Origin of the sequence: Flavobacterium plurextorum (genome assembly GCF_024638035.1) — a bacterium.
Classification (GTDB): Bacteria; Bacteroidota; Bacteroidia; order Flavobacteriales; family Flavobacteriaceae; genus Flavobacterium; species Flavobacterium plurextorum.
In genome coordinates, this window is sequence record NZ_CP100442.1 from 2190241 (window position 1) to 2305583 (window position 115343).

At 33.4% G+C, this 115343-nt stretch carries 89 protein-coding genes and 4 tRNA genes (1 of these 93 running past the window's edge); 56 read left to right on the plus strand and 37 right to left on the minus strand.

Annotation, left to right across the window (positions count from 1 at the left end; translation table 11 throughout):
* Positions 1 to 1878, plus strand: the 3' portion of a protein-coding gene (locus tag NLG42_RS09745; RefSeq protein ID WP_257683633.1) for an outer membrane beta-barrel protein. The gene continues 879 nt to the left of window position 1, outside the view; the window shows 1878 of its 2757 coding nt (coding positions 880–2757); its start codon lies off the left edge, out of view; its stop codon occupies positions 1876 to 1878.
* A 121-nt stretch (positions 1879 to 1999) separates the two neighbouring features.
* Here NLG42_RS09745 and NLG42_RS09750 read toward each other — a convergent pair whose 3' ends face one another.
* The 9 genes from NLG42_RS09750 to NLG42_RS09790 form a co-directional block, all read right to left on the minus strand.
* Positions 2000 to 2737 carry a DUF2490 domain-containing protein gene (locus NLG42_RS09750; protein ID WP_257683634.1) on the minus strand — a complete coding sequence of 246 codons (738 nt, stop codon included), beginning with the start codon at positions 2735 to 2737 and terminating at the stop codon, positions 2000 to 2002.
* A gap of 108 nt (positions 2738 to 2845) precedes the next feature.
* Positions 2846 to 3388 (minus strand): hypothetical protein, encoded by a 543-nt coding sequence (locus NLG42_RS09755; RefSeq protein ID WP_099720134.1) that lies wholly within the window; start codon positions 3386 to 3388, stop codon positions 2846 to 2848.
* A gap of 221 nt (positions 3389 to 3609) precedes the next feature.
* Positions 3610 to 6156: a TonB-dependent receptor gene (locus NLG42_RS09760; RefSeq protein ID WP_257683635.1), complete on the minus strand. Its 2547-nt coding sequence runs from the start codon at positions 6154 to 6156 to the stop codon at positions 3610 to 3612.
* Positions 6157 to 6407: 251 nt separating this feature from the next.
* The gene (locus NLG42_RS09765; RefSeq protein ID WP_053470541.1) at positions 6408 to 6821 is read right to left on the minus strand and encodes an RrF2 family transcriptional regulator; all 414 of its coding nucleotides are present in this window, start codon (positions 6819 to 6821) and stop codon (positions 6408 to 6410) included.
* A gap of 110 nt (positions 6822 to 6931) precedes the next feature.
* The gene (locus NLG42_RS09770) at positions 6932 to 7762 is read right to left on the minus strand and encodes a TPM domain-containing protein (RefSeq protein ID WP_099720133.1); all 831 of its coding nucleotides are present in this window, start codon (positions 7760 to 7762) and stop codon (positions 6932 to 6934) included.
* A 3-nt stretch (positions 7763 to 7765) separates the two neighbouring features.
* On the minus strand, positions 7766 to 8203 hold the full coding sequence (locus tag NLG42_RS09775; protein WP_089053896.1) for a TPM domain-containing protein: 438 nt from the start codon (positions 8201 to 8203) through the stop codon (positions 7766 to 7768).
* A 91-nt stretch (positions 8204 to 8294) separates the two neighbouring features.
* Positions 8295 to 8879 carry a LemA family protein gene (locus NLG42_RS09780; RefSeq protein WP_089059230.1) on the minus strand — a complete coding sequence of 195 codons (585 nt, stop codon included), beginning with the start codon at positions 8877 to 8879 and terminating at the stop codon, positions 8295 to 8297.
* A gap of 34 nt (positions 8880 to 8913) precedes the next feature.
* Positions 8914 to 9246: a MerR family transcriptional regulator gene (locus NLG42_RS09785; protein WP_089053894.1), complete on the minus strand. Its 333-nt coding sequence runs from the start codon at positions 9244 to 9246 to the stop codon at positions 8914 to 8916.
* Between the two features lie 203 nt (positions 9247 to 9449).
* The gene (locus tag NLG42_RS09790; RefSeq protein WP_257683636.1) at positions 9450 to 10427 is read right to left on the minus strand and encodes a peptidoglycan DD-metalloendopeptidase family protein; all 978 of its coding nucleotides are present in this window, start codon (positions 10425 to 10427) and stop codon (positions 9450 to 9452) included.
* A 273-nt stretch (positions 10428 to 10700) separates the two neighbouring features.
* Here NLG42_RS09790 and alaS point away from each other — a divergent pair, with 273 nt between their 5' ends.
* Entirely contained in the window at positions 10701 to 13331 is a 2631-nt protein-coding gene (gene alaS / locus NLG42_RS09795) for an alanine--tRNA ligase (protein WP_099720130.1), read from the plus strand.
* A 284-nt stretch (positions 13332 to 13615) separates the two neighbouring features.
* Here alaS and NLG42_RS09800 read toward each other — a convergent pair whose 3' ends face one another.
* On the minus strand, positions 13616 to 15361 hold the full coding sequence (locus tag NLG42_RS09800; protein WP_089059233.1) for an ABC transporter ATP-binding protein: 1746 nt from the start codon (positions 15359 to 15361) through the stop codon (positions 13616 to 13618).
* 350 nt (positions 15362 to 15711) lie between these two features.
* Here NLG42_RS09800 and NLG42_RS09805 point away from each other — a divergent pair, with 350 nt between their 5' ends.
* From NLG42_RS09805 to NLG42_RS09825, 5 genes are all read left to right on the plus strand, one after another.
* Positions 15712 to 16515 (plus strand): hypothetical protein, encoded by an 804-nt coding sequence (locus NLG42_RS09805; protein WP_123922207.1) that lies wholly within the window; start codon positions 15712 to 15714, stop codon positions 16513 to 16515.
* A 95-nt stretch (positions 16516 to 16610) separates the two neighbouring features.
* Positions 16611 to 17567: a GSCFA domain-containing protein gene (locus NLG42_RS09810; RefSeq protein WP_089059299.1), complete on the plus strand. Its 957-nt coding sequence runs from the start codon at positions 16611 to 16613 to the stop codon at positions 17565 to 17567.
* A gap of 248 nt (positions 17568 to 17815) precedes the next feature.
* Complete coding sequence (locus NLG42_RS09815) at positions 17816 to 22906, plus strand: translocation/assembly module TamB domain-containing protein (RefSeq protein ID WP_257683637.1); 5091 nt, start codon at positions 17816 to 17818, stop codon at positions 22904 to 22906.
* Positions 22890 to 25208 carry a translocation and assembly module lipoprotein TamL gene (tamL, locus tag NLG42_RS09820; RefSeq protein WP_257683638.1) on the plus strand — a complete coding sequence of 773 codons (2319 nt, stop codon included), beginning with the start codon at positions 22890 to 22892 and terminating at the stop codon, positions 25206 to 25208. Before NLG42_RS09815 ends, tamL begins: the two co-directional genes overlap by 17 nt.
* A 173-nt stretch (positions 25209 to 25381) precedes the next feature.
* Complete coding sequence (locus NLG42_RS09825) at positions 25382 to 26011, plus strand: DUF4230 domain-containing protein (RefSeq protein ID WP_089053885.1); 630 nt, start codon at positions 25382 to 25384, stop codon at positions 26009 to 26011.
* Between the two features lie 176 nt (positions 26012 to 26187).
* On the opposite strand, the gene NLG42_RS09830 is transcribed toward NLG42_RS09825, so the two are convergent.
* From NLG42_RS09830 to NLG42_RS09855, 6 genes are all read right to left on the minus strand, one after another.
* Entirely contained in the window at positions 26188 to 27945 is a 1758-nt protein-coding gene (locus tag NLG42_RS09830) for an aromatic amino acid hydroxylase (RefSeq protein ID WP_099720125.1), read from the minus strand.
* Positions 27946 to 28159: 214 nt separating this feature from the next.
* Entirely contained in the window at positions 28160 to 28570 is a 411-nt protein-coding gene (locus tag NLG42_RS09835) for a group III truncated hemoglobin (protein ID WP_089059239.1), read from the minus strand.
* Positions 28571 to 28650: 80 nt separating this feature from the next.
* A complete protein-coding gene (gene ilvA, locus NLG42_RS09840; protein WP_257683639.1) occupies positions 28651 to 29895 on the minus strand; it encodes a threonine ammonia-lyase IlvA in 1245 nt (414 codons plus the stop codon).
* A 242-nt stretch (positions 29896 to 30137) separates the two neighbouring features.
* On the minus strand, positions 30138 to 30677 hold the full coding sequence (locus tag NLG42_RS09845; protein ID WP_089059240.1) for a DUF4136 domain-containing protein: 540 nt from the start codon (positions 30675 to 30677) through the stop codon (positions 30138 to 30140).
* 105 nt (positions 30678 to 30782) lie between these two features.
* On the minus strand, positions 30783 to 32759 hold the full coding sequence (locus tag NLG42_RS09850; RefSeq protein ID WP_089059241.1) for a urocanate hydratase: 1977 nt from the start codon (positions 32757 to 32759) through the stop codon (positions 30783 to 30785).
* A 477-nt stretch (positions 32760 to 33236) separates the two neighbouring features.
* On the minus strand, positions 33237 to 33422 hold the full coding sequence (locus tag NLG42_RS09855) for a DUF5522 domain-containing protein (RefSeq protein WP_073418076.1): 186 nt from the start codon (positions 33420 to 33422) through the stop codon (positions 33237 to 33239).
* Positions 33423 to 33538: 116 nt separating this feature from the next.
* Here NLG42_RS09855 and NLG42_RS09860 point away from each other — a divergent pair, with 116 nt between their 5' ends.
* The 6 genes from NLG42_RS09860 (at position 33539) to NLG42_RS09885 (ending at position 39929) form a co-directional block, all read left to right on the plus strand.
* On the plus strand, positions 33539 to 33874 hold the full coding sequence (locus tag NLG42_RS09860) for a hypothetical protein (protein ID WP_089059242.1): 336 nt from the start codon (positions 33539 to 33541) through the stop codon (positions 33872 to 33874).
* Complete coding sequence (locus NLG42_RS09865) at positions 33871 to 34779, plus strand: 1-aminocyclopropane-1-carboxylate deaminase/D-cysteine desulfhydrase (protein WP_257683640.1); 909 nt, start codon at positions 33871 to 33873, stop codon at positions 34777 to 34779. Before NLG42_RS09860 ends, NLG42_RS09865 begins: the two co-directional genes overlap by 4 nt.
* The gene (locus tag NLG42_RS09870) at positions 34772 to 35674 is read left to right on the plus strand and encodes a glucosaminidase domain-containing protein (protein ID WP_099720123.1); all 903 of its coding nucleotides are present in this window, start codon (positions 34772 to 34774) and stop codon (positions 35672 to 35674) included. Before NLG42_RS09865 ends, NLG42_RS09870 begins: the two co-directional genes overlap by 8 nt.
* Before the next feature lie 27 nt (positions 35675 to 35701).
* Positions 35702 to 35953 carry a hypothetical protein gene (locus NLG42_RS09875; RefSeq protein WP_257683641.1) on the plus strand — a complete coding sequence of 84 codons (252 nt, stop codon included), beginning with the start codon at positions 35702 to 35704 and terminating at the stop codon, positions 35951 to 35953.
* Positions 35954 to 35987: 34 nt separating this feature from the next.
* Positions 35988 to 37274: a glutamate-1-semialdehyde 2,1-aminomutase gene (gene hemL, locus NLG42_RS09880; RefSeq protein ID WP_257683642.1), complete on the plus strand. Its 1287-nt coding sequence runs from the start codon at positions 35988 to 35990 to the stop codon at positions 37272 to 37274.
* A gap of 177 nt (positions 37275 to 37451) precedes the next feature.
* The gene (locus NLG42_RS09885) at positions 37452 to 39929 is read left to right on the plus strand and encodes a zinc-dependent metalloprotease (RefSeq protein ID WP_257683643.1); all 2478 of its coding nucleotides are present in this window, start codon (positions 37452 to 37454) and stop codon (positions 39927 to 39929) included.
* A gap of 40 nt (positions 39930 to 39969) precedes the next feature.
* On the opposite strand, the gene NLG42_RS09890 is transcribed toward NLG42_RS09885, so the two are convergent.
* Positions 39970 to 40407: a hypothetical protein gene (locus tag NLG42_RS09890; RefSeq protein WP_089059247.1), complete on the minus strand. Its 438-nt coding sequence runs from the start codon at positions 40405 to 40407 to the stop codon at positions 39970 to 39972.
* Between the two features lie 191 nt (positions 40408 to 40598).
* Between NLG42_RS09890 and NLG42_RS09895 the strand changes: the two genes are divergently transcribed.
* Entirely contained in the window at positions 40599 to 41618 is a 1020-nt protein-coding gene (locus tag NLG42_RS09895) for a 2-hydroxyacid dehydrogenase (protein ID WP_089059248.1), read from the plus strand.
* A gap of 44 nt (positions 41619 to 41662) precedes the next feature.
* Positions 41663 to 42259, plus strand: a complete 597-nt coding sequence (locus tag NLG42_RS09900) for a hypothetical protein (protein WP_089059249.1) — start codon at positions 41663 to 41665, stop codon at positions 42257 to 42259.
* 90 nt (positions 42260 to 42349) lie between these two features.
* On the opposite strand, the gene NLG42_RS09905 is transcribed toward NLG42_RS09900, so the two are convergent.
* Positions 42350 to 42793 carry an STM3941 family protein gene (locus tag NLG42_RS09905; protein ID WP_099720118.1) on the minus strand — a complete coding sequence of 148 codons (444 nt, stop codon included), beginning with the start codon at positions 42791 to 42793 and terminating at the stop codon, positions 42350 to 42352.
* A gap of 118 nt (positions 42794 to 42911) precedes the next feature.
* Positions 42912 to 44612 carry a lysine--tRNA ligase gene (lysS, locus tag NLG42_RS09910; protein WP_089059251.1) on the minus strand — a complete coding sequence of 567 codons (1701 nt, stop codon included), beginning with the start codon at positions 44610 to 44612 and terminating at the stop codon, positions 42912 to 42914.
* Between the two features lie 225 nt (positions 44613 to 44837).
* Here lysS and NLG42_RS09915 point away from each other — a divergent pair, with 225 nt between their 5' ends.
* The 6 genes from NLG42_RS09915 to NLG42_RS09940 all read left to right on the plus strand — a co-directional run bounded on the left by NLG42_RS09915 (position 44838) and on the right by NLG42_RS09940 (position 49404).
* The gene (locus NLG42_RS09915; RefSeq protein WP_257683644.1) at positions 44838 to 45554 is read left to right on the plus strand and encodes a hypothetical protein; all 717 of its coding nucleotides are present in this window, start codon (positions 44838 to 44840) and stop codon (positions 45552 to 45554) included.
* 60 nt (positions 45555 to 45614) lie between these two features.
* Positions 45615 to 46394, plus strand: coding sequence for a hypothetical protein (locus NLG42_RS09920; protein WP_257683645.1), 780 nt, complete (start codon positions 45615 to 45617; stop codon positions 46392 to 46394).
* A gap of 68 nt (positions 46395 to 46462) precedes the next feature.
* Positions 46463 to 47212 (plus strand): hypothetical protein, encoded by a 750-nt coding sequence (locus NLG42_RS09925; protein WP_089059254.1) that lies wholly within the window; start codon positions 46463 to 46465, stop codon positions 47210 to 47212.
* A gap of 5 nt (positions 47213 to 47217) precedes the next feature.
* On the plus strand, positions 47218 to 47931 hold the full coding sequence (lipB, locus tag NLG42_RS09930) for a lipoyl(octanoyl) transferase LipB (protein WP_257683646.1): 714 nt from the start codon (positions 47218 to 47220) through the stop codon (positions 47929 to 47931).
* Between the two features lie 93 nt (positions 47932 to 48024).
* Positions 48025 to 48600 (plus strand): Crp/Fnr family transcriptional regulator, encoded by a 576-nt coding sequence (locus tag NLG42_RS09935; protein WP_089059256.1) that lies wholly within the window; start codon positions 48025 to 48027, stop codon positions 48598 to 48600.
* 63 nt (positions 48601 to 48663) lie between these two features.
* A complete protein-coding gene (locus NLG42_RS09940; RefSeq protein WP_257683647.1) occupies positions 48664 to 49404 on the plus strand; it encodes an SDR family oxidoreductase in 741 nt (246 codons plus the stop codon).
* Positions 49405 to 49415: 11 nt separating this feature from the next.
* Here NLG42_RS09940 and NLG42_RS09945 read toward each other — a convergent pair whose 3' ends face one another.
* Entirely contained in the window at positions 49416 to 50075 is a 660-nt protein-coding gene (locus NLG42_RS09945; protein ID WP_089059258.1) for a ribonuclease HII, read from the minus strand.
* Positions 50076 to 50871: 796 nt separating this feature from the next.
* On the opposite strand from NLG42_RS09945, the gene NLG42_RS09950 reads away from it, so the two are divergent.
* The 7 genes from NLG42_RS09950 to NLG42_RS09980 all read left to right on the plus strand — a co-directional run bounded on the left by NLG42_RS09950 (position 50872) and on the right by NLG42_RS09980 (position 61405).
* On the plus strand, positions 50872 to 54015 hold the full coding sequence (locus tag NLG42_RS09950; protein ID WP_257683648.1) for a SusC/RagA family TonB-linked outer membrane protein: 3144 nt from the start codon (positions 50872 to 50874) through the stop codon (positions 54013 to 54015).
* An 11-nt stretch (positions 54016 to 54026) separates the two neighbouring features.
* Positions 54027 to 55502 carry a RagB/SusD family nutrient uptake outer membrane protein gene (locus NLG42_RS09955; RefSeq protein WP_257683649.1) on the plus strand — a complete coding sequence of 492 codons (1476 nt, stop codon included), beginning with the start codon at positions 54027 to 54029 and terminating at the stop codon, positions 55500 to 55502.
* 283 nt (positions 55503 to 55785) lie between these two features.
* Complete coding sequence (locus NLG42_RS09960) at positions 55786 to 57753, plus strand: putative porin (RefSeq protein WP_257683650.1); 1968 nt, start codon at positions 55786 to 55788, stop codon at positions 57751 to 57753.
* A gap of 49 nt (positions 57754 to 57802) precedes the next feature.
* Positions 57803 to 59164, plus strand: a complete 1362-nt coding sequence (locus tag NLG42_RS09965) for a pyridoxal-phosphate dependent enzyme (protein WP_089059262.1) — start codon at positions 57803 to 57805, stop codon at positions 59162 to 59164.
* 84 nt (positions 59165 to 59248) lie between these two features.
* Positions 59249 to 59731 carry a 3'-5' exonuclease gene (locus NLG42_RS09970; RefSeq protein ID WP_089059263.1) on the plus strand — a complete coding sequence of 161 codons (483 nt, stop codon included), beginning with the start codon at positions 59249 to 59251 and terminating at the stop codon, positions 59729 to 59731.
* Between the two features lie 75 nt (positions 59732 to 59806).
* The gene (locus tag NLG42_RS09975) at positions 59807 to 61075 is read left to right on the plus strand and encodes a DUF2851 family protein (protein WP_257683651.1); all 1269 of its coding nucleotides are present in this window, start codon (positions 59807 to 59809) and stop codon (positions 61073 to 61075) included.
* A gap of 102 nt (positions 61076 to 61177) precedes the next feature.
* The gene (locus tag NLG42_RS09980) at positions 61178 to 61405 is read left to right on the plus strand and encodes a PspC family transcriptional regulator (protein ID WP_007810860.1); all 228 of its coding nucleotides are present in this window, start codon (positions 61178 to 61180) and stop codon (positions 61403 to 61405) included.
* Positions 61406 to 61485: 80 nt separating this feature from the next.
* Here NLG42_RS09980 and NLG42_RS09985 read toward each other — a convergent pair whose 3' ends face one another.
* Positions 61486 to 62937, minus strand: a complete 1452-nt coding sequence (locus tag NLG42_RS09985; protein WP_089059265.1) for an amino acid permease — start codon at positions 62935 to 62937, stop codon at positions 61486 to 61488.
* 274 nt (positions 62938 to 63211) lie between these two features.
* On the opposite strand from NLG42_RS09985, the gene NLG42_RS09990 reads away from it, so the two are divergent.
* The 20 genes from NLG42_RS09990 to NLG42_RS10085 all read left to right on the plus strand — a co-directional run bounded on the left by NLG42_RS09990 (position 63212) and on the right by NLG42_RS10085 (position 81846).
* The gene (locus NLG42_RS09990; RefSeq protein WP_257683652.1) at positions 63212 to 64099 is read left to right on the plus strand and encodes a ComEA family DNA-binding protein; all 888 of its coding nucleotides are present in this window, start codon (positions 63212 to 63214) and stop codon (positions 64097 to 64099) included.
* 14 nt (positions 64100 to 64113) lie between these two features.
* Positions 64114 to 65256, plus strand: a complete 1143-nt coding sequence (locus NLG42_RS09995) for an acyl-CoA dehydrogenase family protein (RefSeq protein WP_257683653.1) — start codon at positions 64114 to 64116, stop codon at positions 65254 to 65256.
* Positions 65257 to 65442: 186 nt separating this feature from the next.
* Entirely contained in the window at positions 65443 to 65637 is a 195-nt protein-coding gene (gene rpsU, locus NLG42_RS10000; protein WP_089053855.1) for a 30S ribosomal protein S21, read from the plus strand.
* 129 nt (positions 65638 to 65766) lie between these two features.
* Entirely contained in the window at positions 65767 to 66660 is an 894-nt protein-coding gene (locus NLG42_RS10005; protein WP_257683654.1) for a tyrosine-type recombinase/integrase, read from the plus strand.
* Between the two features lie 34 nt (positions 66661 to 66694).
* The gene (hpf, locus tag NLG42_RS10010) at positions 66695 to 66997 is read left to right on the plus strand and encodes a ribosome hibernation-promoting factor, HPF/YfiA family (RefSeq protein ID WP_089059301.1); all 303 of its coding nucleotides are present in this window, start codon (positions 66695 to 66697) and stop codon (positions 66995 to 66997) included.
* 90 nt (positions 66998 to 67087) lie between these two features.
* Positions 67088 to 67161, plus strand: a tRNA-Thr gene (locus NLG42_RS10015).
* 63 nt (positions 67162 to 67224) lie between these two features.
* Positions 67225 to 67305 (plus strand) — tRNA-Tyr (locus NLG42_RS10020).
* A 75-nt stretch (positions 67306 to 67380) separates the two neighbouring features.
* A tRNA-Thr gene (locus tag NLG42_RS10025) sits at positions 67381 to 67452 on the plus strand.
* Between the two features lie 55 nt (positions 67453 to 67507).
* Complete coding sequence (gene tuf / locus NLG42_RS10030; protein WP_089059268.1) at positions 67508 to 68695, plus strand: elongation factor Tu; 1188 nt, start codon at positions 67508 to 67510, stop codon at positions 68693 to 68695.
* A gap of 59 nt (positions 68696 to 68754) precedes the next feature.
* A tRNA-Trp gene (locus tag NLG42_RS10035) sits at positions 68755 to 68825 on the plus strand.
* A gap of 18 nt (positions 68826 to 68843) precedes the next feature.
* Positions 68844 to 69041: a preprotein translocase subunit SecE gene (gene secE, locus NLG42_RS10040; RefSeq protein WP_008466927.1), complete on the plus strand. Its 198-nt coding sequence runs from the start codon at positions 68844 to 68846 to the stop codon at positions 69039 to 69041.
* Positions 69042 to 69051: 10 nt separating this feature from the next.
* Entirely contained in the window at positions 69052 to 69603 is a 552-nt protein-coding gene (nusG, locus tag NLG42_RS10045; protein ID WP_257683655.1) for a transcription termination/antitermination protein NusG, read from the plus strand.
* A gap of 67 nt (positions 69604 to 69670) precedes the next feature.
* Positions 69671 to 70108, plus strand: coding sequence for a 50S ribosomal protein L11 (rplK, locus tag NLG42_RS10050; protein WP_007807442.1), 438 nt, complete (start codon positions 69671 to 69673; stop codon positions 70106 to 70108).
* Positions 70109 to 70121: 13 nt separating this feature from the next.
* Positions 70122 to 70811, plus strand: coding sequence for a 50S ribosomal protein L1 (gene rplA, locus NLG42_RS10055; protein WP_055094620.1), 690 nt, complete (start codon positions 70122 to 70124; stop codon positions 70809 to 70811).
* Between the two features lie 22 nt (positions 70812 to 70833).
* A complete protein-coding gene (gene rplJ, locus NLG42_RS10060) occupies positions 70834 to 71337 on the plus strand; it encodes a 50S ribosomal protein L10 (protein WP_089059269.1) in 504 nt (167 codons plus the stop codon).
* Between the two features lie 91 nt (positions 71338 to 71428).
* A complete protein-coding gene (gene rplL / locus NLG42_RS10065) occupies positions 71429 to 71800 on the plus strand; it encodes a 50S ribosomal protein L7/L12 (RefSeq protein ID WP_025572412.1) in 372 nt (123 codons plus the stop codon).
* A 261-nt stretch (positions 71801 to 72061) separates the two neighbouring features.
* Entirely contained in the window at positions 72062 to 75874 is a 3813-nt protein-coding gene (gene rpoB, locus NLG42_RS10070) for a DNA-directed RNA polymerase subunit beta (protein ID WP_089059270.1), read from the plus strand.
* 258 nt (positions 75875 to 76132) lie between these two features.
* Complete coding sequence (rpoC, locus tag NLG42_RS10075) at positions 76133 to 80443, plus strand: DNA-directed RNA polymerase subunit beta' (RefSeq protein ID WP_089059271.1); 4311 nt, start codon at positions 76133 to 76135, stop codon at positions 80441 to 80443.
* Positions 80444 to 80453: 10 nt separating this feature from the next.
* Complete coding sequence (locus NLG42_RS10080) at positions 80454 to 80765, plus strand: DUF3467 domain-containing protein (RefSeq protein WP_012024017.1); 312 nt, start codon at positions 80454 to 80456, stop codon at positions 80763 to 80765.
* 346 nt (positions 80766 to 81111) lie between these two features.
* Positions 81112 to 81846, plus strand: coding sequence for a hypothetical protein (locus NLG42_RS10085; RefSeq protein ID WP_257683656.1), 735 nt, complete (start codon positions 81112 to 81114; stop codon positions 81844 to 81846).
* Between the two features lie 77 nt (positions 81847 to 81923).
* Here the strand turns inward: NLG42_RS10085 and NLG42_RS10090 are convergent, their stop codons facing one another.
* Positions 81924 to 83516: a peptide chain release factor 3 gene (locus NLG42_RS10090; RefSeq protein WP_089059273.1), complete on the minus strand. Its 1593-nt coding sequence runs from the start codon at positions 83514 to 83516 to the stop codon at positions 81924 to 81926.
* Between the two features lie 328 nt (positions 83517 to 83844).
* On the opposite strand from NLG42_RS10090, the gene NLG42_RS10095 reads away from it, so the two are divergent.
* From NLG42_RS10095 to NLG42_RS10110, 4 genes are all read left to right on the plus strand, one after another.
* Positions 83845 to 85275 (plus strand): peptidylprolyl isomerase, encoded by a 1431-nt coding sequence (locus NLG42_RS10095; RefSeq protein WP_257683657.1) that lies wholly within the window; start codon positions 83845 to 83847, stop codon positions 85273 to 85275.
* Positions 85276 to 85353: 78 nt separating this feature from the next.
* Positions 85354 to 86307: an AAA family ATPase gene (locus tag NLG42_RS10100; RefSeq protein WP_089059275.1), complete on the plus strand. Its 954-nt coding sequence runs from the start codon at positions 85354 to 85356 to the stop codon at positions 86305 to 86307.
* A 406-nt stretch (positions 86308 to 86713) separates the two neighbouring features.
* Positions 86714 to 89485: a bifunctional aconitate hydratase 2/2-methylisocitrate dehydratase gene (locus NLG42_RS10105; protein ID WP_089059276.1), complete on the plus strand. Its 2772-nt coding sequence runs from the start codon at positions 86714 to 86716 to the stop codon at positions 89483 to 89485.
* A 118-nt stretch (positions 89486 to 89603) separates the two neighbouring features.
* The gene (locus NLG42_RS10110) at positions 89604 to 91868 is read left to right on the plus strand and encodes an aconitate hydratase (protein WP_099720102.1); all 2265 of its coding nucleotides are present in this window, start codon (positions 89604 to 89606) and stop codon (positions 91866 to 91868) included.
* Positions 91869 to 91948: 80 nt separating this feature from the next.
* Here NLG42_RS10110 and NLG42_RS10115 read toward each other — a convergent pair whose 3' ends face one another.
* Entirely contained in the window at positions 91949 to 92281 is a 333-nt protein-coding gene (locus NLG42_RS10115) for a winged helix-turn-helix transcriptional regulator (protein ID WP_089059278.1), read from the minus strand.
* A 95-nt stretch (positions 92282 to 92376) separates the two neighbouring features.
* Here NLG42_RS10115 and NLG42_RS10120 point away from each other — a divergent pair, with 95 nt between their 5' ends.
* Positions 92377 to 92979, plus strand: coding sequence for an NAD(P)H-dependent oxidoreductase (locus NLG42_RS10120; protein WP_257683658.1), 603 nt, complete (start codon positions 92377 to 92379; stop codon positions 92977 to 92979).
* An 86-nt stretch (positions 92980 to 93065) separates the two neighbouring features.
* Here the strand turns inward: NLG42_RS10120 and NLG42_RS10125 are convergent, their stop codons facing one another.
* Complete coding sequence (locus NLG42_RS10125) at positions 93066 to 94457, minus strand: Kelch repeat-containing protein (protein WP_257683659.1); 1392 nt, start codon at positions 94455 to 94457, stop codon at positions 93066 to 93068.
* 247 nt (positions 94458 to 94704) lie between these two features.
* Between NLG42_RS10125 and NLG42_RS10130 the strand changes: the two genes are divergently transcribed.
* Positions 94705 to 96141, plus strand: a complete 1437-nt coding sequence (locus tag NLG42_RS10130; protein ID WP_257683660.1) for a LysM peptidoglycan-binding domain-containing protein — start codon at positions 94705 to 94707, stop codon at positions 96139 to 96141.
* 33 nt (positions 96142 to 96174) lie between these two features.
* Here the strand turns inward: NLG42_RS10130 and NLG42_RS10135 are convergent, their stop codons facing one another.
* Positions 96175 to 96579 (minus strand): DUF5958 family protein, encoded by a 405-nt coding sequence (locus NLG42_RS10135; RefSeq protein ID WP_257683661.1) that lies wholly within the window; start codon positions 96577 to 96579, stop codon positions 96175 to 96177.
* 153 nt (positions 96580 to 96732) lie between these two features.
* On the opposite strand from NLG42_RS10135, the gene NLG42_RS10140 reads away from it, so the two are divergent.
* The gene (locus NLG42_RS10140) at positions 96733 to 98145 is read left to right on the plus strand and encodes an APC family permease (protein WP_257683662.1); all 1413 of its coding nucleotides are present in this window, start codon (positions 96733 to 96735) and stop codon (positions 98143 to 98145) included.
* A gap of 128 nt (positions 98146 to 98273) precedes the next feature.
* Here the strand turns inward: NLG42_RS10140 and NLG42_RS10145 are convergent, their stop codons facing one another.
* From NLG42_RS10145 to dinB, 6 genes are all read right to left on the minus strand, one after another.
* Positions 98274 to 98675, minus strand: a complete 402-nt coding sequence (locus NLG42_RS10145) for an MFS transporter (RefSeq protein WP_099720097.1) — start codon at positions 98673 to 98675, stop codon at positions 98274 to 98276.
* A gap of 143 nt (positions 98676 to 98818) precedes the next feature.
* Positions 98819 to 99280: a DUF1810 domain-containing protein gene (locus NLG42_RS10150; RefSeq protein ID WP_089059284.1), complete on the minus strand. Its 462-nt coding sequence runs from the start codon at positions 99278 to 99280 to the stop codon at positions 98819 to 98821.
* Positions 99281 to 99428: 148 nt separating this feature from the next.
* Positions 99429 to 100061 carry an alpha-ketoglutarate-dependent dioxygenase AlkB family protein gene (locus NLG42_RS10155; protein ID WP_089059285.1) on the minus strand — a complete coding sequence of 211 codons (633 nt, stop codon included), beginning with the start codon at positions 100059 to 100061 and terminating at the stop codon, positions 99429 to 99431.
* Positions 100062 to 100085: 24 nt separating this feature from the next.
* Positions 100086 to 101465 (minus strand): exonuclease domain-containing protein, encoded by a 1380-nt coding sequence (locus NLG42_RS10160; RefSeq protein ID WP_257683663.1) that lies wholly within the window; start codon positions 101463 to 101465, stop codon positions 100086 to 100088.
* Positions 101466 to 101646: 181 nt separating this feature from the next.
* Positions 101647 to 104700 carry a DNA polymerase III subunit alpha gene (locus NLG42_RS10165; RefSeq protein ID WP_257683664.1) on the minus strand — a complete coding sequence of 1018 codons (3054 nt, stop codon included), beginning with the start codon at positions 104698 to 104700 and terminating at the stop codon, positions 101647 to 101649.
* Positions 104700 to 105881 (minus strand): DNA polymerase IV, encoded by a 1182-nt coding sequence (dinB, locus tag NLG42_RS10170; protein ID WP_257683665.1) that lies wholly within the window; start codon positions 105879 to 105881, stop codon positions 104700 to 104702. The genes NLG42_RS10165 and dinB overlap by 1 nt, the downstream gene beginning before the upstream one ends.
* Before the next feature lie 89 nt (positions 105882 to 105970).
* Here dinB and NLG42_RS10175 point away from each other — a divergent pair, with 89 nt between their 5' ends.
* Positions 105971 to 106744 carry an XRE family transcriptional regulator gene (locus NLG42_RS10175; protein WP_089059304.1) on the plus strand — a complete coding sequence of 258 codons (774 nt, stop codon included), beginning with the start codon at positions 105971 to 105973 and terminating at the stop codon, positions 106742 to 106744.
* A gap of 128 nt (positions 106745 to 106872) precedes the next feature.
* Here NLG42_RS10175 and NLG42_RS10180 read toward each other — a convergent pair whose 3' ends face one another.
* The 6 genes from NLG42_RS10180 to kdpB form a co-directional block, all read right to left on the minus strand.
* The gene (locus tag NLG42_RS10180; RefSeq protein ID WP_089059289.1) at positions 106873 to 107634 is read right to left on the minus strand and encodes a phosphatase PAP2 family protein; all 762 of its coding nucleotides are present in this window, start codon (positions 107632 to 107634) and stop codon (positions 106873 to 106875) included.
* A 391-nt stretch (positions 107635 to 108025) separates the two neighbouring features.
* Positions 108026 to 109744, minus strand: coding sequence for an ATP-binding protein (locus NLG42_RS10185; protein WP_257683666.1), 1719 nt, complete (start codon positions 109742 to 109744; stop codon positions 108026 to 108028).
* Between the two features lie 105 nt (positions 109745 to 109849).
* Entirely contained in the window at positions 109850 to 110977 is a 1128-nt protein-coding gene (locus tag NLG42_RS10190; protein WP_257683667.1) for a sensor protein KdpD, read from the minus strand.
* Positions 110978 to 111183: 206 nt separating this feature from the next.
* The gene (locus tag NLG42_RS10195) at positions 111184 to 112260 is read right to left on the minus strand and encodes a porin (RefSeq protein ID WP_257683668.1); all 1077 of its coding nucleotides are present in this window, start codon (positions 112258 to 112260) and stop codon (positions 111184 to 111186) included.
* 339 nt (positions 112261 to 112599) lie between these two features.
* A complete protein-coding gene (locus NLG42_RS10200) occupies positions 112600 to 113151 on the minus strand; it encodes a K(+)-transporting ATPase subunit C (RefSeq protein WP_257683669.1) in 552 nt (183 codons plus the stop codon).
* 83 nt (positions 113152 to 113234) lie between these two features.
* Entirely contained in the window at positions 113235 to 115268 is a 2034-nt protein-coding gene (kdpB, locus tag NLG42_RS10205) for a potassium-transporting ATPase subunit KdpB (protein WP_089059294.1), read from the minus strand.
* Between the last annotated feature and the right edge of the window lie 75 nt (positions 115269 to 115343).

Sequence of the window (115343 nt, forward strand, 5' to 3'; positions counted from 1 at the left end):
CGAAATAATAGAGGCGGAGGCGGAAGTTCCAACAGTGGTAAAGGAATTACACAGTCTAATTTAGTAGGAGTGAATTATTCTGATGATTGGACAGAAAAATTAGCAGCTATGGGAAGTTACAATTTTTCAAACTCAATTAACAAAAACGACAGTAAAGCAGATCAAGTAAGTTTTTTGCCAACGGGAAATATTCTCACTTCTTCTGATTCAAAAACTAAAAATGAAAATACGGGTAATAGTGCTAATTTTGAATTAGAATACAAAATAAATCCATCGACAAGACTTGTAATTGTACCAAAAGTTAATCAGTCACGTTCTAACGGAAATTCGTCATCTTCGAGTTCTTCTGAAGATGAAAATGGAAATGCATTAAACGAAAGTAAAGCAAATTCTCATTCAGAAAGTACAAACAACAGTTTTGCAAATACGATTAATTTTAATAAAGCATTTGCGAAAAACTGGCGTAATCTAAGTTTTGTTTTTGATAATAACAATACAAGTACCAACTCGGATTCATTTAATGTTTCGCAGACTATTTTTTATCAAGACAGTAAACCTAGCGACGATCGAAACCAGAAAGGACAAAACAGTAATAAAAATGATGCTTATTCATTTGAAATCGAATATACGGAGCCGGTAACAGATTCATTGCGAATTAGATTTGGTACTGATTTCGATTGGAAAAGTGAGATGAAAGATGCGAAAACTTTTGATTTTGATGCAGCAACACAATCTTATTCTGATTTAAATGAATCGTTGACAAATTATACTACTTCGAGACAAAATTCTATCAGTCCAAAAGTTGGAATTACTTGGCAGAAAAATAAATACACTTTAAACGTAAATACGAGAACAGCGATAATTGATTTTGATAATCACTCCCTTTACTTAAATCAAGCAACAGATTTGGATAAAAGATACGCATTGCCTTTTGCCGATGCTCAATTGCGATACAAATTCAGCCGTTCAAAATTTCTTTCATTCAAATATGATTATTCAAATGCATTGCCGTCAGCGGTAGAATTAATGCCGGTAGTAAATTTGAATAATCCATTGAATACCATCGTCGGAAATCCGAATTTAAAGCCAATTGAAAAAAACAGTGCCAATTTTACTTTTAAAAACTATGATTTTAGAACTCGTTCAGGATATAGTTTGTATGTAAAAGGAGATTATTTTAATAATGATGTAGTTTCTACTTCAGTTTATGATGACAGTGGAAAAAGAACAACTACTTACGTAAATATTTCGGGAACTTATACGACTTCTATTGGAGGAAATTGGAATCAATCGATTAAAAGAGATGCTCACATCCTGCGTTATGGATTGGGTTTAAACGGAAGTTACTCTTTTGATAAAGGATTTACGAATGCTGTTTTGTACAATGCAAAATCTACAGCCGTGACTCCAAGATTATATATGACTTATGAATATGGAGAATTGCTTTCTATTTCTCCATCGTATAGTTTATCATACAACGAAACTAAGTATGAAAATATCTTAAGAGATGCAAGTTCAAATGTAGTGCACAGAATTAATTTGCAGACTACAAGTTATTGGCCTGCCAATTTAATTTTTGGAAATGATTTTGGATACACCTATAATTCTAATATCTCAAGTAATTTCAAGAAGGATTTTTACCTCTGGAATACCAGTTTATCTTATGGCTTTTTTGATAAAAAGATCTACGCAAAAGTAAAAGTTTATGATATTTTAAATCAGAATCAAAGTGCAACGAGAACAATTTCGGCAACGTCTATTCGCGATGAAGAAAACACAGTTTTAAAACGTTATGTAATGTTTTCCGTAAGTTATAAAATAGGAAACTTTGCTGGCGCCGAAAAAAAAGGAGGAAAGAAAAGAATGAGAGAGGAATAGTTTTTTAGGTTAATAGATTTTAACGAAGAGGCGCACTGAAGTGCGTCTCTTTTTGTATTTTAAAGACTGATCTGAAATAAAGTAAACAGGAGAGACTTTAATTAAATTTACAACTCACAACTTACAATTTGCGGTCGATTCGGTGATAAAGTGTAAATCGGATAATATCTCGATTATAAAAATCAATTCCGCTGGCACGTCTTTGGAAACTTTTTAAGTAACCTAATTCTAGACCAATGTTTGGATTAATGTGATAGCGAAGCGCCGCATAAAGTCTGTTTTGATCGAATGTATTTCGCTTATTATCTTTTCCAAAATTAAACATGATTTCATCAGAGATTGTGCCTTTTAAACTTCGTTTCTCTTTTTCCCATAATGTAAATGTCGACTGCAGTCTGTAGCGAAATCGATAAGCAAAAGAAAAATTGTCTAGTAATTCTGTTTTACTCGCTTTCTGAAAAAAACGCTCTTCAAGCTGAAAACGATTGTGAACAGTAATTTTGGCAATATCATTTATAAAAGTAATATCCTGCTGAGCTCGATACTCAGGAATTGAAAAATTAGGATCGACATTTGGGTCTTGAGTATTTACATTAAAGTAAGCAAAACCTCCTCCTAAATCTATAGTTTTAGCAGCACGATATCGTCCTTGAACGCGTATTACAAATAAGTTTTGGTGAATAGGATTTAAAAAGCTGCGATTATCAAATTCGGAGTGAAGTGCCCATTTCTCGCTCAAAGGCAAGATATTGTAATATCTAATCCATGCTAATGTCTGCTGATCTGTTTTCTTTTGATTTTGTGCAGATAAAAAGGGACTAATTAAGCCTAGAAAAAAAAATAATTTGAAAAACTTCATTCAATTGATAAATTCAGGCTGCGAATATATACAAATGTGAATAAATGAACTGAAATGAAAGTTATTTTTTATTATGCTTTCTGTTTGATTTTGTGATTGTTTTGCCGATTAAATATTTATTAATTCGGAATCAAAAATGATTAATGCTTCTTTTTTCAAATTTAAAAAGGACTCCAATTGAGGGATTATTTCCATTTCTAAAAAACGAACTTCAGGATTATTTTGATTTTCAATTTTTATATCATCGGTTAAATGAATCTTTTTAATTGAAGTTTTGTTTTTAAGTATCAGAATATAATTAAAATGGAATGATCCTGATTTTGTTGTAATGCCTAAAATACTGTTTAACGCACTAATTTTCTTTTTTGCAAGCGGAGTAATTTTATAAAAAGCATTCTCCGTTTTATCAAAAAGTAATATTGTTTTATTTTGGATTGTCCCTCTATAAATGCTGTTAAGGAATATAGCTGTACTAATTAGAATCGAAAAAATTAAACCTCCTTTTAAGTCGATTAAGTATGTAATCGTAATTCCAATAACTAAAACAATAATTCCCAAAATAAAGTTTAGAAGTAAATAAGATTTATGATGCCAATACGGTTCAAATGAAATCTGGTTTTTTGAAACTTTAAAATTGTAATAGTGCTGCATTTTTATATTTGATTAATTCTCCTTGGATTTTGCTGTTTCCGAGATTAGAAAAAGGTTCGTTTGTGTAAAATCATCAATAAAGATCATTTTAAAAAATGAAACGAAATGCTGCTAAAAGTTTTTAAAATAACAGTTTATGTCTTTTGAATTCTTTTGATAAAAAAAACGAGATACGTGTAAAACGCATCTCGTTAATTTAAGTTTCTAACTTTAATTTAAATCTATAAGTTATATTTCAATGTAATTCCATAAGTTCTTTGATCTCCAAGAACACCTGCATATTGTCCCGCATTTCCTCCTGCAGGTAACAATTGCTCGTAATAATCTTTGTTTAAAAGATTACGTCCCCAAAAGTGAATTGATAATCCTTGTGAAGCACGGAAACCTAAACGAGCATTAAAAATTGCGTAACCTGGCACAACTAAATATTTTGAAGCCGAAGGGCTTGACGAAAATTCAGAACGAGCGTATGAATCAACAGCAACAAAAACTTTTCCAGCGTTTCCAAAGAATCTTGCATTATCAGAAAGTTCACCTCCTAGAGATCCTGCCCATCTTGAAGCACCTGGTAGAGTAGTTCCAGAAACATCTTTAAACGATACTGGAGCTCCAGTTTCTTCTAATGGAAGCGGTGCATTTGTAAATTTAACATACTTTCCATCAGTATAAGTAGCCGCAGCGTTTATTGTTAAGTGCGTGCTTACAACAAAACTAGCATCAAGCTCAGCACCTTTCACACGTACTTTGTCAGCATTAGCAAGATAACCCCTGTTTACACCCAATTCTGCAGCTTGAACGTTAGTTTGAAAATCTTTAATATCAGTATCAAAAAAGGCTAAATTGAAGATCGAATTTCTAAATGGAGAAGTCTTGATTCCAATTTCATAATGATTCACCTTTTCAGGTTTAATAACTGCAAGATCTAACAATGGCTGTCCTTTCGAATCTGTTGGAAGACCTGCAACATTTACACCAACTGGTTTGTAACTTTTAGCATAAGTTCCGTAAGCATTGATTTTATCGCTGAATTTATAAGTAACAGTAATGTTTCCTGAAAAATCAGTGTTGTCGGTACTAGAATCAAAAGCTTGATCCGAGTAAACTTGTTTTTTCAAAGCCAGCAATGCAGGATCAGTTGTTTGTAATCCGCCGTATGTTGTTCTAGCATAATGAGCATCTTTTTTGTCAAAATTATATCTTAAACCAGGTAAAACGTGTAAACGCTCTGTTAATGCCCAGTCCAATTGTCCAAATACTGCAGCACTTGATGCTCTAATACGAGCGTCGGTTTTGATACCATAACCTTCAAAAAGACCAGGAGTTTTCCATAACGGGCTTGTTGAACTTTGAGCAAATCTCCATTGTGCATTTCCAGATTCTTCAGTGCCATTTGTTTGTGATGTTTGGTCAATAAAGAATACTCCGGCAACACCGCTTAATTTTGATGTAAGTTGTCCTGCATAACGTACTTCTTGCGTTAACTGCGTTTGTCTTGTTGGATTTTGTGATTTAGCCAATACTTGTAATCCTGTAAAATCTCTATCGTTTGACGGATCCCAATTCCAAAAACGCCAAGCAGTTGTAGAAGTAAGAGTTCCTCCTCCAATTTTTGTGTCAATATTCAACGAAACACCTCCCATATCTTGTCCAGAACGCCATGGTGTGTCTTGATCAATTTTACGATCAAATGCATTTTGACTTGGAAGCTGATAATTTAAATCTTTGATAATAGCATTAAATTGACGGTAAGCAGCTCTTTGTGTTGGCGCAACACCAGCAATAACCTGAGCATATCCGTCTGGACGCTGTGTTGTAATATCAGCAGCAAGAATAATGTTTGTATTTACAGAAGGAGTAAAAAGTAATTGACCTCTAATTCCTTGATTGTTTAATGTATTTGTAGGTCTTCCAGTCACAATATTATCAACTAGACCATCACGTTGTGTTCCTGAGAAAGATAATCTACCAGCAACCTTTTTTTCTAAAGCGCCAGTCACCGAAGCTTTAGCCTGCAAGAAAGCAAAATTTCCGTAGCTTACTTCAAAATCGGCACCAGTAGTAAAACTTGGTTTACGAGTTGTTATATTAAAGGCTCCCGAAGTCGTGTTTTTTCCAAACAATGATCCTTGCGGTCCGCGTAATACCTCAATTTGTTCTATATCAATAAAATCTAGAGTTGTAGCTGCCGGACGCGCGTAGTAAACGCCGTCAACGTAAAAACCAACACCTGGATCAATACCGTCATTTGTTAATCCGAAAGGAGAACCTAAACTTCTAATGTTGATACCTGTATTTCTTGGATTTGAAGAATAAAGTTGTACTGAAGGAACTAATTCTTTAATTCTATTAACATTAAAAGCTCCAGTTTGCTCTGCTTGTTTTCCTGTAATAACCGAAATAGCAATTGGAACATCTTGAACTTTTTCTATACGACGTCTTGAAGATACTACAACTTCAATAAGTTCATTTTCTTCTTTTAGCAGAACTTGAATTGGGTTTACTGGTATTGCAGTTACTTCGATTTCAGCAGTTGTATATCCAACGTACTGAATTAAAAGTGTCAAAGGTAATCTTCCTTTTGAATCGATTGTAAATTTTCCGCTGTTGTCAGTAACAGCACTGTTCGTAGTTCCTTTAACTACCACGTTAACGGCTTCTAAAGGAGTATTTTCACTTGTTGTAACAACACCTTCAATGTTCTGTGCAAATGAGAAAGAGAAAGTTAAAAAGAATACTATTGTAAAGATATTTTGTGTAAATGTTTTCATTTTTACATTAAGTATATGTGATTAGTAGAGTTTAAAATAAAATTTTTTTAAATCAACACATACACATTATAGAGGAATTGCTTTTCACAACTGCGAAAAGTCTTGTAGAATTGTTTTGCCAAAGTTTTGTTACACCTGATGAACTAAAATGTACTTTCATGAGTTAAAATTTTGTAAATGGTTTGTTAATTATTTTTGGCAAATATATGTAATTAATTCTATGGATTTAATAGGAATTATAAAATATTTTTTTATTTATTTACTAATGAAGCGATTGTGATGCCTTCCATTGCCTTTAAAGTTTTGTCTCTGATAAGCATTAAACCGTGACGCAGACTGCATTCAGACTCGGTTTTACAATCAGAGCAAGGCTCATAAAAATTTAAAGAAGCGCATGGCAAAAGTGCAATTGCACCGTCAAATAATCGGTGAATTTCTGCCAAAGTGATATCATTTTTTGATTTTATCAGATAATATCCACCAAATTTTCCCTGCTTGCTGCTCACAAAACGTCCTCGTTTTAGATCTAATAAAATTTGTTCTAAAAACTTTTTAGGAATGTTAGCGCCATCAGCAATTTCTATTGTTCTAGAAATGTGATTTTCGTCTTGTTCTGCTAAATAAAGTAAGGCCTTAAGGGCGTATTTTGCTTTATGTGATAACATCTATATTGAGTTATAAATTGTGAGTTATGAATTATAAATTTTTAGACTGATCGTTGTTATTGAGTTTAAAACCTGAAACAAGAAAAACCTGAAACCTGAAGCCAAAAAAATTACCAGCCTCCGCTTGAACCACCGCCAGAGAATCCGCCTCCGCCAAATCCACCGCCGAAGCCTCCGCCTCCGCCGAAACCGCCTCCAGATGATCCGCCGCCAAAACCTCCAAATCCACCGCCGCTTCTTCCAAGATTACTTAGAATAATAACATCAAGTAAACTAGGACCGCCGCCGCCATTGTTCCCAGAATTTCCACCGCCGCCTCTTTTATTTCGAGAGAGTAAAATTAAAACAATTACAACAATTATAATAAACGGGAGTATTGGAAAATCTTTTCCTTTAGTCTGCTTGCGTTCACCTTTGTATTTGCCTTTAAAAACATCAAAAAGAGCATCAGCACCTTTATCAAGTCCGCGGTAATAACTTCCTGCTTTAAATTCAGGAATAATAATATTACGAATAATGGTTCCGCCAATACCAGCTGTCAATCTATCTTCTAAGCCATATCCAGGATTTATAGCGATTTTCTTCTCGGCTTTAGCCAGTAAGATAATAACGCCATTGTCTTCTTTTGCTTGACCTAATCCCCAAGTTTGAGCCCATTTTGTAGCTAATTGACTTACGTCTTCGCCTTTTAAACTTTCAATTGTAATGACTACAATTTGTGTTGACGTAGAATCTGAATATCGAATTAGTTTTTCTTCTAACTGCGTTTTTTCAGAAGCACTTAAAACATTAGCATAATCATAAACCGAGGTTTGAAAATCTGGTTTTTTTGGAATTTCAAATTGTGCAAGAATGATATTGCTTGTAAAAAAAGTAATGAACAGAAGGGTAAACTGAAAAATTCTATTGGAATTTGAGATTTTATTTTTGGAATTTTTCATTATTTATCCTTTTGAGATTTCGTTAGATAATTCGTTTGTATCGTCTGCCAATGAAGGAAAATATTTTTTCAATTGCTCGCCTGCATTTAAAATGCCGTCAACAATACCTTGTTTAAAGTTTCCGGATTTAAAATGGTTGGTCATAATGTCTTTGGTACAATGCCAAAAATCGTCTGCAACTAAATCATTAATTCCTTTGTCACCGCAAATGACAAAATTCTTATCATCAACAGCAAAATAAAGCAATACACCATTTTTTAACCTGGTTTCATGCATTTTTAATTCATGAAAAACTTCTAAAGCTCTATCATAATGAGCTTTAGAAGATGTTCTTTCTATATGAACTCTAATTTCGCCAGAAGTGTTTTTTTCGGCCATACGAATAGCTTCAACAATTTCTTGCTCTTCTTCTTTGCTTAAAAAATCTTCTACTTTTGACATTGAAATTATTTTTGAGTGAAGATTAACGATTGCCGATTTCAGAGTAATTCTAAAATCAACAATCGTTAATCAAAAATATTAAATCTAATTCTTAGAATTTTACTTCAACTGGTTTTTCAGCACCGGCAACAGCTTCAAAGTATGGTTTTTCTTTGTATTCGCTCAAGAACCATTTGTTCGGGATAGATAAAACATAACCGTTGTATACTTGTACCGCTTCGTTAAAACGAGTTCTAGCCGTTAAAATTTGGTTTTCAGTACTTGCTAATTCATCTTGTAATTTCAAGAAGTTCTCATTAGCTTTTAAAGTTGGATATTGCTCCACAGAAACTAATAATCTTGATAAAGATGAAGATACACCGCTTTGAGCTTGATTAAATTGTGCTAATTGCTCTGGAGTAACATTACTAGGATCAATTGTTACAGATGTTGCTTTTGCACGAGCTTCGATTACTGCTGTCAAAGTTGATTTTTCAAAATCAGCAGCACCTTTTACCGTGTTTACTAAGTTTCCAATAAGGTCATTTCTTCTTTGGTAAGTAGTACTAACATTTCCCCACTCTTTATTAACCGCTTGGCTGTGTTGTAAAGCAGTATTTTTAATTCCAATTGACCAAAATGCAACTATAGCAATTAGTACAACAATAATTCCTACGGGGATTAACCATTTTTTCATATTAGTTTTGATTTAAGTTTATTTCTATTTTTAATTACAATTCGTTTTTTATTTCGTTTAATTGTGTTTTTATCGTCTCTAATTTACGTATTATTTCGAATTTATCTAATGTTTTCTTTTGGCCCTCTTTTAGGTGTGTTTTTGCACCTTCCAATGTAAAACCTCTTTCTTTAACAAGGTGATAAATCAATTGCAAATTGGTAATATCATCCGGCGTAAACATTCTGTTTCCTTTGGCATTCTTTTTTGGTTTTAAAATATCAAATTCGCTGTCCCAAAACCGAATCAATGATGCATTGACATTAAAAGCTTTGGCAACTTCGCCAATACTGAAATATCTTTTATCTTTTGAAAGCTCGATATGCATGTTTTTTTCTTTCTAATTTATTTCAAAAATAGTACTTTTTAGAGTGGAACCCTAAAGTCGAAAGTCAAAAGTCATAAAGTTTTTAAAGTCCTGCATTTGTTTTTTTATTTTTACCCACTGGGTATGTTTAAAAAAAAAGCACAAAGTCAACATCGGTAACAACTTTATGACTTTACAACTTTACAACTTTTGACTAGCGTATGTTAATCTAATGACTGATTTTCTTGGTTTGCCATTTGCGAAATCGCGACATATTCTACTGCCGAAATGTTTCCGTAATAAAAATTCAGCGGATTTACGACTTTTCCGTCTTTATGAACTTCATAATGACAATGCGGTCCTTCAGATCTTCCTGTGCTTCCTACATAACCAATTATGTCACCTCTTTTTACTTTTTGTCCTGGTCTGCAATTGTATTTGCTTAAATGAGCGTATAAACTTTCGTAACCAAAACCGTGCCTAATTACAACGTGATTTCCAAATCCAGATGCGGCGGCATCAGCTCTTTCTACTACGCCGTCGCCAGTGGCAAAAACGGGTGAGCCCGTGCTGGCAGTAAAATCCATTCCGTTATGCATTTTTCGCACTTTTGTGAAAGGATCGATTCTATATCCAAAACCAGATGCAACCCTTTTTAGATTTTCATTTTGAACTGGCTGAATTGCCGGAATGGCTAATAATAGATTTCCTTTTGTACTTGCCAATTTTAATATTTCATCTAATGATTTAGATTGAATAGCCAATTCTTTAGAAAGTTTATCGATTCGCTTTGTGGTGTTTAGGACCAGTTGCGAATTATTGTATCCTTCTAATATTTTATATCTTTCAGGGTCTCTAAAACCTGCTTTTCGAATGGAATCTGGAATTTCTCCTTTATTAAAATAAACTCTATAAATATTATTATCTCGATCTTCAAGTGCTTCAGCAACAGCATCAATTTCATCCAGTTTTTTATTCAAAATAGAATATTGCAGTTTTAAATTTTCGATTTCACGTGCCTGTAAACGATCTCTTGGAGTTTCAAAATAGGGAGTATTAAGCAGAAGTACAAAAACTAAAAAACCAAATAATGCTGAAGCCAATAAAAACAGCAAGATATAGCCGAATTTAATCCTTTTTCTGGTTTTTATTTTTGTATAAGCCAGATTTTCTGAGTCGTAATAATATTTTACTTTCGCCATATTTTAAAATACGCTATTTTTGCAGCTTGTAAAAGTAGTTAGTCGAACAAAATTACTAAATGTTTCAGTTGTTCGGGGCTTTTTTTCAAGAATTAAAACAATTAGGTAATGTGTCAATTTGAGAATTAGATAATGCTTTAAAAACGAAATTTAGTGTTTTAAATTTTAAGTTTTTAATTGCGTTTTTCTAAGAATCACATTTTCAGATTGATTAAATTATCTCGTTGTCATAAATTATCACATTTTCAAATTGACACATTTTCTAATTTAAATATGAAATCACAAGACGTACGTAAACAATTTTTAGATTTTTTTGAGAGTAAAGGGCATACTATTGTTCCTTCGGCTCCGATTGTACTTAAAGACGACCCAACCTTAATGTTCAATAACTCGGGAATGGCCCAGTTTAAAGAATTTTTCTTAGGAAACGGAACTCCAAAAAGTCCAAGAATAGCCGATACGCAAAAATGTCTTCGTGTTTCAGGAAAACATAACGATCTTGAGGAAGTTGGTATTGATACCTATCACCATACTATGTTTGAGATGTTAGGTAACTGGTCTTTTGGTGATTACTTTAAAAAAGAAGCAATCAATTGGGCTTGGGAATTATTGACGGAAGTGTATAAAATACCAAAAGAAAATCTTTATGTTTCTGTTTTTGAAGGAAGCAAAGAAGATAATGTTCCGTTTGATCAGGAAGCTTGGGATATTTGGAAAACATTAATCGACGAAGACCGAATTATTCTTGGTAACAAAAAGGATAATTTCTGGGAAATGGGAGATCAAGGACCATGTGGACCTTGTTCTGAAATTCACGTTGATTTACGTACTCCAGAAGAAAAGGCAGCAGTTTCAGGAAAAAGTTTGGTAAATAACGATCACCCGCAAGTAGTTGAAATCTGGAATAATGTATTCATGGAATTCAATCGTAAGGCAGATGGTTCTTTAGAAAAACTTCCTGCGCAACACGTTGATACCGGAATGGGATTTGAGCGTTTGTGTATGGCATTGCAAGGAAAAACATCAAACTATGACACTGATGTTTTCATGCCTTTAATTAGGGAAATTGAAACCATTACTGGAGCAAATTATACTGTTAAAGCTTCAAACGAAGCAGAAGATAAAGTAAATATCGCAATTCGTGTTGTGGCAGATCACGTTCGTGCTGTAGCTTTTGCTATTGCCGATGGACAATTGCCATCTAACACTGGAGCTGGATATGTAATTCGTAGAATTTTACGTCGTGCAATTCGTTACGGATTTACTTTCTTAAATACTAAAGAACCGTTTATTTATAAATTGGTGGAGACTTTGAGCGAGCAAATGGGAGATTCTTTCCCAGAAATCAGAACGCAGAAAGCTCTTTGTTCGAATGTAATTCGTGAAGAAGAAAACTCTTTCTTACGTACTTTAGATCAAGGTTTGATTCTTTTAGACGCTGTAATTTTAAATAATCAAGGAGATACAATCGATGGTAAAAAAGCATTCGAATTGTATGATACTTACGGTTTTCCAATCGATTTAACAGCTTTGATTCTTTCTGAAAAAGGATTAAAACTAGATGAAGCTGGATTCCAGGAACAATTGCAATTACAAAAAGAAAGATCTCGTGCTGCATCAAAAGTAACAGCTGGAGATTGGAACGTAATTGTTGAAGATGATATTCAGGAATTTGTTGGATATGACAGATTATCTCAGCAGGTAAAAATCACTAAATACCGTAGAGTTGACAGTGTAAAAGATGGAGAAATCTACCAATTAGTTTTCAATGCAACTCCATTTTACGGAGAAAGCGGAGGACAAACAGGAGATAAAGGATATTTAGAATCTCAAAATGGAGATATTATTTATATCATCGATACTAAAAAAGAGAATAACCAAACGATACATTTAGCAAAATCGCTGCCTGAAAATATTACAGGTACTTTTAATGCTGTTGTTGATTCTTTACAAAGAGCTAAAACTTCATCAAATCACTCGGCTACGCATTTATTGCACCAAGGTTTGAGAAAAATTTTAGGAACTCATATTGAGCAAAAAGGTTCGATGGTTCGTAATTCTTCATTACGTTTTGACTTTTCTCATTTCTCTAAAGTTAGTGATGAGGAATTGGCAGAAGTAGAGAATTTCGTAAATGCAAGGATTCGTGAAAGTTTACCATTAATCGAGAAAAGAGCAATACCAAAAGATCAAGCTCTTGAAGAAGGTGCAATTGCTTTGTTTGGAGAAAAATATGGTGATTTAGTTCGTATGATTAAATTTGGTGATTCAGTTGAATTATGCGGAGGAACACACGTTGCTAATACATCTGATATCTGGCATTTTAAAATTGTTTCTGAAGGTGCTGTTGCATCAGGAATTAGAAGAATTGAAGCAATTACAAGTGAAGCTGCAAAAGAGTATTTTGAGTCTCAAGCTGTTTCATTTAATGAAATTAAAGAAGCACTTAAAAATGCGCAAGATCCTGTAAAAGCAATTCAAGCATTGCAAGATGAAAATGCTCAATTGAAAAAACAATTGGAGGTTTTATTGAAAGATAAAGCTAAAAATATGAAAGCGGATTTGGCGAAGGAATTACAAGAAATCAACGGAGTTCAATTCTTAGCGAAACAAGTAGATTTAAATCCAGAAGGAGCAAAAGATTTAGCTTATGAGTTGGGTAATTCATACAATAATCTTTTTGTGGTTTTTGCTACGGCTCACGAAGGAAAACCAATGCTGACATGTTATATTTCGAAAGAGATTGTTGCTGATAAAAATCTAAACGCAGGACAAGTTGTTCGCGAATTAGGAAAATACATCCAAGGTGGAGGAGGAGGACAACCTTTCTTCGCAACTGCAGGAGGTAAAAATGTTGACGGAATTGCTGAGGCTTTGACTAAAGCGGTTGATTTTGTTAAATAAAGATTCTTAGGTTCTAAGATACTAAGGGACTAAGTTTTTATAATTCACAACAAACCCGACAGGTTTTTAAAACCTGTCGGGTTTTGTATTTATAGCATTTTCTCATTTTATGTCATTTCGACTGAAAGGAGAAATCTGCGTGAGAAGCTCGACAAAGATTGGATTCGCGTTGCGGAGTTACTTGCGGAGATTTCTCCTTCGTCGAAATGACAAATAGTAAGTTTTTCGATTGTTAAAGAAACTTAGAACCTTAGTGCCTCAGAACCTTAGCGCCTAAAAAAAAGCTACTTACGCTCCCCAATCTGCTGGCGCCACATAGCATAATACAATCCTTTTTCAACAATCAAATCATCATGTTTGCCTTGTTCGATGATTTTACCTTGTTCCAAAACGAAAATTCTGTCAGCGTGCATTACGGTTGATAAACGATGCGCAATTAAAACGGTGATTCTATTTTTGTCTGAAATATTTCTGATTGTCGCATTAATTTCTTCTTCTGTAATTGAATCTAAAGCCGAAGTTGCTTCATCAAAAATTAATAAATTTGGGTTTCTAAGAATGGCTCTGGCGATAGATAAACGTTGTTTTTCTCCACCTGAAACTTTGATTCCGCCTTCGCCGATTGTTGTGTTTAAACCATCCTCGGCACGTTTAAGAAGTTTATCGCAGCTTGCACGTTTTAAAGCATCATATAAATCCTCGTCGGTTGCATTTGGTTTTACAAACAATAAATTTTCACGAATAGTTCCTGAGAATAACTGTGCATCTTGAGTTACAAAACCTAATTGTTTTCTTAAATCAAGTAAATCAATTTCGGTTGAATCAATATCATTATAAAGAACTCGACCTTCTGCAGGTGTATACAAACCAACCAATAATTTTACTAAAGTGGTTTTTCCTGAGCCTGACGGACCGACAAAAGCAACAGTCTGTCCTTGTTTTATTTCAAAGTTAATATTCTCAACCGCTTTGAATTTTGCCGTTCTATGTTTGAAACTTACATTCGAAAATAATAAAGATTGAATAGCTCCAACATGTTTTGGGTTTTTCGGGCGGAATTCTTTCGGAGCGCTTAATAATGTTTTGAAATTCTCCATTGAAACTTTCGTTTCATTAACCGCAATAATAAAATTTCCAAGTTCCTGTAATGGACCAAAGATGAAAAAAGTGAAAAATACCATCGTTAGTAAATCACCCACGATAATTTTATTTCCAAATAAGAAATAATACAACGTAAAAACGACGCAAGTTCTCAAAAAGTGAACTGTTGTTCCTTGAATAAAGCTCAAACTTCTGATAAAACGGATTTTTTCTAGTTCTAATTGCAGAATTTTGAATGTATTTAAATTCAAACGTTTTTCTTCCTGATAGGTTAAACCTAAACTTTTTACCAATTCGATATTTCGTAAACTCTCTGTTGTAGAACCAGCCAAAGCATTAGTTTGATTCACGATTTTTCTAGAAACAACTTTAATTTTTTTACCCAGATAAGAACTCACTAAAGCAATAATTGGAGCTGTGATTAAAAAAATGATTGAAATGCGAAAATCGATTCGAGCAACGTAAACAATTACAAATATGAATCCGATGATCGTTTGAAAAATCAATGAAATCGAAAGCGTAATCAGCTTTTCAGAATCAGTTCGAACTTTGGTTAATTTACTTAATGTTTCACCGCTTCGTTGATCCTCAAATTCGGCGTAAGGTAAATCGAGTGATTTTTTAATTCCGTCCGTATACATTTGAGCGCCGGTTCTTTGAATCACGACATTGGTAAAATAATCTTGAAAATTTTTAGTAATTCTGGAAATCATCGCGGCAGCAAGCGAAAGTCCAAGCCAAAAGGACAGCGATTTTATAAACGCCATTTCGTTTCCTTTATATTTTGCCAGTCCAACACCGCAGTCCTGCATTAATTTACCTGTAATAATAGAGTCTGATAAACTGAAACAAATGTTTATAGAAGCCATAATCAAAGCAAAAAATAAGAGCATTTTATGTTTGATTATATAAGAATATAATAATTTCATAGATGATTTTTAGAAAAGTGGAAGATGCAAAAGTAAGGAATTGTTTTAGTTTGTAGAGATGCTTTTTACTATCAAAAATGTAATTTTTTTTCTTGATGAATATTAGTTTTTATTTTTAATTTCTGTAAAACACAATTTTTAACTCTTCTATAAAAAAAGCATACAAGAAAATAGTTTCGTATTTATGAGGTGTTTTACTTTTTATTAAATTTTTACTTTTCTATGTTGTTTATAATTAATGTTTTAAAAGATTTTTTTTAAGTTGGATTTGTATTTTGTAATGTGGAATCCCGTAAGGTTTTGATTTTGTATTACAGTAGATTTGTAATAATAATTTTAACCAAATCGAAATGAAAAAAATTTTATTCTTTTTTGCTGCCTTGTCGACAGTATTAATTTCTTCGTGTTCCAGTGATGATTCATCTTTAACTCCTTCAACCGAAACTCCATCAAACATATCAGAAATTTTGATAAAAAAAATGATTATAACGAATACTACAGAAGGTGTTACTGAAGTTAATTTTACTTATGATGGGAAAAAACTGGTTAAGGAAGTTGCAAGTGGTACGGGGTATTTAAACTATACAAAAAATTACTATTATACAGGAAATTTAATTACGAAATATGAAAAAATCTATGGAAAAGATAATAGTACTGTAACTGATTTGATCTACGAGAATAATAAATTGAAAACGCTATTTGAAAAAAAAATAAATTTAAAAGCGGGTACCTTTTTTTTAACCAAAAAGACTTATATACATAATCTTGATGGAACAGTTTCTTTTGTAATAGCTTCAATCGACAAAGATACTAATGAAGAAACCTCTGTAACAAACGGCAAGTTGATCTATGTTAATGATGCTATTGTAAAAGATGAACGTTTCGATGACCCCACAGGAATTAAATTTACTGCTATTGAGTACGATACTAAAAATAATCCTTTTAAAAATGTTATAGGAGCTAATTTATTATTAGCTTACTCAGATTTTAACTGGTTGCCGCATAACAAAACGAAATCAACAGTAAAATCTATTTATAATTTTAGTTCAAGTTATTCAGCTACATATAATTATGATAAGAATGATTTTCCGGTAGTTGGAATATATGTCGATGAAACTGGAAATGCATACGGAAAAACAGAGTATTTTTATTAATAAATTTTGAACTTAACAAATAATGTAGCCAGTTGTATTTGCAACTGGCTTTTTTTGTTTGTAAAAAATATACGAAATTTACAGAAAACAATCTCATGCAGTTCAGAACCCAAATACCAATTTCAAAAGGTAATAATCCAATCGATTATAATTCGAAAGTACTTTCTGTTGGTTCTTGCTTCGCTGAAAATATGGCAGAGAAATTCGATTATTTTAAATTTCAAAATGAAACAAATCCATTTGGAATTATATTCAATCCAGTTTCAATTGAAAGAATATTTGAAAGAGTTTGCAATGAAGTTTTATTTACTGAGAAAGATGTTTTTTTTCATAATGAACGCTGGCATAGTTTCGATGTCCACTCTGATTTAAGCAATTCAGACAGGCAAGAATTACTTGAAACGCTTAACAAAACTGTTGCCGAAACGCATAAAAAAATTAAAGAAGCTACTCACATTATTATCACTTTTGGAACTTCGTGGATTTATAGAAATATTCAAAGTGATGAAGTCGTTGCTAATTGTCATAAAGTCCCTCAAAAACAATTTTCAAAGCAATTATTATCAGTTGATGTAATTCAGAAAAGTATTCAAAATACGATTAATCTAATTCAAACTTTAAATCCAAATATAAATTTCATTTTTACGATCTCTCCAGTACGCCATATAAAAGATGGTTTTGTAGAAAATCAATTAAGTAAGTCACATTTATTTACGGCCTTGCATCAAGTTTTAAAAACTGAACACTCAAAGCTGAACACTGAATACTTTCCTTCATACGAGATTATGATGGACGAACTTCGTGATTATCGTTTTTATGCGGAAGATATGCTGCATCCTAACCAAATAGCGATCGATTATATTTGGAAACTTTTCAGCGAAAATTGTATTTCGCAAGAAAGCTTTTCAGCAATGCAGGAAGTAGATGAAATTCAAAAAAGTCTACGTCATCGCAGTTTTAATCCTGAGTCAGAGCAGCATCAAAAATTCTTAGCAAAACTCCAACAGAAAATAAATCTTTTAGGAGAAAAATTACCGCATATTAAGTTCTGATTTTAATAACTGTATTGTTGTTTGATTAGTATTAGACAATAGAATTTTGCTAAATGTATTTTAAAAACTTAGCATCTTTCTGTCTTTACGGCTGAACAAAAAAAGTAAGAAAACAATTATTTACCCATAAATTTGGAATAATTGCAGGTAATTGTGTAAATTGTTAAGAATTAAAATTTACAAATTTGTAAACAGAGCAATGCAGTTTTATACTAAATGCAACTATAATCTAATTGTGTTAGCAGCGCATGAATAAGAAAACCATTCATTTTATAAAAAAAACGTTACGTGTACTATTGTGGTGCTTGGTTTCTGTAGTTATACTTTTATTGCTTCTTATAGTGTTAATTCAGGTTCCGTCCGTTCAGAATTATGTAAAAGACAAAGCAGTTACTTATCTTCAAGACAAAATTAAAACCAAAGTTTCCTTAGATCATATCTCTATTAAATTTCCAAAAGACATAGTTCTGGAAGGATTTTATTTTGAAGATCAAAAAAAAGATACACTTCTGGCAGGAAAACGTTTAGAATTGGATGTTGATCTTTTTAAAATTGCCAGCAGTGAACTAGAGATTAACTCTGTTTCATTAGAAAATGTAAAAGCCAATATTTCGCGAAATAAAAATGGTATTTTCAATTTCGATTATATCATCAAAGCTTTTGAATCTAAAGAGCCAAAGGCAGAAGATCCCGATAGTAAACCCTTCAAAATATCAGTTGTAAAAATAAATCTCGATAACGTTAATTTCAATTTTAAAGATGATTATTCGAAGAACGATGTTCGTGTAAAATTGACACATTTTGATACCAAATTCAAAGAATTTGATCTCGATAAAATGAATTTTGATATTCCGAATATTGATCTTGACGGATTAAAATTAGTTTTGAATCAGGATGTTGTAGAAAAAATTGCCGAAGCTTCAGTAAAAACTGCAGATACAATTTCGCAGCGAACGGATTTCAATTTAAAACTAGGTAAAATCAGTTTGTCAAAAATTGATATTGCTTATGATAACAAAGATTCAAAATTAGATTCAGGAATAAAACTCGGCAGTTTAAAATTATCATTCAATGAAATTAATTTAAACAAACAGCTCGTAGATCTAAATGCTTTCGAACTTAAAGATTTAAGCGGAAATCTGAGATTAGGAATAAAAGACAAACAAATTCAAACTCCAAATTTAGATACAACAGCAATCAAGCAAGCTGGCTGGAAAGCGAAGCTAAATAAAATCGACATAGAAAATGTTGCTTTTAAATTTGATGATATGCAGTCAAAACCAACTTCAAAAGGTTTAGATTACAGTCATCTAGATTTAAGTAAAATGAATTTTCAGGCTGAGAAATTGTATTACGCTAATGACACAATTTCGGGAAATATAAAAGTGCTGACTGTAAACGAAAAAAGCGGCTTAAATATTCAGGCTTTAAAAACAGATTTCTTTTACGGACCCAAAAATGCTTTTTTGGATAACTTGTATTTAAAGACGCCTCAAACTCTTGTAAAAGATAAAATAAAGGTAGAATATAAATCGCTTGCGGCCTTGCAAAAAGACATTTCAAATCTTGTGATTGATGCTAGTTTAAAAGAATCGAAAATAGGTTTTAAAGACATTTTATTGTTTGTTCCGGATTTACAAAAAACAAATCCTTTTAAAAGTAATCCAAATGCAGTTTTATATGTAAACAGCCGCGTGAGTGGAAAGGTAAAAGACTTAAGTATTCCGAAATTTGAAATGAGTGGAATTGGAACCACAAAAGTTTCTCTTTCGGGAAAAATTACGGGACTTCCTGACGCGCAAAAAGCGTATTATGATTTAGACATTAAAAAATTGTCGAGCACTTCAAAAGATATTAATTCGTTTGTGCCTGCGGGAACAATTCCAAAAAACATTCAATTGCCGTCTCAGCTTAATCTAAGCGGAAAGTTTAAGGGTTCGGCTCAGAATTTTAAAACCAATCTGACTTTAAACAGCAGTTTTGGAAATGCAAAAGTGGATGCTTTATTTGATCAACGCATTAAAAAAAGAGAGAAATACGATGCGACTGTTTATTTGCTTGATTTTGATTTAGGAAGATTGATCAAAAATGACTCAATCGGAAAAATTACGCTTAAAGCGAAAGTAAAAGGAAACGGCCTAGATCCAAAAACGGCAAATGCAGCAATTGACGGATTGGTAAAGAAAGCGGTTTTTAATCGTTATACTTATAAAGATTTAGCATTAAAAGGAAATATTGCAAATGGCTCTTTTGCCGTAAAATCAGGAATGCAAGATCCTAATTTGAATTTTAATCTAACAGCAAGCGGTGATACGAAAGATAAATATCCAACAGTAAAACTTAAATTAAACCTTGATATTGCCGATTTAGAAAAACTGAATCTGCATGCTGGCCCAATGAAACTGCGCGGAAATGTCGACGCAGATATCGCAAATAGCAATCCAGATTTTTTGAACGGAAAAGTGTTTCTTTCAAATATTCAGATTTTACAGGATACTGAACCAATTGTTTTAGATTCAGTTCGTTTAATTGCTTTTTCAGATAATACTAGAAATAATATTAAAATATCTTCTCAGTTTTTAAAAGCAGAAGTAGATGGGAAATACAAATTGACAACTTTGACAGCAGCCATTAAAAAATCATTGTCAAAATATATCGATTTAAAAAATCCGAAAGTAAACGGAGAATCTGATGAACAAAGATTGGCTTTTACCTTGACCGTAAATAATGATCCAATTTTGTTTAAACTGATTCCAAAACTTACCAGTTTAGAACCCATTAAAATCTTTGGAAAATATAATAACGTAAGCGATTCTTTAGAAGTAAAAGGAACAATTCCAAGAATTGTATATGCTGAAAATACAATTGCTGACGGAAAAATTAATATCGAAGCTAAAGAAACTGCTTTAGAATATTCAGTTTCAATTGCAACAATTGAAAGCGGTTCGCTAAAAATTCCATTCACCAGTTTGTCTGGAAAAGTTGAAAATAATATACTGAATTATGCACTTGAAGTTAAAGATGCAAAAGAGAAACAGCAGTATTTTATTGCAGGAGAATTTAAGGCAGAAGATTCAAAAAACATATTTAAAATAGATGCTGAAAATTTCATTTTAAATTATGACAAATGGAATATTGATTCTGAGAATGCGATTGAATTTGGAGGCAAGCGTTTGTGTGTTAATAGATTCTATTTGGATAATAACGGAAATGAATTAAAAGTTCAATCTCAGGGAATACAAGATAATGCGCCGCTTCAAGTTGATTTTGTGAACTTCAAAATTGAAACCATTATGAATATGGTTAAAAAAGACGAGCTGCTGATGCAAGGTTTGATTAACGGTTCTGCTTTAGTTGAAAATATAATGACGAACCCAATTTTTACTTCAAATTTAAAAATTGATGATTTTACTTTTAAAGGTGAAAAAGTTGGAGATTTAGAAGTAAAAGTAGACAACAAAGCGGCAAATCTTTTGGCAGCAAATGTGACTTTGAGTGATGAAGGGAATGATGTTAATTTGAATGGGACATACACAATTGATGCTGGAAATTTTGATTTTGACGTTGCCATAAATAAACTGAATATTAAAAGTATTCAAGGCTTTAGTATGGGAAACATTACTGAGGGAACAGGATACTTATCGGGTAATTTTAAAATTATAGGAAACACAGCAGCTCCAAAAATAAACGGAGAACTTAATTTTAATGATGCCGGTTTTAGAGTAACGCAGTTAAACTCTTATTTTAAAACAGGGAATGAAACAATTGCTTTTAATAACGAAACCATTTTATTTGATAAATTCTCTCTTTCTGATGAGAATGAAAATGAATTAGAGTTAAATGGAACTATAAAATCGACAGATTTTAGAAATTATAATTTTGATTTAGCGGTTACTGCAGACGATTTTAGAGCAATACATTCTAAGGAAGTTGATAACGATTTATTCTATGGAGATTTATTTTTAGACACCAAACTTACTATCAAAGGAAATCTTGAAAGTCCTGTGGTTGGCGGAACAATCAAAATTAATAAAGAAACTAAGTTTACGGTTGTAATGCCGCAGTCAGATCCTTCGATCGCAGATCGTGAAGGAATAGTTGAGTTTGTTGATGAAGATAATATGTATTTAAAACAAACTGTCGATTTGCAAAATAAACTGGATCAATCGCAAGTAAAAGGGATGGATGTAAATGTTGCGATTTCAATTGATAAAGAAGCAGAACTAACTTTGTTGATTGATAAAGCTAATGGGGATTATTTAAAATTAAAAGGCGAGGCAGAATTAGTTGGTGGAATTGACCAGTCAGGAAAAACAACTTTGACAGGGAAATATGAATTTTCGGATGGTGCTTATGAAATGAATTTTAACGGAATTAAAAGGAAATTCGATATTCAAAAAGGAAGTTACATCACTTGGAATGGTGAGCCTACAATGGCAAATTTAAATATTACAGCAATTTATAAAGTAAATGCTGCACCGATTGATTTGTTAGGAAGTCAGCTGAAAAGTGAGACGCAGGCAATGCAAAATACTTATAAACAAAAACTTCCTTTTCAGACGTTGTTGAAAATGAATGGAGAATTAATGAAACCGGATATTTCTTTTGGAATTAATCTGCCAGACGGTAATTACGATGTTTCTTCTGATGTTGTAACGAAAACAAAAGCAAAACTGAAGCAGTTAGAACAAGATCCTGCGGAATTAAATAAACAGGTTTTTGCACTTTTATTATTGAATCGATTTGTGGGCGAAAATCCGTTTGCAAGCGAGAGCGGAGGCACAAGTGCAGAATCTTTGGCAAGACAAAGTGTGAGTAAAATTCTTTCGCAGCAATTAAATAATCTGGCAGGTGAATTAATTACAGGATTTGAAATTAATTTTGATTTAGAATCATCAGAAGATTACACTTCTGGAACGATGCAAAATCGAACTGACTTGAATGTTGCGGTTTCTAAAAAACTGCTTGATGATCGTTTAAAAGTAACTGTTGGAAGCAGTTTTGGAGTTGAAGGCGCAGAACGTGCCAATGAAGAAAGCACCAATATTGCCGGTGATGTTGCCTTGGATTATCAAATTACAAAAGACGGCCGATATATGGTTCGTGCTTATAGAAAAAATCAATACCAAGTTGCAGTAGAAGGTCAGGTTGTAGAAACAGGAGTTGCTTTTATTATTACGATGAGTTACAATAAGTTTAGAGAACTTTTTCATCGTTCAGAGCAAGAAAAGCAAATGATTAAGGAAGAGAAAATTCGTAAAGAAAAAAGAAAACAGAAAGAGAAAGAAGAGCAAGAGCTAAAAGAAAATCAAATAAAAGGTAATGAGCAAAAAACATAATCATATAGAAAATCGATATGTAAAGTATTTTGTACTGTTTTGCCTTTTTTTTGTTTTAGGCTGCAGTAATACAAAATATCTGCCAGATGGCGATTTACTTTATACAGGAGCATCTGTGACGGTGAAAGATTCGATCATGAAAAAGAAAGATAGAAAAGCACTTGAAACAGAATTAGAAGGTTTATTGCGTCCAAAACCTAACAAACAGATTTTTGGGCTGCGTCCTAAATTATTGATTTATAATCTTGCCGGTGAACCTAAGAAACAAAAAGGAACTAGATATTGGCTGCGAAATAAAGTAGGCGAGGCACCCGTACTTTTTAGCAAAGTCGATTTAGATTACAATGCTGCAGTTTTACGAAATTTTACTGAAAATCGAGGTTATTTTAAAACGCAGGTAAGTGCAGATTCTACCGTTAGAAGTAAACGTGTTACAGCAGAATATACCGTTATACCCAAAAAACAGTATATAATTAAAAGTGTAACTTTTCCTGATGATTCTCTGGCAATGTCCAAAATTATTGGAAGATCAAGCCGAAGAAGTTTGCTGAAAGTAGGAAAGCCATACGATTTAGACGTTATAAAAGCAGAACGTGAACGTATTGATGCCAGACTAAAAGAGAAAGGTTATTTTTATTTTAATCCTGATTATCTTTTAGCTAGAGTTGACAGCAGTAAAGGCGATCACGAGGTAAAAATCAAAATAATAATAAAGCCTGATACGCCGCCTAAAGCATTAACCTCATATAAAATTAATAACATATTTGTTTACCCAAATTATTCTTTGACAAACGACAGCGCAGTTTACAGAAAAAAGAATATCACACAATACAAGGATTTTACAATTATTGACACGACAGAGACTTTTAAACCAAGGGTTTTTGACAGAACAATATATTTTAAAAAAGGAGATTTGTATAATCGGAAAGATCATAATCTTACTTTGAATCGCTTTGTGAATCTGGGAACTTTTAGTTTTGTAAAAAATGAATTCAAACCTTCAGACAGCATAAAAAATGCTTTAGATTCTTATTACTATTTAACGCTTCTGCCTAAAAAGTTTATACGAGTTGAAGTTTTAGGAAAAACAAATTCAGCTAGTTATACGGGAACAGAAATTAACTTGAATTGGAATAACCGAAATTTACTTAAAGGAGCGGAACTGCTGACGGCTTCTATTTTTGGCGGAGCCGATTTTCAGCTTGGCGGCGTAAATAAAGGTAAAAATATTTATAAGCTTGGAGCCGAAACAAGTTTAACTTGGCCAAGATTTGTAACTCCTTTTAATATTGAAGGAAGCAGTGAATTTGTGCCAAGAACGAAAGCTACAGTGCGATATGAATATCAAAAAAGAACGCAGTTATACGCTCTGAATTCTTTTAATACATCATTTGGTTATTTATGGAAAGAAAATATTCGTAAAGAGCATCAATTGAATGTTATAGACATAACTTATGTAAGTCCAAATCATGTTACACCAGAATATTTAGAAGATATTGAAGAAGATGCAGCATTGGGAAAAGTAATTGAGAAGCAGTTAATTTTTGGTCCAACTTACAGTTATACGTATACTAATACGATGCAGAAACGTCGAAAAAATACGATATATTTTAATGGCGAAATAGATTTAGCTGGAAATCTTACAGGTTTAGTTACAGGAGCTAATATCAAGAAAAATGACACAATAAAAATACTCGACGTTCCATTTAGTCAGTATGTAAAAATTAGATCAGATTTTAGACATTATTTAAAACTAGGAAAAGAAAGTGAATTGGCAAGCAGACTTATAGTAGGTGCGGGGTTTGCTTATGGAAATTCGAATACACTTCCTGCTTCAAAGCAATTTGTAGTTGGAGGAACAAATAGTATTCGTGCCTTTAGAGCAAGAACTTTAGGGCCGGGAAGTTATGTGATTCCGCCAACAATAAACGATAATTATACACCAGATCAATCTGCAGATGTAAAGTTGGAATTTAATACAGAATACAGGGCAAAGCTTTTTAGTATTGTGAGAGGCGCTGTGTTTGTTGATGCCGGAAACATCTGGCTTTTAAATGCGGACCCGAATAAACCTGGAGCAGAAATTTCAAAAGATTTTATGAAACAAATTGCAATAGGCGCCGGAGCGGGATTGCGCTTTGATTTATCGTTCCTGATTTTAAGAACAGATTTAGCTTTTCCGCTTCGAAATCCTGCATTGCCAGACGGACAACGCTGGGTTATCGATGATATTAATTTTGGAAGCAGTACATGGCGAAAAGATAATCTGATTTTGAACATCGCTATTGGTTATCCATTTTAAAGGATTTTTGTTTCGCTTTTTTAGCTGTGAATTTCACGAATTTTCGCTAATTCTATACTTTGTATTTATCGCCTAATTTTAAAAAGAGAGCTCCAAAAAAATCCTGTAATTAGTGAGATTCATTGCGAAAAAAACTAAAAAAAGAAGTAAATTCGTCTAAACATTTTATCAGAATGCAAAACTTAGTAAAAAGAATTATTGGCGTTGGGGTTATTATTTTGGTCATCGTTTTGGCCTTTAAATATTGTGAGTTCAAAAAAGATGACGATTCTACAATCGATTATAATACCAATTTAATTCAAGAGAAAATACTTAATGTAGGGAAGTTGGTTGTTACCGAAGGGCATTTCTCTGAAGTAATCACTTATAAAAACCAGCAGAAGTATTTGATGGATATGATTTCATTTGAGAAAAAAGCACTTATTGTGGTAAATGCAAATGTTACTGTTGCTTATGATTTGCATAAAATGAAATACGACATTGACGAAAAAAATAAAACCATTACGATTTTAAATATTCCAAAAGAAGAGATTACTATAAATCCTGATATTCAGTTTTACGATGTTGAACAAAGCAAGCTGAATCCGTTTACGGGTGATGATTATAATAAAATCAATAAATCGGTAAAAGCGAATCTAGCCAAGAAAATCGAAAAATCTTCATTGAAAAGCAATGCACAAAACCGTTTAATAAGCGAGTTGTCTAAAATTTTAATCTTAACCAATTCAATGGGTTGGAAATTGCAATATAATGGCAAAACGATTGAATCTGATGCAGATTTAAGCGAGGATTTGAAATTGTAGTTTTTGAGGTTCAAAGAGGCAAAGAATCAAAGGAACAGAGGTTTTTTGCCTGTCCCGACAGCTATCGGGAAAAAGGATTAAAATGATTTTTTGAATTGCCTCCAGCTTTAGCAGGAGGCAATTCAATATAATTCTATGCTTGCAATTTGATGAAGAAAAACTTTGTGCCTTAAAGCTTAAACAGTTTCTTTATCAAAAATCAAATCCAATCCTCCAGAAATTAAATGTGCAATTTCAGGACGTTTTACTTTCAATTGATCCAAATAAACCAATACTTCTTGCAAAAGCTGTTTTTCGTCAGAATCTTTTAGGAGTTCTGTAATTTCAACAGACAGCAGCCAATCATTTGAATGATTGTTTTTTAGATTTTCAAAAACAGATTTCAGCTCCGTTTTAGAACCCTTATTTTTTCTAATATCTCTTACATTAGCATATAAACCTTCTAAATCATTACGCTCTTCAGAATGTTTTGCTTTAATAGTTTTTGTTGTCGGTACTATATTGATTAAGTCAAAACTATTTACATCGGCTGGACCAGAGAATGCAGAAACGACTTTTTTACCAATTGCCATATCGTAATTTCCCCAATCTGGCTGAAACAAAATAGTTTCACCATGTGTTACCGTACAATTTCTAAAACTGATCAGAATAATTTCTCCGTGTAAGTTTCTTGAACCTGTAATAATTTCACCTTCAACAATAATATTACCTTCAAATTCCAGTTTTACCGTTTCATTTTCAACAATGCTGTACGCCTGTAAATCTTTCGGACTCATATCTTCAATGGCAAGATTAAAGCCTTTTAGCTTTCCAATCGGACTTCCAAAACCGTGTGGATGTGTTAAAGTTCCGTGACCGACTAATTCTTTTTCTCGGTATGCCAAAGCTGTTTTTCCAGTTGTTTGTATGTAAACCGGTTTTCCTTCATCTTCAAGAACATTGGTAAAAACTCCTGAAATTTGTAAACCTGTACTCAATTCAATTGTGCCCAAAGCATTTGATTGAATCAGTTTTTTAATTCCTGAAATCCCTCCAGTGCGCAATGCCATTTTATTAGCAAACTCTTCTAGGATTAAGCTTAAATAGGAAAAAGTAGGTGTTACATAAAGCTGCGGTTGTAACTGCGTAATATCAAAATTTTGATTTGCAGCCGAAATATCATAAGGGATTTTCTTTACATTATCTGTCATGCACCAAGCACTTTCTCCAATTGATGAAAGTAATCCGGCACCGTAAATTTTTGGGTTTTCTACAGTTCCAATCAAACCGTATTCAACCGTCCACCAATGCAGGTTTCGAATTTGTGCCATTTCAGACAATTCGCCCATGTCGTTTTGTAAATCGGCAACAGCTTTTTCAGCCTCGTCAATTTTTTCCTGCGGCGTATCTTCGGCTTCTTTCAAAATAGAAAGTAAACGAATCGCTTCATACATTTGGTAATCCTTATGGGAAGAAATCGCTTTACATCCAATTTCACCAAAACGTCTTAAATATTCTGCATATTCTGGATTCGCAATAATAGGAGCGTGACCTGCACCTTCATGAATAATGTCTGGAGCAGGAGTATATTCAATATGTTCTAGTTGTCGAATATCCGATGCAATAACCAAAACATTATATGCCTGAAATTCCATAAATGCATTTGGCGGAATAAATCCATCAACAGCAACAGCAGCCCAGCCAATTTCAGTAAGAATACGGTTCATGCCATACATACTTGGGATAGAATCTATTTCTATTCCTGTTTTGCGTAAACCTTCTAAATACGAATGATGTGCTACTTTTGAAAGATAATCTACATTTTTGCGCATAACATATCGCCAAACCGCCTGATTAATTGGTGTATAATCACTATAATCTTGAGGTTTAATAAATTGCTTTAAATGTTTTGGCAATCTCTCTAAAAGCGGATTGGTTTCTATAGATGCATTCATTTCGAAAACGTTGTAGATTAGAATGTAAAATTACGAATTTAGGTCGCTAATTTTTGCTATTCATTACAATTTTTTTGTTCGAAATTAAGTTTTATTGCGTTTTTGTAGATTTTAAAGGAAGCAGGCAAATCGAGGATATGTTGTAATTAGGACTTAAAATCAATCGCGTTTAGGCAATAAAATGGTATTTCAACTGAACTAATGGATTGTTTTTTTAAGATTTGTTAAGTGCAGTTTTTAATTCATTTTCAACATTTCTAAAGTGTTCAATTTTATGATTGAACATATAGGCCATGTTCGTTGCACGCATTTTAGCTTCTTCGGTGATTTCTCCAGCAAACTGCGCATCGATTGTAGTATTGAAAATTTGAATCCAGCGATCAAAATGAGTTCTGTCTACAGGTAATTGTTTGTGAGGCGGAAATGGTGTGCCTGAGTAAGCACGGACATCAAATAATATGGTCTGCCAAAAACCGTACATTTTTTGTAAATGCGGTTCCCAGCGATCCTGCAGTTTATCATTGAAAATAGGACCAATAAGATCGTCTTTTCTAACATTATCATAAAAGCTGTTAACCATTTGTTTTATGTCTTCTATGTTTGAAATGTCTTTAAGCGTTTCCATGTTTTTCTAAATAAAATTGATTTGCAAAAATACGTTATAACTTCTTCTTTATTTGATGATATTTATCAGGCAGGAAATAATTACCCAATCAGCTGTGTAAACAAATCCTGATTGTCGTTTAAATATTGAAATTCAAATCCATATTGCGTCATTTTCATTTTAATCGCCATAATATCTTTTTTGTTTTTTAATTCTAAACCAACGACAACAGATCCTACTTCTCGGCTGTTTTTCTTAGCAAATTGAAAATAAGTAATATCATCATCTGGACCTAAAATGTTATTTACAAACTCCTTTAAAGCTCCTGGGCGCTGCGGAAATTGAATCATGAAATAATGCATTAAACCTTCATAAAGCAGCGAACGCTCTTTTATTTCTGCTGTTCTTTCAATGTCATTATTGCTTCCGCTGACAACGCAAACCACGGTTTTTCCTTTTATTTTATCTTTATAAAAATCCAGCGCAGCAATTGTTAATGCACCTGCAGGTTCTACAACCATTGCTTCTTCATTGTACAAACGTAAAATGGTGGTGCATACTTTTCCTTCTGGAACCAGAATAATATCTTCAAGATTATAACGGCAGATTTCAAAAGTTTTATCGCCAACTTGTTTTACAGCGGCACCATCAACAAATTTATCTATTGTTTTTAAGGCCGTATTTTTATTTTCCTCAATAGAAGTTTTCATCGAAGGAGCTCCTTTTGGCTCCACACCAATGATTTTGGTATTTGGACTTAAATGTTTAAAAACTTCAGACAATCCAGAAGCCAGTCCGCCGCCGCCAATTGGTACAAAAACATAATCTATTGGTTCTTTATAGTTTTCGAGAATTTCTAAACCTACAGTTCCCTGCCCGGCAATTACTTTTTCGTCATCAAAAGGATGGATAAATGTTTTGTGATTTTTTATCGCATCTGCTGTTGCCGAAGCATAAGCATCATCAAAAGCATCTCCTGTTAAAACAATTTCTACAAACGATTTTCCGAACAACTGCACTTGTTTTACTTTTTGCTTTGGAGTGGTTTTTGGCATATAAATTTTGCCTTTTATTTGCAGCAGATTACAAGAATAAGCTACACCTTGAGCATGATTTCCCGCACTGGCACAAACAATTCCGTTTACTTTTTCTTTTTCAGTTAATGAAGAAATCTTATTGTAAGCACCTCTAATTTTATAAGAACGTACGATTTGTAAATCTTCTCTTTTTAGTAAAATAGTCGATTTAAATTCGTCTGAAAGATTTAAATTTTGGGTAAGAGGTGTTGCAACAACTACATTTTCAAGCTGCTTTTTTGCATTAAGGATTTCGTTGAATAAGCTCATTATGTTTTGTTTTGCTTTTTTGCCACAGATTAAAATGAATAACATGATTTTTAATCTGTGGCAAATAAATTATTTTCTAAAATAAAAAACCTCCCGATGTGGGAGGTTCTTATAAATTATATTTTACATACTTATATAACACCTCGCCATTATTGCTGAATTGCAATAATGCTGATAATAGCGATAATAATGTTGTTAAAGTTTGTCATTTTTTGTACTAATTGAATAGCAAAAGTAAATAATTATTTTTTTACAGGAGGATATTGAGCTAAAATTTTGCCTACAAATTCTGCAATTCGCTCATCTTTTTTATCGATGTTTCTAGTTAAAACACCAATTCCTTCACCTTGCCAGATCATTTCTTTCTTTTTTGCATCAATTAAGTCGATGTATAAAGTTCCTTCAGTTGAAGTAGAAACGGTAGTTTGGTTTCCGCCGTACATCATATAAGGATTCCATCCCCATCCCCAGCCATAACCCCATCCGGCGCTAAATTGATTTACATCAACCTGCTCTCTAGATTTGGTAAAAATATTTACCAATAAGTCTGGATTATCACTTTTTGTAAATCCTTTTGCTTGCATTTGTTCATCGATTGCGCGAAGAATACGTCTTTTATCCAAATCAGAAATTTCGACTTTATCAATTCCAGGTTTAAAGAAAGCATACGTTTTATAAGGCGCAAAATCGACATTTTTGTCGTAATCAGAATATACAGTAACACTGCTGCATGAACTTAAGATCAATAGCAGAAAAATCGGAACTAATTTGAATGTTTTCATAGTTATAAAAAATTTAATGTTCTCTTTTGAATTTGTCAGGTTGAGCATCCCGAAACTTCGGGACGCTCAGGATGACATTTATTTAGACAATAACTCTCTTTTTAATTAAAGCAGACTTTCGTCAACAATATTAGGTAAAGTTACTTTCAATAATGGTTCGGTTTGCATAGCTCTTTTTATGGCAAAAATTGCTTCATCATTTCGAGCCCAGCTTCGTCTTGAAATTCCGTTATTAACATCCCAAAAAAGCATTGATGCTAAACGTTTTGAAGCCTCTTTAGAACCATCAAGAACCATACCAAAACCGCCGTTTATGACCTCTCCCCAGCCAACTCCGCCGCCATTATGAATAGATACCCAAGTTGCTCCTCTAAAGCTGTCGCCGATCACATTATGAATCGCCATGTCAGCCGTGAAACGTGATCCGTCATAAATATTTGACGTTTCTCTATAAGGAGAATCTGTTCCAGAAACGTCGTGATGATCGCGTCCTAAAACAACAGCACCAATTTCACCTTTTGCAATCGCTTGATTAAAAGCTTCGGCGATTTTAATTCTTCCTTCAGCATCAGCGTAAAGAATTCGAGCCTGAGAGCCTACTACAAGTTTATTTTCCTGTGCGCCTTTTATCCATTTGATGTTATCTTGCATTTGCTGCTGAATTTCACTTGGAGAAGTTTTTGCTAATTCTTCTAAAACCTGACTTGCAATTGCATCTGTTTTTTGTAAATCTTCTGGTTTTCCAGAGGTGCAAACCCATCTAAAAGGACCAAATCCATAATCAAAACACATTGGTCCCATAATATCCTGAACGTAGCTTGGATATTTAAAATCGATATTGTTTTCGGCCATTACATCTGCGCCTGCGCGGGAAGCTTCTAATAAAAAAGCATTTCCATAGTCAAAAAAGTAAGTTCCTTTTGCCGTATGTTTATTAATCGCAGCAGCATGACGGCGTAATGTTTCCTGAACTTTCTCTTTGAATAAATCCGGATTTTCGGCCATCATTTTGTTTGCTTCTTCAAAAGAAATTCCAACTGGATAATAACCTCCAGCCCAAGGATTATGAAGTGAAGTTTGATCTGAACCTAAATCAATTTTGATGTTTTCCTGATCAAAACGTTCCCAAACGTCAACCACATTTCCTAGATAAGCAATCGAAACAGTTTCTTTATTGGCTTTCGCCAAAGCTACTCTCGCAACTAATTCATCTGTAGAAGTTACAACTTCATTAATCCAACCTTGTTCGTGGCGAATTTTAGTAATTTTTGGATTTACTTCGGCACAAACTGTAATACAGCCAGCAATATTTCCTGCTTTTGGCTGTGCACCAGACATTCCGCCAAGACCAGAAGTTACAAATAGATTTCCTTCTGGATTTTGTTTTATTTTTCTAAAACCGTTTAAAACCGTAATCGTAGTCCCATGTACAATTCCCTGCGGTCCAATGTACATATAACTTCCTGCAGTCATTTGTCCGTATTGCGAAACGCCTAAAGCATTCATTTTTTCCCAATCGTCAGGTTTAGAATAATTTGGAATAACCATTCCGTTTGTAACCACAACTCTTGGTGCTTCTTTATGCGAAGGAAATAATCCCATCGGGTGCCCTGAATACATTGTTAAAGTCTGCTCGTCTGTCATTTCAGACAAATATTGCATCGTCAATAAATACTGTGCCCAGTTTTGAAAAACAGCGCCATTTCCTCCATACGTAATTAATTCGTGCGGATGCTGAGCAACGGCATAATCCAAATTGTTCTGAATCATGTGCATAATCGCTTTTGCCTGCAGTGATTTTCCTGGATATTCGTCAATTGGTCTTGCATACATTCTGTACTCAGGACGAAGACGATACATATAAATACGACCATATTTTTCTAATTCTTCTGAAAATTCAGGAATTAGTTCAGCATGATGTTTTGGTTCAAAATAACGTAATGCATTTTTTAAAGCCAGTTTTTTTTCTTCTGCCGAAAGAATTTCTTTTCTCTTTGGAGCGTGATTAATAGCTGGATCATATGTTGCCTTTGGTGGTAATATCGAAGGAATTCCTTGTTGTATTTGTTCTTTGAAAGTCATTTTTTTAAGATTCTAAGGTGCTGAGATTCTAAGCTACTAAGATATTGTGGTTAGATTAACAACAGATTAATTTTTTGTTTTTTAAATTATGCCGCCCCGCTGGGGCTTATATGTGACTGTCGATTTTGTTTCTATAAATATACCGCTCCTCTCGGAGCTTTGTGAAATGAAAAATTTACCAAATCCAAAAGCCTTGGAAAGGCGTAATATTTATAGAAAACAATGCGGTCAGTTGTTAAAAGCTCCATAGGAGCGAAATACCTGTCAATGTAAATTCGATCTGAAATAATTATCTCATTCTCAAATTGACTCATCGGTACATTAACAGATTTTCTAATTAGAAAAACTAGGGATAACGGATATCCGACCTATGATAAGACTTGTGGATTTTAATCCTAAATTTTCGTGATTGGATATCCATTAATAATTTTAGATTTTAGATTGTTGAATTATCTAATTGACATATTTTTTAATTAACTAATTTGCTTTTTTTCTGATTTCTCCAGTTCGTTTATCAAAACCGTACGGACAGTGACGGCAGCCGCTTTTGCAGCAATAACCACGTTTTAAATGATGTTTTTCAGTAAAGCATTTATAACCTTCGGGTGTATAGTAAAAATCTTCACCTTCGATTAATTTATTTTCATTACTTTGCTCTTTCATAAATCTGCTTCGCGTTCAATTTTAATAAACATAAAAATCAAAAATAGGAATATTTGATTATGATTTTAATGAAAATGAACAATTTTATAGCTACAAATTTATAAATTTTATAGCCAATGTTTCTGATTGTTAGCAAATATTTAATTCCAAAAGGATATCGCGGAATGGCTGTATTTCCATTTGTTTTGATGAAATATGATTTTGATAAAGCAAACGGCGTTTTTGTTAATCATGAAAAAATTCATTTAAGACAGCAGTTAGAACTTTTAATAATTCCGTTTTTTATTTGGTATGTTTTCGAATTTCTATTTCGTTTAATTCAGTATAAAAACAAAGATCTGGCGTATCGAAATATTAGTTTTGAAAGAGAAGCTTACAGTAATGAAAAGAACTTAAATTATTTAAAAAACAGATCTTTTTTTCGGTTTTTAAATTATATCAAATTAAAATGAATCCAGTTTTCAATCAACCTATTAATATTAGTTTTCCAGATGATATCTCTTTGACTATAAAGCGAGAAGATTTAATTCATCCCTTTGTTTCAGGAAATAAATTTAGGAAGTTAAAATACAATTTACTTCAGGCGAAAGCCGAGAACCAAAGCGTTTTGTTGACTTTTGGCGGAGCATTTTCTAACCATATTGCTGCGGTGGCATATGCAGGAAAAGAGCAGGGTTTTAAAACTATTGGAATTATTCGAGGCGATGAGCTTGGGGATAAAATCGAAGACAATCCAACCTTGAAATTTGCTCAGGAAAACGGAATGCAGTTTACGTTTGTTTCGCGAGAAGATTATCGACTTAAGAGCGAAAATGCTTTTATTGAGAAGTTAAAAAACAAGTTTGGCAATTTTTATTTAGTCCCTGAAGGCGGTACAAATGAGCTGGCGGTAAAAGGCTGTGAAGAGATTTTAATTGATGAGGATAGGGCTTTTAATTATGTTTGCTGCGCAGTTGGAACTGGCGGAACTATTTCGGGATTAATAAATAGTGCCTTGCCAAATCAGAAAATTTTAGGGTTTCCGGCATTAAAAGGTGACTTTTTAAAAGATGAAATTCGTATTTTTGCCAAACAAGATAACTGGAATTTGATTTCTGACTATCATTTTGGAGGTTATGGCAAGATAAATTTAGAATTAATAGAATTTATTAATGCATTTTTTGAAGAAACAAAAGTGCCATTAGATCCAATTTATACTGGAAAAATGGTTTTTGGCGTTATAGATTTAATAAGCAAAAAATATTTTCCTGCACATTCAAGAATTTTACTTATTCACACAGGTGGATTACAGGGAGTTGATGGAATGAATATGAAGTTGATGCAGAAAAAATTACCAATACTTAAAACGAATGATTAAAAAAATTGTACTGTTATTTACGATATTGGTTTTGGCAAGCTGTTCTTCTAGTAAACCAGTTATTGCCACAACAAAGAAAGCGGCGGCGGTTCAGAAACCGCGAGTAGCGACGACTAAAAAAACTACTCCTGCTAAACCGATAGGTAAAAATTATCCTTCTACAAATAATACAACTGAGGTTATTCATTCTACTTCGAAAACAGTTGTAACCAATGATTTAATTAATAATTATGTTTTGCAGTATAAAGATATTGCAGTTGGAAACATGAAAACATACGGAATTCCGGCTAGTATAATTTTAGCGCAGGGAATTTTAGAATCAGGCGCGGGAAGAGGCGATTTGGCACTGGAAGCCAATAATCATTTCGGAATTAAATGTCATAAAGATTGGCTGGGCGAAAGTGTTCGTCACGACGATGATTCAGCTCAGGAATGTTTTAGAAAATATCCAGAAGCAGCAGAATCTTATAGAGATCATGCTTTGTTTTTGGTTGGAAAAAAGAGATATGAGACGTTATTTACTTATGAAAAAGACGATTATAAATCTTGGGCAAAAGGCTTGAGAGCCGCGGGTTATGCAACAGATCCAAATTATCCAGATAAGCTGATTAGTTATATCGAGCGTTATAATCTGCATCAGTATGATTGTTTGGTTACAGGAAAAAATTATACGCCAATAAACAAAACCGCTCCAACAAGAAGTTCAACTTCTGTGGCAGTTTCAACTGCAAAGACAACTTCGAACTCAAATGATCCAAATTCGTACGAAGTTCAAAAAGGGGATACTTTGTATTCGATTTCAAAAAAATTCAACTTATTGGTTGATGATTTAAAGCAAAAAAATAATTTAACAGATAACGCAATTTCGATAGGACAAAGGTTGAAAGTGAAATAATTATCAATTGATAATTGACAATTAACAATGAAAAGGAAAATTAGTATTGGAATTTTTATTTTCGCCGCTGTTTTGACTATTAGACTTTTTTGCGGAGTTTATGAACATGATGAGTTTGCAGAAACAAATTTCTTTATAAAATATCGACCGACTTGGAAATGGAGGTTTTATTCACCAAGGGGAATGTCAGATTTGAAAATGAAAAATCTTTCGAAAGAAGAACAATTAGAACAAAAATATTTCAATGAGTTTGTATTAGATCAAGGTTTAAGTCGATAAATCTAAAATCTAAACTCTAAAATCAAAAATAAGAATGTTATATAAAAGAAGTAGTCAGCTTTTTGCTGAAGCAGAAAAAGTAATTCCCGGAGGAGTAAATTCGCCAGTAAGAGCGTTTAAAGCAGTTGGAGGAACTCCAATTTTTGTAAAAAGTGCCAAAGGTGCTTATTTGTATGATGAAGACGGAAACAAATTAATAGATTATATTAACTCTTGGGGTCCAATGGTTTTGGGTCACGCTTATCAGCCTGTTGTTGATGCAGTGATCGAAAAGGCAAAATTGGGAACTTCATTTGGAATGCCGACTGAGTTGGAAACAGAAATTGCAGCTTTGGCTGTTTCTATGGTTCCGAATATTGATAAAATTAGATTTGTAAATTCAGGTACAGAAGCTTGTATGAGCGCAATTCGTTTGGCTCGTGGATTTACGAAAAGAGATAAAATCATCAAATTTGCTGGTTGTTATCACGGACACTCTGATTCGTTTTTGATTCAGGCTGGAAGTGGAGCGGTGACTTTTGGTTCGCCAAACAGTCCAGGCGTTACAGAAGGTACTGCAAAAGACACTTTATTGGCAAAATACAATGACTTAGAGAATGTAAAAACTTTAATCGAGGCTAATAAAGGAGAAATTGCGGCAATTATTATTGAAGCAGTTGCAGGAAATATGGGCTGTATTCCGCCTTCAAAAGGTTTCTTGGAAGGTTTAAGAGAATTGTGTACAGCAAACGGAATTTTACTAATTTTTGATGAGGTTATGACGGGTTTCCGTTTGGCTCGCGGCGGTGTTCAGGAATTATACAATATCAATGCTGATATCGTAACTTTCGGAAAAGTAATTGGGGGTGGATTACCAGTTGGTGCTTTTGCTGCACGCGAAGAAATCATGAATTATTTAGCGCCTCTTGGACCAGTTTATCAAGCGGGAACACTATCTGGAAATCCATTAGCAATGGCAGCTGGATATACAATGTTGAAAGCTTTAGATAATGATCGTGAAATTTTTACTCGTTTAGAAGAAAAAACTGCTTATTTAGAAGCTGGAATAGACAGGGTTTTAAAAGCAAATAATGTTGTTTTTACGATCAATAGAGTGGGTTCGATGATTTCGGTTCATTTTGATGCAAATCCTGTTGTAGATTTTCAAACTGCAGCAAAAGGAGATAACGAAACGTTTAAAAAATTCTTTCATGGTTTATTGCAGGAAGGCATTTATATCGCGCCGTCTGCTTATGAAACATGGTTTATAACAGATGCTTTGACGTATGAAGATTTAGATTTTACAATTAATGCGATCGATAAAGTTTCGAAAACATTTTAATTTACAGCATTTATTTAATGAAAAGGTTTGGCTTTTTGAAAAAGTCAAACCTTTTTTTATTGCCTTAAACTTTAATTTATATTTAGTTAATAAAAAGTTAATGAAGGCTAAATTACTTGTATAATTGCAATCAAAAATTATTTTTGTTTAACAAATAACCATTAAAACCTATAATAAATGAAGAAATTTTTCATTTTTACTGCGCTGGCAGTTTTTATGTTATTTCCTGAAAGTCAATTTGCTCAATCGACAAAAAAGAAATCCAAAAAAGAAGAAAGTGCTGGAGCTCCAGCAGAAAAAAAATCTGAATCTTCTATCAAAGAGTACAGTAAAGTAATTACTAAAGATGCTGTTTCTGACGAAGGTCTTTTTACAGTTCATAAAGTAGATAAAAAGTATTACTTCGAAATTCCTAATAAATATCTAAACAAAGATATGCTTCTTGTAAGCAGGTTGTCTAAACTGCCTTCTAACCTTGGAGGAGGATATGTAAATGCAGGTTCTGAAACAAATGAACAATTGGTTGTTTGGCAGCGTTTTCAAGATAAAATTTTAATCAAATCAAAATCATATAATGCTGTTGCAAATGATACTCTGCCAATAAGTATTTCGGTTAAATCGAATAATTATGATCCTACATTATTTGCTTTTGATATTGTTGCTTTTAGTAAAGATTCTGCAAATACAGTGATCGATGTTACTAAATTTTACAGTACAGATGTAAAAGCAATCAGTGGAATTTCTGGTCAAATGAGAGAAACGTATAAAGTAAAAGGACTTGATGATTCAAGAAGTTTTATCAATACGATTAAAAGTTTTCCTATGAATATTGAAGTAATTCAGGATATGACTTATAATGCATCAAAACCTTCAATGCTGGAAGAAACAGAGTCAATTAGTATTCAGATGAATCAATCGATGGTTTTACTTCCAGAAGTGCCAATGAAACCTAGATTAGCAGATCCACGTGTAGGATGGTTTACAATAAGCCAGTACGATTATGGAAGCAATGAATTGAAATCGGATCTTAAAACTTATATCAGACGATGGAGATTAGAGCCAAAAGATGCTGAAGCTTATGCAAGAGGAGAATTGGTTGAGCCAATAAAGCCAATTGTATATTATTTAGATCCGGCTACGCCAGAAAAACTTAGAAAATATATCAAGCAAGGAATTGAAGAATGGCAAAAGCCTTTTGAAACTGCTGGTTTTAAAAATGCTATTATCGCCAAAGATGCGCCGACAAAAGAAGAAGATCCTGATTTTAGTCCAGAGGATGTTCGTTATTCTGTAATACGATATGTTGCCAGTACAACAAGAAATGCTGTTGGACCTAGTGTTTCTGACCCTAGAACGGGAGAAATTATAGAAAGTGATGTTATCTGGTATCACAATCATTTACGTTCATACAGGAACCGTTATTTATTAGAAACTGGAGCTGCAAATCCATCAGCTAGAACATTACAGACTAGTGATGAAGAAATGGGGGAAATGATGCGAATGGTAATTGCTCACGAGGTTGGTCACGCATTAGGTTTTCCTCATAATATGGGAGCAAGCTGTGCTTATGATACAGAAAGTTACAGAAATGGTGATTTTACACAGCAAAACGGAATTGCAGCAAGTATCATGGATTATGCGAGATACAACTATATTGCACAGCCTGGAGATAAAAATGTTCGTTTTATTCGTAAAATGGGTGCTTATGACCATTACGCTTTAAATTGGGGTTACAGAGTAATTCCAAATTCGAAATCTCCTCAAGACGAAACTCCGACTTTAGACAAATGGATTTTGGATAAAGCAGGAAATCCAATTTACAAATATGGTAAACAAAGCAGTACTTTCGATCCTTCTTCACAAACAGAAGATATTGGAAATAACTCTATGAAAGCAAGCACATACGGGCTTAAAAATCTTGAATTTGTTGCTAATCATTTAAATGAATGGACAAGTAATGTTACAAACAATTATGAAGATTTAGATGAATTGTATAAGGAATTATTGGATGTTTGGGGCCGTTATGTAGGTCACGTTGTAACTAATGTTGGCGGAGTATATGAAAACCTAAAAAATCCAAATCAGGCAGGAAATGTATATGAAGTTGTACCGAAAGCAAAGCAAATCGAAGCAATGAATTGGTTACAAGTAAATGCTTTTGCTTCTCCTACTTGGATTGTAAACTTAAATACGTTAAAGAATACTGATTATGCTGGTTATACTGAAAGATTTAGAAATTTACAAGTTAGACATTTAAATAACTTATTAAGTTTAGGACGTATAGGCAGATTAATGGATAATGAAATTTTGGGCGCTGATACTTATAAAGCTTTGGATTTCTTTAAAGATATGAGAAAAGGAATTTGGAAAGAGGCTGGCAGTGCCGCAAATGTTACCATTTACCGTAGAAACCTGCAGCGCGCTTACATTGACAGAATGGGAACTTTGATGACGGAAGAGATGAAACCAGCAGACAGATCGGCTGGATATTACAATGTTTCTCAGTCTGATCTTAGAGCTTTAGTACGCGGAGAATTAAATACATTAAAAAAATCGCTTACGGCTGCAAAAGCATTAGGAACAAATGTAGAAACAAAATATCACTATGAAGATTGTATTAAACGAATTGATTTAATTCTAAACCCTAAGGTGTAGATTTATATAAAATAAAAAAGAGGCTTTCGAGCCTCTTTTTTTATTCTTGATCTTTTCGTTCTTTCATTTTATTTTTCATTTTGTCCTGATTTTCTTTCTGAATGTTTTTCCATTTGCTGTATTGATCAGCGTTCAGAATTGCTTTCATTTTTGCATCATTTGCATCTTTTTCATCCATCATTTGTTTTTTGAAAGCTTCTTTTTCGGCAGCTGTTGGTTTTACATTGCTGTCTTTTTTGTCTTTTCTTGCTTCTTTAAACTTTTCAGCTTTGGCATTGCGATCTGCTAAAAGTTGTTTTACTTGTGTTTGTTGATTTGCATCTAAATTTAACTCAGAAGTTAGTTTTTTTAACTGTTTTTCACTGCGTTGCTCTGGAGTTAGTTTTTCTTTGTGCTCACGCATAGGTTTTTGGTCAGCTTCTTGTGCAAAACTTGCTATTCCAACAAATAGCAAAGCAGCGATAAATAATTTTTTCATGATGTAAGTTTTTTAATTGTTTATATCGGTTAGACAATGTTAAAATCAATAGGTTTAATTGGGTAATTAGAATTGTGCTTTATTTAACAGATTGAAACGTAAAATATTAAAGCTTTATTTTAAAATAGGCATCTAGAATTATTTTTGTATTTTTAAGGTATAAACAAATTAAAATCCAAGAACAATTCATTATGAGTTTAGTTACTACAATCAGCGGAAATAAAATCGCCTTTTTTTCAACACAGCCTTACGATAAAGCTTTTTTTAATCAGTATAATGATGGTTTTGAATTGGATTTTTTCGAAACTCAGCTTAATTCTCAGACTGTTATTTTAATTGAAAATACCGCTGTTGTTTGTGTTTTTGTAAACGACATAGTAAACGAAGCAGTAATTAAGCAATTGGCAGAAAAAGGAGTAAAGATCATTGCATTACGATGTGCAGGTTTTAATAATGTTGATTTAGAAGCTGCAAAGCAATATAACTTAAAAGTTTGCCGTGTTCCTGCATATTCTCCACAAGCAGTTGCTGAACATGCAATGGCTATGATTTTGACATTAAACAGAAAAACTCATAAAGCTTATAATCGTGTTCGCGAACAAAATTTCTCTCTAAACGGATTATTAGGTTTTGACTTGTTCGGAAAAACGGTTGGGATTATTGGAACTGGAAATATAGGGAAAGCTTTCGCTAAAATTGCTTTAGGTTTTGGCTGTAAAGTTCTGGCGTATGATATTGTTACGAATGACGAAATGATAAAGGACGGAGTAGAATTTGTGTCTTTGGAAACGATTTTTAAATCAAGTAATATTATCTCACTCCATTGTCCGTTAAATGCTCAAACAAAGCACGTTGTTAATAAAGATTCAATTGCTTCTATGAAAGACAATGTGATGATTATTAATACAAGCCGAGGCGGATTGATCGAAACAGCTTCGGTTATTGAAGGCTTGAAGGAAGGTAAAATAGGTTATTTAGGAATTGATGTTTATGAACAGGAAGAAAAATTGTTTTTCAGAGATCTATCTGCAGATATTATTCAAGATGACGCAATTCAGCGTTTAATGAGCTTTCCGAATGTTTTGGTTACGGCACATCAGGCATTTTTTACAAATGAAGCTTTAACGCAGATTGCATTGGTTACTTTTAATAATATTAAGTCATTATTGACGGAGAATGATATTGAAAATAAAGCTGCTTTGCTTGTTTAGAATTGATTATAAAGATAAAAGTGTGAAATTAAAAATAACAAACTATGAAAAGTAAAATCGTAATTGCAATTGCAATTTTGGCATTGTATTCATGTCAAAATAAAACAGAATCAAAAAATATAGTAAAAACTATTGTGCAGGATACTTTGTCTAAAACATTGGGAGGAACAGCAAATCTTAATGAAGCGCCTCCAAGAGATGATAAAGCGGTCGAACTGATTAGGAAGCAATTAAGTGTTTTGTTGAAGAAAGATATTCCGGCTATGACAAAAGACGATCGTTATTTTTACTATCAAGAATTTGATTTGAATAATGATAAGAAAAACGAATATTTTGTAGGTTTCTCAAACTCTTATTTCTGCGGAAGCGGAGGTTGCTCTGGATATATCTTAAATAATGATGGAAGCGTAATCAATCGTTTTTCGGTAACCGATTATCCAATTTATGTTACGACTTCATCAACCGAAAAATTTTATGATTTAATATTTGAAAGCGGAGGGAAATTTCATCTTCTAAAAATGAAAGGCGGCAAATATCCTTCGAATCCATCTGTTCAGGAAGTTATAAAAGGCGATGTTCCTAAAGAAAGTACAAAGGTTTTGGATGTTAATTCAAAAAAAATAGAGAAGTATTCTTTTTAAAAATAAAAAACCCGACAGATTATAAAAATTTGTCGGGTTTGAATATTTGTATATTTTAGAATTTTTAAAATATGACTGTAAGTTTCTTATTTATTGGTTTTTAACGTGTTGTTTGGTGCTTGAAATATTTTTGATTAATCTATATATTGCCATTAGCAAACCGCCTCCGAAAAATAATATTCCAGTATAACCAATAATCATTTTGATTACCAGATTTCCTCTTTTAAATTCTTCAGGATATAAAATCAGAAATAAACAATTTAAAACAAAGATTAAGCAACCAAAAAACATTGTAATATTGGTTTTAAAGCTGTCTTTACTTTTGTCAATTTTCTTTTCTGTTATAAGATAATAGATGCAGCCTAAACCTCCGAAGAAAAGTATGCCGCTAAGATATTTAAGTCTCGTTTTGAATAGAACTACTTCTGAAAATTGTAATTCTGGATTTGTAAATGAATCAATCAATTCATAAACAGAAAGAACTGTGAATAAAATAAATATTGTATAAAGGAAGTACTTTTTAATTTTTGGCATAAATATTTGTAAGTCAGTAAATTTAAATAAAAAACCCGACAGATAATCTGTCGGGTTTGTATTTTATAAAAATCATTTTTTGGAATTTGGAATTTCCAAAAAATGAGATTTTAATAATTTATCCCACCAATTCCACGAATTTAAATTCACCTTCAACGGCAACTTTAGTCAAACCATGTTTTGATAGGTTTTTCATAGCTGCATCCCATTTTTTACCGCTTAAATTAGCTGTAACTTTTAGTTGTGCAAGATCCATTTTGTTTTCGTTCTCTTTAAGGAAGTGAATAATTGCTTTCTCTTCATCAGATAATTCAATTAATTGTTTTTTCTCCGGACGCATTTGCGGGAACAATAAAACTTCTTGAATAGAAGCATTGTTTGTTAAATACATAATCAAACGATCCATTCCAATTCCCATTCCAGAAGTTGGAGGCATTCCGTATTCAAGTGCTCTTAGGAAATCTTCGTCGATAATTCCGTTTGCTTCATCATCACCTTTTGCAGCCAAACGCATTTGATCTTCAAAACGCTCTCTTTGATCAATTGGATCATTCAATTCAGAATATGCATTTGCAATTTCTTTACCGCAAACCATTAATTCAAAACGCTCTGTCAAATCTGGATTATCGCGGTGCTCTTTACAAAGCGGAGACATTTCTTTAGGATAATCAGTAATGAAAGTTGGCTGAATATAGTTTCCTTCGCATTTAGCTCCAAAAATTTCATCAATCAATTTTCCTTTACCCATTGTTTTATCCACTTCAATTCCCATTCCTCTTGCCGCTTCAAACAACTCTTCTTCAGTTTTTCCAGAAATGTCAAAACCAGTAAAATGTTTGATAGAATCCGTCATTGTCACACGTGCATAAGGCGCTTTAAAATTAATTTGGTGTTCGCCAAAAGTAACTTCACTTGTACCATTTACAGCAATTGCACAATGCTCAAGCAAGCCTTCTGCAAATTCCATCATCCAGTTGTAGTCTTTGTAAGCTACATATATTTCCATTGCCGTAAACTCAGGATTATGCGTTCTGTCCATTCCTTCGTTACGGAAGTTTCTAGAAAACTCATAAACACCTTCAAATCCACCAACAATTAATCTTTTTAAATACAATTCGTTTGCAATACGCATATAAAGCGGAATGTCAAGCGAATTATGATGCGTGATAAATGGTCTCGCCGAAGCACCACCAGGAATTGACTGCAAAACCGGAGTGTCAACTTCAAGATATCCAGCGTCATTAAAATAACCACGCATTGCAGTAAATAACTTTGTACGTTTAATAAAAGTTTCTTTTACTTGTGGATTTACAGTTAAATCTACATAACGCATTCTGTAACGCAACTCAGCATCGTTAAATGCATCATGCACATTTCCTTCTTCATCAACTTTTGGCAACGGAAGCGGACGAAGCGTTTTACTCAAGAAAGTAAAGCCGCTCACACGAATACATTTTGCGCCAACTTGTGTAGTAAATAATTCACCTTCAATACCAATAAAGTCACCTAAATCGGTTAATTTTTTGAATACTTGGTTGTATAAAGTTTTATCATCGCCTTCACATAAAACATCACGATTCACATACAATTGAATACGTCCTTCGCTGTCTTGTAATTCAGCAAAACAAGCTTTACCTTGATCACGAACACTCATCAAACGTCCCGCAACGATAACCTTCTTACCTTCTTCAAACGACTCCTTAATTTGCTTAGAAGTATGATTTACAGGAAAAAGATTAGCTGGATAAGGATTGATTCCTAAGCTGCGTAAGTTTTGAAGTTTTTCTCTTCTGATGATTTCTTGTTCTGATAATGCCATTTTTGTGCTTTTTTTAAGAGTGCAAAGATAAAGAAAAGAATGTAGATTTTTGAATGCGTATTTTAGATTTTTTGCAGCAGCAATTTATTGTGTTTCAATCATCTTTTGCCCCGTATAGATAGGTGTTGGGACTATATGTTGTCTAAAAATAAAGTTTTTCTGTAAGAAATTAAATCAGAATCTCGTTATCTTAGCGCTTCATAAAACTCAGAATCTACTAGAAAAATGAAATTTATATCAGCCTTTTTATTATTAATTCTGCTCACAAGCTGCACTATAACCGAAACGATAATAATAAACCCAGACGGAACTGGAAATATTGAAGTTTACAGTCTCCGGGATGAAAATAGTGTTATGCAGTTAGGGAGAAATAGTTCTGATTCAGAGAAATTTATAGATACCATATTTGTTTTTAAAGATTATATTACTAAGTATCAAGAAACTTTTGTGAGATTTAGTAAATCAGATCAGGCATTATTTCAAGAACATTCTAATGTGAAAATGCATGTGAAAATGGATCCAATTCAGATGGAGAATTTTAATATTGTTTCGTGTGATTTTAAAAAGATAGAAGAAGTTCCTAATGTTTATAAAAGCCTTAGTTTAGCTAGTTGTTTAAAAGAAAATTATACGGTAGTTCAGCCGTTTTATAAAATAAAATACAGTTTTGACGGTGTCACATTTAGAAGAAATTTGATAATTACTGATCAAGAAAAATTTGATGAGAAAATGAAAGAAGCGGAGGATAGAAAAAAAATAATTTCTAATTATAAATTGAAACAATCTTATGTTTTGAATTACTATTTTCCAAGGGAAATAAAATCGGTTTCAAACGAAAAAGCGGTTATAAGTGCCGATAATAAATCGTTAAGTTTAGAATTTCAGCTTTCTGACTGCCTGCAAAATCCTGAATTGACAAACTTGGAAGTGATTTTAGAATAAAACTTAAATTATTATCAAAAGAAGGTATCTTCGCGGCTTACTAACCAAAAATTTAAAGTCATGAAAAAAGGACTGTTTTATATCCTTGCAGTATTATGTATGTCAAGTTGTACTATTAAAGAAAAAGTGGTCATAAATGAAGATGGCTCAGGATCTTTTTCATATGGATTTGACATGGCGGGAATGTATAAAATGGGAATGAAAAGTTCGGATTCTTTAAAGGATAAAAAGGTTATTGATACTACGTTTAATTTTAAAGAATTATTTGATAAAGCAAAAGATAGTATAGCAAAACTGCCGGCAGCAGAGAAAGAAATGCTTAAGGTGCTTGAGAATTTTAAAATTAGTTTAAAGGTTAACGAAGAGCTAAAGCAAATGGAGTATAATATGATATTTGATTTTCCTAATTTAAACAGTATTCAAAAAATGGCATCTCCAACTCAGGCGATGGAAAAATTAGCACTTTCTGATAAAAAGCGACTTGGAGCTTTAAGCGCAGCACCAAAATCTGAGGATAATAACTCTACTTCATTTCTTTATGATGGAAAGAGTTTTACTAAATTGATTTCGAGTACTGAGGATAATAAAAAAGCAGTTTCAAAACCTAAAAAGAAAAAGGGAAAAGAGGAAGATGATCCTTTTTCTAAGAAAATGGATGATATGATGAAGGAATGTAAGTATTCTATGGAATACCATTTTCCTAAAAAGATAAAAACGGTTTCTTTAAAAAATGCTGTAATTGCTGCTGATAGAAAGAGTTTTATTTATGATGTTCCTTTAGAGAATATGCAGGATAACAGCAATATGAATATTGGGTTTAAGGTAATATTCGAAGATTAGAAAGCAGGGTTGCAAAGTAATAATCTTTTGAATAGAGTTCGTATATTTGATAAAAAAATTACACAACGATGAAATTATTAAAATTATTAAGTTTTTCTTTTTTATTAGCCTTTTTAACAAGTTGTACTTTTACTGAAAGTATTTACATCAATGATAACGGAACTGGGAAATTTTCTGTAGATATGGATGGTTCTGCTTTGATGGAAATGGCAGGCGATCAAATTGGAAATCAAATGGGAGCTGATGCCAAAAAAGATATTGATTCTAGTTTTACTTTCAAGCAATTGTTTGAAGAGAAAAAAGATAGTATTGCAAAGTTGTCTCCAGAGGTTCAAAAAGAACTGAAGAAACTTGAAAGTTTTGCTGTTCATACTAAAATGAGTAGTGAGAAAAAGCAGTTTTTAATGACTTTATCGACTGATTTTAAAAATGTAAATGAATTGCAGGATATTTTACAAACTGCCAATGTGCTTCAAAAACTTGAAGGAGGAGCAGGAGCAAGTCCGTTAGGTAATGGTATTGGGAACAATAATAGCGTATTGACTTACACATATGATGCTAAAAAGTTTACTAGAAAGGCAATAATTGATCCTAAAAAAGTTGCCGAAGTAGTCAAAGATTCTACAGGAATGTCAAAAATGATGTTTGCTTCTTCAACTTATGTTGTGAAATATCACTTCCCGAAAAAAATCAAAAAAGTATCGAATCCGAATGCATTGTTCAGTGAGGATCGAAAAACAATTACAATTCAATACCCTTTTACGGATTATATGGAGAATCCTGACAAACTCAACTTTGAAGTAGAGTTTGAAAAATAATTAAAATGAATAAAAAAATTCAACTTCAAGATCTAGGTAATAGAGATTATAAATCGACTTGGGAATATCAAGAAGAGCTTTTTACAGCTATAGTTGATTTAAAAATCAAAAATAGAAGAGAAGAGCTTGATTTACCAACTCCCAATTATTTATTGTTTGTCGAGCATCCGCACGTTTATACTTTAGGTAAAAGTGGTGATTTAGAGAATTTGTTGTTAAATGAAAAACAGCTTGAAGCCAAAGGAGCAACTTTTTACAAAATTAACCGCGGAGGCGATATTACCTATCACGGACCTGGACAAGTTGTAGGTTATCCAATTTTGGATTTAGAAAACTTCTTTACAGATATTCATAAATATTTACGATTCCTAGAAGAATCAATTATTCTTACTTTGGCAGAATATGGTTTGGAGTCGGGTAGAAGCGAAGGTGAAACAGGAGTCTGGCTTGGTGTTGGAACACCATTTGCACGTAAAATATGTGCAATGGGCGTTCGTGCTTCGCGTTGGGTTACCATGCACGGATTTGCATTGAATGTAAATGTGGATTTAGGATATTTTGATAATATAATTCCATGTGGTATTCGTGGCAAAGGCGTAACATCTTTAAATGTTGAACTTGGTGTTGAACGAGTTGATGAGGAAGAAGTGAAGTCTAAAATTATTAAACATTTAGCTCATTTATTTGAGGCTGAATTTATTGCAGAAATATCAAGATAAAACTAGTTTTAGTTTTTGAATATTTAGTTTATACCTATTGAATATAATTGCTTTTATGCGAATTATATTCAACGGGTTTTTCTGTTTTTAGTTATGAGTATTATCGATAAAAAAGCAATTCTAAACAATTTGGGACTTCCCGAGAAAGAGCTGGAGGAACTATCAAATGTCTGCGAACATAAAATAATCAACAAAGGAGATTGTTTTATTTCTGCAGGTCAAATTCCGCGTAAGATGGCTTTTGTTATTAAAGGATTGTTTCGATACGTTTATAGTAATGAAAATGGTAACGAGTTTACAAAAAGCATCATTACCGAGAATAATTTTATAAGTTCCTATTCAGCAATGATTCATAATAGCGCATCTTATTTTTCTATTGAAGCTTTGGAAGAAACAGAAATTTTAGAAATTGATTATTTGAGATGGCTGGAAATGAAGGCGAAAAACTCTTTTTGGAATATCTTTTTACTTCAAATATTAGAAAAAGCATTTTGTGTTAAAGAAAAACGAGAAAGGGAATTATTGCTTTTGGATGCAGAAAAACGATACGAAATTTTTATTGCTGAGTTTCCAAATTTAGAAAATAGAGTTTCACAACAAATTATAGCTTCATATTTGGGTATTCAACCTGAATCTCTCAGCAGAATTAGAAGAAAATTTAAGACTTAACATAGATCAATGCATAGTTTTGCGACGATGGGTATTTTTGATGCTTAATTTAAAAATTAAGTTATGAAAATCACGAATAGTACTATCGTTATTACTGGAGGAAGTTCCGGTTTAGGATTAGAAATGTGCAGGCAGTTTATAAAACAAGGCAACACAGTAATTGCTTGCTCGCGTTCTATCGAAAAACTAGAAGAAGCACAGAAAATACTGCCGGATTTAATTGTTTATCCTTGTAATATTGCAAATGAGCAAGAATGTGAAGCATTTGTAAAATGGATTGAAACATTTTTTTCTCAGGTGAATATATTGATTAATAATGCCGCTATTATCAATAGAACTTCTTTTATTGAGGATGATTTAATTTTACAAAAAATGAACGATGAAATGTTAACTAATTTTGCAGCTCCAGTTCGTTTGATAAAATTATTATATCCTATTTTAATCAAAAATAATAATTCTAAAGTTATAAATATTACAACTGGTTTGGTGTATGTGCCAAGAGGTATTTATACTTTTTATAATGCAGCAAAATCAGCTTTGCACTCCTTTACCCAGGTCTTGAGGTATCAGCTTAAAAATGAACCTATACAGGTTGTCGAAGTCTTGTTTCCAGTTGTAGATACGCCTTGGCATAATGGTAAACCTCCTAAAATTGCTATTTCTCCAGAAAAAGCTGTTTCAGAAATGTTTAAAGAGATTGCTCTGAATAGAACAGAAATTAGAATTGGAAAAGTTAAAATTCTGTATTTGCTTTCTAGAATAGCTCCTCAATTTGCATTTAAGAAAATAAACAGTCTAAGTTGATTTTTTAGAGTTTAAAATTCTAATGTTAATTGATCTGGTAAAAGTCTGAAACTCATTCGGTGATATTTTGTTGTTCCGTATTCTTTAATTGCCTCTCGATGCTCTTTAGTTGGATATCCTTTATTTTTTTTCCAGTTGTACATTGGAAATTCTTCGTGAATTTTATCCATGTATTCATCTCGATAAGTTTTTGCTAATACTGATGCAGCGGCAATGCTCAGGAATTTTGCATCTCCTTTTACAATGCTTTTGTTTGGAATAGACTTTAATAATTCTATTTCAGCAGAAGAGAACTGTTTTCCAACTGTGTTTTTTAATCCTAATTTAGCATTCAAAGCACGGTTTCCATCTACAATAATATATTCCGGAGTTTGACTTAGTTTTAGAATACACTCCTGCATTCCTTTCATTGATGCATTTAAAATGTTTATTTCATCAATCTCGTCAGGAAATAAATGTGTTACTGAAAAGCAGAGTGCTTGTTCTTCGATAATTGGTTTTAAAAGTGCACGTGTCTTTTCAGATAATTGTTTACTATCATTTAAAATTATATTCTCAAAATCTTCAGGAAGAATTATAGCTGCTGCTGTGACAGGTCCTGCCAGGCAGCCGCGTCCTGCTTCATCTGTTCCTGTTTCTAATGTGAATCCTGAATAATTAAGCTGCAGCATTTGATTCTTTTTTTTGAAGTGCAAATATTGTATTTTTTTTTCAAAATGTATCAAAAAGACAGATTGATCAATAATCGTAGAAAATGTGTTTGTCTTTTGAAATTTTGATCAAAAAATATTTTTTTAGTTTTTCTTGTCTTAAATAGCATTTTCTGTAATTAGAAAATGAGACTTTAATTTACATCTGTATTTTATTTTGAGAGACCTTTATTTGAATAGAAAGAAGTGAATTAGTAAAAACAATTCAAAATGTAAAATTGCATTATATTTTAAAGCTTTCATGAGTCTTTAATTTATGTCTTTGAATATCGTTAAAATTGAGAGTTAGGTTTGTTAAAATTAAGAAATATTCTAAACGCGGGCAGGTCGTCTTAAACTCTAAATTCTTTTCTCGGTTACACTAAAATAAAACAGGAATTATTGTGTTGAAAAAAGGGCAATTTTCAGGCTATCAATTGTAAATAATGAACTTAAATAATTAGTTAAGTGTGGGAATGTGCCTTTTTGCTCTTTTTTTTGTTAGGATAATTGTTACATTTTAAACAAAAAGCACTCTGTTTTAGGGGTTTTGTTACAGTTTAAAATGTTAATATTGTGTTAAAATTACAAATATGGGTAGATTCTAGATAGCGCTGTATTGTTATATATAATAGGGTTTTAGCTAAAAAATGTTGATTTACTGCGCTTTAGTGTTAATGAGCTATTAAAGTAATGTTGGTGTTCTGTTAAAGAGGGACTTGTTATTTTAAGAAATAATTAAGATGTTTGTCGCATACTAATTCAAATATATACCAAAATGAAATTAAAATTACAATGGATCTATTCGCTATTGATAGCGCTTTCTATTCAGTTTTCTTATGCTCAAGAGAGGACTGTTACAGGTATCGTTTCAGGTGATACAGGAGTTATTCCAGGAGTTAATGTTATTGTTAAAGGAACAAAAGTTAGTACACAAACAGATTTTGATGGAGGTTTCTCTATTAAAGCTAAAACTGGTGATGTACTTCTTTTTTCTTACGTTGGAATGGATCAGATTTCAGCTGTTGTAGGACCATCTTCAGCAGTTAATGTTAAAATGAAAGATTCAGGAAAATCTTTGGACGAGGTTGTTGTTGTTGCCTATGGTAAAGCAAAAAAGAGTTCTTACACAGGTTCTGCAGTTTCAATTAAAGGAGAAAGTTTTGCTAATAGAGCAGTAACAAACGTTTTGTCTACAATTGAGGGAGCTTCTTCAGGTGTTCAAATTCAAAGTGCTTCTGGACAACCAGGTGCGGCGCCAGCAATTAGAATCCGTGGATTTAGTTCTATCAATGGATCAAATACTCCACTATACGTTGTTGATGGAGTTCCATTTGCAGGAGATATTAGTACTTTGAATTCTGCAGATATCGAAAGTTTGACAGTTTTGAAAGATGCTTCGTCAACTTCATTATACGGATCAAAAGCTGCGAATGGTGTTATTATCATTACGACAAAAACTGGTAAATCTTCAAAAGATAAGTTCTCATTAAATGTAAGTCAAGGTTTGACTTCAAGATTGATTAAAGAATACGACAGAGTTAATGCTTTTGATTACTATCCTTTAGAGTGGGAAGCAATAAGAAACAGCCGCCCAATGGGAACACCGGCTCAATTAGCTACTGCAAATGCTTATGCATCTGCCAACGTTCAGCCCTTGTTGGTTACAAATCCATTTAATGTTCCAAACGGACAAGTCGTTGGAACAGATGGTAAATTAAATCCAAATGCTCAACTTTTGTATCCAAATGATTTAGATTGGACTAGAGAATTAGAAAGAGCTGGAACAAGACAAAATGCTGATTTTTCTTACCAAGGTAAATCTGACAAATCAAATTATTTTGCTTCTTTGGGGTATCTTAATGAAGAAGGATATCTTCAAAATTCTGATTATGAGAGAATTTCTGCTCGTTTAAATATTAATACTACTTTTAATAGTTGGTTAAAAACTGGAATTAATTTATCAGGAACTACAACTGATTCTAATTTGGCAGTAAACGGAGTTGATAATTCAACTTCTGTTAATAATCCATTTAGAGCAACTAGATTTATGGGGCCTATTTACCCTGTTTATGATCATAAACCAAATGGAGATTTTTTATTAGATCCAGTTACTGGAGAGAAAATTTATTCAATTGCTAGAGGTGCTAGTGCTACACCAGGTAGAAATATTGTTTATGAAACATTAAACAATACCGATAATCAAAAAGGGACGGCTTTATCAGCAAGAACATATGTTGAGTTCAAATTTTTGAAAGATTTTAAATTTACTGCAAATGCAGCGTTGGATAAAACATATTTAAACAGAACGTATTCTTATAATACAGAAATTGGTGATGGTGCTCCAACAGGGTTAATGGCTAAAGAGAATAGAGTTCTAACTGGTGTTACTTACAATCAGTTATTAAACTATGATAAAAAAATTGGTGAGCATACTATATCAGTTTTATTAGGACATGAAAGTTTTGATTACGAAAGAGAATGGTTAAATGGGACTAAAACAGGTCAGGTTTCGCCAAATAATGTAGAGTTTATTAACTATGCTACGGTAACAGACTTAAATTCTTATACAAGAAATTACGGAACAGAATCTTATTTTTCAAGAGTTGGATATGACTATAAAGATAAATACATCCTTTCAGGATCTTTTAGAAGAGACGGTTCTTCAAAATTTACAAAAGATAACCGTTGGGGTAATTTCTGGTCAGTTGGTGGTGCTTGGGTACTTACAAAAGAAAGCTTCTTAGAAAATAGCGGTTGGATTAATGAATTGAAATTAAGAGCTTCTTTTGGAGAAGTTGGTAATGATTCTCATATCAACCATGATGATTTAAGTTTTTATGCAGGTCAATCAACTTTTAGTTTAGGATATGATAATGGAAGTGAAGGTGGAGTTGTTACAAACGCTAGTGGAGCTGTAAATTTAAAATGGGAAAAAAATACTCAGAAAGATATTGCTGTTGAATTTGCATTGTTTAAAAACAGACTTAGAGGTAGTGTTGAGTATTATAACAGAAGTACAGATGATTTGATCTTTTCTGTACCAAATCCGTTATCTTCAGGACTTGATAACAGAATCGAAAATATTGGTTCTATGTTTAATAGAGGTTTCGAAATCTCTTTAGACGGGACTATTGTTAAAACAAATGATTTTTCTTGGGGATTGAATGTAAATGCATCTACAATTCATAACGAAATCACTAAGTTACCACAAAAAGAGATTATCAACGGAAGTAAAAAGTTAATGGTTGGTCAGTCTATGTATGACTATTGGTTAAGAGATTGGTACGGAGTAGATCCAACAGACGGATATGCTTTATATGTGTCAGATCCAACTTTAATCGTTGCTGGAGATGTTACTCAAAGAGTTGTTAATGGAGTAAATGTAACAACAGATCAAAATAAAGCGTTATACCACTATGCTGATTCAGCAATTCCTGATTTGTACGGAAGTTTTGGAACTAACTTTGAATATAAAGGTTTAAGATTAGAAGTTTTATTTGCTTATCAAATTGGTGGAAAGATGTATGATACTAATTATCAATCGCTTATGCATACTGGAAGCAGCTATGGATCAGCTTTAAGTGTAGATGTTCTTAACAGATGGCAAAAACCAGGAGATATTACTGATGTTCCAAGAATGGATGTTGGTAGAAATACACAGTCAAGCGCTGCTTCTGACAGATGGTTGATAGGTTCAGATTATTTATCTTTAAGACAAGTTAACTTATCTTACAAAATGCCTTCTGAATTAATCTCTAAATTAGGAGTAGACAATGCTACCTTGTATGTAAATGGTGAAAATTTACTATTATTCACTAAACGTCAAGGAATGGATCCAAGTCAAACTTTTAATGGAACAACTCAAAATAGATACATGCCATCTAGAGCTATTACATTAGGGTTAAACTTAAACTTTTAAAAAATAATATTATGAAATCAAATTATATAAAACAGATATTTATTGCAATATCGTTATTAGCACTGACGTCATGTTCAGAAGATTTTTTAGATAAAAAACCTACAGAATTTGTTGATTACGACGGGGCGACTAAAACCACTGAAAATTTAATGACGCTTTTAAATGGTATACACAGATCATTGTATATTAGATATGAAAGTAATCAGAATGAGAATGGACTAGGTGGAATGATGCAACAGATGGATATCGTTGGAGATGATTTAGTTTATACTTCTAATAACACTTGGTTTTTACAAGTTTACAACTGGAATGGTGTAGCAAATGAAAATGCGCAAGACGTTAGATTTCCATACCGTACTTATTATAGAATAATTAGAAATGCTAACACTATTTTAGGTGCAGTTGATGCGTCAACAGGTCCAGACGCAGATAAAAAAGTGTTAAAAGGTCAAGCTTTGCTTTATAGAGCATTTTCTCATTACCAATTGGTTCAGATATATGGTAAAAGATATGTTAACGGAGTTGATAATTCACAAATGGGTGTTCCTCTTGCTTTAACTGTTAGTGATCAACCTTTGGCTCGTGCAACTGTTGAACAAGTTTACACGCAAATCAATAAGGATCTAGATGAAGCAAATGTTTTATTAGTAGGGTATACAAAACTAAATAATTCTCATTTAGGTTTAAGTGTAGCACAAGGTTTGAAAGCTAGGGTAGCATTAACTCAAGGAAATTGGGCTATAGCTGCAGATTATGCTGCTAAAGCTAAAACGGGTGTAGCATTAATGAATGCTGAGGAATATGTAAAAGGGTTTAATGACTTTAACGCTAAAGAATGGATGTGGGGAAGTCATGTTAACGAAGTTCAAACAGATTATTTTGGTAATTTTGGAGCTTACATGTCTAGAAATTTTAGTTCAACAGTTATCCGTGTTTGTCCTAAGGCAATTAACAGTAAACTTTACAACTTAATTCCAACTACTGACGTACGTTCAAAGTTGTTTGATAAAACAGGGGTACATGCTTCATTAAATCTTTCATCAGCTTTTGCTAAATTTCCTTATACAAGTCAAAAATTCTTAGCTGTAAGTACTGGTGACGCTAGATGCGATATTCCTTATATGCGTGTTGCCGAAATGTATCTTATCGAAGCAGAAGCAAAAGCAAGATTAGGACAAGCTGATGCAGCTGCTGTATTATTTGCTTTAGTGAAAACTAGAGATACTGGATATACTTTGTCTACAAAAACTGGACAAGCATTAGTAGATGAAATCTGGTTTCAAAGAAGAATTGAATTGTGGGGAGAAGGATTTAGATTTTATGACTTAAAGAGAACAAATACTCCTCTTGATAGATCTGGTGCAAATCATAATTCAACAATTACAAATGGAGTAATCAATGTTCCTGTAACAGATAAAAGATGGCAATGGTTGATCCCTAGAGCTGAGATCAATGCTAACCCATTACTTAAACAAAATGAATTATAATAAATTGTAATATAATTTAATGGGTGTTTCAGTTTTTTGGTAGATTTTAAAAACTATTAGAATAAAAGAGTAGTTACCCAGATAAAGTTTATATTACAGTAAACAATAAATATTTTGATTTTTCTTGAAAGCCCCGTTTACTTTTGTAAACGGGGTTTTCATTTTTGAAGGAGGTTATGATTGCAGACTCATACTAACGTTTTGTTTTTTTTCGTTTATACGTTTTTATCTTTTACCTTTGCTCGACAAATTTTGCCGAAATAATTTTATATAACATTATCAAATGAGAATATTCATTTTTCTATATCTATTAGTTATACCAGCCTTATTGTTTTCTCAAGAAAAGACTTCTTCAAAAAGTAGTTTAGATATGAATTCAAAATACTCAAGTATAACAGACACTGTTAAAAAGAAAAAGGCTAAAATTGCTAAAATTGACCAATATCAGATTATTACTCTAGAGCATGATACTACTTATGTAGATACATCATTGACAATAAAAAGTGCCTATAAACAAAACCATCTTCGAAAAGATCTTTTTGGATTGTTGGAGTTCTCAAATATCGGACAGCCTTTAAATGTTTTGCAATATAGTTTAACGAATTTTTCGCCATATCCAGAGATTGGTTTCTCGGCTATGCACTATAATTATCTGCAGCCAGAGGACATTAGATACTATTCTGCAGCGACGCCTTTAACGGAGTTGTTTTTTAATACAACAATAAATAAAGGACAAAATGTTGATTCATTTATTACTTTGAATACATCAAAAAATCTTAATTTTTCTATTGCATATAGAGGTTTACGTTCAGAAGGAGATTATATAAACCAGCTAGTAAGTTCGGGAAATTTTCGATTTACAACGAGTTATGCAACAACAGAGAGAAGATATGCCTTGAATGCGCATTTTACTTTTCAAGATAATTCAAATGAAGAAAATGGCGGTATAACAACTCCAGAAGATTTTGAGAGTGATAATCCAGATTTTAAAAATCGTCAGAGACTACAAGTTTACTTGACAGATGCAAAATCTTTTTTGAAGGGAAAAAGGTTGTTTTTTGACCACGCTTTTAGAGTGAATCCAAAAAACGGAAATAATAATTTGTATATAAATCATCAGTTTAACTTCGAAAATAAATTTTTCGAATACAATCAACCTACTGTTCTTTCTACTGTTGACGGACAACAAGTGCAGCGTTTTGGAGCTTCATATACAACAAGTGGTATAAATGATCAAACTCGTTTTGAAAGATTGTACAATAAAGTTGGAGTGGCTTATGAAAATTCGCTGTTAGGTAAGTTTAATTTTTTTGTTGACGATTATAGGTCAAATTATAAATACGACCGAATTTTGGTTGATAAATCTGGAGGTGTTGTTCCTGATAACTTGTTTCTTCAGATTAATAATTTTGGTGGACAATATGAATATCAAAAGAACAAATGGAATGGGCGATTTTTGTATACAAGATCTATTACGAACCAGTCACTATCTGATCTTGATGCGAAATTACGCTATACTTTAAATGAAAAAATTCAGTTCGATTTTAAATATAGAAATGTAAACAAGCTGCCAAACAATAATTATAATTTGTATCAAAGCAGTTATGTAGAGTACAACTGGTCGAATAATTTTAAAAACGAAAAAATTAATACACTTGGAGCTAGTGTGCATACACCGTGGTTAAATGCCGAGGTTCAATATACAGTATTAAATGATCATTTGTATTTTAAAGATGTTTCGTCGCCGGCTCAAGTGTTAGCACAAACACAAATTATAAATCCAGAGCAGTACGGAAATGCTATTAATTATTTAGAAATTAAAGCAAGCAAGGAATTTAAATTTGGAAAATTTGCATTAGATAATACTCTATTGTATCAAAAAGTAGATCAATCTGATTTAATTTTAAATGTACCAGATTTTGTAACAAGAAATACATTCTATTATTCAAATCACTTTTTCAAGAAAGCATTATTTGCACAAACAGGAATTGTATTTAATTATTTTACCAAGTTTTATGGTAATGGATATAATCCAGTAGTTGGAGAGTTCTTTGTTCAGAATAATAAAGAGATTGGAAATTATCCGCTTTTTGACCTTTTTATAGATGCCAGAATTCGTCAGACACGTTTTTATCTAAAGGCAGAACACATAAATGCTCTTTTTTCAAAAAGCGATTATTATTCAGCGCCAAATAACCCATATCGTGATTTTGTAATACGATTTGGTTTAGTTTGGAATTTCTTCCAATAAAACGGATAAAACTTATTTTAAAAATATCTTATATTAAAACTTAAATAAAATGGACTTTTCAAAAAATATTTTAGAAACAATTGGTAATACACCATTAGTAAAACTCAACAAGATTGTTGCTGAAATTGATGCATTAGTATTGGCAAAAGTCGAGACCTTTAATCCAGGTAATTCTGTAAAAGACAGGATGGCTGTAAAAATGATTGAAGATGCAGAGGCAGATGGACGATTAAAACCAGGTGGAACTATTATAGAAGGTACTTCTGGTAATACAGGGATGGGATTAGCACTTGTTGCTATTATTAAAGGCTATAAATTAATCTGTGTAATATCAGATAAACAGTCTAAAGAAAAAATGGATATTCTTCGTGCAGTTGGAGCAAAAGTTGTTGTTTGTCCTACAGACGTTGAGCCAACAGATCCTCGCTCGTACTATTCAGTTTCTAAACGTTTGGCTCAAGAAACACCAAATTCGTGGTATGTAAATCAATACGATAATTTATCAAATTCATTAGCGCATTATGAGCAGACTGGGCCTGAGATTTGGAAACAAACAGAAGGTAAAATTACTCATTTTGTCGTTGGAGTTGGAACAGGAGGTACGATTTCTGGAGTAGGAAAATATTTAAAAGAGCAAAATCCAAATATTAAAATTTGGGGAATAGATACCTATGGTTCTGTTTTTAAAAAATACCATGAAACTGGAATTTTTGATGAAAACGAAATTTACTCTTATATAACTGAAGGAATTGGAGAAGATATTTTACCTAAAAATGTTGACTTTTCTTTGATTGATGGATTTACAAAAGTAACCGATAAAGATGCAGCAGTTTATACCAGAAAAATTGCACTTGAAGAAGCGATTTTCGTTGGAAATTCTGCTGGAGCGTGTATAAAAGGCTTGTTGCAGTTAAAAGAACATTTTAAACCAGATGATGTTGTAGTAGTATTATTTCACGATTCTGGAAGCCGTTACGTAGGTAAAATGTTTAATGACGACTGGATGCGTGAGCGTGGATTCTTGGAAGAGAATGTTACCAAAGCTGAAGATGTTATTAAAGATCATATCGATAAAGAATTGATAGTTGTTCGTACTGAAGAGTTGGTTTCTCATGCGATTGAGCGTATGCGTAAATATAAAATTTCGCAGATTCCGGTAGTTGATATAAATGGTTTTGTAGGTTCTGTTGATGAAACAGATTTATTTAGAAGTTATGTTGCAGATAAAAACGTAGCAGAAAAACCAATTAAAGAAGTAATGGGGAAACCATTTCCAATCGTAAAATTAGGAACTCCAATCGAAGAAGTTTCTAAGCTTTTTACAAAAGAAAATGATGCCGTTTTATTAGATTTAGGAAATGGAAATCATCATATCATTACGAAATATGATATTATTGGATCTATTAAATAAAGCAAATTAATACTTTTATAAATCCATAAATCTGCTTTTTAAAGACAGATTTATGGATTTTTTTATCCTTTTAAAATTTTTAGAATGAACTTTACCGCAATTGATTTTGAAACAGCAACAGGTTATCATCCGTGTTCTGTGGGAATTGTTACTGTCGAAAATGGAATTATTGTAGATGAATTTGTTACCCTAATAAAACCGCCAAATAACGAATATAATCCATTTACGATCCGAGTTCATGGTATTTATCCTAGAGATACTATTAATTCAAAATCATTTTTACAGATTTATCCAGAGATAGAAAAAAGATTAAAAAACAGAGTTGTTGTGGCTCATAACGAAAGCTTCGATCGTAATGTTTTAGTGAAGTCAATGTTGCTTTATGGATTAAATTATGAAGATTTAAATATCGCTTCTAAGTGGGAATGCACGGTTAAGATTTATAAAGCAAAAGGTTTAAAACCAACAAAACTAAGTGACTGCTGCAGAGAAATGAAAATACAACTTAATCATCATGAGGCGTTGTCAGATGCACGCGCTTGTGCAAAATTGTATATGCTTCGATAAAAACATTTTTATTTTGTAAGAATAATAGTAAAAATTGTTTATTTTTAGTTTTTTATTTTAATTAAAAATCTAAAAATGAAAGAAGATTTTCTTCATTACCTCTGGAAATTTAAGAAGTTTGATACTGTGAACTTAAAAACAGTTCAAGGTGAATTGGTTACGATTATTAAAACGGGTGACTATTTGCAGTGTTCTGGACCTGATTTTTTTAACGCTCATATTAAAATTGGAGATCAAAAATGGGCAGGAAATGTAGAAATTCATTTAAAATCATCAGACTGGTATTTACATAATCATGAGAATGATTCAGCTTATGAAAATGTGATTCTACACGTAGTTTGGGAAAATGATACCGCAATTTTTAGAGAAAATAATTCTGAAATTCCAGTTCTGGTTCTCAAAGATTATGTGAAAGTGGAAGTCGTTGCCAATTATCAAAACTTGCTTTCTACCAAAACTTGGATTTCTTGTGAAAAACTGATAAATGAAATTGATAAATTTGTTTTTAAAAATTGGCAGGAAAGATTGTTTTTTGAGCGATTGGAGCGTAAATCTGAACTTGTTTATAAACTTTTAGACGAATTTAATCAAGATTGGGAAGCTGTTTTATTCTGCTTATTGGCTAAGAATTTCGGCTTAAATACAAATGGTTCTGCTTTCTTGCAGATAGCGAAATCAATTCCTTTTTCAATTATTAGAAAAGAAAGTTTTGAGGCAGAAAATTTAGAATCACTGTTTTTTGGGACAGCCAATTTATTGAACGAGGAGAAAGAGGATGAGTATTTTAAAGATCTAAAATTTAGATTTTTTTACCTTCTGCATAAATACCAATTAGAAAGATCTTACAGTGATCCTCTTCAATTTTTTAAGCATAGACCAGATAATTTTCCAACAATCAGACTTTCACAGTTGGCTGTGTTATATCATAAGCAACAGAACTTATTTTCGAAGATCATTAGATTAAAATCAGTTAAAGATGTTGACAAAATACTGAGTGTTTCTGCACGTTCTTACTGGAAAAGTCATTATCAGTTTGACAAAGAAAGTCCGAAGAAAGAAAAAACATTATCGAAGTCTTTTCTTGATTTAGTAATCATCAATACTGTTATTCCAATTCAGTTTGCTTATTCAAAAATAATTGGAGAATCTATTTCCGAAGACTTGATTAACTTTATGAATGAAGTCTCTCCAGAAAAGAACTCAATAATAGAAAAATTCACTTCTTTTAGTGTTAAATCAATAAATGCATTCGAAACTCAGACTTTATTGGAGCTTAAGAATGAGTATTGTAATAAAAAAGCTTGCTTGAAATGTGCAGTTGGAATGGAGTTATTAAAAAAATAATTGGATAAATTAAACAATTAGAAAATGAGCAATTGGATAATTTGTATTTTTGTAAACTAAAATTCATCCTAAGATAATTACTAGGATTAAAAAAATCTAAAAATGTCGGCTATTTTAAAATTAAAATTCTTTTTCGAAAAATATGGTTTTCATGTGTCGTCAAGACTAGCGGACAAACTTGGGATGCGTGTAACAAGTGTGAGGTTATTTTTTATTTACATCTCTTTTGTTACGGCAGGTTTGGGTTTTGGAGTTTATCTAACCTTGGCTTTTTGGATTCGATTAAAGGATTTAATACGTGCGAAAAGAACTTCGGTCTTTGATTTGTAATTAATTTATAGTAAGCATAAAAAAAGGATCTTAAAGTGGTTAAAGCTTTAAGATCCTTTTTTTTGTTTATATGTCCAAAATTATTTTTCTGGATTATTTAATTTACTGTTTTTCTTACCATACATGAAGTATATTAAGACACCTAAAGCCATCCAAATAACTAGTCGTGCCCAGCTTTCGTTTGGTAAAGAATACATCAATGCTAAACAAATTAGGATTCCTGCAATTGGTACAAAAGGAACTAAAGGAGTTCTAAATGATCTAGGCGCGTCAGGCATTTTATAACGCATTACCATAACTCCAATACATACAAGAACAAACGCTAACAAAGTTCCAATACTTACCATGTGTCCTAAGTCACTTACAGGAACTAGCCCAGCAAATAAACTTACGAATACTAAAAAGAAAACATTAGTTTTCCAAGGTGTACGGAATTTTGAATGTATTTCGCTAAAGAAAGAAGGTAATAAACCATCTTTACTCATAGTATAAAACACACGGCTTTGTCCCATAAGCATTACCAAGATTACCGAAGTATATCCTGCTAAAATTGCAATGATTAAACCTGTTTGTAAAAAATCATATCCCGTAACAGCAAATGCAGTAGCAGCAGGTTTTGCATCTCCAGCAAATTTGTAGTAAGGTACAAGTCCTGTCATTACGTGAGCAAATAATACATATAATATTGTACAGATTACTAAAGATCCTAAGATACCAATAGGCATTCCTTTTTGAGGGTTTTTAGCTTCTTGAGCGGCAGTCGATACAGCATCAAAACCAATAAAAGCAAAAAATACAGTTGCTGCACCAGTTGCAATTCCTGACCATCCAAACTCTCCAAAAACTCCTGTGTTTTTAGGGATATATGGAGTGTAATTACTAGTATCAATAAATTTCCATCCTAAAACAATAAAAACGATAACTACAGCCACTTTTACAACAACTAATACATTGTTGATAGTTGCAGACTCTTTTGTTCCTTTAATTAATAATAATGAAAGCAGCGAAACAATGAATATAGCTGGCAAGTTTACGATTCCACCTTCAATTACGGTACCATTGCTAAGTGTTAAAGTTTCCCATGGAGAACAAATCAAGTCCGGAGGAAGATGAATGTTGAATTTTGCTAATAACTCTAATAGGTATCGAGACCAACTAACGCCTACTGTAGCGGCTCCTAAAGCATACTCTAAAACTAAATCCCAACCAATAATCCAAGCCATGAATTCTCCCATTGTAGCGTAAGAATAAGTGTAGGCACTACCTGCAACAGGTATCATTGAAGCAAATTCGGCATAACAAAGTCCTGCAAAACCACAACCTATAGCGGCTAATATAAATGAGATAGTTACAGCTGGTCCGGCATGTTCTGCAGCGGCAATTCCGGTTAAGGAGAATAGCCCGGCTCCAATGATGGCGCCAACTCCAAGTGCAACAAGCGAACGTGAAGATAAGGTTCTTTTTAGTCCTTTTTCAGATTCGGATGCTTCACCGAGCAGTACCGAAAGAGGTTTAGTTTTCCAAATTGACATACTATAATATTGGTTTATTTGTTATTAAGCTCCAAATGTATCGTTTTTTGTAAAAAATAAAAACAATTATCATGTTTTAAGTTATAAAATATTTAAAATTTTAAAGAAACACTCGGTAAAGGCTTATGACAAGCTGACAATCATTAAATTAATTGAGAGAAATTTGCGGAATGTATAATTCTGACAAAAGTTAAATTTTAATGTATTTTCTTGTTAAGTTTAAAGGTTTTCTTGTATTTTAGACCCTTTATTAATAGAATAATCTATACAAGCAATGAGTTTTAAGAAGATTAAGATGCATTTTAAGTTTACCAGCCAACAACGAACTGGTATTTTTTTATTATTTGTTGTCATAATTATTTTGCAGCTTTTTTATTTCTTTTTTGATTTTAATAAATCAGAAGTTTTTTTTGGTGGAGAGAAACAATGGATGTCATTGCAAAAAGATATAGATGCGGTCAGAATGGAAAAACTAAACGAAAAAGCAAAAGTATATACCTTTAATCCAAATTTTATTTCAGATTATAAAGGTTATAAGCTTGGCATGTCAGTTCAAGAAATTGATAGATTGTTGGCTTTTCGAAAAGAGAGCAAATATGTGAACTCTGCAGAAGAGTTTCAAGAAGTGACACATATTTCTGATTCGCTTTTAAAAACAATTTCTCCATTGTTTAAATTTCCTGATTGGACACAGAAAAAGAATGAGTTTAAAATAGAGAAAAAAGAATATCCTTCGAAAATGTCTTTTAGTAAAGTGAATATCGCACTTGCAGATATTAATACAGCCAGTCAGGAAGATTTGATAAAAATATATGGTATTGGTGAAGCTTTATCGTTAAGAATATTAAAGCAAAAAGAAATTTTAGGAGGTTTTGTCTCTATGGAGCAGATGGAAGATGTTTGGGGACTTTCGCCTGAGGTGATAGTTGAATTAAACCGACGATTTAGAGCCGTCATCCCTTCAGGTTTTAAAAAGATAGCGATTAATGATGCTTCCTTAAAAGAATTATCTCAGTTTTCATATTTTAAATATTCTCTTGCAAAACAAATTGTAATTTATAGAAGCATGAACGGAAATTTTAATAATATTGAGGAATTATCAAAAATTAAAGGTTTTCCTGTTGAAAAAGCAAAAATAATTAGTTTATATTTGGAGTTCTAAAAAGATAGTAAACAATGAATTTTGATTATAACGAGACGCAGTCGATGATTGCGCAATCTATAAAAGATTTTGCCGAAAAGAATATAAAGCCATTTATAATGGAGTGGGATGAAGCTCAGATTTTTCCAATTGATTTGTTTAAGAAACTTGGAGAAATGGGGTTTATGGGGGTTTTGGTACCTGAAGAATACGGAGGATCTGGATTAGGTTATCACGAATACATTACAGTAGTTGAAGAGATATCAAAAGTTGATCCTTCAATAGGTTTATCGGTTGCGGCTCATAATTCGTTATGTACAAATCATATTTTGACTTTTGGAAATGAAGAGCAAAAGAAAAAGTTTTTACCAAAGTTGGCAACAGCTGAATTTATTGGTGCATGGGGATTAACAGAGCATAATACTGGTTCTGATGCCGGTGGTATGAATACAACAGCCGTTAGAGATGGAGATTCTTGGATTGTAAATGGTGCGAAAAATTTCATTACTCATGGTATATCTGGAGATGTAGCGGTTGTTATTGTTCGAACAGGTGAAAAAGGAGATTCTAAAGGAATGACTGCTTTTGTGTTTGAAAAAGGAATGCCCGGTTTTTCTTCAGGTAAAAAAGAAAATAAATTAGGAATGCGTGCAAGTGAAACCGCTGAATTGGTTTTTGATAATTGCCGTGTGTCGGATTCAAATAGATTAGGAGAAGTAGGTGAAGGATTTGTTCAGGCAATGAAAATTTTAGACGGAGGAAGGATTTCAATAGGGGCTTTGTCTTTAGGTATCGCAAAAGGAGCGTATGAAGCGGCTTTGAAATATTCGAAAGAAAGATATCAGTTTGGACAGCCAATTAGCAGTTTCCAAGGTATTTCATTTAAATTAGCGGATATGGCAACTGAAATTGAAGCTTCAGAATTATTGTTGCATAAAGCGGCTTATTTGAAGCAACAGCATAAACCTGTTACCACATTAGGTGCCATGGCAAAAATGTATGCATCAGAAGCCTGTGTGAGGATTGCAAATGACGCAGTCCAAATTCATGGCGGTTATGGTTATACCAAAGATTTTCCTGTAGAAAAATTTTATAGAGATTCAAAATTGTGTACAATAGGAGAAGGAACTACCGAAATTCAGAAAGTGGTTATCTCAAGAAATTTGTTAAGAGAATAGATTTTAGGAATTTTAGAAAGGAAATTAGATTTAGATGTTAAGTCGTTCACATTTCACTTTGTCTATAGTGTATTTCGCCTTTTGCATCTTTAAGTATTTTGCTTTAAAAATTATTTAAAATTTATGACTCATAATTAATAATTAATTTTTACATTTGTAGCCTTAACGAGAGGAGGTGTCAATATTATGTTAATTATACCAATTAAAGACGGAGAAAATATCGATAGAGCATTAAAGCGCTATAAAAGAAAATTTGATAAAACAGGAACTGTTCGTCAATTAAGAGCACGTACTGCTTTTATTAAGCCTTCTGTAATCAAAAGAGCTCAAATTCAAAAAGCTGCTTACATCCAAACATTGAAAGATGGTTTAGAGAGTTAGTATACTGCTTTTTTAAAATAATTACCGTTAGTGATCAAAAAGTTTTAACTTTGATCCTAGCGGTTTTTTTATTTTGGAACCTTTTCTAAATGGTTTGTGTATAATTTGGATGAGTTGGAAAAAAAACTTATGAAGTCAAATAAAGAAGCTTTTCGTAATTATTTACAGTTGGAGAAAAAATATTCCCCACATACGGTTAATGCTTATTTGGCGGATTTGGATTGTTTTGAGGTGTTTAATAAAGTGCGGTTTGAGCAAGAGAATATTGATGGTGTTAGTTATGGTCAGATTAGAAGTTGGGTTGTTTCTTTGGTAGATCAAGAAATTTCAAATGTGTCTGTAAATCGAAAAATGGCTTCCTTGAAAGCTTTTTATAAATTTCTTTTAAAAATAAAGCAAATAGAAGTTAGTCCGATGTTGAAGCATAAGGCGCTCAAAACGCCAAAAATTGTGCAAATTCCGTTTTCGGAAAAAGAGATGGGGGATTTTGTGTCTGAGAATGATTTTGTGGAAGGTTTTGAAGGTGTAAGAGATAGGCTTGTTGTGGAGCTTTTTTATACAACAGGTATTCGTCGTGCAGAATTGATAGGGTTGGAGGTGAAAAATGTTGATTTGTCTTCTGGTGTTATTAAGGTTTTGGGAAAAAGGAATAAAGAAAGGATTATTCCGCTTCTGCCTATTATTGTGAGTCAGGTTGATTTGTATTTGAAAGAAAGATTTTTGCTTGAGGAAATTCAGGATTCAGAATATTTTTTTATTTCAAAAAAAGGGTTAAAATTGAGTGAATCTTTTGTGTATCGATTAATAAATTCTTACTTTAGTAGGGTCTCTGAAAAGGTGAAAAAGAGTCCGCATGTGCTGCGGCATACTTTTGCAACTCACTTATTAAATAATGGAGCAGATTTAAATTCAGTTAAGGAATTGTTAGGGCATTCAAGTTTGGCATCGACTCAGGTTTATACTCATAATAGTTTAGCGGAGCTTAAAAAAGTATATGGTGATGCGCATCCTAGAAATAAATAATAATTCTGAAATGTTTAACCCTAAAATTATTATTATGAAGGTAGATGTTCATGCAGTTAACTTTACTGTTGACAGAAAATTGGTTGATTTTATTCAAGAAAGAATGGATAAGCTTGAAAAGTATTATGATCGAGTTGTTTCGGCAGATGTTTTTTTGAAAGTTGAAAGAACAAGTGATAAGGAGAATAAAGCAGTAGAGATTAAGATTAATGTTCCGGGAGATGATTTTTTGGTAAAGAAGCAGTGTAAGTCCTTTGAGGAAGCTATTGAGAATTCAGCTGAATCATTAGAGCGATTGCTTGTAAAGAGGAAAGAAAAAATAAGAGCACATATATAATTGAAATTTTTTTTAAAAAATGTTTTGATTAAAAGATAAAATAGCTACATTTGCAGTCCGTTAGAAATAGCGGACTTTTTTAATGCAATTGCCGATGTAGCTCAGCTGGCTAGAGCAGCTGATTTGTAATCAGCAGGTCGTGGGTTCGAGTCCCTCTATCGGCTCAAAAAAAAGTTTCAAATGCGATTTGAAACAAGTTCTTTTAAAAGATTGGATTTTAAAAATTAGGGGAGATACTCAAGCGGCCAACGAGGGCAGACTGTAAATCTGCTGTGTGAACTTCGCAGGTTCGAATCCTGCTCTCCCCACAAAAAAAGAAGATGAAGTTTTGGTTTTTAGGTTTTTAAAAATCTGAAAGCTAAAATTTAAAATCAGAACTCTCTGCCGGTGTAGCTCAGGGGTAGAGTGCTTCCTTGGTAAGGAAGAGGTCTCGGGTTCAAATCCCGACATTGGCTCAAGTAAGTAGGAAATTGAAAATTAATATATAACTAAGATTAAAAATTAAGTAAAATGGCAAAGGAGAATTTTAATCGTTCCAAACCGCACTTAAACATAGGTACAATTGGACACGTAGATCACGGAAAAACTACATTAACTGCTGCAATTACAAAAGTATTGTCAGATGCTGGTTACTGTCAAGCAAAATCGTTTGATCAAATCGATAACGCTCCAGAGGAGAAAGAAAGAGGTATTACTATTAATACATCACACGTAGAGTATGAAACTGCTAACCGTCACTACGCTCACGTTGACTGTCCTGGTCACGCGGATTACGTAAAGAACATGGTTACTGGTGCTGCTCAAATGGACGGTGCTATCTTAGTAGTTGCTGCTACAGATGGTCCAATGCCACAAACTCGTGAGCACATCCTTTTAGGTCGTCAGGTTGGTATTCCAAGAATCGTTGTTTTCATGAACAAAGTGGATATGGTTGATGATGCTGAGTTGTTAGAGCTTGTTGAAATGGAAATTAGAGATTTATTATCTTTCTACGAATATGATGGAGATAATGGTCCTGTAGTTCAAGGTTCTGCTTTAGGAGGATTGAATAATGATCCTGCTTGGGTACCAAAAATCATTGAATTAATGGATGCTGTTGATGCTTGGATCGAAGAGCCAGTGCGTGACGTAGCAAAACCATTCTTGATGCCAGTTGAAGATGTGTTTACAATTACAGGTCGTGGAACTGTTGCTACAGGTCGTATCGAAACTGGTATTGCTAATACAGGTGATGCTGTTGAAATCATTGGTATGGGAGCTGATAAATTAACTTCTACTATTACAGGAGTTGAGATGTTCCGTAAAATCCTTGATAGAGGTGAAGCTGGAGATAACGTAGGTTTATTGTTAAGAGGTATTGATAAAGAATCTATCAAAAGAGGAATGGTTATCATTAAGCCAGGATCAGTAAAACCACACGCTACTTTCAAAGCTGAGGTTTATATCTTGAAAAAAGAAGAAGGTGGACGTCATACTCCATTCCATAATAACTACCGTCCACAGTTCTACGTACGTACAACTGACGTAACAGGAGTTATTACTTTACCAGAAGGAGTAGAGATGGTAATGCCAGGAGACAACTTAACAATTAATGTTGCTTTATTAAGTCCAATCGCTATGAGTGTTGGTTTACGTTTCGCTATCCGTGAAGGTGGTAGAACTGTAGGTGCTGGTCAGGTAACTGAAATCGTAGGTTAATCCTATAAATAATTATAAAAGCCAGTTGATTTTCTTAATTGAAATCACTGGCTTTAATTACGGGCGTAGTTCAAGGGTAGAATAGCGGTCTCCAAAACCGTTGATGGGGGTTCGAATCCCTCCGCCCGTGCAATAAAAAATATATCAAATGACAAAAGTTACTAATTATTTATCAGAGGCTTTCGAAGAGTTAAAGTCAAATGTTACTTGGCCTGCTTGGGCTGAGGTTCAAAAATTGACAATTGTTGTAGCTGTATTTTCGATTCTATTTGCTTTGGCAACTTGGGGAGTAGACGAATTTTTTGCAAAAGCTTTGGCTGGATTTTTTAACTGGTTAAAAGGATAATTTTTTTGTGATGGCAGATAATAATGTGAAAAAATGGTATGTAGTTAGAGCTGTAAGCGGACAAGAAAATAAAGTCAAAGCTTATATCGAAACTGAGATTGCCAGATTAGGTATGGGTGATTATGTTTCCCAGGTTTTGGTACCTACAGAAAAAGTGGTTACTGTAAAAGAGGGAAAGAAAATGTCTAAGGATAAAGTTTATTTCCCTGGATATGTTATGATCGAAGCCAATTTAGTTGGGGAGATACCTCATATTATTAAGTCTATTACTAGTGTAATTGGATTTTTAGGTGAGATCAAAGGTGGGGAACCGGTTCCTTTGAGACTTTCTGAAGTAAATAGAATGTTAGGTAAAGTAGATGAGTTAGCTGTTAATGCAGACACTCGTGCTATTCCTTTCAACTTAGGAGAAACTGTTAAAGTGATCGATGGACCATTTAACGGGTTCAACGGAACGGTTGAAAAAATTAATGAAGAGAAGCGTAAACTTGAAGTTATGGTAAAAATTTTCGGAAGAAAAACACCATTAGAGTTGAGTTTTATGCAAGTTGAAAAAGTATAATTTTTGTTACATCTATAATAATCACTATAATCGCTTCCAATGATTATGGTGTTAAATTTTTTAAAAAATGGCTAAAGAAATTAGTAAGGTAGTTAAACTACAAGTTAAGGGAGGTGCTGCGAATCCGTCGCCACCGGTTGGACCTGCTTTAGGAGCTGCTGGGGTTAATATCATGGAGTTCTGTAAGCAGTTCAATGCTAGAACACAAGATAAACCTGGCAAAATATGCCCAGTACAAATTACTGTGTATAAAGACAAATCATTTGATTTTGTTGTAAAAACTCCTCCAGCTGCTGTCCAATTATTGGAAGCTGCAAAGCTAAAGTCTGGATCAGGTGAACCAAATCGTAAAAAAGTAGCTAGTGTTACTTGGGACGTTATCAAAGCAATTGCTGAAGATAAAATGGTAGATTTAAATGCATTCACAATCGAATCTGCAATGAGCATGATCGCTGGAACTGCTAGATCTATGGGTATAACTGTATCAGGAGATGCTCCTTTTTAATTAAGAGAAAGAAATGGCAAAATTAACAAAAAAGCAAAAAGAGGCTGCTTCAAAAATTGAAAAGAACAAACTATACTCTTTAAAAGATGCTGCTGCATTAATTAAAGTTATAGCTTCTGCAAAATTTGATGAGTCTGTTGATATCGCAGTTCGTTTGGGTGTTGATCCAAGAAAAGCGAATCAAATGGTTAGAGGTGTAGTTACATTACCTCACGGAACTGGTAAAGACGTTAAAGTATTAGCATTAGTTACTCCAGATAAAGAAGCGGAAGCTAAAGAAGCTGGGGCTGATTATGTAGGTCTTGATGATTACTTGCAAAAAATTAAAGATGGTTGGACAGATGTTGATGTTATCATCACTATGCCAGCTGTTATGGGTAAATTAGGTCCATTAGGTCGTATTTTAGGACCTAGAGGTTTAATGCCTAACCCTAAAACAGGTACTGTAACTATGGATGTTGCAAAAGCTGTTCAAGAGGTTAAAGCTGGTAAAATTGACTTTAAAGTTGACAAAACTGGTATCGTACATGCAGGAATTGGTAAAGTTTCTTTTGGAGCTGAGCAAATTTATGACAATGCACACGAAATTATTCAAACATTAATCAAACTTAAACCAACTGCTGCTAAAGGTACCTACATTAAAGGTATTCACCTTACAAGCACTATGAGTCCTGCAATTGCATTGGACCCTAAAGCAGTATAATTGGTAGTTAATAATTTTTAGTATGACTAGAGAAGAAAAATCAATCGCGATTGAAGATTTAACTGCACAGTTAGCTGGTACAAATATTATTTATGTATCTGATATTTCTGGATTAAATGCAGAAACAACTTCAAACTTGAGAAGAGCTTGTTTTAAAGCAGGTATTAAATTAGAGGTTGTAAAAAACACTTTGCTTGCAAAAGCAATGGAAGCTTCTGCTAATGACTATGGAGATTTACCTTCAGTATTGACTGGTAATAGTGCTATATTTATTTCAGATGTTGCAAATGCACCTGGAAAGATAATTAAAGATTTCAGAAAAAAATCGGGTAAACCTGTATTAAAAGGAGCTTATATTAACTCTGAAATTTACATTGGAGATGATCAATTAGATGCATTAGCAACTATTAAATCTAAAGAAGAACTTCTTGGAGAACTTATTGGATTATTGCAGTCACCAGCACAAAGAATTATCTCAGCTTTACAAAACAAATTCGCAGGAAGCGAAGAAGAGGCTGAGGCATAATAATTCACCGCAAGGGAGTTATTTCCTTGTTGCTTAATTAGCGCACAATAAATAAATTATATTTTACAAATCATTTTAAACGATAGAAAAAATGGCAGATTTGAAACAATTCGCAGAACAATTAGTTAACTTAACAGTTAAAGAAGTTAACGAATTAGCAACAATATTAAAAGACGAGTATGGTATCGAGCCTGCTGCTGCAGCTGTAGTAGTTGCTGCTGGTGGTGGAGAAGGTGCTGCTGAAGAAGCACAAACTGAATTTACAGTTGTATTAAAAGAAGCTGGTGCTTCTAAATTAGCAGTTGTAAAATTAGTTAAAGAACTTACAGGTTTAGGTTTGAAAGAAGCTAAAGATGTAGTTGATGGTGCTCCAAGTACTGTTAAAGAAGGTGTTTCTAAAGAAGAGGCTGAAGGTCTTAAAAAATCATTAGAAGAAGCTGGAGCTGTAGTTGAGCTTAAATAATTCAACACAGTTTTAAGAACTAGGTTTAGGTCCTGAGTTAACACTCAAAGGCCTAAACCATTTTTCGTATAATAAAATATATCAAGTTTTATTATCAAATAGTTTAAAATACGAAAAAGTTTTTGATCAATACGAAGAAAAAAAATTGAACTCACTTTTGGTTTATTTTTAAAGATGTATTGATTATAATAAGAAAGTATAGATTAAACAGTGTGTTTTACACAAAAAAATTACTTTTTTTAATCAAAATTTTGTCCATTGATGATAACAAATCAGACTGAAAGATTGAATTTTGCCTCTACAAAAAATATCCCTGACTATCCAGATTTTCTAGATGTTCAGGTTAAATCTTTTAAAGATTTCTTTCAATTAGAAACGAAATCTGACGAAAGAGGCAACGAAGGGTTATACAACACCTTCATGGAAAACTTCCCAATTACAGATACAAGAAATAACTTTGTATTGGAATTCCTAGATTATTTTGTTGATCCGCCACGTTATACAATTCAAGAATGTATAGAGAGAGGTCTTACTTATAGTGTGCCTTTAAAAGCAAGGTTAAAACTATACTGTACAGATCCAGAACACGAAGATTTTGAAACTATTGTACAAGATGTTTATCTTGGAACAATACCTTATATGACTCCAAGCGGTACTTTTGTTATCAATGGTGCTGAGCGTGTAGTAGTATCTCAGCTGCACCGTTCTCCTGGAGTTTTCTTTGGGCAATCATTCCACGCAAATGGAACAAAGCTTTATTCTGCTAGGGTAATTCCTTTTAAAGGTTCTTGGATAGAATTTTCTACAGATATTAACAGTGTAATGTACGCTTATATCGATAGAAAGAAAAAATTACCTGTTACAACTTTATTCCGTGCAATCGGGTTCGAAAGAGATAAGGATATCCTTGAAATTTTCGACTTAGCAGAAGAAATTAAAGTTTCTAAAACTGGTATTAAGAAATATATTGGAAGAAGACTTGCTGCACGTGTATTGAACACATGGCACGAGGATTTCGTTGATGAAGATACCGGTGAGGTAGTTTCTATCGAACGTAACGAAATCATCCTTGATCGTGATACAATTATCGATAAAGATAATGTTGAAGAGATCATCGATTCTAACGTTAAATCTATTTTGTTACATAAAGAAGATAATAACCAAGCAGATTATGCTATTATCCACAACACGTTACAAAAAGATCCAACAAACTCTGAAAAAGAAGCTGTAGAGCACATTTACCGTCAGTTGCGTAACGCTGAACCGCCTGATGAGGAAACTGCTCGTGGTATTATAGATAAATTATTCTTCTCTGATCAACGTTACAACTTAGGTGAAGTTGGTCGTTATAGAATGAACAAAAAATTAAATTTAGATATCCCTATGGATAAGCAAGTGCTTACCAAAGAAGATATCATTACAATTGTAAAATATTTGATCGAATTGATCAACTCTAAAGCAGAGATTGATGATATTGATCACTTATCAAACCGTCGTGTTAGAACAGTTGGAGAACAATTGTCTCAACAATTCGGTGTTGGTTTAGCACGTATGGCTAGAACTATTCGTGAGAGAATGAACGTTAGAGATAACGAGGTGTTTACACCAATTGATTTGATTAATGCTAAAACATTATCATCAGTTATCAACTCTTTCTTTGGTACTAACCAGTTATCTCAATTTATGGATCAAACGAATCCATTAGCTGAGATTACACACAAAAGAAGACTTTCTGCACTTGGACCAGGTGGACTTTCGCGAGAGAGAGCTGGTTTCGAGGTTCGTGACGTTCACTATACACACTATGGTCGTTTATGTCCGATTGAAACTCCAGAGGGACCAAACATTGGTTTGATTTCATCTCTTGGTGTTTATGCTAAAGTAAACGGAATGGGATTCATCGAAACTCCATACCGTAAAGTAACTAATGGTGTAGTTGATTTAGAAAGTACTCCAGTTTACTTAAGTGCTGAAGAAGAAGAAGGAAAAATGATTGCTCAGGCAAACATTGAAATGGACGAAACTGGTAAAATTACAGCTAGCAATGTTATTGCTCGTGAGGAAGGTGATTTCCCAGTTGTTGAGCCATCTGTAGTTCATTATACAGACGTTGCACCTAACCAGATTGCATCGATTTCTGCGTCATTGATTCCTTTCTTGGAGCATGATGATGCGAACCGTGCATTGATGGGATCTAACATGATGCGTCAGGCAGTTCCTTTGATCCGTCCTGAAGCACCAATCGTAGGTACAGGTTTAGAGCGTCAAGTAGCTTCAGATTCAAGAGTATTAATCAATGCTGAAGGGCATGGAACTGTTGAATATGTTGATGCTAATATCATTACTATTAAATACGATCGTACAGAAGACGAGAGAATGGTTAGTTTTGATGCTGATGAGAAAACATACAACCTTATTAAATTTAGAAAAACCAATCAAGGTACAAGTATTAACTTGAAACCAATCGTAAGAAAAGGTGACAGAGTTATTCCTGGACAAGTATTATCAGAAGGATATGCTACTCAAAATGGTGAATTAGCTTTAGGTAGAAACTTAAAAGTTGCGTTCATGCCATGGAAAGGGTATAACTTCGAGGATGCGATTGTAATTTCTGAAAAAGTAGTTCGTGATGATATTTTTACATCTATCCACGTTGATGATTATTCATTAGAGGTTAGAGATACTAAGTTAGGAAACGAAGAGTTAACAAACGATATTCCTAACGTTTCTGAAGAAGCTACTAAAGATTTAGATGAAAACGGTATGATTAGAATTGGAGCAGAGGTTAAACCTGGCGACATTCTTATCGGAAAAATTACACCAAAAGGAGAATCAGATCCTACTCCAGAAGAGAAATTGCTTCGTGCAATCTTCGGAGATAAAGCAGGTGATGTAAAAGATGCTTCATTAAAAGCTTCTCCATCTTTACATGGTGTAGTTCTTGACAAAAAATTATTTGCAAGAGCCGTAAAAGATAAACGTAAACGTACTCAGGATAAAGATGCTTTAGGCGCTTTAGAAATGGAATTCGAAACTAAATTTGTTGAATTAAAAGACAGATTGGTTGAGAAATTATTCTTGATCGTTAACGGAAAAACATCTCAAGGTGTAATGAACGATTTGGGTGAAGAAGTTTTACCAAAAGGTAAAAAGTACACTCAAAAAATGCTTTACGCAGTAGAAGATTTTGCTCACTTAAGCAAAGGTCAATGGGTTGCTGATGATGCTACTAATAAAATGGTTAACGATTTAATTCATAACTATAAAATTAAGCTGAACGACTTACAAGGAGCTTTAAGAAGAGAGAAATTCACTATTACAGTTGGAGATGAATTACCATCTGGAATCTTGAAATTGGCTAAAATCTATATCGCTAAAAAACGTAAGTTAAAAGTTGGTGATAAAATGGCAGGACGTCACGGTAACAAAGGTATTGTTGCAAGAATCGTTCGTCATGAAGATATGCCTTTCTTAGAAGATGGAACACCAGTAGATATCGTATTGAATCCACTTGGGGTACCTTCACGTATGAACATTGGTCAGATTTATGAGACTGTTCTTGGATGGGCTGGTATGAATTTGGGTAGAAAATTTGCTACTCCAATTTTCGACGGTGCTTCTCTTGACGAGATCAATGCTTTGACTGATGAAGCTAGCGTACCACGTTTCGGACATACCTATCTTTATGATGGTGGAACTGGTGAGCGTTTTGCACAAAAAGCGACTGTGGGTGTAATTTATATGCTTAAATTAGGACATATGGTTGATGATAAGATGCACGCACGTTCTATCGGACCATACTCATTGATTACGCAGCAACCACTTGGAGGTAAAGCTCAATTTGGAGGTCAGCGTTTTGGAGAGATGGAGGTTTGGGCACTTGAGGCTTATGGAGCTTCTAGTACACTACGTGAAATCTTAACTGTTAAGTCTGATGACGTTATTGGTAGAGCTAAAACTTACGAAGCTATCGTAAAAGGAGAGTCTATGCCAGAACCAGGTTTACCAGAATCATTCAATGTATTGATGCACGAATTGAAAGGTCTTGGACTAGACATTCGTTTAGAAGAATAATAAAAGTTTTGTAATCAGTCTCATTTTTTAATGGGACTGATTACTCATTTATAAAAGTTTTTAAAGATTTATACCCGTAACCCGTTCCGATTTTTTATAATAATGTTAGACATTTTATAACTAGCGCTTCAGATTTAATTTTGAAGTTTAGAGAAGTAACCCGAGGTAGTAGCTGAATGATTAACTCTTAATTTTAAAAGAGTAGATTATAAATCTCAAATCAATTTTTTAATTGCAAATAAATCAATAGTAAAAACTATGATGAATAATAGAAACAATAATAAAGATAAGAATCCAGTAAAAAGATTTAACAAAATTTCTATTGGATTGGCTTCACCAGAATCAATCTTGAAAGAATCAAGAGGAGAGGTTTTAAAGCCAGAAACTATCAACTACAGAACTCACAAACCAGAGCGTGACGGACTTTTCTGCGAAAGAATCTTCGGACCAGTTAAGGATTTTGAGTGTGCTTGTGGTAAATATAAAAGAATTCGTTACAAAGGTATCATCTGTGACCGTTGTGGTGTTGAAGTTACTGAGAAAAAAGTACGTCGTGATAGAGTAGGACACATCAACCTTGTTGTGCCAATTGCTCATATCTGGTATTTCCGTTCTCTTCCTAACAAAATTGGTTATATCCTTGGTCTTCCATCTAAGAAATTAGACATGATCATTTACTACGAAAGATACGTAGTAATTCAAGCTGGTATTGCTAAAAATGCAGATGGAGAATCTTTACAAAGATTAGATTTCTTAACTGAAGAAGAATACTTAAATATTTTAGATACTCTTCCGCAAGAAAATCAATATTTAGATGATTTAGATCCTAATAAATTTGTTGCCAAAATGGGAGCAGAGTGTATTATGGATTTATTAGCTCGAATTGATTTAGATGCTTTATCTTATGAATTAAGACACAGTGCTAACAACGAAACATCTAAACAACGTAAAACTGAAGCTTTAAAAAGATTACAAGTTGTTGAGTCTTTCCGTGAGTCTAACTTAAACCGCGAAAATCGTCCTGAGTGGATGATTATGAAAGTGGTTCCTGTTATTCCACCAGAATTACGTCCGCTAGTGCCACTTGATGGAGGTCGTTTTGCAACTTCAGATTTAAATGACTTATACCGTCGTGTAATCATCCGTAACAACCGTTTGAAAAGATTAATGGAGATTAAAGCTCCAGAAGTTATCTTAAGAAACGAAAAACGTATGTTACAAGAATCTGTAGATTCATTATTTGATAACACTCGTAAAGCTTCTGCTGTTAAAACAGAATCAAACAGACCATTAAAATCATTATCTGACTCATTAAAAGGTAAGCAAGGACGTTTCCGTCAAAACTTACTTGGTAAACGTGTGGATTATTCTGCTCGTTCGGTAATTGTTGTTGGTCCAGAGTTAAAATTATATGAGTGTGGATTGCCAAAAGATATGGCATCTGAATTATACAAACCTTTCGTTATCCGTAAATTGATTGAAAGAGGTATTGTAAAAACAGTAAAATCTGCTAAAAAAATCATAGACAAAAAAGAGCCAGTAGTTTGGGATATCTTAGAAAATGTAATTAAAGGACACCCAGTATTACTGAACCGTGCTCCTACGTTACACAGACTTGGTATTCAAGCTTTCCAGCCAAAATTAATTGAAGGAAAAGCAATCCAATTACACCCATTAGTATGTACGGCTTTCAACGCCGATTTTGATGGGGATCAGATGGCAGTTCACTTACCATTAGGACCAGAGGCTATCTTAGAGGCGCAATTATTAATGTTAGCTTCTCACAATATCCTTAACCCTGCAAATGGTGCGCCAATTACTGTACCTTCTCAGGATATGGTCTTGGGTCTATATTATATGACCAAAGAACGTATCTCAACACCAGAACATATAATTTTAGGTCAAGACTTAACTTTCTATTCTGCTGAAGAAGTAAACATTGCATTAAACGAAGGAAGATTAGAATTGAATGCTCGTGTGAAAATTAGAGCAAAAGATTTTAATGACGCTGGAGAATTAGTGTACAAAATTATTCAAACAACTGCAGGACGTGTATTATTTAACGAAGTAGTACCTGAAGCAGCTGGATATATCAATGATGTATTGACTAAGAAAAACCTTAGAGATATTATTGGACACATTTTAAGTGTGACTGATGTACCTACAACGGCAGCTTTCTTGGACAATATGAAAGATATGGGGTATAAATTTGCATTTAGAGGAGGTTTATCATTCTCTTTAGGTGATATTAGAATTCCAGAACAAAAAACTAAGTTAATTGCAGATGCTAGAGAACAAGTTGAAGGTATCTCAACTAACTATAACATGGGTCTTATTACAAATAACGAGCGTTACAACCAAGTTATTGACGTTTGGACTTCAGCGAATGCTCAGTTAACAGAATTAGCAATGAAAAATATTAGAGAAGACCAACAAGGTTTCAACTCTGTATATATGATGCTTGATTCTGGAGCGAGGGGTTCTAAGGAGCAGATTCGTCAGTTAACTGGTATGCGTGGTTTGATGGCTAAGCCTAAAAAATCTACTGCCGGTGGTGGTGAGATTATTGAAAACCCGATTCTTTCTAACTTTAAGGAAGGTCTTTCGATCCTTGAGTACTTCATTTCTACTCACGGTGCTCGTAAAGGTCTTGCGGATACGGCTCTTAAAACGGCCGATGCTGGTTACTTAACAAGAAGGCTTCATGACGTTTCTCAAGATGTTATTGTTAACATTGAAGATTGTGGAACTTTAAGAGGTGTTGAAGTTGCTGCATTGAAGAAAAATGAGGAAATTGTTGAATCATTAGGAGAAAGAATTTTAGGACGTGTTGCATTGCAAGATGTTATAAATCCACTTACTAATGAAGTACTAGTTCAATCTGGTCAACAAATTACTGAAGCAATTATGAGAACTATCGAAGCTTCTCCAATTGAAAAAGTAGAAGTTAGATCTCCATTAACTTGTGAAGCTTTAAAAGGTATTTGTGCTAAATGTTACGGTAGAAACTTAGCTACTGGTAAAATGACACAAAGAGGTGAAGCTGTCGGAGTTATTGCAGCTCAGTCTATTGGAGAGCCAGGTACACAGTTAACACTTCGTACGTTCCACGTTGGAGGGGTTGCTGGAGGTATTTCTGAAGAGTCTAGTATTGTTACAAGATTCGCTGGTAGACTTGAAATTGAAGACTTAAAAACAGTAAAAGGAGAAGACAGCGAAGGAAATTCTGTTGATATCGTGGTTTCACGTTCAACTGAATTGAAATTGGTTGACGAGAAAACTGGAATTGTTTTAAATACACATAACATTCCTTACGGATCAAGTATTTTTGTAAAAGACGGAGAAAGCGTTGGTAAAGGAAGTGTAATCTGTAAATGGGATCCTTATAATGGTGTAATTGTTTCTGAATTTACAGGTAAGATTGCTTACGAAGATTTAGAGCAAGGACAATCGTTCATGGTTGAGATCGATGAGCAGACTGGTTTCCAAGAAAAAGTAATTTCTGAGGCTAGAAACAAAAAATTAATCCCGACTTTATTGGTTTACGGTAAAGAAGGTGAATTGATTCGTTCTTACAACTTACCAGTAGGTGCACACCTTATGGTTGAAAACGGTGAGAAAATTAAAGCAGGTAAAGTATTAGTAAAAATCCCACGTCGTTCTTCTAAAGCAGGCGATATCACGGGAGGTTTACCAAGAATTACTGAGTTGCTTGAGGCTCGTAACCCTTCAAACCCAGCGGTTGTATCTGAAATTGATGGTGTTGTTTCTTTTGGAAAAATTAAAAGAGGTAACCGTGAGATCGTTATCGAATCTAAATTTGGTGAGATTAAAAAGTATTTAGTTAAACTTTCTAGCCAAATCTTAGTACAAGAAAATGACTTCGTAAGAGCGGGAGTTCCATTGTCTGATGGTGCAATTACACCAGATGATATCTTAAGAATTCAAGGTCCAGCTGCTGTTCAACAGTACTTGGTAAATGAAATTCAAGAGGTTTACCGTTTACAAGGGGTAAAAATTAATGACAAGCACTTTGAGGTTGTAATTCGTCAAATGATGCGTAAAGTAAGAGTTCAGGATCCAGGTGATACTTTATTCTTAGAAGATCAATTAATTCACACTAAAGATTTCATCGTTCAAAACGATAAATTATATGGTATGAAAGTAGTTGAAGATGCTGGAGATTCTTCAGTATTGAAACCAGGTCAGATAATTTCTCCTCGTGAATTACGTGATGAAAATTCATTATTGAAACGAAATGATAAAAATCTTGTTGTAGCAAGAGACGTAATTACTGCAACTGCAACACCAGTTTTACAAGGTATTACAAGAGCTTCGTTACAAACTAAATCATTCATTTCTGCGGCTTCATTCCAGGAGACAACGAAAGTACTTAACGAAGCTGCAGTAGCTGGTAAAGTAGATGATTTAGAAGGATTAAAAGAAAATGTAATTGTTGGACACAGAATTCCTGCGGGAACTGGTATGAGAGAGTACGATAATACTATCGTAGGATCTAAAGACGATTACAACGAAATGATGGCTAATAAAGAAGAATATATTTATTAATTAGGAAACTATGAGTAATCCGAAACAACAACAAGAGCAAATTAATATTGAGTTAGATGAAACTATTGCGGAAGGAATTTATTCTAATCTTGCGATTATAAATCACTCATCATCAGAGTTTGTTTTAGATTTTGTGAGCATTATGCCCGGTATTCCTAAAGCCAAGGTAAAGTCAAGAATTGTCTTGACACCACAACATGCTAAAAGATTATTGCGAGCAATAGGTGAAAATATCCATCGATTTGAAGCTGCCCATGGCGAAATCAAAGAAACGGAACAAGCACCAATTCCGCTTAATTTTGGTCCGGCAGGACAAGCATAAATTTTAAAAGCCCCATTTTATGGGGCTTTTTTTATATTTAGTTTTGAATAAACTGCAGTTTATCTGATTTAATTTGCATTCGTCGACTAAATTTCTTTTTGCCTTTCGATTGTTTTAAATTAACTCTTCCTATGAAAGATTAATTTTTGAAATATAATGACTTATTAAGGTTGATTTAATTCAAAGTTTAAAAAAGCACTAATTTTATTAGTGCTTTTTTTATGTTTTAAAATGAAGTGCTTTTTTTAAAAAATATTTTCTTATCCCTTTCCAACCTTTTTATAAAAAAGGTACTCTATATAAGTAAGAACCGAAATAAAGGATTTTAATATAAACAGAGTGCGGTATGAAAAAGAAATTCACCTTAGAAATAGCAAGTCCATGTTCAGAAAATTTTGATAAAATGATTCCTAATGCAAGCGGTTCATTTTGTGATTCTTGTATGAAAAATGTAGTCGATTTGAGTAAAAAAACGAATTCTGAAGTTGCGAAATTTATTGCAGAAACTAGAGATCAAAACATTTGTGCTCGACTAAAAGTTACACAGCTTAATAAGGAGTTCGAGTACAATGAAACTTCAAAGATTAATAATTTTAAATATGCTGCAATGGCAGCGTCTGTTATGATTGCTTCAAGTTTAACTGCCCAAGAAAAGGAGCCTGTTAAAACTGAAATAGACTGTCCAAAACCAAATGTTTATAAGTTGGGTAAAATTGCTTATAATCAAACTGTAAATGAAGAAGTTTTGATCACGATAAGAGGAAAATTGTTAGAAAGGAAAACAAATAAACCTTTCGATAGAGAAACATATTCAAATTTGATGCTTTCTGTTAATAGCTCAGAGAATCCTGTGAAAATAAACACAAGAACAGGAGAGTTTTCTATAGCTGTAACAGTTCTGAAAAGTTGTAAAAGCTTAATGGTTACAATTAGCGGCAACGATTATTATCTTTCAAAAGAGATTCCTTTTTCTGTAAAATCAGTTAAGAATAATGTATTGATGCAAGATATTATTATAGATTCGGAAGAGCTTACAAAAATTTATATTGCTGGTGGATTGGGGATTAATTATACAAGGTAGTATCTATTTGTGGAAATAAAAAAAATAGGCTGTCTAATATTAGACAGCCTATTTTATATTTTTACTCGAAAAAGAAATTAATCAAATTCAGAGGTGAAGTATAATTTTACACTTGGATATTTACTTTGTGTCATTTGAATTGTAAAATCAGAATCAGCTAAGAATACCAATTGACCATATTTATCGTGAGCTAAGAATTTTTGCTTGATACGCTTAAACTCTTTAAATTCTTCGTTCTTCGCGTCATCAGGTTTTACCCAGCATGCTTTGTGTACAGGGAAATTCTCATAAGTACATTTTGCACCATATTCATGTTCTAAACGGTATTGAATAACCTCATATTGAAGTGCTCCAACCGTTCCAATAACTTTACGATTATTCATCTCCAAAGTAAATAGCTGCGCAACACCTTCATCCATTAGCTGATCGACACCTTTTTCTAATTGCTTAGCTTTCATCGGATCGGCATTATTAATGTATCTAAAGTGCTCTGGCGAGAAACTTGGAATTCCTTTAAAACTCATTACTTCACCTTCGGTTAAAGTATCTCCAATTTTAAAGTTTCCAGTATCATGTAAACCAACAATATCTCCTGGATAAGAAATATCAACGATTTCTTTTTTCTCAGCGAAAAAGGCATTTGGGCTTGAGAATTTTAAATTTTTCTTCTGGCGAACGTGGTAATAAGGCTTATTTCTTTCAAAAGTTCCAGAAACAATTTTAATAAACGCTAAACGGTCACGGTGTTTTGGGTCCATATTAGCATGGATTTTAAAAACAAAGCCAGTCATTTTTTCTTCTGCAGGATCAACCAAACGAGTTTCAGAATCTTTTGGTCTTGGTGATGGAGCAATAGTAACGAAACAATCTAATAATTCACGTACACCAAAATTGTTCAAAGCAGAACCAAAGAATACAGGTTGAATTTTTCCGTCTAAATAATCCTGACGCTCAAATTTTGGATAAACTTCATCAATTAATTCTAATTCTTCACGAAGTTTTTCAGCAGCCTTTTGACCAACAATTTTATCTAATTCAGGATTGTTTTGAACATCAGAAAAAGCAATTGTTTCTTCAATATTTTTACGACTGTCTCCGCTAAAAAGATTTATATTTTGTTCCCAAAGATTATAAATTCCCTGAAAATCATATCCCATTCCGATTGGGAAACTTAAAGGAGTAACTTTTAATCCTAATTTTTGCTCTACTTCATCCATCAAATCAAAAGCATCTTTACCTTCACGATCTAATTTGTTGATGAAAACAATCATAGGAATGTTACGCATTCTACAAACCGAAACTAGTTTTTCAGTTTGTTCCTCAACCCCTTTTGCAACGTCAATAACAACAATTACACTATCAACTGCTGTTAAAGTTCTAAAAGTATCTTCGGCAAAATCCTTGTGTCCCGGAGTATCAAGAATATTGATTTTTTTGTCTTTATAATTGAAAGCAAGTACAGAAGTCGAAACCGAAATACCTCTTTGGCGTTCGATTTCCATGAAATCACTCGTTGCTCCTTTTTTAATTTTATTATTTTTTACAGCTCCAGCTTCCTGAATAGCACCTCCAAACAACAATAATTTTTCCGTTAAAGTTGTTTTACCGGCATCAGGATGCGAGATAATTCCAAATGTTCTTCTGCGTTGTATTTCTTTTAAAAAACTCATATTTTATATAAATAGGTTGCAAAAGTACTATTAATTACGCCGATTTAAAAATAAATGCGACTCTGTTTTTAGAGTTGACGTTTTGGATTTTAGATAGATATCACATCAAAAATTCTCCAACTAATTCTTTTTAGTATATTAGTTTCTAGAATGCATATAATTTTTTGTTAATAGTATGGCTGATAGTTGTATTATGTAATTGAATTGTTATTTTTGTTCGTTTTAAGTAAAATAAATAGAAATTAACTATTTTGGCTTTTTAGAAATTAGAATAGTTGGCTAGATTACAGACAATACAGATCTTTACATTCAAATTAAATTTAAAATAATGTTATTAAAAAAATTACAGCTAAAAACAATTGGTTATAGACTAGTCTTAACAATGTGTTTTTTACTTTTTTTCAACTCCGTGATTTCAGCTCAGGAAATTATTAAGGATCCTGTGGCCGAGAAACCTGCAGAACTTCATACGGGGCAAAAACAGAAAATTGATGGTATTATTGCAACTGTTGGAGATTATATTGTTTTAGATTCTGATATTGATAAAGGTTACTTAGAAATTGCAAGTCAAGGAGGTAATATAAAAGATATTACAAGATGCCAAATGCTTGGAAAATTATTAGAAGATAAATTATATGCACATCAAGCAATTCAGGATAGTATCGTTGTAAGCGATGCAGAGGTTAGAGGAATGATGGATGAGCGATTGAATTATATGATACAACAAGTTGGAGACATCAATAAAGTTGTAGAATACTATAAAAAGAGCTCAGTTGAAGAGTTTAAAACTTATTTTGCCGACATATTGAAAGAGCAAAAATTAGCCTCAGAAATGAGAGATAAAATTGTTAAAGATGTTGAGATAACTCCTGAGGAAGTTCGTAATTTCTTTAAAAAAATACCAAAAGATGAATTGCCGACTTTTGGTGCTGAGATGGAAGTAGCACAGATTGTTGTTGATCCAGCAGTTTCTAAAGAGGATAAACAAAAAGTAATAGATCGATTAAATGATATTCGAAAAGACGTTTTAGAAGGATCTAGTTTCGCTACAAAGGCAGTTTTGTACTCGCAAGATCCTGCATCTTCACCTAATGGAGGTTATTACAAAATGACACGTAAAACACCTTTTGTAAAAGAATTTAAAGACGTTGCATTTAGTTTACAGGAAGGCGAAATTTCAGCACCGTTCGAAACTATTTTTGGATTCCATATCATTATGGTTGATAAAATTAAAGGACAAGAAGTTGAATTACGTCACATATTAATTGCTCCTACAGTTTCTGAAAATGCTTTGAAAGAAGCAAAAGAAAGAGCTGCAAACATTAGAGCTAAAATTGTAAGTAAAACGATCACTTTTGCAGAAGCAGCAAGAACTGAATCAGATGAAAAAGAAACAAGAGCAAACGGTGGAACTTTGGTAAATCCAAATACACAGGATACTCGTTTTGAATTGACTAAAATGGATCCAACTTTATACAGTCAGGTTTCAAATTTAAAAGATGATGAAGTTTCTCAGCCAATTTTAAATACTGATGACAAAGGAAAGAAAACGTATAAGTTAATTACGGTTACTAATAGAATTAACGACCATACAGCAGATTATGCTAAAGATTATACTAAAATTAAAGAATTAGCTTTAAAAGAAAAACAAATCAATGCAATCGCGAAATGGTTTGATACTAAAATTAAAGACACTTACATTAAAATTATTGGAGAGTACAGAGATTGTACTTTTGCAAACAATTGGTTGAAAAAATAATTTTTATTAAATAAAGAAAAAGAGTTAGTTTTATGAATTCATAAAGCTGACTCTTTTTAATTTTAAATACACTTATAAATGTCTGATGTAACAGCAATTCATAATTTAGTTCAGAAACGCAATGAATTAAAAAACGAAATAGCAAAAGTAATTGTAGGGCAGGATGCCGTAATTGACGAAATTTTACTTTGTATATTTTCTGGCGGACATGCACTTTTAATTGGTGTTCCGGGACTGGCAAAAACATTAATGATAAATACTTTGGCACAAGCTTTAGGTTTAGATTTTAAAAGAATTCAGTTTACACCAGATTTAATGCCTTCAGATATTTTAGGAAGTGAAATTTTGGATGAAAACAGGCATTTTAAGTTTATAAAAGGGCCAATATTTTCTAATATTATTTTGGCAGATGAGATTAATAGAACGCCTCCAAAAACACAAGCAGCATTGCTTGAAGCAATGCAAGAGCGTTCAGTTACAATTGCGGGACATAATTATAAATTAGATTTGCCTTATTTTGTATTAGCAACGCAAAATCCAATTGAGCAGGAGGGAACTTATCCATTGCCTGAAGCGCAGTTAGACCGTTTTATGTTTGCTATTAAATTAGAGTATCCAACTTTTGAAGAAGAAGTAAAAGTAGTTAAACAAACAACATCTGATAATAAAGTTGAAGTTAAGCCTTTGTTTACGGCACAGGAAATTATTGATTTTCAGCATTTGATTCGTAGAATTCCTGTGGCAGATAATGTTGTTGAATATGCAGTTACTTTAGTAAGTAAAACACGTCCTGATAATTCATTGTCTAATGATTTTGTGAAGAATTATTTAGATTGGGGAGCAGGACCAAGAGCATCGCAAAATTTAATTTTAGCGGCAAAAGCTCATGCTGCTTTCAATGGTAAGTTTTCGCCGGATATTGAAGATGTTAAAGCGGTAGCAACTGGAATTTTGCGACATAGAATTATTAAAAATTATAAAGCCGACGCTGAAGGAATAACTGAAGAAGTTATTATTAAAAAGCTGATGTAAATTATACGATTTAGATTGTAAAAAAGCCTGATAAATACTATCAGGCTTTTTTGTTTTGATTTGGAAAAAGTATTGAATTTTTGATTCCGAACGAAAGGCAAAATTGATGCGTAAAAGCGCAACTATAACGTTATAATTGCTTATTTAGAACTGTTCTGTCCTAAAATAGAAGTAAAATCTCACTTACATTATTATGCCTAATTTCGACTTTGCTAAAGAAAAGTTTTTAAAATATCAATAATTCATTTTTTTAATGTAAAACTGATATTTTGACAAAAACAAGTAGTGAAAATCGTTTTTTAATAATAATAATTTTTGAAATCGCGACTTCTATTATATTATTTTTAATTCTCGGCTTTAATATTTAAATTTGCGTACAAAAAAACAAAAATACTTCTAACATATTATGAATACTTACAAAGATTACATTAAAGAAATCGAAGAAAGAAAAGGCCAAGGACTACACCCAAAGCCAATTGATGGTGCAGAATTAGTAAGCGAAATTATTTCGCAAATTAAAGATTTAGATAACGAATACAGAGAAGATTCTCTTAAGTTTTTTATCTATAATACTTTGCCGGGTACTACAAGTGCAGCTGGTGAAAAAGCTAAGTTTTTAAAAGAAATCATATTAGGTGAGTCACTAGTAAAAGAAATCACTCCAACTTTTGCTTTTGAATTATTATCACACATGAAAGGCGGGCCTTCTATTGAAGTGTTGCTAGATCTAGCTTTAGGTAATGACGCTGCAATTGCTGAAGAAGCAGCAAAAGTGCTGAAAACACAAGTTTTCCTTTATGAAGCAGATACTGATCGTTTAATAGAAGCATTCAAAAATAATAACGCAATAGCAAAAGAAATTCTTGAAAGCTATGCAAAAGCAGAATTCTTTACAAAACTACCAGAAGTAGCAGATGAAGTTAAGGTTGTAACTTTTATTGCTGGTGAAGGTGATATTTCAACAGATTTACTTTCTCCGGGTAATCAAGCTCACTCGCGTTCAGATCGTGAGCTTCACGGTCAGTGTATGATTACTCCGCAAGCGCAGAAAGAAATTAGAGAATTGCAAGCACAACATCCTGACAAAAGTGTAATGTTGATTGCAGAGAAAGGAACAATGGGAGTTGGTTCTTCAAGAATGTCAGGTGTAAATAACGTGGCTCTTTGGACAGGAAAACAAGCAAGCCCATATATTCCATTCGTAAACATCGCTCCAATCGTTGGTGGTACAAACGGAATTTCTCCAATTTTCTTAACAACAGTTGATGTTACTGGTGGTATTGGTCTAGATCTTAAAAACTGGGTAAAAAAGGTTGATGCAGAAGGTAATGTTGTTCGTAATGAAAATGACGAGCCAATTTTAGAGCAAGCATATTCTGTTGCTACAGGAACAGTGCTTACAATTAATATTAAAGAGAAAAAATTATATAACGGAGATCAAGAATTAATAGACATTTCTAAGGCATTTACGCCTCAAAAAATGGAATTTATTAAAGCTGGTGGTTCGTATGCGATTGTATTTGGTAAAAAACTTCAAACACTTGCAGCAAAAGTTTTAAATGTTGAAGCACCTCTTGTATTTGCTCCATCAAAAGAAATTTCTCATGCGGGACAAGGTCTTACTGCAGTAGAGAAAATCTTCAACAAAAATGCAGTAGGTATTACTCCAGGTAAAGTATTGCATGCTGGTTCAGATGTTCGTGTAGAAGTTAATATCGTAGGTTCGCAAGATACTACAGGTCTTATGACTGCTCAGGAATTAGAATCTATGGCTGCAACAGTAATTTCACCAATCGTTGATGGTGCATACCAATCAGGTTGTCACACTGCTTCGGTTTGGGATAAAAAAGCGCAGGCAAACATTCCAAAATTGATGAAATTCATGAACGATTTCGGATTAATTACAGCTCGTGACCCGAAAGGTGTTTACCATGCAATGACTGACGTTATTCATAAAGTACTTAATGATATCACTATTGATGAGTGGGCTATCATTATTGGTGGTGACTCTCATACAAGAATGTCAAAAGGGGTAGCTTTTGGAGCTGACTCAGGAACAGTTGCTCTTGCTCTTGCTACTGGAGAAGCTTCAATGCCAATTCCAGAATCTGTAAAAGTAACTTTCAAAGGAGACATGAAAGGTTATATGGATTTCCGTGATGTGGTTCACGCTACACAAGCGCAAATGCTTCACCAATTTGGAGGAGAAAATGTATTCCAAGGAAGAATCATTGAGGTTCACATTGGTACACTTACCGCTGACCAAGCCTTTACATTTACTGACTGGACTGCTGAGATGAAAGCAAAAGCTTCTATCTGTATTTCCGAAGATGATACTTTGATCGAGTCATTGGAAATTGCAAAGGGCAGAATCCAAATCATGATTGATAAAGGAATGGATAACGAAAAACGTGTTCTTCAAGGATTGATCAATAAAGCAGATAAGAGAATTGCAGAAATTAAGTCTGCTGAGAAACCAGCTTTAACACCAGATGCTAATGCTAAATATTATGCTGAAGTTGTAGTAGATCTTGATCTGATTTCTGAGCCAATGATTGCTGATCCAGATGTAAATAATAAAGATGTTTCTAAAAGATATACTCACGATACCATTAGACCTTTATCTTTCTACGGTGGAGAGAAAAAAGTAGATCTTGGATTTATCGGTTCTTGTATGGTTCATAAAGGAGATATGAAAATCCTTGCTCAAATGTTGAAAAACGTAGAAGCACAAACTGGAAAAGTTGAATTTAATGCTCCTCTTGTAGTAGCACCGCCTACTTACAACATTGTAGATGAGCTTAAAGCAGAAGGTGACTGGGAAGTTTTACAAAGATATTCTGGTTTCGAATTTGACGATAATGCGCCTAAAGGTGCTGCTCGTACTGAATATGAGAACATGCTATATTTAGAGCGTCCAGGATGTAACCTATGTATGGGTAACCAAGAGAAAGCAGCAAAAGGAGATACAGTAATGGCAACTTCAACTCGTCTTTTCCAAGGAAGAGTTGTAGAAGATACTGAAGGTAAAAAAGGAGAATCATTACTATCATCTACACCAGTTGTGGTTTTATCTACAATTTTAGGTAGAACTCCAACATTAGAAGAGTATACAACTGCTGTAGAAGGCATCAACTTGACTAAGTTTGCACCTTCTAACAAACAGTTAGTTATGTAATCCTACGATTGTTAATATTTAAAAGCCCGAGTGATAAACTCGGGCTTTTTCTTTTATAGCTGCTCTATTTTTTGTAACTTGTCATGTTCAAAATAAAAAAAAACAAAAACAAATACTTATGGCTTTTGATATTGAAATGATTAAAAAAGTGTATGAGAACATGCCGAGTCGTGTTGATAAAGCACGCGAGATTGTTGGCCGTCCACTTACATTAACGGAGAAAATTTTATACAATCACCTTTGGGATGGTAATCCAACCAAAGCGTTTGGAAGAGGTATTGATTATGTTGATTTTGCACCAGACCGTGTAGCGTGTCAAGATGCGACAGCACAAATGGCATTATTGCAGTTTATGCATGCAGGTAAATCTAAAGTAGCAGTTCCTACGACAGTACACTGTGATCACTTGATTCAAGCAAAAGTAGATGCTGCAACAGATTTGGCCAGAGCAAAAACACAAAGTAATGAAGTTTTTGACTTCTTATCATCAGTTTCAAATAAGTACGGAATTGGTTTTTGGAAACCAGGAGCAGGAATTATTCACCAAGTAGTACTTGAAAATTACGCTTTCCCTGGAGGAATGATGATTGGTACCGATTCTCACACGGTAAATGCTGGAGGATTAGGAATGGTTGCTATTGGAGTTGGTGGTGCCGATGCTGTAGATGTAATGTCGGGAATGGCATGGGAACTTAAATTTCCTAAATTAATTGGAGTTAAATTAACTGGTAAATTATCAGGATGGACTGCTCCCAAAGATGTTATTCTTAAAGTGGCAGGTATTCTTACCGTAAAAGGTGGTACAGGTGCTATTGTTGAATATTTTGGAGAAGGAGCAACTTCTATGTCGTGTACAGGAAAGGGAACAATTTGTAATATGGGCGCTGAAATTGGAGCTACTACATCAACTTTTGGTTACGATGCTTCAATGGGACGTTACCTGCGTTCTACAAACAGAGCCGATGTTGCTGATGCTGCCGATAAAATTGCTTCATATTTAACAGGAGATCCAGAAGTATATGCTGAACCAGAAAAATATTTTGATCAAGTTATCGAAATCAATTTATCTGAACTAGAGCCGCACTTAAATGGTCCGTTTACGCCAGATTTAGCTACTCCAATTTCTAAAATGAAAGAAGAAGCGATTAAAAACAACTGGCCATTGCAAATTCAGGTTGGTTTAATAGGTTCATGTACCAACTCTTCATATGAAGATATTTCTCGTGCCGCTTCATTAGCGAAACAAGTAGCAGATAAGAATTTAAAAACAAAAGCAGAATTTACGATTACTCCAGGTTCTGAAGTGGTTCGTTCAACTATCGAAAGAGACGGATTTATAGATACATTCCACAAAATTGGAGCAACTGTTTTTGCCAATGCCTGCGGACCATGTATTGGTATGTGGGATAGAGAAGGAGCAGAAAAAGAAGAGAGAAATACAATTGTTCATTCTTTCAATCGTAACTTTTCAAAACGTGCTGATGGTAATCCTAATACGTTAGCTTTCGTAGGTTCGCCAGAATTAGTAACAGCAATGGCAATCGCTGGTGATTTAAGTTTTAATCCATTAACAGATAAATTAATCAATGAAGACGGCGAAGAAGTAATGCTGGATGCTCCAACAGGAGATGAGCTTCCTTCTAAAGGTTTCTATGCTGAAGATCCAGGATTTCAAGCTCCAGCAGCAGATGGTTCAGGAGTTCAGGTAGTAGTTAGTCCTACATCAGAACGATTACAGCTGTTAGCTCCTTTTGATGCTTGGGATGGAAAAAATATTACAGGTGCTAAATTATTAATCAAAGCATTCGGAAAATGTACAACAGACCATATTTCTATGGCTGGACCATGGTTGCGTTTCCGCGGACATTTAGATAATATTTCGAATAATATGTTGATTGGAGCTGTAAATGCTTACAACCAAAAAACAAATTCAGTTAAAAATCAACTAACAGGAAAATATGATGCTGTGCCTGCCGTTGCTCGTGCATACAAAGCAGCTGGAGTTCCGTCTATCGTTGTTGGAGATCATAATTACGGAGAAGGTTCTTCTCGTGAACATGCCGCTATGGAACCTCGTTTCTTAGGTGTAAAAGCGGTATTGGTAAAATCTTTCGCTCGTATCCATGAAACAAACCTTAAAAAACAAGGTCTTTTAGGATTGACTTTTGCAAACGAAGCAGATTACGATAAGATTCAAGAAGATGATACAATCAATTTCTTAGACTTAACGGAATTTGCACCAGGAAAACCATTAACGTTAGAATTTGTTCATACAGATGGCACAAAAGATATTATCTTGGCTAACCATACGTATAATGAAGGGCAAATTGGCTGGTTCGTTGCAGGATCGGCATTAAACTTAATTGCTGCCGGTAAAGCTTAATATTTTTTAGATCAATTATACTAAAAACGTTCTGTGAAAACAGAGCGTTTTTTATTTATTATAATTAGAAACTAATTTATTTAAAGCTTTAAGGTTTCAGCAGTTTCGCTTCCCCATTGAGCAATGGCTTTAAGTAATGGAATAAGTGTTCTGCCAAACGAAGTTAATTCATAATCTACCCTTAATGGTGGTTTATTTGTGTGAACAGTTCGTGTTATAAGCCCATCTTCTTCAAGTTCTTTCAGTTGAAGGCTTAATGTTCGTTCTGTAATAACTTTACATTCTTTTCTTAATTCACTATATCGCTTTTTTTCGATTAAATGAATAAGAATTACTGCTTTCCATTTGCCGCCTATATATTTCATTGTTAGGCTTGTACTGCAAGGATATTCTTTGTTGTCTATACTATACATCTGTTACTATCAATTTTAACCGTTATTGCAAAGATAGTTTACTATACTTAGTTTTGTAACAATAAAAAGTATAGTATAAATAAAAAATTAAAGATATGAGTTTTTTAGACCTTGCAAAGAGCAGGTACGCAACAAAAAAGTATGATGCGGCCAAAAAGATTACACCAGAACAAATTGAAGAGTTGAAAGAGATCATTCGATTAAGTCCTTCTTCTATAAACAGCCAGCCGTGGAAGTTTACTTTTGTGACCAACGAAACAGTAAAAAGAGAACTAGCTGCCCAATCCTATATGAACGAACAATCTATTAACGATGTTGGTCTTTTAGTGGTGTTTAGTGTAATAGAAGATATTGAGCATTTTGAGAAACGAAATATCTCTATTCTTCCAGAAGCATGGAGAACTCTTTTTTACGAACCAATGGTAAAATCGAATGGAGATGTGGCAACGAAATCCTGGATGGAACATCAAGTGTATCTTTCATTAGGTTATTTTTTGAGTGCTTGCATAAGTATGGGACTTGATGCTACACCAATGGAAGGAATAAACATAGAGGGTTATAAGCAAATATTGCCGCAAGATGGGTATGCACCGCTATTTTCTGTTACGGTTGGATATGCTGATTTAAGTGATTGGGCGCATCCAACGGTTTTGCCAAAATCTCGTTTTGAACTGGATGAGGTTGTACATTCTATTTAAATTGAAAACAGGTGTCATTTCTATAGTACCTGTTTTTTATTTTTATGTCGATTCTATCTGGGCAAGGGAAGTAGTTTTCAAAAAAACTATTGATTCTCTTTAACTAAAGGCGTTTTTTGGATTAAGGTTTTAATGCGGATTGGCTTCGTGTTTTCGAATTCATCAACAGAAATACTATAAGTGGCAGCAGAAGGATTCGTGCTGTATTCATTGTAAGTGTAACCGCCAATTATGTATAATTTGTCTCCGTAAAAATGCATTGTCGAGGATTTCAACTCAAGATCAATTAAGTATTCTTTTAACTGATTTGAATTTACGTCATACACATATAATCTTCGATCGTTAAAAATGTAAATTATATTGCCTTGAGAAGTTACTGCGGGGTTTTCTAGAGGAGAAAAAAGTTCTCCTTCGTTTTGCCATTTTTCATCAAGCAAATTCAAACTTACTATTTCAGATAAAGGTTGTCCATTATTTCCGCCAATTAAATAAATTTTATCTCCTATTAAAACACCATTTGCTTCTTTCGCAGTCGGCATATCCGAAAGTTCATACCACAAGCCAGAAGGAATATTGTAAAAACGAACTTTGTTAGTGAAAGTTTTTTTACCTTTTAGAGTTGTTTTTATTGAACCTCCCATAACAATAATATTGTCTTTATAAGTAAACGAAGAAAAATTGACTGCCTGATGCGGATTAGTCTTATCAATCGTAATTGTATTTTTGCTTAAATCAAGAACTTCAATTTCATTTTCTAAATATTCAAATTTAGCATTCCTTGATATTCGCTTTCCTCCCAAAACATAAATCTTGTTATCGTAATAATGGAGTTTATTATAAGCTCTTTTTTTGAATTTTATTTCAGAAGTCTGCCAGCTGTCAGCATTGATGTCATAAATCAAAAAATCACCTCTATATGAATGAGAGCCTTCTTGACGACGAAGTTCATCATAAAAAGTTCTCATGAAAATTTCGGTATCAGTATTTACTGTTTTATCCTTCGCCTTTTGAAAAGCATCAGATTCATAAGAAGCGTCGCCTCCAATAATATAAATTTTACCATCTTTTACCAGAGACCCAAAAGAATAAATAGCATTTTTTAAAGGAGCCAATTTCGTAAAAGCAATTTTCGATTTTAATTTTAATTTGCCATTCGCAGAAACAGCTATTTCAGATAAATTTTCTGTTTCTTCTTTCAGATAAATTTTAAAATTAAGCTTTCTAAGCTCTTTAAATGAAATTTTAGAAATTTGGTATCCAATATGAGAGAATTGTAAAGTATCAGTTTCATTAAAGCTTGATTCTTTTCGTATCATAAACTTCCCTTTTCTATCACTCAATGTTTTAAAGTTTTTTGAAGAACAAACGATATTTACATCTGAAATAGGTTGATTGCTTGTAGAAACTACAGTTCCTTCAGTATTTTGAGCATTTGATAAAAACGAAGATAAAAGAAAGATGAAGAGTAATTTTTTCACAAGTTTTTATTAGTTAAGTTAAGGATAAATCTCTTTTGGAACATTATTTTTGTTTAAAAAACTGCAATTCAAAAATTTGACACAATTTTAATGCCGTACTTGTTAAAATGAAGTGAATTAGTTGTTAAAAATAGTGTGTTTTTTACTTTAAAAAGTTAAATTCGCTTTTTAGGTAATATAGTTGCTCTTTTTGAGTTTAAATTGTTATCTAAACTTAAAAAAGATAGATAAACTTTAATAGGTGAGTATGGTTTTTAGATTAATTATAGTATTGTTTTTTTTTAGTGTTGGTGCTTTTTCTCAAGAAAAGTTTACCAAACATAAAATCTCAAAAGGAGAAAACATTACTGTAATTGCTAAAAAGTATGGTGTAAAAGTAAAAGATATCCAAGATGCAAATCTTAATGCGCCTAAAGTTTTAAAACTAAATTCGGTTTTATTAATTCCGAATAAAAATGTTCGTACTGCTCAGAAATCTTCTCAAAATGAAGCAAGTAAAACGAAAAATATAGCTTATGATGCTCCAGGTTCACATGAAGTTTCGCAAAAAGAAACGCTTTGGGGAATTGCTAAAAAATACAATGTTTCTGTTGATGAATTGAAAAAAGCTAATCCAACATTAGAAACAGACGGTTTAAAAATAGGACAGCATCTAAATATTCCTTCTAATGCAGTAGTTTCAGAAAATGTAGTTAATACAGAAAATGTAAAACCAGAAATTGTTCCTGTTGCAAATACAGAGCTTAACGTTAAAGTACAAGTTAAAGAGACAAAATACTCAATTGCTAAGAAGTACGGAATAACAGTCGCAGAATTAGAGCGTCAGAATCCATCTATCAAAAAGAAACTCCGAGTAGGGCAATCTTTAAAGATTAGTACCACAGCAGAAAAAGCCAATCAATTATTAGAAACAGCCGATTTAAATACTGGGAAACAAGGCGATATTTCTTCAAATGTAGTCGCGGTTACTCCAAATGGAGTTAATACTGATGTAACAAAACCTGAAATTATTACTTCAGAAAACACAGAAGTTGTCGTTGAGGTGCAGCCAAAAGAAACAAAGTACGCTATTGCAAAAAGATATGGAATTACAGTAGCTGAATTAGAACGACAAAATCCATCAATAAAAGGAAAACTTCCAGTAGGATCTGTTTTAAAGATTAAAACCACTAAGGAAAAGGCTGATGCTTTAAATGCAAATTCATCTCAAGTAATTGATAATAATCAGCCATCAATAGAAGTTGCAGATAATTCAAATGTTGCTAAAGACTCGGGAATTGTTAGAATAAGCAATCATTCCGATTTAATTAATCAGCTGATTAGTAATGCGACCGAAAATATAGGAACACGTTACCGTTCTGGAGGAACTACAAAAGCAGGTTTTGACTGTTCAGGTTTAATGTTTTGTACTTTCGGTAATTTCGACATTAAGCTGCCAAGAAGTTCAATAGAACAATCTCGCATAGGAACAAAAATAGCTTCAGAAGAAGCTCAAAAAGGCGATTTAATTTTCTTTAAAACCAATGGAAGACGCCATATAAATCATGTTGGTATGGTTGTTGAAAATGTCGATGGCGAGATTAAATTTGTACATTCCTCTACTCACGGCGGTGTTATGATTTCTTCAACAAAAGAAGCTTATTACACAAGAGCATTTTCGCAAGTAAATCGTGTTTTAGATTAATTAAAAAATAGAGAAAGTTTATTTTTTAATACTTTATTCTAATTTGTGCCAAAAGTGGCCGCATCCATTTTTGCATTCAGTATTTCTCCTTTCAGTATCAGTTATTTTAAATACCCAAATTAATGACGTTACTGTTTTCTTATTTTCTGCCTCAGGAAGCTCACTTAATTTATTAAATGCGATTTTAGTATCGTAGGTTTTTAGAATCACAATTGATGTGTAGGTCTGTTTTAATGGGATTGTATTTATTGCCCTTTGATAAGTTTCCGTATTATAATCCACTTTGTTTGGTATAGAATTGAAAATGTAATTTTTTAATAGTGCAAAAACATCTTCAAAATTAAAATCATCACTTTCAAGTAAAAGTCTTAAGCCTTGATTAAAGCTTATTCTGTCTTGTGCAATCTTATTTATCAGCAGTTCTATTGGACTTATCATTTTTCAAATTTTGGTTACAACTAAAATAAGAAATATCTCTTTTAAGTTATATCTAACCGTTATTTTCATTTTTAGATCAATTTCTGAATTTAAAATTTCAAGATATAGAATTTCAGAAAAAAGTATATCTTTAACCAACCAAAAACCAAAAAAATGCAAGAAAACGACCAAGAAAATTTTAAAAGAGAACTCGGATTATTAGACGGAACCATGCTTGTGGTTGGTTCTATGATTGGATCTGGAATATTTATTGTAAGTGCTGATATCGCCAGACAAGTAGGCTCAGCAGGATGGCTCACGCTAATTTGGTTAATTTCAGGATTAATAACTGTTATTGCCGCTGTAAGTTATGGCGAATTAAGTGCAATGTTTCCAAAAGCTGGCGGACAATATGTGTATCTAAAAGAAGCATACAACAAGTTAATTGCATTTTTGTATGGCTGGAGTTTCTTTGCGGTAATTCAAACTGGTACAATTGCCGCTGTTGGAGTTGCTTTTTCGAAGTTTGCTGCATATTTGTATGAACCCTTTAGCGATGAAAATATACTGTATGAGATTGGCTCTTTTAAGCTCAATGCAGCACAGTTAGTTTCGATATTCACTATAATTTTATTGACATATATCAATAGTCGCGGTGTAAAAAACGGTAAAATACTGCAAACCGTTTTAACAATTATCAAGATTTTATCATTACTAGGATTAATTATTTTTGGATTAACGCTTGCAGCAAAAGCTTCTGTATGGGACGCTAACTGGGCAGACGCTTGGAATACACGTTCGTCTGACAAAGAAAGCGGTTCGTGGATGCCAATTGGAGGTACAGCTTTGATTACTGGAATTTCCGCAGCAATGGTTGGTTCTTTATTTTCGAGTGATGCATGGAACGGAGTTACTTTTATTGCAGGCGAAATTAAAAACCCAAAACGTAACGTTGGTTTCAGTTTATTTTTAGGAACTTTTATTGTTACAATTATTTACGTTCTTACAAATATTATGTATTTGGCAGTAATTCCGCTTGATGAAATCGCAACAGCAAAATCTGATCGTGTGGCAGTTGTAGCATCACAATATATTTTTGGAAACATAGGAACTTTGATTATTGCAATAATGATTATGATTTCGACTTTTGCCTGCAATAACGGATTGATTATGGCTGGTGCAAGAGTTTATTATACAATGGCAAACGATGGCTTGTTCTTTAAGAAAGCTGCAGTTTTAAATAGTTCAAGTGTGCCGGCTTGGGCACTTTGGGCACAGTGTATCTGGGCTTCCGCTTTATGTCTTACAGGGAAATATGGTGATTTGTTAGATTTTGTAATCATCATTGTTTTGATTTTTTATATTCTTACGATTTATGGAATTTTTATCTTACGCAAGAAAATGCCGGATATCGAAAGACCTTATAAAGCGTTTGGATATCCTTTTTTACCAATGTTGTATATAATAATTGCAACAGCAATTTGTATATCATTGCTTGTTGTGAAATTTTCAACTTGCGGTTGGGGCGTATTGATTATGCTTACAGGAATACCAGTTTATTATCTAACAAAACCAAAAGAAGTTTAGTACTGGCTTTGAGCTAAAAGTAATATCTAGATATAAAAAAACGCCTTATTCATAAGGCGTTTTTTCGTTATAATTAAGATGAATGATTTAAATATACAGAATCTCCATGAAGAAAACTTTTATGAGGTTTAAGCCAAATCATTATTAATTCTTTCCTCAGTAGGTCTTAAGAAAATTAGATATATTATAATAAGTATCCCAAATAATATAAAATCAGGTTTTAAGAATAATATTAGAAAAGCAGCACCTTCTAGAACTGCCCATCGCATTATAGAAGCAGTTTGATAAACAGGCAGTTTGTCTTCCGTTTTTAATTTAGGATCGATTTGTTTTAATTGCGATTTGAACAAAAATGTACTTAAAACGAAAGCCAAAATTGGGATGAAAACATATACAATTGACGACGAATCTATAACGGGAATGTTTTTTAATTTTTCAATTGAAAGCTCTCCTAAAAGGAAATAAGCAAGGATTGTTCCTGCACAAACTGCAAGATGAATAATTTGCAGGGTTTTGATTTTTTCGGTCATGATTTGGTTTTTTGAGAGTACAATATAAAACTAAAAAATCTGCGGGCAATAAAAAAATAGTGAGTTACTAAGCTTGGAGCATAAAAAAAAGACACTGTTTAGAAAAACAGTGTCTTTTGATGTTAAATAATCTATTGAAACTGTTATACAACAGCGGGTTCAACAGAAGATTTTATAGTTGAATTAATAATAGAAATAGTAAGCGGGTCTGATTCTCCAGAGAAAAAAGCATCTAATATTTCTTGAAATATCGGATTTGTATTTTCAGTCATAGAAAAAAGTGTCATAGATGAACGTAATTTTCGAGCATCTAAATCCCCAAGAATTCCATCAGCTGATTTTCTTTTAAAAGTTAATAACAGCTCTGAAATCTCTATAAGATGTTTTCCTAAAATAGGATGGTCTAAAAATTCTGACGCTTCTTTTAAATCGGCAATTGCATAAAGATTTGCAGTATCACTTTTACCTAATCCTTTAACCTGTGGAAAAATGAACCACATCCAGTGAGTTTCTTTCTTTCCTTTTTTAATTTCTGAAAGTGCGGTAAGATAAAGTTTATTCTGCGCATCTAAAAAGCGCGCTAAATCATTGTTTGAATATGCCATTTGTGGTATTGTATTTAAAAAAGGGTTGCAAAAGTACTAAAAAAGAAAGGGTCTGCCTAATAAAAGGTGCACGTAGTGAGTATTTTAACTTTTTTCTGCAGAATTTTCCTTACCATTATTGAGTAAGAAAAAGCTCATTTAGAGTTGTTTATATATCATAAACTCGTTTAGTTTGTCTAAAAGTCAGATTTATTCTAGGCAAAACCTGCCGTGCTGTTTTTGGAACTTGATGCTGCCAAAAACTATTAGTAGTTCCCGACATTAATAAAAAAGAACCATGATGCAGCGGAATTTCAACCTGTGGAATTTCCTTGCTGTATTTATGTCGGAGTCTGAACATTCTCGTTTCGCCAAAAGTTACCGAAGCGATAATAGGATTTGGTCCCGTATTATGTTCTTTGTCACTGTGCCAGCCAACACCATCATTTCCATTTCTATATAAATTTAGCAGAAGACTATTAAAATCAAGCTGAGTTTCTTTCTCTACACGGCTCCGAATGGTTAATAATTCATAAGTCCAATCTGGTCCATTTAGATCTGCTCCGGGATTATCTTTGTCTTCATACCAAGAAATCATTCGAGGAACAGTGTAAGTTTTATCATAAATTTCCATTTCATATTCTCTCCATTTGGTTTTGCGAAGTATTCTTTCGTAAAAACGATCAGATTCTTCTTTGCTAAAAAAATTATCTATAAGAATAAGTTCTGAGTCAGGAATGTCAAATATTTTTTTGCCTTCCAAACCAGTCGCAAATAATTCGGTGTCGTTAAATAGTGTCATAACTTAAATTTTCTAAGTTCAGGCTTAATTCTGAAAATGCTTATTGAAGAATACTTTTCGAGGATATTTTTCTGCGAAAGCAAAAATCAATTGTTCTATATATTGATTGCTTTTATAAGTCGTAACATAGTTTTTTACTTCTTCAGGATCATGAATCGAAATATCTGATGGAATATAACCCATACCATAAAAATGACCGTTTTCAATCCAAATACAACTGCGTTCCTCTTTTGATCTTCCCTTGTCTATAATAGCAAAAGAAGGTCTGTTGTTCAATAAAAAAGCAATAGCATTATCAACTTGTTCGTTATGAAGCAAAACATCAGGCAGATTTCTAACATCATTATTTTGCGGAAGTTCTCCTTCTTCGGGTCTGGAATATTTGCAGAATCGTTGATCAATTTCAAATTGTGCAGACAGATCTCGGAGTAAATTTATAGCGTTATACAAACTATTAAATTCATGAATGCAAGTCTGAAATTTGCTCAGTTTTCCAACAGCTAAATATTTATAACCGTTTCGTGCTTCATATTGATAAATGCCAAATTTTGCTTCAAAACGTTTTAATGCTCTATTGTAGGTTGGCCAAAGTTGTTTTATTTCCGTGCATTCTAATAAAAGTGCCATCAATTCGGTAGCGCAGATTTCAAAGGAAATTCCGTGAATATCTCTCAAGAAATGCTGTCTTTGAGAATTGATATTATTGCCGCTAAAATGCGATGCCACACGTTTTTTTACATTGATAGCTTTTCCAACATAAATCACTTTTTTCGCCTGATTATAAAAATAATACACACCTGGTTTTTCAGGTAAATTATTAAAATCATCTGGTGGAAGGTTAGGAGGTAGGCGCTGATCTTGAGCCGTTTTTTTAATCATATTCTCGATTTCTCCCGCGTCATCCCATTCTAACAGAAGAGAAAATAATACAGCAGTCGCATCTGCGTCTCCACCAGCGCGGTGTCTGTTTTCTAGAGATATATTTAAAGAATTGCAAAGATTTCCTAAACTGTAAGAACCTAAACCCGGCTTGATTTTTCTTGCTGCACGAACTGTACAAAGTTTTTGTGCCGACCATTTAAAACCTGCTTGCTCCAGCTGATGGTGAACAAATGAATAATCGAAGTTTACATTATGAGCAACAAAAATACGATCAGTAAGCATTTCCAATACTTTCTCTGAAATGTCATCAAAAATAGGTGCGTTCGCCACCATTTCGTTATTAATACCCGTTAATCCAAAAATAGAAAGAGGGATATCCTGTTCTGGATTTACAAGAGTTTCATAACGATCCAACACTTTTGTACCATCATGAATAATAATGGCAATTTCTGTAATGCGGCTGCCACTGGCATTTCCGCCTGTGGTTTCAATATCGACTATGGCATATTCCGTATTTTTCATCTGTATATAACGTAAATTCTTCGTTAGTTATTTAATTTTTAACACATAGAAACATAGATTTTCTTTGAGATAAAAGGCATTTCACTTGTTTAAAACAAACATAACTATGTGTGAAAACTTGTTTTCTTTTATTTCTTTTTTTAAGTTTTGAACCTATGCTTCTATGTGTTTAAATAAATTTTTAAAATTTCATTCGATGTCTTGGCAGATTAATTTCGTGTCCTTGCGGATAAGGTTTACGATGTGTTAGGCTTATATCTTCTTTAATTTGGTTTTGTGTTTTATATTGGTCTTTAGAATCCATATAACGCGGATCTGGAATAAAAGGCATTTTTGCCATTTTAATTATTGTTATCGTTGGGAAATGATAATCAACTTCAACATTTCCTAATAATAAATAGCAGCCGCCACCCTGAAACGGATATTTTTCTAAGCTGTCAGGAAAATGTGCCGTATCAAAATAAGTACCTTCATGATCAATCCAGGTTCCAAAATACATAGTTCCTTTTTTTGTAGGAACGTGTTTTCTAGAAATCAAGTAAGCCAGCATTCGAACTTGTCTTTTATGATATTTGACTAAATCTTTAGCCATAATATCGCCGCGATGTTTGGTTTGCAAAATGTCAAAAACCGTACACGAAACAGGAAAACTCAGTAATTCGATTTCGTCAAAAGCATCTTCAAAAACAGAACGTTCCAATGTCGGAAGTTTATATTCTTTAACAGGTTCTTGTAAAAGTTTTAAATTCCTGTTTTCAGGTTTAAAATTGTTCAGCAGCAAACTTGCAATAACCAAAAGCTGGTTTTTAGTTTTTCCTGTAAAACGAAAAGCACCAATGAAAATCAAAATTTTGATATTTTCAATCCCTATTGGAATACGATTGATGAAATCTTCTAAAGAAATATAATCACCATTTTTATTTCGGTCTTCCTCAATTAAATGTGCTGTTTTCGATTCCAAACTCTGAATGTGCATAAAACCGAGGTAAATATCTGTACCATATAAAGTAGTTTGATATTCGCTTTTATTCACACATGGATTATGAATTGTTCCGCCAGACATTCGTGCTTCATGTACATAAACTTCAGTTCTGTAAAATCCGCCCTGATTATTGATTACCGCAGTCATAAACTCAATAGGATAGTACACTTTCAGATATAAACTCTGATAACTCTCAACAGCATAAGAAGCCGAGTGCGCTTTGCAAAAAGAATATCCAGCAAATGATTCAATCTGACGATAAATTTCCTGACTTAAACCAACTGGATGTCCTTTTTGAGCACAGCAGGCAAAGAAATTATCTTTTACTTTTTGTAAAGCTTCTAGAGATCTTCCTTTTCCAGACATGGCACGACGAAGAATATCACCATCAGCAGCGGGAAGTCCGCCGTAATGTAAAGCGATTTTGATAACATCTTCCTGATAGACCATAATACCGTAGGTTTCACCAAGCTGTTCTTTGAAAACTTCATGAAAATATTCAAATTGCTGTGGATTATTATGACGAAAAATATACTCTTTCATCATTCCCGATTGTGCAACGCCGGGACGAATGATAGACGATGCAGCAACCAGAATTTTATAATTATCACAATTTAAACGACGTAATAAGCCACGCATAGCAGGACTTTCGATATAAAAACAGCCAATCGTTTTTCCCTGTGCCAGATAAACATTGCACAAAGCTTCATCTTTAGAAATCGAAGTATTACGAATGTCAACTTTTATTCCTCGGTTTTTAGCAATCAGTTTTACACTGTCATCAATATGCCCAATGCCTCGCTGACTCAGAATATCGAATTTTTCAAAACCAATTTCTTCTGCAATATGCATATCAAAAAGCACAATTGGAAATCCTTTTGGAGGCATTTCTAAGGGCGTGTAATTCGTAATTGGCTCTTCAGAAATCAGAATTCCGCAGGCATGCATACTGCGCTGGTTTGGATATTTTTCGAGCAGCATTCCGTATTGCTGAACCAGTTTTACAATTTTATTGGTTTCATGCAAAGCCATTGGATTCTTGGCCAGCATATCAAGTTCTTCTTTCGGAAGTCCAAAAACTTTTCCAACTTCCCTAAATATAGATCGGTATTTAAATTCGACATTCGTACCGCAGAAAGCAACATGATTTCGACCGTATTTTCCGAAGATATATTCTAGAATTATATTGCGTTCCTGCCAGCTCCAGTCAATATCAAAATCAGGCGGCGTTTTACGGTTGAGGTTTAAGAACCGTTCAAAATACAAATCCAGCTCGATAGGACAGATATCGGTTATTCCAAGACAATACGCAATGATGCTGTTGGCACCGCTTCCACGTCCAATGTGCATGAAACCTTGACTATTACTGTATTGAATAATATCCCAAGTAATTAAAAAATAACCGCTGAATTGCAATTCGTCAATAACTTTTAATTCTTTTGCTACACGAGCTTTTGCTTCTAAATTATCTTTATCGTAACGATTTTTAAATCCTTCCCAAGCTAAATCAGTAAGTTTTTCTAAATCTTCCTGACGGCTTTTTGTATAGAATCTTTTGTTTTTTGGAGTTTCAAAATCATATTCGAAATTACAGGAATCAATGATTTTTTGCGTATTGCTTATAATTTCAGGATATTTTTCATAGAAAGGCAAAAGAGATTCTACCGGTTGCATGATATCCGAAACTTTGCAGTAATCCGCTTCTGTAAGTTTTGATAAAATAATATTAGTGTCAATTGCCCGAAGAATTTTATGCAGATTGTATTCTGTTTTGGTTCTAAAAGTTACTGACTGTAAAACTACCATCTGAGCAATTTTATTTTTGTGTTCTGATGTAAAAAGCCTCGAAACTTCTTCAGGACGAATACCGATAAATTCATTTTCGCGAAGAACTTTCGGAGCATTTTCTAAAGTATAAATCACAAAAACCGATTTGAATTCGGGCGCCGTCAAAGGCAGGTTTTCTCCACTGAAATTATGTTCGGTTAAAAATCGATTCATTTCAGCTAAACCTTCTGTATTTTGAGCCAAACCGATAAATCGGAATTGATGATTACAGCGAAATTCTATTCCAACTAAAGGTTTAATTTCTTTTTCCTGACAAGCTCTTATGAAATCATAAATACCTGTTACGGTATTAATATCTGTTAATGCCATTGCTTTTACACCAAATGAAACGGCTTGGCTAATCAATTCCTTAAGCGGAATTGTGCCGTAACGTAATGAATGATATGAATGACAATTAAGATACATTATTTGTTGCGTTTTAAAATTTCGTCTTTAGTGTTTGGTTTAAAAGAAGCTCCTGCACAGCGCATTACAGCATCAAATCCATAACGTTTTTTCATTTTATCCATCGCTTCATAAAGTGAAAGCATTTCCTGAGTGTCTTCAAAAAGATCAATTTGATAAGTACCGCGCACCAATCCGCTGAAGCGAACGCCAATCAAGCGCAATCGCATACGACGCTGATAAACTTTCTCGAAAAGTTCGGTTACATTTTTAGTCAGAATATGATCGGCTGAGGTATAAGCTACTCGGCATTGTTTGGTTTCGGTATCAAAATTGGCGTAACGTATTTTAACCGTAACCGTTGAGGTCAGCCATTGTTCTGCACGAAGCTGAAAAGCTAATTTTTCGACCATTCCCAACAATATCCTTCTCAGTTTTGCAATATCTATAGTGTCTTGAGTAAAAGTAGTTTCAGTAGAAATTGATTTTCTTTCCGTATAAGGTTCAACAGGTGTGTTGTCAATTCCGTGTGCTTTTTTCCAAAGTTCAAGACCATTTTTGCCAATCATTTGCTGTAAAACCTCAGCAGGCATTTCGGCCAAAGTCTGAATTTTACGAACGCCAATTCTAGACAAAAGCTGAAAAGTAACTGCACCAACCATTGGGATTTTCTGAATCGATAACGGATTTAAAAAGTCTTGTACACCTTGTTCTGGAATTTCAAGATTCCCTACAGGTTTACCTTCTCCGGTAGCAATTTTAGAAACGGTTTTATTGATGGATAATGAAAAACTAATGGGAAGCCCTGTTTCTTTAATGACTTTTTGAGCCAATTCATCTGTCCATTTATAATTGCCGTGAAATTTATCCATTCCAGTAATATCCAAATAAAATTCATCGATACTCGCTTTTTCCATTACTGGCGCTTTTTCCTGAATAATCTGGGTAACATCATGCGATAACTGCGAATATAATTCCATATCGCCTTTCATAACTTTAGCCTGTGGACAAAGTTTCAGCGCCATATGAATAGGCATGGCAGAACGCACTCCAAAACGGCGCGCTTCATAAGAACAAGATGCTACAACACCGCGATCTCCGCCACCTATAATAAGCGGAATATCATTGAGTTCAGAGTTGGTGCGTCTTTCGCAGGATACAAAAAAGGTATCCAGATCCATATGTACAATTGCCCTTGCCATTTTCCTTTTTGTTTTTGTATGGAACAAAATTAGCACAGATAAGAACAATTTTTTATATATTTGCTGTTCCAAATTATAACAAATTAATTATGTCTTTATTTTCAGATAACATCAGAGCATTGAGGGTTAAGCATAAAATATCGCAGGAGAAATTAGCTGGAAACCTTAGTATTACAAGAGGAAGATACGTGAAATACGAAGATGGAACTTCGGAAGCACCGTATGATATTTTAAAGAAAATTGCCTTGTTTTTTCATACAAGTATCGATTTGTTATTGTCGGTCGATATTCGGAAAATAAACATCGAAAACTTGATAAAACTTGAGGGTAACCGACTTATTTTACCAATTCAGGTTGATAATTTTGGCGAAAATTATATCGAAATTGTATCTCAAAAAGCAAAAGCAGGATATCTCAACGGATATGCTGATCCAGAATATATTGAAAGTTTACAGCAGGTTTCGCTTCCGTTTTTAGGTCCTGGTAAACATAGAGGTTTTCCTGTAGAAGGCGATTCAATGCCTCCGCACGAAGCTGGTTCGATAATTATTGGGCGTTATGTTGAAAGGTTAGGAGAGGTGATGGATGGAAAAACCTATATTTTGATTACCAAAAATGAAGGAATGGTTTATAAACGTCTTAATAAGAACAAAAAAAACACCTTGGTTTTAGAATCGGATAATAGTTTTTACCCGAATTATGAAGTGAAAGCTTCTGATATTTTGGAGATTTGGGAGTACGAATGCAACATCGGACGATCAGATAAAAAACAAACATTGTCTGAAACCGAAAGCATGAAAGAACTGCTTCTAGAAGTGAAAAGAGAAGTGATGGAAATTAAAAATAATACTTCAAATACTTAAAAAAGAAAAATAAGGAAAAGAGTTTTTTTATTTTTAAATCCGAATGTCACTCTGAGCGAAGTCGAAGACCTTTTGTGCTATAAAGCCTTTCGATTTCGCTCAGGGTGACAATAGAGAAATAAAAAAATCTAAAAAACCTTTGCAAAACTCAAGCCATATTGCTGCCCGTTATAAAAAGGCATTATCATAGAAGTTGATTTATTTTCAGAAGATGATTTGAATAATTTTTTAGTGATATATGGATTCATCCAATAGGCGATTTTTGTACTCAAAATCCCGATTCCGGCTCCAGCGGCAACATCGGTTAACCAATGGCGATTGTTGTAAATTCTAAATAATCCCGTTCCAGTTGCAACAGCATAACCTGCAATTCCGTACCAAATAGATTTGTCTTTGTATTCCTGCCATAAAAATTCGGCTCCTGCAAAAGCAGTTGCTGTGTGACCGGAAGGAAAGGAGTTGTTCGAACTTCCGTCTGGCCTTTCTTCATGTGTAATCGATTTTAAACCTAAAACCGTTGTCGCCATAATGGCATATGAAGTCACAAATATAACAGAACGATCCCGCATATTATTTTTACCTTTCACACCAAAAGCGTTCAAAGCATAAACCGATGCCGCAGGTGCATATTGCGAGAAATCATCAATGGTGATTTTGTTGTCAATATCTTCAGTAACTTCTTTTTTAATTTGCGAATTAAAACTCAGCAACTGATCGCTTTCAAGTCCAATAACACCGTACCCAATTAATACACCAGGAATAATCAATTGTTTGTAATTGAATTTTAGCTGATGTGAAGTACTGTCAATTTTTGTAATGGAGTCGTTTTGTTGAGCATTTGCGCTCAAAAAAACGAATAGAAATACCAGAGAAATAGCTTTACAAGACATCGTTTGTTTTTGTTATGATTTACAATAATAACGAATGTCCAATCAAAGTATTTTTACCTTAATTGAACCTTAAGTTAATATTAACCTGTTGGTTTTAAATAAGGGAATTGTATTAAGATTGGCTAAATATTTTGGAATTTAGCAGGAGCGATTTATATTATAGCAATGGATTTCAATCCGTTGAAATTTGATTGTAACACGTTTTTAAAGTCCCAGAGGGACGATTCATATTGTAAGGCTGGATTTCAATCCAGTCTAAATATGTCATCGAGCCTACAGCTCTTTTGCATTGCGGAATTTCTTTGCCAACCGGATTAAAATTCGGCCCTACAATATAAACCAAGCTTACGGCTCTTTTAATATTTTTGTTTAAATAATCAACAATTATTCTTTATACCTTCAACGAAAACCAAAACGTACTTCCCAATCCCAAATTACTTTCTACGCCAACATTTCCGTTCTGTGCTTCAATAAATTCTTTACTAATGGCTAATCCTAATCCTGTTCCAGATTTTTGACTGCCGGGAACTTGAAAATATTTATCAAAAACTCGGTCTTTATATCTTGTGTCAATTCCTTTTCCAGTGTCGATAACCTGAAAAACGATTTGATTATTTTCTTTTCTTAGTTTGATAAAAATAGTACTTTTTTCAGAAGAATATCTGATTGCATTGGACAAATAATTAATTAAAACCCAACCTGTTTTTTCGCTGTCGGCTTTCACATCTTGAAGATCTTCATCAGCGTCAATTACAAGTTTAATTTGTTTTTGGTCGGCTTGAACTTTTACTGCTTCAACAGCATAATTTACAATTTTATGCGGATTGCTTTTTTCGATATTCAGCTGAATATTTCCAGTTTCTAATTGTGATAAATTAAGCAATTCGCCTGTAATTTTCAACAATCTCTGACTGTCATCTTTTATACTTTCTACCAATTGTTTTTGGTCGTCGTTCATATCGCCCGTTTTTCCATTTTCAAGTAATTGAAGACTTAATTTTATAGAAGCAATTGGCGTTTTTAATTCGTGTGAAACTGTCGCAATAAAATTGGTTTTGGCAAAATCCAGTTCTTTAAAAAGGGTAATATTTCTCAGGATAATAACATCACCAATATTGATTTCTTTTTCTTCTCCCGTTGGAATTATTGTAATATTTAGAATTTCTTTTTCGAAATAACTTTCTTTTCCGTGTGCATAAATTTTAAGCGGTTGTTTTTTTGGTGCATCAACATCCTCTTTTAAAATCAGAGAACGAATCAAATCATTAGATAAGGCTAGAGTAGAAGCCGATTTTCCGATAACATCTTCCAATTTCAGTCCAATAATTTTCAACGCTTCATCATTGGCAAATAAAACAATTCCTTCATGGTCTAAACCAATAATTGGATCGTGCATATTATTGATAAGTGTTTCTAGTCGTTTCTTCTCAAAAAAGAGCTTATACAAATTGCTGTCATTATATTCCTGAAGTTTCTGCGCCATCGTATTAAACGATTTTGCTAAATCTCCATATTCATTATGATTGGTAAAATGAACACGCTCTGAATAGTTTTTATTAGCAATTTCCTTAATACTCAGCGTTAATTCCTTAATTGGATTGGCAATATTATTGGGTAAATTAACCAGCAGATTAAAAGCAATCAGAAAACATAAACTGCCCACAATTGCAATCCATAAATTGGCATTTTCGGCAGTTAGTTTTGCAATGTCGCTTTTCTGTTTTATTGCATCCAGATTCAGTTTCATAATCGCAAAAATATTCTGTCTGATTTTTGTTTTTAAAGCTTCGCTGGCACCATTTTTTTCTAAAACAGTAAAACTTTTTTCCAGATTTTCGGTTGCTTCCTTTTCTCCGGGTTCCGTAACATTTTGTGTTTGTTTTTCAAGATAATCCTTGAAAATAAGAATCTTACTATCAGAGTTCGTTTTAATTTCATCCAAAGACAAAATCATATTTCTAGAATATTCCAGCGTGTTATAATTTGCTTTCAGAATATTCTCTGTATCTGCTTTTATCAAAAAAACAGAATAACCGCTCACTAACGAAAGTATAATGATCATTAAAAATAACAATCCAACTCCCAGATTCAATTTGGTTTTAATTCTCATATTTTAATTTTTGTGTGAAATGTTACTTGTGTAAGATATAAAATGTGAGATGTGAAATGATCTTTGAGAAATACATTTTACATCTCACATTTTACATTTCACATTTCAAGATAATATTACAAGATCGACATTTGACAGAGACAGTTTGTTCGGCAAACGTCTAAAAATTGTTGTAGACAAAATTACTTTAAATAAATTCAAATGCGGTTTCCCGATACATACAGTTGTAATTTGTTTTTCTTCTACAGTTGTTAAAATAGCATTTGCAATATTTGAGTTTTCTAATTTTATCACTTCTGCGCCTAATTGTACGGCGAGTTTAAAATTATTAATTAAATGCCGTTGTTTGTCCAAAGCAATTTTTGTACTGCTTTCTTTTGGCGTTTCCACATACAAAACATACCATAGTCCGTTATAATAACTTGCCAGACGAGCAGCTTTTCTAATTACAATTTTAGCCGTTTTATCATTGCTGCTTATGCAGGCTAAAAGTTTTTCGTGTCGTAAAGCATGAAGATTCGGAACTTCATTTTCAACTTTTCGAACGACCTGACTCGCTACTTCTTTCAAAGCCAATTCTCGAAGTTGTAAAATCTGTTCCGATTTAAAAAAGTTCGTTAAAGCGGTCTGAATTTTATCTGGAGTATAAATTTTTCCTTCTTTCAAACGTGCAATCAAATCTTCGGATGTTAAATCGATATTCACGACTTCATCCGCCAATCGTAAAACATTATCAGGAATTCGTTCCTGAACATCAATATTTGTAATACGTTTTACATCTTCATTTAAACTTTCAATATGCTGAATGTTTACAGCCGAAATCACGTTAATTCCAGCATCCAGAATCTCTAATACATCCTGCCAGCGCTTTTCATTTTTGCTTCCTTCAATGTTGGTGTGTGCCAATTCATCAACAATAACCACCTCTGGACGAAGATTAATAATCGCCTGAACGTCGAGTTCTTCAAGTTCTTTTCCTTTATAAAAAATAGTCCGTCTCGGAATTATAGGTAATCCTGCTAATAATTCATGAGTTTCTTTTCGCATGTGCGTTTCGATGTAGCCAATTTTTACATCGATTCCGTTTTTTAATAACGAATGTGCTTCCTGAAGCATACGAAAAGTCTTGCCCACACCGGCACTCATTCCAATGTAGATTTTGAACTTTCCCTTTCGTGATTTCTGAATTAAATCGAGAAAGTGCTGTGCATTATTTTCTTTTTCTTCTTTCATGTTTTTTTGCCACGAAGGTGCTAAGTCACAAAGTTTTTTTTAGCCACAGATTATACAGATTAAAATGATTTTTTTTCGCCACGAATTACACCAATTTACACCAATTTTTTTTTAATATAATTCGTGGAAATTGGTGTAATTGGTAGCAAATAAATCTACACAAAGGCATTAAAAAATGCTTTTAATCTGTGGCAAGAAACATTCTCCTAAAAACTAATCGCCAAGGAAGACGTCACAAACGTATTCGTATCCGTTGGAACATTATTTTTTGTAAAAATTTCATCCTTACTCGAAAGATTTCTAGCCTCAATTCTAAACATTACATTATCAGTAACTAAGTAATCAAAGTTAGCTGAAAATCCGTAAGTTTTAAAACCATTTGGTGTTTCAGTTGCGATAATTACCCCTTTTTCATCACTATAATATTCGCCGCGCGCTGCAAGCTGAATTTTATCCGTTGGTTTGTATTGCAAAATTAAAACTGGCGAAAACCAAGTATCGTATTTATTACTGTTTTTAGCCGATTGCTGAGATCCAACATCAAGACCAGCTGTTATGTTTGTTTTTTCCGTTACTTTAAATTGTCCGTAGAAGTTATTAAAATAGCGCCATTTTTTGTCAATGTCCGGCTGCTCATTTCCAACATAAGTACTCCAGTTTAAAACAACTCGATCAGACGGTTTGTAAGTAACCTGAGTTCCAAAAGCGGGCGTTTGATTTCCTTCAATCTTCTCAATTCGCTGCCAGCCATTTAAGTACATACCCGCCAAATACCATTCTCCAGATTCAGAAGTATAACCAATTTTAACTCCTGTTTCATAATAAGGAGAATTTTCAGCCAGAATACTTCGTGATAAAGTCTGGCAATCTTTTCCAATCGCACTTTCAAAACCAATATGCGAAGGCATAATTCCAGCATCAATCCATAAATTATGAGTCGATGAAATCCTTACACCAACATTTGCTTCGTAAACATTTTTCAGCAAGCCTTGTTCAGCCGCCATATTGTATTCGGCGTAAGTTCCCGCCATCAGAGCAAAATTACCACGAATATTATCTTTGTTGTAATTTACTTTTGCCATTCCTAAATTAATATTCACTTCATTACTTTTATTAAAATTGTAAAAAAAGTTTGGTCGAGTATGATTTTCAGGTTTTCCAAAATCGTAACTATAATAAGTTTCTACATATCCTGAAAATGTTAATGGACTTTTTGATTCTTCTTGTGCATGTAAATTGCTGTAACCGAAAGCGATTAAAGCAGTAAGTATAATTTTTTTCATTTTTAATTGTGGTATTCAAACCCGAAAGGGTTAATTAATTATTAGTAGATTTTTTTTAGGAGCTATTTCCCGCTATCCGTTTCAATCTTTTGTACCGAACGCCGGTACAAAAGGATTTTCACTACTATCGGGGCTAGAGTATTTGGGGTAAAAAGGCGTTTTTGTTTCCTGCAAGGTTTTTGAAACCTTGTAGGTATTTAATTTTAAAGTTTTTGATTCAACGTCTTGTTTTGTCATTTCGATCCCGAGGCTTCGGGATCGAAATGACAAGAATGTGCATAGAGAAAATCTTAGAATCTTAGCCACTCAGTCCCGAAGCTTCGGGATTAGAACCTCGTTTTATCGAAGCGCATCAAGCGCCACATTCAATTCCAAAACATTAACAGTTTCAGGTCCAACAACAGCCGAATTAATTTTAGATTCAACCAAAGCTTTTACTTTAGCTTCATCCAATTTTCTTTCTTTGGCAATTCGTTTTACTTGAATCAAAGCACCTTGAGGAGAAATATTAGGATCTAATCCACTTCCTGAAGCCGTTACCATATCAGCCGGAATTTCAGATTTTTTCAAGTAAGGATGAACAAGTAAAAGGGTATCAATTCTTTTTTGAACCAAAGCTAAATATTCAGCATTACTTGGACCTTTGTTACTTCCGGCACTTCCGGCAGCATTATAATCAACGGCAGAAGGTCTTCCCCAGAAATAATTCGATTTATCGAATTTTTGACCAATTTTTTGGTATCCAACCACTTTTCCGTTAACCGAAATCGTTTCTCCTTTCCCTTGATTTGGGGCTAATTTTGCAATTCCGTAAATCGCTAGAGGATAAATAACCGCAAACAAAATCAAAGTAAATACGGTAAGTTTTAATAGTGAAAATATAGTTTTCATGTTTTTAATTTAAAATGTTAGAAGTAAAATGTTAGAAGTAAAATGTAAAATGTAGATTTTCACATTTCACTAACCACATTTCACTAAATAAATAGAGCAACAAGCAAATCAATTACTTTGATTCCGATAAAAGGAACAATTAAACCACCCAAACCATAAATTAAAAGGTTTCTTTTTAGGATGGCACTGGCTCCAATTGGACGATAATCGACACCTTTCAGCGCAAGCGGAATCAATATCGGAATGATAATCGCGTTGAAAATTACAGCTGATAAAATCGCACTTTCGGGACTGTGCAGATTCATGATATTTAAACCTTGCAGCGCAGGAATCGCAGTAATAAAAAGAGCAGGAACAATAGCAAAATATTTCGCAACGTCATTTGCAATAGAAAAAGTAGTTAAAGTACCTCGAGTCATTAAAAGCTGTTTTCCAATTTCAACAATCTCAATTAGTTTCGTTGGATCATTGTCAAGATCGACCATGTTTCCTGCTTCTTTTGCAGCCTGAGTTCCGCTGTTCATGGCAACTCCCACATTCGCTTGAGCCAAAGCCGGAGCATCATTTGTTCCGTCACCCATCATAGCAACTAATCTTCCTTCGGCTTGCTCTTTTCGAATGTAATTCATTTTATCCTCAGGTTTCGCTTCGGCAATAAAATCATCAACACCGGCAGCTTCCGCAATAAATTTTGCTGTAAGCGGATTATCACCTGTAACCATTACTGTTTTGATTCCCATTCTGCGTAAGCGCTCAAAACGTTCTTTCATTCCCGTTTTAATAATATCCTGAAGTTCGATTACACCTTGAACTACATTATTTTTTATAACAACCAGCGGAGTTCCTCCGTTAGATGAAATCGTAATTACTTGTTGTGCAGTATCATCTGGGAAAGAATTTCCTGCTTGCAGTGCGATATTTTTGGCAGCATCTTGCGCACCTTTTCTAATATTTGTACCATCTTTTAAAATAACTCCGGAAGTTCTCGTTTCAGCGGTAAATTTGATTAAAGTAGCACCTTCAATAGATAATTTACTGGCAGTTTCGGCTCCTGCCAATTCCACGATACTTTTCCCTTCCGGAGTATCATCTGCTAATGAGCTTAGCACAGCAGATTTTATAAATTCTTCCTCTGAAATCCCTTTAGAAGGATAAAAATTGGTTGCTTTTCTGTTCCCAATTGTAATGGTTCCTGTTTTATCTAAAAGCAGTACATCAATATCTCCAGCAGTTTCGACCGCTTTTCCAGATTTCGTTATTACGTTAGCTCGCAAAGCTCTGTCCATTCCTGCAATACCAATTGCAGAAAGTAAACCTCCAATTGTAGTTGGAATTAAACATACAAACAAAGCAATGAAAGCCGCAATCGTGATGGGTGCGTTGGCATAGTCGGCAAACGGTTTTAGCGTAACGCACACAATCACGAAGATTAAAGTAAATGCGGCTAATAAAATGGTTAATGCGATTTCGTTTGGGGTTTTCTGACGGCTTGCACCTTCAACCAAAGCAATCATTTTATCTAAAAAGCTTTCGCCAGGTTCAGAAGTTACTTTTACTTTAATTTTGTCAGATAATACTTTTGTTCCTCCGGTTACTGAAGATTTGTCTCCGCCAGCTTCCCGAATTACAGGTGCACTTTCTCCAGTAATAGCACTTTCATCGATTGTAGCCAGACCTTCGATAATTTCACCATCGGCAGCAATTAAATCGCCAGCCTCACAAACAAAAACATCGTCTTTTTTTAATGCCGAAGAACTGATATTTCTAATTTCTCCGTTAGGTAAAATTTGTCTTGCGGGAGTTTCTTCTCTTGTTTTTCGCAAACTGTCGGCTTGTGCTTTTCCTCTTGCTTCGGCAATTGCTTCGGCGAAATTGGCAAACAATAGCGTTGCTAATAAAATTAAAAATACAATTAAGTTATAAGTAAGACTTCCTTGGTCGTTTGCTCCCATTAATATCGAAATGCAAACGGCAAACATAATTGCAGTTCCAATTTCTACGGTAAACATTACCGGATTTTTGATCATCATTTTTGGATTAAGCTTGACAAAAGATTGCACTAAGGCTTCTTTTACCTGTTTACTTTCAAATAATGAAGTGGATTTATTAGTTGTCATTTTTTCTTTGTATTATTTTGTTAGCTAATTTTTTTTAAACACATAGAGACATAGATTTTAACTTTGAGAAAAAGG

What these genes read in the sequence shown, in the direction of transcription:
- NLG42_RS10110 (WP_099720102.1), top strand. Translation starts at nt 89,604, where the DNA reads ATGGCTTTTGATATTGAAATGATTAAAAAAGTGTATGAGAACATGCCG.
- NLG42_RS09825 (WP_089053885.1), top strand. Translation starts at nt 25,382, where the DNA reads ATGCAAAACTTAGTAAAAAGAATTATTGGCGTTGGGGTTATTATTTTG.
- NLG42_RS09885 (WP_257683643.1), top strand. Translation starts at nt 37,452, where the DNA reads ATGAAGAAATTTTTCATTTTTACTGCGCTGGCAGTTTTTATGTTATTT.
- NLG42_RS09935 (WP_089059256.1), top strand. Translation starts at nt 48,025, where the DNA reads ATGAGTATTATCGATAAAAAAGCAATTCTAAACAATTTGGGACTTCCC.
- NLG42_RS10140 (WP_257683662.1), top strand. Translation starts at nt 96,733, where the DNA reads ATGCAAGAAAACGACCAAGAAAATTTTAAAAGAGAACTCGGATTATTA.
- NLG42_RS09980 (WP_007810860.1), top strand. Translation starts at nt 61,178, where the DNA reads ATGTCGGCTATTTTAAAATTAAAATTCTTTTTCGAAAAATATGGTTTT.
- NLG42_RS09760 (WP_257683635.1), bottom strand. Translation starts at nt 6,156, where the DNA reads ATGAAAACATTTACACAAAATATCTTTACAATAGTATTCTTTTTAACT.
- NLG42_RS09860 (WP_089059242.1), top strand. Translation starts at nt 33,539, where the DNA reads ATGTTTCTGATTGTTAGCAAATATTTAATTCCAAAAGGATATCGCGGA.
- NLG42_RS09970 (WP_089059263.1), top strand. Translation starts at nt 59,249, where the DNA reads ATGAACTTTACCGCAATTGATTTTGAAACAGCAACAGGTTATCATCCG.
- NLG42_RS10195 (WP_257683668.1), bottom strand. Translation starts at nt 112,260, where the DNA reads ATGAAAAAAATTATACTTACTGCTTTAATCGCTTTCGGTTACAGCAAT.
- NLG42_RS09920 (WP_257683645.1), top strand. Translation starts at nt 45,615, where the DNA reads ATGAAAAAAGGACTGTTTTATATCCTTGCAGTATTATGTATGTCAAGT.
- NLG42_RS10115 (WP_089059278.1), bottom strand. Translation starts at nt 92,281, where the DNA reads ATGTATAGTATAGACAACAAAGAATATCCTTGCAGTACAAGCCTAACA.
- NLG42_RS10080 (WP_012024017.1), top strand. Translation starts at nt 80,454, where the DNA reads ATGAGTAATCCGAAACAACAACAAGAGCAAATTAATATTGAGTTAGAT.
- NLG42_RS09865 (WP_257683640.1), top strand. Translation starts at nt 33,871, where the DNA reads ATGAATCCAGTTTTCAATCAACCTATTAATATTAGTTTTCCAGATGAT.
- NLG42_RS10185 (WP_257683666.1), bottom strand. Translation starts at nt 109,744, where the DNA reads ATGAGAATTAAAACCAAATTGAATCTGGGAGTTGGATTGTTATTTTTA.
- NLG42_RS09950 (WP_257683648.1), top strand. Translation starts at nt 50,872, where the DNA reads ATGAAATTAAAATTACAATGGATCTATTCGCTATTGATAGCGCTTTCT.
- NLG42_RS09790 (WP_257683636.1), bottom strand. Translation starts at nt 10,427, where the DNA reads ATGGCGAAAGTAAAATATTATTACGACTCAGAAAATCTGGCTTATACA.
- NLG42_RS09765 (WP_053470541.1), bottom strand. Translation starts at nt 6,821, where the DNA reads ATGTTATCACATAAAGCAAAATACGCCCTTAAGGCCTTACTTTATTTA.
- NLG42_RS09805 (WP_123922207.1), top strand. Translation starts at nt 15,712, where the DNA reads ATGAAAAAAATTTTATTCTTTTTTGCTGCCTTGTCGACAGTATTAATT.
- NLG42_RS10005 (WP_257683654.1), top strand. Translation starts at nt 65,767, where the DNA reads ATGAAGTCAAATAAAGAAGCTTTTCGTAATTATTTACAGTTGGAGAAA.
- NLG42_RS09870 (WP_099720123.1), top strand. Translation starts at nt 34,772, where the DNA reads ATGATTAAAAAAATTGTACTGTTATTTACGATATTGGTTTTGGCAAGC.
- NLG42_RS10160 (WP_257683663.1), bottom strand. Translation starts at nt 101,465, where the DNA reads ATGAAAAATACGGAATATGCCATAGTCGATATTGAAACCACAGGCGGA.
- NLG42_RS09875 (WP_257683641.1), top strand. Translation starts at nt 35,702, where the DNA reads ATGAAAAGGAAAATTAGTATTGGAATTTTTATTTTCGCCGCTGTTTTG.
- NLG42_RS09750 (WP_257683634.1), bottom strand. Translation starts at nt 2,737, where the DNA reads ATGAAGTTTTTCAAATTATTTTTTTTTCTAGGCTTAATTAGTCCCTTT.
- NLG42_RS10155 (WP_089059285.1), bottom strand. Translation starts at nt 100,061, where the DNA reads ATGACACTATTTAACGACACCGAATTATTTGCGACTGGTTTGGAAGGC.
- NLG42_RS09995 (WP_257683653.1), top strand. Translation starts at nt 64,114, where the DNA reads ATGAATTTTGATTATAACGAGACGCAGTCGATGATTGCGCAATCTATA.
- NLG42_RS10095 (WP_257683657.1), top strand. Translation starts at nt 83,845, where the DNA reads ATGTTATTAAAAAAATTACAGCTAAAAACAATTGGTTATAGACTAGTC.
- lysS (WP_089059251.1), bottom strand. Translation starts at nt 44,612, where the DNA reads ATGGCATTATCAGAACAAGAAATCATCAGAAGAGAAAAACTTCAAAAC.
- NLG42_RS10130 (WP_257683660.1), top strand. Translation starts at nt 94,705, where the DNA reads ATGGTTTTTAGATTAATTATAGTATTGTTTTTTTTTAGTGTTGGTGCT.
- NLG42_RS09830 (WP_099720125.1), bottom strand. Translation starts at nt 27,945, where the DNA reads ATGAATGCATCTATAGAAACCAATCCGCTTTTAGAGAGATTGCCAAAA.
- NLG42_RS09895 (WP_089059248.1), top strand. Translation starts at nt 40,599, where the DNA reads ATGAGTTTAGTTACTACAATCAGCGGAAATAAAATCGCCTTTTTTTCA.
- NLG42_RS09940 (WP_257683647.1), top strand. Translation starts at nt 48,664, where the DNA reads ATGAAAATCACGAATAGTACTATCGTTATTACTGGAGGAAGTTCCGGT.
- NLG42_RS09965 (WP_089059262.1), top strand. Translation starts at nt 57,803, where the DNA reads ATGGACTTTTCAAAAAATATTTTAGAAACAATTGGTAATACACCATTA.
- NLG42_RS09755 (WP_099720134.1), bottom strand. Translation starts at nt 3,388, where the DNA reads ATGCAGCACTATTACAATTTTAAAGTTTCAAAAAACCAGATTTCATTT.
- NLG42_RS10135 (WP_257683661.1), bottom strand. Translation starts at nt 96,579, where the DNA reads ATGATAAGTCCAATAGAACTGCTGATAAATAAGATTGCACAAGACAGA.
- NLG42_RS10120 (WP_257683658.1), top strand. Translation starts at nt 92,377, where the DNA reads ATGAGTTTTTTAGACCTTGCAAAGAGCAGGTACGCAACAAAAAAGTAT.
- NLG42_RS09785 (WP_089053894.1), bottom strand. Translation starts at nt 9,246, where the DNA reads ATGCATATCGAGCTTTCAAAAGATAAAAGATATTTCAGTATTGGCGAA.
- secE (WP_008466927.1), top strand. Translation starts at nt 68,844, where the DNA reads ATGACAAAAGTTACTAATTATTTATCAGAGGCTTTCGAAGAGTTAAAG.
- NLG42_RS10085 (WP_257683656.1), top strand. Translation starts at nt 81,112, where the DNA reads ATGAAAAAGAAATTCACCTTAGAAATAGCAAGTCCATGTTCAGAAAAT.
- alaS (WP_099720130.1), top strand. Translation starts at nt 10,701, where the DNA reads ATGAAATCACAAGACGTACGTAAACAATTTTTAGATTTTTTTGAGAGT.
- NLG42_RS09835 (WP_089059239.1), bottom strand. Translation starts at nt 28,570, where the DNA reads ATGGAAACGCTTAAAGACATTTCAAACATAGAAGACATAAAACAAATG.
- NLG42_RS09945 (WP_089059258.1), bottom strand. Translation starts at nt 50,075, where the DNA reads ATGCTGCAGCTTAATTATTCAGGATTCACATTAGAAACAGGAACAGAT.
- NLG42_RS09770 (WP_099720133.1), bottom strand. Translation starts at nt 7,762, where the DNA reads ATGAAAAATTCCAAAAATAAAATCTCAAATTCCAATAGAATTTTTCAG.
- lipB (WP_257683646.1), top strand. Translation starts at nt 47,218, where the DNA reads ATGAATAAAAAAATTCAACTTCAAGATCTAGGTAATAGAGATTATAAA.
- NLG42_RS10165 (WP_257683664.1), bottom strand. Translation starts at nt 104,700, where the DNA reads ATGTATCTTAATTGTCATTCATATCATTCATTACGTTACGGCACAATT.
- NLG42_RS09975 (WP_257683651.1), top strand. Translation starts at nt 59,807, where the DNA reads ATGAAAGAAGATTTTCTTCATTACCTCTGGAAATTTAAGAAGTTTGAT.
- NLG42_RS09800 (WP_089059233.1), bottom strand. Translation starts at nt 15,361, where the DNA reads ATGAAATTATTATATTCTTATATAATCAAACATAAAATGCTCTTATTT.
- rpsU (WP_089053855.1), top strand. Translation starts at nt 65,443, where the DNA reads ATGTTAATTATACCAATTAAAGACGGAGAAAATATCGATAGAGCATTA.
- NLG42_RS09850 (WP_089059241.1), bottom strand. Translation starts at nt 32,759, where the DNA reads ATGACTTTCAAAGAACAAATACAACAAGGAATTCCTTCGATATTACCA.
- rpoB (WP_089059270.1), top strand. Translation starts at nt 72,062, where the DNA reads ATGATAACAAATCAGACTGAAAGATTGAATTTTGCCTCTACAAAAAAT.
- hpf (WP_089059301.1), top strand. Translation starts at nt 66,695, where the DNA reads ATGAAGGTAGATGTTCATGCAGTTAACTTTACTGTTGACAGAAAATTG.
- NLG42_RS09855 (WP_073418076.1), bottom strand. Translation starts at nt 33,422, where the DNA reads ATGAAAGAGCAAAGTAATGAAAATAAATTAATCGAAGGTGAAGATTTT.
- NLG42_RS09915 (WP_257683644.1), top strand. Translation starts at nt 44,838, where the DNA reads ATGAAATTTATATCAGCCTTTTTATTATTAATTCTGCTCACAAGCTGC.
- NLG42_RS10175 (WP_089059304.1), top strand. Translation starts at nt 105,971, where the DNA reads ATGTCTTTATTTTCAGATAACATCAGAGCATTGAGGGTTAAGCATAAA.
- NLG42_RS10190 (WP_257683667.1), bottom strand. Translation starts at nt 110,977, where the DNA reads ATGAAAGAAGAAAAAGAAAATAATGCACAGCACTTTCTCGATTTAATT.
- NLG42_RS10180 (WP_089059289.1), bottom strand. Translation starts at nt 107,634, where the DNA reads ATGTCTTGTAAAGCTATTTCTCTGGTATTTCTATTCGTTTTTTTGAGC.
- tuf (WP_089059268.1), top strand. Translation starts at nt 67,508, where the DNA reads ATGGCAAAGGAGAATTTTAATCGTTCCAAACCGCACTTAAACATAGGT.
- dinB (WP_257683665.1), bottom strand. Translation starts at nt 105,881, where the DNA reads ATGGCAAGGGCAATTGTACATATGGATCTGGATACCTTTTTTGTATCC.
- NLG42_RS10100 (WP_089059275.1), top strand. Translation starts at nt 85,354, where the DNA reads ATGTCTGATGTAACAGCAATTCATAATTTAGTTCAGAAACGCAATGAA.
- rpoC (WP_089059271.1), top strand. Translation starts at nt 76,133, where the DNA reads ATGATGAATAATAGAAACAATAATAAAGATAAGAATCCAGTAAAAAGA.
- NLG42_RS09890 (WP_089059247.1), bottom strand. Translation starts at nt 40,407, where the DNA reads ATGAAAAAATTATTTATCGCTGCTTTGCTATTTGTTGGAATAGCAAGT.
- NLG42_RS10150 (WP_089059284.1), bottom strand. Translation starts at nt 99,280, where the DNA reads ATGGCATATTCAAACAATGATTTAGCGCGCTTTTTAGATGCGCAGAAT.
- NLG42_RS09845 (WP_089059240.1), bottom strand. Translation starts at nt 30,677, where the DNA reads ATGAAAACATTCAAATTAGTTCCGATTTTTCTGCTATTGATCTTAAGT.
- NLG42_RS09815 (WP_257683637.1), top strand. Translation starts at nt 17,816, where the DNA reads ATGAATAAGAAAACCATTCATTTTATAAAAAAAACGTTACGTGTACTA.
- ilvA (WP_257683639.1), bottom strand. Translation starts at nt 29,895, where the DNA reads ATGAGCTTATTCAACGAAATCCTTAATGCAAAAAAGCAGCTTGAAAAT.
- NLG42_RS09985 (WP_089059265.1), bottom strand. Translation starts at nt 62,937, where the DNA reads ATGTCAATTTGGAAAACTAAACCTCTTTCGGTACTGCTCGGTGAAGCA.
- NLG42_RS10105 (WP_089059276.1), top strand. Translation starts at nt 86,714, where the DNA reads ATGAATACTTACAAAGATTACATTAAAGAAATCGAAGAAAGAAAAGGC.
- rplK (WP_007807442.1), top strand. Translation starts at nt 69,671, where the DNA reads ATGGCTAAAGAAATTAGTAAGGTAGTTAAACTACAAGTTAAGGGAGGT.
- NLG42_RS09905 (WP_099720118.1), bottom strand. Translation starts at nt 42,793, where the DNA reads ATGCCAAAAATTAAAAAGTACTTCCTTTATACAATATTTATTTTATTC.
- rplJ (WP_089059269.1), top strand. Translation starts at nt 70,834, where the DNA reads ATGACTAGAGAAGAAAAATCAATCGCGATTGAAGATTTAACTGCACAG.
- NLG42_RS10090 (WP_089059273.1), bottom strand. Translation starts at nt 83,516, where the DNA reads ATGAGTTTTTTAAAAGAAATACAACGCAGAAGAACATTTGGAATTATC.
- NLG42_RS09900 (WP_089059249.1), top strand. Translation starts at nt 41,663, where the DNA reads ATGAAAAGTAAAATCGTAATTGCAATTGCAATTTTGGCATTGTATTCA.
- rplA (WP_055094620.1), top strand. Translation starts at nt 70,122, where the DNA reads ATGGCAAAATTAACAAAAAAGCAAAAAGAGGCTGCTTCAAAAATTGAA.
- NLG42_RS09990 (WP_257683652.1), top strand. Translation starts at nt 63,212, where the DNA reads ATGAGTTTTAAGAAGATTAAGATGCATTTTAAGTTTACCAGCCAACAA.
- NLG42_RS09810 (WP_089059299.1), top strand. Translation starts at nt 16,611, where the DNA reads ATGCAGTTCAGAACCCAAATACCAATTTCAAAAGGTAATAATCCAATC.
- NLG42_RS10145 (WP_099720097.1), bottom strand. Translation starts at nt 98,675, where the DNA reads ATGACCGAAAAAATCAAAACCCTGCAAATTATTCATCTTGCAGTTTGT.
- NLG42_RS09955 (WP_257683649.1), top strand. Translation starts at nt 54,027, where the DNA reads ATGAAATCAAATTATATAAAACAGATATTTATTGCAATATCGTTATTA.
- NLG42_RS09775 (WP_089053896.1), bottom strand. Translation starts at nt 8,203, where the DNA reads ATGTCAAAAGTAGAAGATTTTTTAAGCAAAGAAGAAGAGCAAGAAATT.
- NLG42_RS09925 (WP_089059254.1), top strand. Translation starts at nt 46,463, where the DNA reads ATGAAATTATTAAAATTATTAAGTTTTTCTTTTTTATTAGCCTTTTTA.
- NLG42_RS09960 (WP_257683650.1), top strand. Translation starts at nt 55,786, where the DNA reads ATGAGAATATTCATTTTTCTATATCTATTAGTTATACCAGCCTTATTG.
- NLG42_RS10200 (WP_257683669.1), bottom strand. Translation starts at nt 113,151, where the DNA reads ATGAAAACTATATTTTCACTATTAAAACTTACCGTATTTACTTTGATT.
- nusG (WP_257683655.1), top strand. Translation starts at nt 69,052, where the DNA reads ATGGCAGATAATAATGTGAAAAAATGGTATGTAGTTAGAGCTGTAAGC.
- NLG42_RS09780 (WP_089059230.1), bottom strand. Translation starts at nt 8,879, where the DNA reads ATGAAAAAATGGTTAATCCCCGTAGGAATTATTGTTGTACTAATTGCT.
- kdpB (WP_089059294.1), bottom strand. Translation starts at nt 115,268, where the DNA reads ATGACAACTAATAAATCCACTTCATTATTTGAAAGTAAACAGGTAAAA.
- tamL (WP_257683638.1), top strand. Translation starts at nt 22,890, where the DNA reads ATGAGCAAAAAACATAATCATATAGAAAATCGATATGTAAAGTATTTT.
- hemL (WP_257683642.1), top strand. Translation starts at nt 35,988, where the DNA reads ATGTTATATAAAAGAAGTAGTCAGCTTTTTGCTGAAGCAGAAAAAGTA.
- rplL (WP_025572412.1), top strand. Translation starts at nt 71,429, where the DNA reads ATGGCAGATTTGAAACAATTCGCAGAACAATTAGTTAACTTAACAGTT.